At 62.2% G+C, this 115,343-nt stretch carries 100 protein-coding genes and 1 pseudogene (2 of these 101 running past the window's edge); 56 read left to right on the forward strand and 45 right to left on the reverse strand.

Annotated elements, in window-relative coordinates; all coding sequences use genetic code 11:
• Positions 1–711: the beginning of a hypothetical protein gene (locus OSJ75_RS03330; protein WP_267226924.1), read on the reverse strand. Its footprint begins 1,332 nt before the window's first position; the window shows 711 of its 2,043 coding nt (coding positions 1–711); the start codon lies at positions 709–711; its stop codon lies off the left edge, out of view.
• Between the two features lie 241 nt (positions 712–952).
• Here OSJ75_RS03330 and OSJ75_RS03335 point away from each other — a divergent pair, with 241 nt between their 5' ends.
• On the forward strand, positions 953–1,969 hold the full coding sequence (locus tag OSJ75_RS03335) for a glycosyltransferase (protein WP_267226925.1): 1,017 nt from the start codon (positions 953–955) through the stop codon (positions 1,967–1,969).
• Positions 1,970–2,249: 280 nt separating this feature from the next.
• Here the strand turns inward: OSJ75_RS03335 and OSJ75_RS03340 are convergent, their stop codons facing one another.
• Complete coding sequence (locus OSJ75_RS03340) at positions 2,250–2,999, reverse strand: SDR family NAD(P)-dependent oxidoreductase (RefSeq protein WP_250014100.1); 750 nt, start codon at positions 2,997–2,999, stop codon at positions 2,250–2,252.
• Positions 3,000–3,204: 205 nt separating this feature from the next.
• Between OSJ75_RS03340 and OSJ75_RS03345 the strand changes: the two genes are divergently transcribed.
• Entirely contained in the window at positions 3,205–3,564 is a 360-nt protein-coding gene (locus OSJ75_RS03345) for a winged helix-turn-helix transcriptional regulator (RefSeq protein WP_250014102.1), read from the forward strand.
• Between the two features lie 366 nt (positions 3,565–3,930).
• Here the strand turns inward: OSJ75_RS03345 and OSJ75_RS03350 are convergent, their stop codons facing one another.
• A complete protein-coding gene (locus OSJ75_RS03350) occupies positions 3,931–6,666 on the reverse strand; it encodes an autotransporter outer membrane beta-barrel domain-containing protein (RefSeq protein WP_416362515.1) in 2,736 nt (911 codons plus the stop codon).
• 111 nt (positions 6,667–6,777) lie between these two features.
• A pseudogene (locus OSJ75_RS22905) lies at positions 6,778–7,722 on the reverse strand (autotransporter outer membrane beta-barrel domain-containing protein); the annotation flags it as partial.
• 458 nt (positions 7,723–8,180) lie between these two features.
• Between OSJ75_RS22905 and OSJ75_RS03355 the strand changes: the two are divergent.
• Positions 8,181–11,180 (forward strand): glycosyltransferase, encoded by a 3,000-nt coding sequence (locus tag OSJ75_RS03355; RefSeq protein WP_267226927.1) that lies wholly within the window; start codon positions 8,181–8,183, stop codon positions 11,178–11,180.
• A gap of 35 nt (positions 11,181–11,215) precedes the next feature.
• On the opposite strand, the gene OSJ75_RS03360 is transcribed toward OSJ75_RS03355, so the two are convergent.
• The 3 genes from OSJ75_RS03360 to OSJ75_RS03370 form a co-directional block, all read right to left on the reverse strand.
• Entirely contained in the window at positions 11,216–11,638 is a 423-nt protein-coding gene (locus tag OSJ75_RS03360) for a DUF1801 domain-containing protein (RefSeq protein WP_267226928.1), read from the reverse strand.
• A 311-nt stretch (positions 11,639–11,949) separates the two neighbouring features.
• Positions 11,950–12,183 carry a hypothetical protein gene (locus OSJ75_RS03365; RefSeq protein ID WP_267226929.1) on the reverse strand — a complete coding sequence of 78 codons (234 nt, stop codon included), beginning with the start codon at positions 12,181–12,183 and terminating at the stop codon, positions 11,950–11,952.
• A 105-nt stretch (positions 12,184–12,288) separates the two neighbouring features.
• Positions 12,289–12,498, reverse strand: a complete 210-nt coding sequence (locus tag OSJ75_RS03370) for a cold-shock protein (RefSeq protein WP_250014114.1) — start codon at positions 12,496–12,498, stop codon at positions 12,289–12,291.
• 323 nt (positions 12,499–12,821) lie between these two features.
• Between OSJ75_RS03370 and OSJ75_RS03375 the strand changes: the two genes are divergently transcribed.
• Positions 12,822–14,864, forward strand: coding sequence for an NADH:flavin oxidoreductase (locus OSJ75_RS03375; RefSeq protein WP_267226930.1), 2,043 nt, complete (start codon positions 12,822–12,824; stop codon positions 14,862–14,864).
• Between the two features lie 39 nt (positions 14,865–14,903).
• On the opposite strand, the gene OSJ75_RS03380 is transcribed toward OSJ75_RS03375, so the two are convergent.
• Positions 14,904–15,905, reverse strand: coding sequence for an ABC transporter substrate-binding protein (locus OSJ75_RS03380; protein WP_250014119.1), 1,002 nt, complete (start codon positions 15,903–15,905; stop codon positions 14,904–14,906).
• 324 nt (positions 15,906–16,229) lie between these two features.
• On the opposite strand from OSJ75_RS03380, the gene OSJ75_RS03385 reads away from it, so the two are divergent.
• Positions 16,230–17,654 carry an aldehyde dehydrogenase family protein gene (locus tag OSJ75_RS03385; RefSeq protein ID WP_267226931.1) on the forward strand — a complete coding sequence of 475 codons (1,425 nt, stop codon included), beginning with the start codon at positions 16,230–16,232 and terminating at the stop codon, positions 17,652–17,654.
• 30 nt (positions 17,655–17,684) lie between these two features.
• Here OSJ75_RS03385 and OSJ75_RS03390 read toward each other — a convergent pair whose 3' ends face one another.
• Genes OSJ75_RS03390 through OSJ75_RS03405 form a run of 4 tightly spaced genes read right to left on the reverse strand, consistent with a single transcriptional unit; the run spans position 17,685 to position 21,977 of the window.
• Complete coding sequence (locus tag OSJ75_RS03390; protein WP_267226932.1) at positions 17,685–19,271, reverse strand: 5-guanidino-2-oxopentanoate decarboxylase; 1,587 nt, start codon at positions 19,269–19,271, stop codon at positions 17,685–17,687.
• Positions 19,268–20,455, reverse strand: a complete 1,188-nt coding sequence (locus tag OSJ75_RS03395; RefSeq protein WP_250014399.1) for a pyridoxal phosphate-dependent aminotransferase — start codon at positions 20,453–20,455, stop codon at positions 19,268–19,270. The genes OSJ75_RS03390 and OSJ75_RS03395 overlap by 4 nt, the downstream gene beginning before the upstream one ends.
• On the reverse strand, positions 20,455–21,108 hold the full coding sequence (locus tag OSJ75_RS03400) for a TetR family transcriptional regulator C-terminal domain-containing protein (protein WP_250014125.1): 654 nt from the start codon (positions 21,106–21,108) through the stop codon (positions 20,455–20,457). Before OSJ75_RS03400 ends, OSJ75_RS03395 begins: the two co-directional genes overlap by 1 nt.
• Entirely contained in the window at positions 21,105–21,977 is an 873-nt protein-coding gene (locus OSJ75_RS03405; RefSeq protein WP_250014127.1) for a dimethylarginine dimethylaminohydrolase family protein, read from the reverse strand. The genes OSJ75_RS03400 and OSJ75_RS03405 overlap by 4 nt, the downstream gene beginning before the upstream one ends.
• Before the next feature lie 191 nt (positions 21,978–22,168).
• Between OSJ75_RS03405 and OSJ75_RS03410 the strand changes: the two genes are divergently transcribed.
• The 9 genes from OSJ75_RS03410 to OSJ75_RS03450 all read left to right on the forward strand — a co-directional run bounded on the left by OSJ75_RS03410 (position 22,169) and on the right by OSJ75_RS03450 (position 32,837).
• On the forward strand, positions 22,169–22,978 hold the full coding sequence (locus OSJ75_RS03410) for an ABC transporter ATP-binding protein (protein ID WP_267226933.1): 810 nt from the start codon (positions 22,169–22,171) through the stop codon (positions 22,976–22,978).
• A 53-nt stretch (positions 22,979–23,031) separates the two neighbouring features.
• Positions 23,032–23,811 (forward strand): transporter substrate-binding domain-containing protein, encoded by a 780-nt coding sequence (locus OSJ75_RS03415; protein ID WP_267226934.1) that lies wholly within the window; start codon positions 23,032–23,034, stop codon positions 23,809–23,811.
• Positions 23,812–23,907: 96 nt separating this feature from the next.
• A complete protein-coding gene (locus OSJ75_RS03420) occupies positions 23,908–24,630 on the forward strand; it encodes an ABC transporter permease (protein WP_416362516.1) in 723 nt (240 codons plus the stop codon).
• 38 nt (positions 24,631–24,668) lie between these two features.
• Entirely contained in the window at positions 24,669–25,487 is an 819-nt protein-coding gene (locus OSJ75_RS03425) for an ABC transporter permease (RefSeq protein WP_416362517.1), read from the forward strand.
• Positions 25,488–25,666: 179 nt separating this feature from the next.
• Complete coding sequence (locus OSJ75_RS03430; protein WP_267226936.1) at positions 25,667–27,670, forward strand: CocE/NonD family hydrolase; 2,004 nt, start codon at positions 25,667–25,669, stop codon at positions 27,668–27,670.
• A gap of 110 nt (positions 27,671–27,780) precedes the next feature.
• Entirely contained in the window at positions 27,781–29,370 is a 1,590-nt protein-coding gene (locus OSJ75_RS03435; protein ID WP_250014135.1) for an ABC transporter substrate-binding protein, read from the forward strand.
• A gap of 13 nt (positions 29,371–29,383) precedes the next feature.
• Positions 29,384–30,343: an ABC transporter permease gene (locus OSJ75_RS03440; protein WP_250014136.1), complete on the forward strand. Its 960-nt coding sequence runs from the start codon at positions 29,384–29,386 to the stop codon at positions 30,341–30,343.
• Between the two features lie 8 nt (positions 30,344–30,351).
• Complete coding sequence (locus OSJ75_RS03445; RefSeq protein WP_250014137.1) at positions 30,352–31,176, forward strand: ABC transporter permease; 825 nt, start codon at positions 30,352–30,354, stop codon at positions 31,174–31,176.
• The gene (locus OSJ75_RS03450; protein WP_267226937.1) at positions 31,176–32,837 is read left to right on the forward strand and encodes an ABC transporter ATP-binding protein; all 1,662 of its coding nucleotides are present in this window, start codon (positions 31,176–31,178) and stop codon (positions 32,835–32,837) included. Before OSJ75_RS03445 ends, OSJ75_RS03450 begins: the two co-directional genes overlap by 1 nt.
• A 13-nt stretch (positions 32,838–32,850) precedes the next feature.
• Here OSJ75_RS03450 and OSJ75_RS03455 read toward each other — a convergent pair whose 3' ends face one another.
• Genes OSJ75_RS03455 through OSJ75_RS03480 form a run of 6 tightly spaced genes read right to left on the reverse strand, consistent with a single transcriptional unit; the run spans position 32,851 to position 39,812 of the window.
• Complete coding sequence (locus OSJ75_RS03455; RefSeq protein ID WP_267226938.1) at positions 32,851–33,801, reverse strand: alpha/beta hydrolase; 951 nt, start codon at positions 33,799–33,801, stop codon at positions 32,851–32,853.
• Positions 33,798–34,580, reverse strand: coding sequence for a carnitinyl-CoA dehydratase (locus tag OSJ75_RS03460; protein ID WP_267226939.1), 783 nt, complete (start codon positions 34,578–34,580; stop codon positions 33,798–33,800). The genes OSJ75_RS03455 and OSJ75_RS03460 overlap by 4 nt, the downstream gene beginning before the upstream one ends.
• Complete coding sequence (locus OSJ75_RS03465) at positions 34,577–36,649, reverse strand: acetate--CoA ligase family protein (protein ID WP_267226940.1); 2,073 nt, start codon at positions 36,647–36,649, stop codon at positions 34,577–34,579. Before OSJ75_RS03465 ends, OSJ75_RS03460 begins: the two co-directional genes overlap by 4 nt.
• Positions 36,650–36,667: 18 nt before the next feature.
• Positions 36,668–37,834 carry an acyl-CoA dehydrogenase family protein gene (locus OSJ75_RS03470; RefSeq protein ID WP_267226941.1) on the reverse strand — a complete coding sequence of 389 codons (1,167 nt, stop codon included), beginning with the start codon at positions 37,832–37,834 and terminating at the stop codon, positions 36,668–36,670.
• Between the two features lie 3 nt (positions 37,835–37,837).
• Positions 37,838–38,902, reverse strand: a complete 1,065-nt coding sequence (locus tag OSJ75_RS03475; RefSeq protein ID WP_267226942.1) for a carnitine 3-dehydrogenase — start codon at positions 38,900–38,902, stop codon at positions 37,838–37,840.
• 4 nt (positions 38,903–38,906) lie between these two features.
• Positions 38,907–39,812 (reverse strand): 3-keto-5-aminohexanoate cleavage protein, encoded by a 906-nt coding sequence (locus OSJ75_RS03480; RefSeq protein ID WP_250014148.1) that lies wholly within the window; start codon positions 39,810–39,812, stop codon positions 38,907–38,909.
• A 75-nt stretch (positions 39,813–39,887) separates the two neighbouring features.
• Here OSJ75_RS03480 and OSJ75_RS03485 point away from each other — a divergent pair, with 75 nt between their 5' ends.
• Positions 39,888–40,871 (forward strand): GlxA family transcriptional regulator, encoded by a 984-nt coding sequence (locus OSJ75_RS03485; protein ID WP_250014150.1) that lies wholly within the window; start codon positions 39,888–39,890, stop codon positions 40,869–40,871.
• Between the two features lie 89 nt (positions 40,872–40,960).
• Positions 40,961–41,440 (forward strand): thioesterase family protein, encoded by a 480-nt coding sequence (locus OSJ75_RS03490; protein WP_250014152.1) that lies wholly within the window; start codon positions 40,961–40,963, stop codon positions 41,438–41,440.
• Between the two features lie 460 nt (positions 41,441–41,900).
• On the opposite strand, the gene OSJ75_RS03495 is transcribed toward OSJ75_RS03490, so the two are convergent.
• Entirely contained in the window at positions 41,901–42,803 is a 903-nt protein-coding gene (locus tag OSJ75_RS03495) for a LysR substrate-binding domain-containing protein (protein ID WP_267226943.1), read from the reverse strand.
• A gap of 147 nt (positions 42,804–42,950) precedes the next feature.
• Here OSJ75_RS03495 and OSJ75_RS03500 point away from each other — a divergent pair, with 147 nt between their 5' ends.
• From OSJ75_RS03500 to OSJ75_RS03510, 3 genes are read left to right on the forward strand one after another with little or no spacing between them, the layout of a single operon-like run.
• Entirely contained in the window at positions 42,951–44,183 is a 1,233-nt protein-coding gene (locus OSJ75_RS03500; RefSeq protein ID WP_250014154.1) for an aromatic ring-hydroxylating oxygenase subunit alpha, read from the forward strand.
• A gap of 39 nt (positions 44,184–44,222) precedes the next feature.
• Positions 44,223–46,670, forward strand: coding sequence for a GcvT family protein (locus OSJ75_RS03505; protein ID WP_267226944.1), 2,448 nt, complete (start codon positions 44,223–44,225; stop codon positions 46,668–46,670).
• Positions 46,667–49,111 (forward strand): GcvT family protein, encoded by a 2,445-nt coding sequence (locus tag OSJ75_RS03510; protein WP_267226945.1) that lies wholly within the window; start codon positions 46,667–46,669, stop codon positions 49,109–49,111. Before OSJ75_RS03505 ends, OSJ75_RS03510 begins: the two co-directional genes overlap by 4 nt.
• Positions 49,112–49,452: 341 nt before the next feature.
• Here OSJ75_RS03510 and OSJ75_RS03515 read toward each other — a convergent pair whose 3' ends face one another.
• The 5 genes from OSJ75_RS03515 to OSJ75_RS03535 all read right to left on the reverse strand — a co-directional run bounded on the left by OSJ75_RS03515 (position 49,453) and on the right by OSJ75_RS03535 (position 53,814).
• Complete coding sequence (locus tag OSJ75_RS03515; RefSeq protein ID WP_267226946.1) at positions 49,453–49,800, reverse strand: antibiotic biosynthesis monooxygenase family protein; 348 nt, start codon at positions 49,798–49,800, stop codon at positions 49,453–49,455.
• On the reverse strand, positions 49,797–50,123 hold the full coding sequence (locus OSJ75_RS03520) for an NIPSNAP family protein (protein ID WP_267226947.1): 327 nt from the start codon (positions 50,121–50,123) through the stop codon (positions 49,797–49,799). Before OSJ75_RS03520 ends, OSJ75_RS03515 begins: the two co-directional genes overlap by 4 nt.
• Positions 50,124–50,199: 76 nt before the next feature.
• Entirely contained in the window at positions 50,200–50,565 is a 366-nt protein-coding gene (locus OSJ75_RS03525) for a DUF1850 domain-containing protein (protein WP_267226948.1), read from the reverse strand.
• Between the two features lie 109 nt (positions 50,566–50,674).
• Positions 50,675–52,774 carry a TRAP transporter permease gene (locus OSJ75_RS03530; RefSeq protein WP_267226949.1) on the reverse strand — a complete coding sequence of 700 codons (2,100 nt, stop codon included), beginning with the start codon at positions 52,772–52,774 and terminating at the stop codon, positions 50,675–50,677.
• A gap of 80 nt (positions 52,775–52,854) precedes the next feature.
• A complete protein-coding gene (locus OSJ75_RS03535) occupies positions 52,855–53,814 on the reverse strand; it encodes a TAXI family TRAP transporter solute-binding subunit (protein WP_250014163.1) in 960 nt (319 codons plus the stop codon).
• A 209-nt stretch (positions 53,815–54,023) separates the two neighbouring features.
• On the opposite strand from OSJ75_RS03535, the gene OSJ75_RS03540 reads away from it, so the two are divergent.
• Positions 54,024–54,728, forward strand: coding sequence for an ArsR/SmtB family transcription factor (locus tag OSJ75_RS03540; protein ID WP_250014165.1), 705 nt, complete (start codon positions 54,024–54,026; stop codon positions 54,726–54,728).
• A gap of 13 nt (positions 54,729–54,741) precedes the next feature.
• Here the strand turns inward: OSJ75_RS03540 and OSJ75_RS03545 are convergent, their stop codons facing one another.
• On the reverse strand, positions 54,742–55,317 hold the full coding sequence (locus OSJ75_RS03545) for a TetR/AcrR family transcriptional regulator (RefSeq protein WP_267226950.1): 576 nt from the start codon (positions 55,315–55,317) through the stop codon (positions 54,742–54,744).
• A gap of 144 nt (positions 55,318–55,461) precedes the next feature.
• On the opposite strand from OSJ75_RS03545, the gene OSJ75_RS03550 reads away from it, so the two are divergent.
• Positions 55,462–56,217 (forward strand): SDR family NAD(P)-dependent oxidoreductase, encoded by a 756-nt coding sequence (locus OSJ75_RS03550; protein ID WP_250014169.1) that lies wholly within the window; start codon positions 55,462–55,464, stop codon positions 56,215–56,217.
• A 74-nt stretch (positions 56,218–56,291) separates the two neighbouring features.
• Here OSJ75_RS03550 and OSJ75_RS03555 read toward each other — a convergent pair whose 3' ends face one another.
• Positions 56,292–57,005, reverse strand: a complete 714-nt coding sequence (locus tag OSJ75_RS03555; protein ID WP_250014170.1) for an SDR family oxidoreductase — start codon at positions 57,003–57,005, stop codon at positions 56,292–56,294.
• Positions 57,006–57,176: 171 nt separating this feature from the next.
• On the opposite strand from OSJ75_RS03555, the gene OSJ75_RS03560 reads away from it, so the two are divergent.
• Positions 57,177–57,836, forward strand: a complete 660-nt coding sequence (locus OSJ75_RS03560; protein WP_250014171.1) for an OmpA family protein — start codon at positions 57,177–57,179, stop codon at positions 57,834–57,836.
• A 102-nt stretch (positions 57,837–57,938) separates the two neighbouring features.
• Here the strand turns inward: OSJ75_RS03560 and OSJ75_RS03565 are convergent, their stop codons facing one another.
• Both OSJ75_RS03565 and OSJ75_RS03570 read right to left on the reverse strand, forming a co-directional pair.
• Positions 57,939–58,856, reverse strand: coding sequence for a pseudouridine-5'-phosphate glycosidase (locus OSJ75_RS03565; protein ID WP_416362506.1), 918 nt, complete (start codon positions 58,854–58,856; stop codon positions 57,939–57,941).
• Between the two features lie 11 nt (positions 58,857–58,867).
• Positions 58,868–59,818 (reverse strand): carbohydrate kinase family protein, encoded by a 951-nt coding sequence (locus OSJ75_RS03570; protein WP_267226952.1) that lies wholly within the window; start codon positions 59,816–59,818, stop codon positions 58,868–58,870.
• Between the two features lie 302 nt (positions 59,819–60,120).
• Between OSJ75_RS03570 and recA the strand changes: the two genes are divergently transcribed.
• Positions 60,121–61,212 (forward strand): recombinase RecA, encoded by a 1,092-nt coding sequence (recA, locus tag OSJ75_RS03575; protein ID WP_250014174.1) that lies wholly within the window; start codon positions 60,121–60,123, stop codon positions 61,210–61,212.
• Between the two features lie 357 nt (positions 61,213–61,569).
• On the forward strand, positions 61,570–64,224 hold the full coding sequence (gene alaS / locus OSJ75_RS03580; RefSeq protein ID WP_250014176.1) for an alanine--tRNA ligase: 2,655 nt from the start codon (positions 61,570–61,572) through the stop codon (positions 64,222–64,224).
• A gap of 82 nt (positions 64,225–64,306) precedes the next feature.
• Here the strand turns inward: alaS and OSJ75_RS03585 are convergent, their stop codons facing one another.
• Positions 64,307–65,527, reverse strand: coding sequence for a PLP-dependent aminotransferase family protein (locus OSJ75_RS03585; protein ID WP_267226953.1), 1,221 nt, complete (start codon positions 65,525–65,527; stop codon positions 64,307–64,309).
• A 186-nt stretch (positions 65,528–65,713) separates the two neighbouring features.
• Positions 65,714–66,928, reverse strand: a complete 1,215-nt coding sequence (locus OSJ75_RS03590; RefSeq protein WP_250014180.1) for an NADP-dependent isocitrate dehydrogenase — start codon at positions 66,926–66,928, stop codon at positions 65,714–65,716.
• 185 nt (positions 66,929–67,113) lie between these two features.
• Here OSJ75_RS03590 and OSJ75_RS03595 point away from each other — a divergent pair, with 185 nt between their 5' ends.
• Together OSJ75_RS03595 and murI are read left to right on the forward strand one after the other, a co-directional pair.
• A complete protein-coding gene (locus tag OSJ75_RS03595) occupies positions 67,114–67,953 on the forward strand; it encodes an RNA methyltransferase (RefSeq protein WP_267226954.1) in 840 nt (279 codons plus the stop codon).
• A gap of 67 nt (positions 67,954–68,020) precedes the next feature.
• Positions 68,021–68,809, forward strand: coding sequence for a glutamate racemase (gene murI / locus OSJ75_RS03600; protein WP_267227040.1), 789 nt, complete (start codon positions 68,021–68,023; stop codon positions 68,807–68,809).
• Here murI and OSJ75_RS03605 read toward each other — a convergent pair.
• From OSJ75_RS03605 to rocF, 3 genes are all read right to left on the reverse strand, one after another.
• Complete coding sequence (locus OSJ75_RS03605) at positions 68,777–69,838, reverse strand: LLM class flavin-dependent oxidoreductase (RefSeq protein ID WP_267226955.1); 1,062 nt, start codon at positions 69,836–69,838, stop codon at positions 68,777–68,779. The two genes, murI and OSJ75_RS03605, sit on opposite strands and share 33 nt — an antisense overlap.
• A gap of 114 nt (positions 69,839–69,952) precedes the next feature.
• Positions 69,953–71,164 carry an ornithine--oxo-acid transaminase gene (gene rocD / locus OSJ75_RS03610; RefSeq protein WP_267226956.1) on the reverse strand — a complete coding sequence of 404 codons (1,212 nt, stop codon included), beginning with the start codon at positions 71,162–71,164 and terminating at the stop codon, positions 69,953–69,955.
• 14 nt (positions 71,165–71,178) lie between these two features.
• Entirely contained in the window at positions 71,179–72,177 is a 999-nt protein-coding gene (gene rocF, locus OSJ75_RS03615; protein ID WP_250014184.1) for an arginase, read from the reverse strand.
• A gap of 138 nt (positions 72,178–72,315) precedes the next feature.
• Between rocF and OSJ75_RS03620 the strand changes: the two genes are divergently transcribed.
• The 6 genes from OSJ75_RS03620 (at position 72,316) to OSJ75_RS03645 (ending at position 78,391) form a co-directional block, all read left to right on the forward strand.
• Positions 72,316–72,741, forward strand: coding sequence for an Lrp/AsnC family transcriptional regulator (locus OSJ75_RS03620; protein WP_250014185.1), 426 nt, complete (start codon positions 72,316–72,318; stop codon positions 72,739–72,741).
• A 36-nt stretch (positions 72,742–72,777) separates the two neighbouring features.
• A complete protein-coding gene (gene pabB, locus OSJ75_RS03625; RefSeq protein WP_267226957.1) occupies positions 72,778–74,166 on the forward strand; it encodes an aminodeoxychorismate synthase component I in 1,389 nt (462 codons plus the stop codon).
• Positions 74,163–74,759: an anthranilate synthase component II gene (locus tag OSJ75_RS03630; protein WP_250014187.1), complete on the forward strand. Its 597-nt coding sequence runs from the start codon at positions 74,163–74,165 to the stop codon at positions 74,757–74,759. Before pabB ends, OSJ75_RS03630 begins: the two co-directional genes overlap by 4 nt.
• A gap of 123 nt (positions 74,760–74,882) precedes the next feature.
• Positions 74,883–76,346: an aldehyde dehydrogenase family protein gene (locus tag OSJ75_RS03635; RefSeq protein ID WP_250014406.1), complete on the forward strand. Its 1,464-nt coding sequence runs from the start codon at positions 74,883–74,885 to the stop codon at positions 76,344–76,346.
• Between the two features lie 126 nt (positions 76,347–76,472).
• The gene (mgtE, locus tag OSJ75_RS03640; RefSeq protein ID WP_250014191.1) at positions 76,473–77,891 is read left to right on the forward strand and encodes a magnesium transporter; all 1,419 of its coding nucleotides are present in this window, start codon (positions 76,473–76,475) and stop codon (positions 77,889–77,891) included.
• A gap of 113 nt (positions 77,892–78,004) precedes the next feature.
• Entirely contained in the window at positions 78,005–78,391 is a 387-nt protein-coding gene (locus OSJ75_RS03645) for a MerR family transcriptional regulator (RefSeq protein WP_250014408.1), read from the forward strand.
• Between the two features lie 9 nt (positions 78,392–78,400).
• Here the strand turns inward: OSJ75_RS03645 and OSJ75_RS03650 are convergent, their stop codons facing one another.
• A complete protein-coding gene (locus OSJ75_RS03650; protein ID WP_267226958.1) occupies positions 78,401–79,372 on the reverse strand; it encodes a heparan-alpha-glucosaminide N-acetyltransferase in 972 nt (323 codons plus the stop codon).
• Between the two features lie 255 nt (positions 79,373–79,627).
• On the opposite strand from OSJ75_RS03650, the gene OSJ75_RS03655 reads away from it, so the two are divergent.
• The gene (locus OSJ75_RS03655) at positions 79,628–80,827 is read left to right on the forward strand and encodes an MFS transporter (protein WP_250014196.1); all 1,200 of its coding nucleotides are present in this window, start codon (positions 79,628–79,630) and stop codon (positions 80,825–80,827) included.
• Here OSJ75_RS03655 and OSJ75_RS03660 read toward each other — a convergent pair.
• Entirely contained in the window at positions 80,822–81,535 is a 714-nt protein-coding gene (locus OSJ75_RS03660; protein WP_250014198.1) for a DUF599 domain-containing protein, read from the reverse strand. The two genes, OSJ75_RS03655 and OSJ75_RS03660, sit on opposite strands and share 6 nt — an antisense overlap.
• A gap of 204 nt (positions 81,536–81,739) precedes the next feature.
• Here OSJ75_RS03660 and OSJ75_RS03665 point away from each other — a divergent pair, with 204 nt between their 5' ends.
• On the forward strand, positions 81,740–83,140 hold the full coding sequence (locus OSJ75_RS03665; protein ID WP_267226959.1) for an L-serine ammonia-lyase: 1,401 nt from the start codon (positions 81,740–81,742) through the stop codon (positions 83,138–83,140).
• Between the two features lie 59 nt (positions 83,141–83,199).
• The gene (locus tag OSJ75_RS03670; RefSeq protein WP_267226960.1) at positions 83,200–83,637 is read left to right on the forward strand and encodes a DUF1489 family protein; all 438 of its coding nucleotides are present in this window, start codon (positions 83,200–83,202) and stop codon (positions 83,635–83,637) included.
• Positions 83,638–83,647: 10 nt separating this feature from the next.
• On the opposite strand, the gene OSJ75_RS03675 is transcribed toward OSJ75_RS03670, so the two are convergent.
• Together OSJ75_RS03675 and OSJ75_RS03680 are read right to left on the reverse strand one after the other, a co-directional pair.
• Positions 83,648–83,908, reverse strand: a complete 261-nt coding sequence (locus OSJ75_RS03675) for a hypothetical protein (RefSeq protein WP_250014201.1) — start codon at positions 83,906–83,908, stop codon at positions 83,648–83,650.
• Positions 83,909–83,950: 42 nt separating this feature from the next.
• Positions 83,951–85,243: a D-alanyl-D-alanine carboxypeptidase gene (locus OSJ75_RS03680; protein ID WP_267226961.1), complete on the reverse strand. Its 1,293-nt coding sequence runs from the start codon at positions 85,241–85,243 to the stop codon at positions 83,951–83,953.
• Positions 85,244–85,555: 312 nt separating this feature from the next.
• Between OSJ75_RS03680 and OSJ75_RS03685 the strand changes: the two genes are divergently transcribed.
• The 5 genes from OSJ75_RS03685 to OSJ75_RS03705 all read left to right on the forward strand — a co-directional run bounded on the left by OSJ75_RS03685 (position 85,556) and on the right by OSJ75_RS03705 (position 90,077).
• The gene (locus tag OSJ75_RS03685) at positions 85,556–85,888 is read left to right on the forward strand and encodes a phasin family protein (RefSeq protein WP_267226962.1); all 333 of its coding nucleotides are present in this window, start codon (positions 85,556–85,558) and stop codon (positions 85,886–85,888) included.
• A gap of 204 nt (positions 85,889–86,092) precedes the next feature.
• A complete protein-coding gene (gene clpS, locus OSJ75_RS03690) occupies positions 86,093–86,446 on the forward strand; it encodes an ATP-dependent Clp protease adapter ClpS (RefSeq protein WP_250014410.1) in 354 nt (117 codons plus the stop codon).
• A gap of 6 nt (positions 86,447–86,452) precedes the next feature.
• Positions 86,453–88,924 carry an ATP-dependent Clp protease ATP-binding subunit ClpA gene (clpA, locus tag OSJ75_RS03695; RefSeq protein ID WP_267226963.1) on the forward strand — a complete coding sequence of 824 codons (2,472 nt, stop codon included), beginning with the start codon at positions 86,453–86,455 and terminating at the stop codon, positions 88,922–88,924.
• 65 nt (positions 88,925–88,989) lie between these two features.
• A complete protein-coding gene (locus tag OSJ75_RS03700) occupies positions 88,990–89,736 on the forward strand; it encodes an AzlC family ABC transporter permease (protein ID WP_250014205.1) in 747 nt (248 codons plus the stop codon).
• A complete protein-coding gene (locus tag OSJ75_RS03705; RefSeq protein ID WP_250014207.1) occupies positions 89,733–90,077 on the forward strand; it encodes an AzlD domain-containing protein in 345 nt (114 codons plus the stop codon). Before OSJ75_RS03700 ends, OSJ75_RS03705 begins: the two co-directional genes overlap by 4 nt.
• Positions 90,078–90,093: 16 nt before the next feature.
• On the opposite strand, the gene OSJ75_RS03710 is transcribed toward OSJ75_RS03705, so the two are convergent.
• The 4 genes from OSJ75_RS03710 to OSJ75_RS03725 all read right to left on the reverse strand — a co-directional run bounded on the left by OSJ75_RS03710 (position 90,094) and on the right by OSJ75_RS03725 (position 93,049).
• Complete coding sequence (locus OSJ75_RS03710; protein WP_250014210.1) at positions 90,094–90,528, reverse strand: HIT family protein; 435 nt, start codon at positions 90,526–90,528, stop codon at positions 90,094–90,096.
• Positions 90,529–90,597: 69 nt separating this feature from the next.
• On the reverse strand, positions 90,598–91,782 hold the full coding sequence (locus OSJ75_RS03715; RefSeq protein WP_267226964.1) for a GNAT family N-acetyltransferase: 1,185 nt from the start codon (positions 91,780–91,782) through the stop codon (positions 90,598–90,600).
• A gap of 84 nt (positions 91,783–91,866) precedes the next feature.
• Complete coding sequence (locus OSJ75_RS03720) at positions 91,867–92,583, reverse strand: glycerophosphodiester phosphodiesterase (protein WP_267226965.1); 717 nt, start codon at positions 92,581–92,583, stop codon at positions 91,867–91,869.
• A 1-nt stretch (position 92,584) separates the two neighbouring features.
• Positions 92,585–93,049: a RidA family protein gene (locus OSJ75_RS03725; RefSeq protein ID WP_267226966.1), complete on the reverse strand. Its 465-nt coding sequence runs from the start codon at positions 93,047–93,049 to the stop codon at positions 92,585–92,587.
• Positions 93,050–93,163: 114 nt separating this feature from the next.
• Here OSJ75_RS03725 and OSJ75_RS03730 point away from each other — a divergent pair, with 114 nt between their 5' ends.
• The 14 genes from OSJ75_RS03730 to lpxB all read left to right on the forward strand — a co-directional run bounded on the left by OSJ75_RS03730 (position 93,164) and on the right by lpxB (position 107,265).
• Positions 93,164–93,982, forward strand: coding sequence for a cell envelope integrity EipB family protein (locus tag OSJ75_RS03730; protein ID WP_267226967.1), 819 nt, complete (start codon positions 93,164–93,166; stop codon positions 93,980–93,982).
• Between the two features lie 188 nt (positions 93,983–94,170).
• On the forward strand, positions 94,171–94,965 hold the full coding sequence (rpsB, locus tag OSJ75_RS03735) for a 30S ribosomal protein S2 (RefSeq protein ID WP_250014215.1): 795 nt from the start codon (positions 94,171–94,173) through the stop codon (positions 94,963–94,965).
• Between the two features lie 115 nt (positions 94,966–95,080).
• Positions 95,081–96,004, forward strand: a complete 924-nt coding sequence (gene tsf, locus OSJ75_RS03740) for a translation elongation factor Ts (protein WP_250014216.1) — start codon at positions 95,081–95,083, stop codon at positions 96,002–96,004.
• An 87-nt stretch (positions 96,005–96,091) separates the two neighbouring features.
• A complete protein-coding gene (gene pyrH, locus OSJ75_RS03745; RefSeq protein ID WP_250014217.1) occupies positions 96,092–96,817 on the forward strand; it encodes a UMP kinase in 726 nt (241 codons plus the stop codon).
• 46 nt (positions 96,818–96,863) lie between these two features.
• The gene (gene frr, locus OSJ75_RS03750; RefSeq protein ID WP_250014220.1) at positions 96,864–97,424 is read left to right on the forward strand and encodes a ribosome recycling factor; all 561 of its coding nucleotides are present in this window, start codon (positions 96,864–96,866) and stop codon (positions 97,422–97,424) included.
• 31 nt (positions 97,425–97,455) lie between these two features.
• On the forward strand, positions 97,456–98,175 hold the full coding sequence (locus tag OSJ75_RS03755) for an isoprenyl transferase (protein ID WP_250014222.1): 720 nt from the start codon (positions 97,456–97,458) through the stop codon (positions 98,173–98,175).
• 17 nt (positions 98,176–98,192) lie between these two features.
• A complete protein-coding gene (locus OSJ75_RS03760) occupies positions 98,193–98,999 on the forward strand; it encodes a phosphatidate cytidylyltransferase (RefSeq protein WP_267226968.1) in 807 nt (268 codons plus the stop codon).
• Positions 99,000–99,042: 43 nt separating this feature from the next.
• On the forward strand, positions 99,043–100,179 hold the full coding sequence (gene rseP / locus OSJ75_RS03765; protein ID WP_250014226.1) for an RIP metalloprotease RseP: 1,137 nt from the start codon (positions 99,043–99,045) through the stop codon (positions 100,177–100,179).
• A 229-nt stretch (positions 100,180–100,408) separates the two neighbouring features.
• On the forward strand, positions 100,409–102,790 hold the full coding sequence (bamA, locus tag OSJ75_RS03770; RefSeq protein WP_250014228.1) for an outer membrane protein assembly factor BamA: 2,382 nt from the start codon (positions 100,409–100,411) through the stop codon (positions 102,788–102,790).
• A 47-nt stretch (positions 102,791–102,837) separates the two neighbouring features.
• Positions 102,838–103,893 (forward strand): UDP-3-O-(3-hydroxymyristoyl)glucosamine N-acyltransferase, encoded by a 1,056-nt coding sequence (lpxD, locus tag OSJ75_RS03775; protein ID WP_250014230.1) that lies wholly within the window; start codon positions 102,838–102,840, stop codon positions 103,891–103,893.
• The gene (gene fabZ / locus OSJ75_RS03780) at positions 103,886–104,371 is read left to right on the forward strand and encodes a 3-hydroxyacyl-ACP dehydratase FabZ (RefSeq protein WP_250014233.1); all 486 of its coding nucleotides are present in this window, start codon (positions 103,886–103,888) and stop codon (positions 104,369–104,371) included. The genes lpxD and fabZ overlap by 8 nt, the downstream gene beginning before the upstream one ends.
• On the forward strand, positions 104,371–105,201 hold the full coding sequence (gene lpxA, locus OSJ75_RS03785; protein WP_250014235.1) for an acyl-ACP--UDP-N-acetylglucosamine O-acyltransferase: 831 nt from the start codon (positions 104,371–104,373) through the stop codon (positions 105,199–105,201). Before fabZ ends, lpxA begins: the two co-directional genes overlap by 1 nt.
• On the forward strand, positions 105,182–106,075 hold the full coding sequence (locus OSJ75_RS03790; RefSeq protein WP_267226969.1) for an LpxI family protein: 894 nt from the start codon (positions 105,182–105,184) through the stop codon (positions 106,073–106,075). The genes lpxA and OSJ75_RS03790 overlap by 20 nt, the downstream gene beginning before the upstream one ends.
• On the forward strand, positions 106,072–107,265 hold the full coding sequence (gene lpxB, locus OSJ75_RS03795) for a lipid-A-disaccharide synthase (RefSeq protein WP_267226970.1): 1,194 nt from the start codon (positions 106,072–106,074) through the stop codon (positions 107,263–107,265). Before OSJ75_RS03790 ends, lpxB begins: the two co-directional genes overlap by 4 nt.
• Positions 107,266–107,310: 45 nt before the next feature.
• Here lpxB and gltA read toward each other — a convergent pair whose 3' ends face one another.
• A complete protein-coding gene (gene gltA, locus OSJ75_RS03800) occupies positions 107,311–108,603 on the reverse strand; it encodes a citrate synthase (protein WP_250014241.1) in 1,293 nt (430 codons plus the stop codon).
• A 145-nt stretch (positions 108,604–108,748) separates the two neighbouring features.
• A complete protein-coding gene (gene gltX / locus OSJ75_RS03805) occupies positions 108,749–110,176 on the reverse strand; it encodes a glutamate--tRNA ligase (protein ID WP_267226971.1) in 1,428 nt (475 codons plus the stop codon).
• A 110-nt stretch (positions 110,177–110,286) separates the two neighbouring features.
• Between gltX and OSJ75_RS03810 the strand changes: the two genes are divergently transcribed.
• Complete coding sequence (locus OSJ75_RS03810; RefSeq protein WP_267226972.1) at positions 110,287–112,737, forward strand: ComEC/Rec2 family competence protein; 2,451 nt, start codon at positions 110,287–110,289, stop codon at positions 112,735–112,737.
• Here the strand turns inward: OSJ75_RS03810 and lexA are convergent.
• Together lexA and OSJ75_RS03820 are read right to left on the reverse strand one after the other, a co-directional pair.
• Positions 112,721–113,434: a transcriptional repressor LexA gene (lexA, locus tag OSJ75_RS03815; protein WP_250014247.1), complete on the reverse strand. Its 714-nt coding sequence runs from the start codon at positions 113,432–113,434 to the stop codon at positions 112,721–112,723. The two genes, OSJ75_RS03810 and lexA, sit on opposite strands and share 17 nt — an antisense overlap.
• A gap of 195 nt (positions 113,435–113,629) precedes the next feature.
• The gene (locus OSJ75_RS03820; RefSeq protein ID WP_250014250.1) at positions 113,630–114,649 is read right to left on the reverse strand and encodes a substrate-binding domain-containing protein; all 1,020 of its coding nucleotides are present in this window, start codon (positions 114,647–114,649) and stop codon (positions 113,630–113,632) included.
• A gap of 288 nt (positions 114,650–114,937) precedes the next feature.
• Here OSJ75_RS03820 and OSJ75_RS03825 point away from each other — a divergent pair, with 288 nt between their 5' ends.
• Positions 114,938–115,343 carry the start of an ABC transporter substrate-binding protein gene (locus OSJ75_RS03825; RefSeq protein WP_267226973.1) on the forward strand. It continues 857 nt past the right edge of the window, so 406 of the gene's 1,263 nt are visible here — the first part of the coding sequence; the start codon lies at positions 114,938–114,940; its stop codon lies beyond the right edge, outside the window.

The following is a 115,343-nucleotide window of genomic DNA, read 5'->3' on the forward strand; positions in this document are numbered from 1 at the left end:
ATTGACGACCGTGACCGCCAGAGCCTTGGTCCACGCAACCCGGGCCCGAAACACAGACAGGTAAAAGCTCAAAATTGGAGCCGTAAAGCACAGCGCAAGAACTGAATAGGCATACCAGCGCCGGAAGAGGAAGGGCAGCCATATGAGGATGCCCATGAGCAACGCTCGCTTCAAGTCAAGTCGCGTCCCCGTGTCGGGCTTGGCAGAATAGTATATCAACGCGCAAATGGGGATCAGGCCAATAACATCGGGGCCGCCGCGAACGATCGGGTCCCATATCGGCACATTCAAAACGATTGTGGCAAAGAGCAGCCAGGCGGGCAGTGTGGGCGTTGCGCTTTCACGACCAATTCGGTTCATGAGGTGAGCAAACAAGATGCTCAACGGCAAAAGGTAGGCCAAGCTGATCGCACTAATGTAAATCGTTCTGCCGCCGCCGGCCAGCAGATAGAGAGGGGCGATCGGTGCTACCGATGACGCATTGTACTCCGCTGTCATGACGCTGTGGGAGAGATAGGCGATGAACGGCCGGAAGCCCTTTTCGAGCAGGCCGCCGAGTGTATTAAACTCGACCCAATAACCTCGGGCATCCCAGGAGTAGACGTTGTGTTCGAGGCTGACGTAGAGCGCGCAAAAGATCGGGGCTGTCAGAGCGGCACACAGGATGGCCGAGGCGTATTGTTTGGAAATCATCTGGGTCAGAGGCTTCATACGGGAGTCCTTGCAATTCGTTGCGCCGCAAATACCCCAGGCCCCATCGCCAGCAGAGGCAAGAACCCCATCTTCGTCATCGCAAAGATAGCGATCAATGAAATCAATGTGGTTATTATCGCCACTATCAGGAAAAACTGGCCGAATTGTGCATCGATGTTCGCTATCTTGCGGATGATTAATTGCCACTGCATTTGACAGCTGATATCGAGCGGCTCAATAGAAAAGTTGTGGTGTTGCTATGATTTCGATTTCCGTGGTGATTCCTGTTTACTCTGGCGAGGCCTATCTGGAGCGTCTCGTTGACGCGGTTGCCGAGATCAGAGCCAAATGGATCGCGGATGACGCACCGTTCAAACTGCTCGAGCTGGTGTTCGTGGATGACGGAGCCAGGGACAATTCTCCATCCATCATTGATGCTCTCGGTTCCGGTCGGGAATGGGTCAAGCCCCATCATTTTTCCCGAAACTTTGGTCAACATCCCGCGACAATCGCGGGAATACTGAAAACCGAAGGTGATTGGGTCGTGACGATGGATGAAGACATGCAGCATCCTCCGGGCAGGATCGAGCAGATGCTGGCCAAAGCCGCCCTGACGCAAAGTGACGTTGTCTATGCCAATGTGTCGGAGGCAGTCCATGAAAGCGCTTCACGCGACCTCACGTCCCGCCTTTACAAGAAAACAATTCGATACTTGAGCGGCAATCAGAACGTGCATTTGTTCAACAGTTTCCGCCTGATCCGTGGCTCTGTCGCGAGAGCAGCGTCAGCGGCTTGCGGCCATAGCACCTACTTTGACATGGCCTTGTCATGGTACACGCAGCGCATCACGGCGGTGAATATGCCTCTTAAAGACGACCGCTACATCCAGACGGGCAAAAGCGGCTATAAGTTGAAAACGCTGCTCAGCCACGCCCGCAAGATGCTGATTACCGGGCAGATCAAAGCGCTGAGACTGGGAAGCCTGTTTGGAATTGGCGTCCTTGGCGTCAGCATTGTTGGAGCGGCTGCGGTTCTGGCCGAGAAGCTGTTCTATCCGGAGCGGGTGGCTGCGAGCGGATGGGCCTCGTTGGCCCTGCTGATCTTGTTTTTCAGTGGTGCCATCATTTTCCTCGTTGGCATCGCCCTGGAATACATTTCCGTCCTGGTTCTGCACGCCCACGGCAAGCCATTGTATTTCATAGTAGATCGCCGGGGTGACAAGGTATTGGCTGAATATTTCTCTTCCAGCGCGGCGCGAGAAGATCAGCCCACGTGAAGGTGATCGTCTCGATCGTCTTCGCGGTTATTGGCTCACACGGTGGCAGTTTTCATGAAACGGACAGCCGTGGCGCTGCGTCGGATGGCATTGTCGACTGCGACGGGAGCCCTGCCTCATTCTAGAGGCAAACCACCGTGTGTGGATCCGCTACGTTCAGATATCCTGATTCTGGCCATTTGGGAGCGGTTGCGCATTTTTCGACATCGGCATTTAACCAGCTGCGCGCGGCTGCCGGGAACCATGCTCAAGAGAGCGCCAATGACACCTCGTATCCGGCCTAGATCTGGCCCTGGCCGCCATCCACGAACAACTCGCTGCCGGTGACATAGCTGCTTTCGCTCGATGCGAGGAACAGGGCTGCAGCGGCGACCTCGGCGGGATCGCCGATACGGCCCAGCGGCGTAACCTGCCGCGCATAGTGTTGGAACGCCTCGAATTCTTCTTCGGTCTTGGATAATCCCCGCGCGCCCGGCGTTGCGATTGGACCACAAGCAAGGACGTTGACCCGGATCTGCCGCGGCGATAGTTCGATGATCCAGTTGCGCGCGAAGCTCCGGATGGCCGCCTTGCTGGCTGAGTACACGCTGAAAGCCGGCGCGCCCTTATGCGCTACGGTCGAGCCGGTCAGTATGACCGACGCGCCGTCGCTGAGTAGGGGGAGCGCTTTCTGCACCGTGAACAGCGTGCCCTTGACGTTGATCGCGAAGGTGCTGTCGAAATGCTCCTCGGTCATGCCGTCAAGAGCCCCACGCTCACCTCCACCCGCATTGGCGAAGAGCACATCGATCCGGCCAGCCTCTTCCCGAACGATGCGATAAAGCCGGTCGAGATCTGCGAGATTGGATATGTCTCCCTGCACGCCGCGCGCGTCGCCGCCGATCTCGGCAACGGCCGCGTCCAGTTCGGCCTGCCTCCGTCCCGTCAGAAACACCCGTGCGCCTTCGCGTGCAAACTGTTTGGCGGCAGCCAGACCGATTCCGCTGTTGGCGCCTGTCACCACCGCGACTTTACCGGCGAGTTTATCCATCTTCGTCTCCTGTGATTATCCAGGCGCCTATATGGGACAAGACTTTCAAAAAGGGTAGAACGCACTAATTTGTAAGTATCAATTTTCCTCCACGGGGTGCTTTGAGGTAGCGCGCGTAGCTCCGCGACTGGAAAACACGATCGTTCTCTGCTAGTCGTCCTATCTCTACATACCTTTTAGTAAGTGTTCGAAAGGACGTAAGCAAATGCCGGCTGCACCCTACGCATGTGGAATTGACGGCGTCGTAGACCTGATCGGGGGGAAGTGGAAAATAGTGATACTCCACCGTTTGACTTCGACCGATGGTCGTTTGCGCTTCAGCGAACTGCGGAAGCAGGTCGGCAAGGTCAGCGAAAAGATGCTCAGCCAGCAGATCAAGGAGATGGTGGCGGACGGCCTGGTGAGGAGAATTGATTACAAGGTGGTTCCGCCTCACGTTGCCTATGAGTTGACCGCCTTTGGCAAAGACCTTTGCTCTGCGCTTTATCCGATTTGCGACTGGGGCGAGCGCAACCTTGGCGAACTCACGGCAATCTCCCGCGCGCGGCAGGACCGGCAAGCATGATCGATGATCGAGCAAGATGGGTCAGCTGGCTTCGACGATATCGGAAGCCTGTTCGATCTCGCTCCATGAGCAGATGAAGGCGCCGCATCGGGCGCAATGAACCGGGGATTCCTGGCTCTCCTCAATTGGAATGAGATCATAGCGGAAACTGCACTCCGGGCACTCAAGCGGAGTCTGCAGTGGGTACAACTCGATTGACATTCGGGGACATTGAAACTGTACCCGTGATCCGAGCGTGACATAAATCTCTCAGGTCGGCCCTCTCAGCCATGACCGCTTCGCATTCCCACGTCGATCGTGAGGCGGTCAGACCGGCATGTTGGCTGGCAGGCCATGCGCCTGAGCGCATGGCCTGAAGCCCTTATGCTACCACTTCACGCGCAGGCCGATATTGCCCTCGATGACCTCGCGGTTGCCGCCATCCACGTCGAAAGTGTAATCGGCGACGGCATAGGCGCTCAACGTCTCGTTGAAATTGTGCACAATGCCCGCGCCGAGTTCGACCGCCGTGGTTTCGCCCCTCGTGGTGATCGCATCGCCGCCAAAGCGCACGCTGTCTTCCGTCTCGAACACGTGCCAGAGATTTGCCTTCAGATAGGGCTCCAGCACGCCGCCGGATACTTCGTAGCGTCCCTGCAGTCGCGCGCCGATCCGGCCCGTCCAGCCATCGTCCGTATCGAAACCGATGGTGGAGAACGCGTCTTCCGTATCATCGAGCGAGATGTGCTGGTAGATGATCTGCGCCTGTGGCTCCAGCGTCCAGTTCTGGCCGAGGGCGAAGGGATAGCCCGTCTCCAGCGACAAGGTAACGCCGCTGCCGTCGAGATCGATGCCGATCGCCCGGTCCGAACGGGCCGTGCCGTCGAACCAGCTTCCCATCGCAACGGCATCGACATACCAGTTCTGCGGGCCGATATGGGTCCAGTAGGCACCGACGCTATGCGTGTCGGACTCGATCTTGCCGGTCTTCAGATTGTTCCATCCGAGCGCCTGGCCGCGAATATCGGCGTCGAGCGAGGCATAGGCGTAAAACAGCCCCAGCGTATCCTTGTGTCCGCCGTCGCTCTCGCGGCGCAGGATGTCCAGTCCGAGCTGGGCGCCCCAGATCGTGCCGTCAATATTGGGCGATACCGTGCCGCCCCAGCTCTGTTCGACGCTTTCGCCGAAGACGCGCGCCCATGCGGCGGATGCGAGCTCGCCTGGCCTCAGCACGTCCTGTGCGCCGCGCCGTTCATGGAAGGTGCTCAATGTCGCCAGCTGCGTTTCACGCAAGGCGGGGATCGCCGCCGAATAGGTCGGCACCTCCACGCGGTAGAGCGGAACGATGTCGCCTTCCACAGGCGTCGCTCCCTCCGTCGGCGGGACGACGCCCGGTCCCGGGACCGGCGCCGGCGTGGTCGGTATGGCTGGCGTAGCCGGTGGCGGCGTCGCTGCCTCGGCCTCTGCGGGATCGGGTGGCGCGACAGGTGGCGTATCCGTGGGCAGCGCCGGCACGTTCTCGTCGGGTGACGGCGGCGGCGGTGCGGGGGATGGCGGCGGTGCGGACGGCTCGGGCTCTTCCGGCTCGACTCCCGTGCCCGGGTCGGTCGGTGCCGGTGCGGGTGTCGTCGAGCCATTGATGAGCGTGGAGCGCAGGTACCAGTTCTCGGCGCTGCCGCCGCTGACACCGCCCTTGAACAGGTAATATTCGTATGCGCCGGCTGCCACGGCATTGCTGAGGGCAAAGGTGCCAGACCCGGTGTTTGCTCCGTTCAGCGCCTGGACGAGCATGATGCCGTCGGCCGTCGTCGCGGCGCCCGCCCCACCATCGTTCTGGACGCTGATGCCCGTCGTTCCGCCGGCGCTGCCGCCATCGATGACCAGCCTGTCGGAGGCCGAGCTGTCGTCGCCGAGGACCGTGTCGAGGAACAGCAGGCCGCCATTACCGGTATAATTGCCGGCTATGCGGAAGGTGTCGCCCGTGCCGGTGCCATTGGTCAGGTCGATGCGTCCTGCATTGGTGACATTGGCGAGTTGTCCGGCCACGGCCGACACGACCGCGGAATTGGTGCCGCCACCGAAAAGCGTGCTGGTGGAATCGACGCTGAGGCCGCCCGTGCCAGTGCCGGCATCGCCAAGCGTCAGCGTGCCGTCGAAGGTCAATTCCGTGTCGTTGGTAGCGGCGATCGATTCCCAGTTCTGGAACCGGGCGACGCCGGAAGTGGATACATTCGAGAGCGTGAGGCTGTCGGTGCCTTCTCCGCCAGTAAATTGCGGGCTGGCGCCGAGATTGGCCGCCGTCAGATTGGAGAATATCGCAGTGTCGTTGTCGGGCCCAAGATCGACGGAGCCATAAACGATGCCGCCACTGTCCCAGCGGAACGTATCGCTGCCGAAGCTCATCAGCACATTGCCGCCGACGCTGCCGCCCGTGATCGTGACGCTGTCGGTGCCGCCGCTGACGCTGATATTGCCGCCAATGACGCCATCCGAAAGGATGATCGTGTCATTGCCGAAGCCGGTAACGAGATTGCGGTCGATCGTGCCGCCGGACATGTCGAAAATATTGTCGTCGAGCTTCATGTTGACGCGGCCGATGCGCCCACCGGTCATCTTGGCGCGATCGCCATCGTCGAAGGCGTCGATGATGTGCCCGCCGGACATGAAGAAGTCGTCGAGAGCGTCGCCCTGGTTGAGCGAGCCGATCGTCCCGCCGACCATCTGGAAATTATCGATGCCGCCGCCTTGCTGCAGATTGCCGGTCAGCGTGCCGCCATTGATTTGGGCGAGATCATTTCCATCTCCCTGATCGACCGCGCCGGTAACCGTGCCGTTGTTCAGGATGAAGGTGTCATCGTCGTCGCCGAGATTTATGGCGCCCGTGAGGTTGGCATTGACAACCACGGTCTGCTTGCCGGTCTGCCCGGTGATGGTGGCTGGTCCGCCCGCTGGACCTGTGAGCGTGCCGTCGAGCTGCAGCGTCGTCGCATTGCCCATCACCACTGCGGCGGTATTGAGCACGCCGCTGCTCGCCATGACGAGCGTCCCCTCATTGAGCCGGGTGTTCCCCGCGATATTCGTATTGCCGCTCAGCGTCAGCGTGCCCGCGCCGGTCTTTTCGATCGCGCCGCCACCGGCGATCGTCCCGGCATAGGTGCCATTGTCGGGCTGGGCGAAGCGCACGAGCCCGTCATTTGTGACTGTCGGCGGCAGGCTTTGAGCGCGCGCCTCAAGCGTTCCGGCGGGCTGGACCAGAATCTGGCCCGTATAATTCGTGTTGTCGCCAGTGAGCACCAGCGTGCCCTCCCGGACGTCGGAAACCGTGACGCCAGTGATCGTGCCGCTGAGCGTCCACGTGCCGGGGTCGTTCTTGATAAGCGATTCGAAACCGACGAAATTGCCGGGCAGGGTCGCTTGCCCGCCGCCACTCAGGTATATCTGGTCATTGCCCGCGCCGCCGCTGAAATTACCGGTCACGCTCGATCCGGTATACAGGCGCAGAATGTCATTGCCCCCGGCGAGACTGATGCTGCCTCTGATCGCGCCCCTGTTGGTGAAATCGAGAGCACCGCTGCCGGAGCCGCCAATCACGGTGTTCGTGGTGCCATTGCCAGCCTCGATGATGCCGGTTTCGTTGTTGACGACGGTATTCAGGCCGCTGGTGTTCTGCGACCAGATGGCCACGGAATTGTTGGCGTCGATAAGACCATTATTGGTAACGGTGTTGCCGGTACCCTGAAAATTGATCGCCTCTGCGCTGCCCTGTGTTCCAAGCGCCAGCACCTGGCCGCCTTGATCGACAGTCAGATTTCCATTGTTGCGAAACTCGACGGTATTGCCACCGGTACCGAAGTTGCCGCCAGTCGTGGTCGCTTGGGCGCTGACCACGGCCGTATTTGCAACCGTGACATTGGCACCGTCACGCAAGCTGATCGCATTGGCGTTGCCAACCGCGATCTGACTGCCGGCACCGACGTTGACTGTCCGATTGTCAGCGGCAGCGACATTGCCTTCGCCGACGGTGGTCGTCCAGGGGTTCTGACCTGCCGTGTCGCACGTCGTCACCCCGCCCAATGTGGTGCAAGCGGCGAACGAGGGGTCGACAAGCCCAAGTGGCGTGAGCACGATTGCCGTAGTGGCAAGCAACCGGGCCGTTCTCGTTCTTGATATATTCAGCACTGCAATGTCCCCGTATCGCTATGTTACGCTCAAGGAACTCGCGACAGCACCGCAGCCGCCCGTGTGGGACGTGAAGCCATGTGTCGATCGTCGCCCCGGACTTGCGTATTGAAAAGTAAACGCAAATCACCCGCAATAAGCCACAACCTACAGTTTCACGGCAACCAAGATTGCCCAATTTTTGACGCAATGTCGGAACTTTAGGCAGCTAGAGTGACCTCAATGCAACATAGGGCGTTGTTCTGCTCACAGATAGCAAGAACTGTGCGCTTGCAGCGCAAGAGCACTGTCGGGCGGGCCATCGATCGGCCGGGCAACCTGAATTTTTGCCGGCACGACATTCAATGTTCAATCCAATGTTTTAGATATTGAACGTGCACGCCGTGAACCGGGCGGAGACCTGAAACAGATTCCGGTCAGGGACTGCCGGTAACATTGGATCGGATGAAGGAGTGCTTGTGGTGAAGGTAAAGGCGAATAAAGCGGCATTCGAGATGCCCGACGCAGAACCGGTCCACGAATGGTCTGGCCTCCGGGACAGAGATACTCCATCAGTATGGATCGCAACGCCGGACCGGAATTTCGGCTGCGCCGGACGGTCTCGGATCATCAATGAAATATTCGACGATGGTCCTCATACGCAAGTCGTGTGGCAGCCGGACATCTATCATGAGGCAGCCAAGGTCTTCAACTTGCGCAAACATGCACGGGTCATTGACCTTGGCTGTGGCAATGCGATGAAGCTCAAATCATGTTTTGAGAACATTGCCGCAGAGGTAGTTGCCGTTGATTTCAAAGCGTCACTTGGCTCAGCAAAAGCCAATTTTCCTGAAGCGACGCTCGTGGATTGCGATCTGACGGATTGGGACGAAACGAGACGTACGGCAGCAAACCTTTCAGGAAGCCAGCCGGCTACTATAATTTGCAGCGATGTTATCGAACATTTGCCGGATCCTCGTCCACTTCTGGCATTGGCGCGATCGCTTCTGGCCGGAAACCCGGAAAGCAGGATATTCTTCTCAACGCCGGACAGGCACAGGCTCGCCTATGAGGTTCGAGATGACTACCCGTCGAACCGCTCGCATGTTCGCGAATGGACACTGGCCGAACTGTGCGATCTTTTGGCGGCGTGTGGCTTCGAGAATATACGTGCTGGCCATATCAGGCCCAACAAATTCGATTCAAGCCTGTCGACCAGCTTCGTCGAATGCGGTTTCAATCGCGGGAAATATGGCGAGTTCCTGTCTCGGATCGGCATTCCAGCGGGCCTGGCCACGAAAACGCTGCTTGTCACGACGGAATTTCCAGGCTTGAACAAGGCGGGCGGCATAGGGACGGTTGTCGTCAACCAGCACAAATTGAATCCGCATTCCGCAGTCTTGCTCGCGGATACTCACATTAACGAGTCAAACGGCTCGGTGCTCACCCTGAACGCGTTGCTTGCCCAGGAGAGCCTGGAGTCGAGACCGATAGAGGACAACGTCCTCAAGTTCGTCGAACAGTTGCTCTTCTTTTTGCCGGACCTCGAAACCGTCGAGTACCAGGACTATGGTGGAATAGGCTTCCGTGTGGCGCAAGCGAAGCACAGCGGCATGTTTCCAGGCTCACTCAAGACTGTGGTCCATTGCCACGGCAATCTTTTCTACGTCGAGAATGCCAGCGAACACTGGTTCGACATTGATCTGCAACCAATAGCGGAAAAAGAAAAAGTGGCGATCGAGCGATCGGACGAAGTCGTCTTTCCGACGAATTTTCTTCGCACGCTTTATGAATACAACGGGATGGCAATGCGAGATGAAGCGATCTCCATTGTGCCTTATCCCTATGATGGCGCGTTGGTTGGTGCTGTCGAATATGAGACGATCGACACAATCGTGTTCGTGGGCAAGCGCACTCGCATGAAGGGCTTCGACCTGTTCTGCGATGCGTTCACACCCGAAGTCTGCCAGTCGCTTCGGAAGAGGGGGGTGACTCGAATTGTGCTAATCGGGCCGCGGATCGATCCTGAGGATCCATTCGATAGATCCGAGATCGGCGCTCATTTCGATGTGGAGGAATATGCCGATTTCGGCCATGAGCAGTTGCTGGCGTTCATTCGAGGCAATAGATCGCACTGCCTCTTCGTACAACCTTGCCGTGCCGACAACTTTCCTCTGGCCGTCTACGACGTTGTGTCTTCGGGAGGCACATTGATAGCGGCATCGGCAGGCGGGATACCGGAGATATTCCAGGCGAAAGAGTGGGATAAATGCTTATTCAACACAACGCCAACCGCTCTGTCGTCAAGAATGCTGGAAGCCCTGGATTGGTCCGCCAACGACCGCGCACGGCTCAATGCGAGCCTCATCGGCAATCTGCGATCCAACAATGAGGTCGCAAGATCCTTCATTCGAAAGGATCATGGGTCGAAAGAGAAAAGCAAGGATCTATCGGTAACTGTACTCATCCCGTTCTACAATACGTTTCTCGGCTATGTTGAAGAGCTGTTCTGGGCGTTGAACGAACAATCCCACACGCCGAATGAGGTCATTATAGTCGATGACGCATCGGAGAGTAGCAACGTCGAAGCCCTCAAGGAACTCGCTGGCAACGCACTTCGCGTTCCATTTCGGATCGTCAGCCATCAAACCAATCTGGGCTTGGCCGGCGCCCGAAATACCGGCTTGGCCGAGTGCAAGACTGACGTCCTGATCAATATCGATTCGGACGACATTCCGCTTACAAACTGGGTGAAAAACATCGTACGAGCGTTTGCTCGCGATGATAAAACGGTCGTAGCGGTCCCATATTTGCAGGCCTTCGAAGACGGCGATACCTTCAATTCATGGGGAGAGGGCGCTGGCATATATGTCTACCGTCCGATCGGGGAAGGCTATGTCATTTCGCAGACCGACAATCACCTCGGTCATGCCAATGGCGGCGTTAGGGTGGACTCGGCGAAGCAGTTGGGTGGATGGGATCAAAGCAGCAAGGCAAAGTGGGAAGATTGGACATTTTACCTCAGGGTAATCGCCAGCGGCGGGCGCATCGCAGTTATTCCGCGTGTCGATTGCCTGTACCGAGTGCGACCAAATTCGATGGTCAGAACCTATGGCGATTGGCCCGGGTACAAACGGGTCGCCGCCGCAAGCGATGTGCTTCCACGGTTTGAATCCATTCAATTGCAGCGCCAGCTCTGGCTGCAGGCGGAGAAGGCCAGGCGGCTGTCTGCCATGGAGCATGAACGGGCATTGCTGCTACACGACAAGGCCCTGCTGGAGCATGATCGGGCTCTGGTGGTACAGGACAGGGATCAAATTGCGCTTCAATTGCAGGCCCTGCGCTCCAGAAAGGTGGTCCGGCTCGTCGACGCTGCGTCTCGGCGCATGTCGCGGTATCCTCGTCTCCATCACGCGACCGCGCGCCTGATCAGTTTTGCATGGCGATTCGGAGGCCGGCTCCGCGCCTGGAGGAAATAATCGACTGCTGCGAAGCGTGTATTTTCGCCCCGGGTTCAGGCGCGCTTCCGGCGGGCAGGGCGCGCGGTGCCGTTCAGCGCCACCGCGGCGCGGATGAGATCGATCAGCGCATCGTGGTTGATCGGCTCGCCCTCGCGAATATCGATCGCCCGCCGCGTATTGCCCTCAAGGCTCGAATTGAACAGGCCGGCGGGGTCGGGCAGCGAAGCACCCCTGGCGAAGGTCATCTTGACGACGCTCTTATAGGTCTCGCCCGTGCAGATGATGCCCGAATGCGACCATACGGGCACGCCGCGCCACTTCACTTCCTCGATGATGCCGGGATCGGCCTTTTGCATGAGCTGCCGGATCAGGGCGAGGGTCTCGCCGCGCCAATCGCCGAGTTCCCGGATCCTGGCGTCGATCAGTTGCGAGGCGGATGCTCCCCCGGCGCCATCATCGGCCGTGCTGGTTGTCATGATCTGATCGCCTCCCTCGAGCTGATGCAACGTCGCGCTCATCGGCAATCGCCGCTGAATCGCTGCCGGCATCATAGCCCCATATCATAGCCCCATGCGGCGTCAAATCCATATGCTTCGCCGGCAGGCAGGGCGCAGAATGGCCCATGCACCGAGAATGGCGGCTCTGGTCTGGATAGGGGATCGGAAGGTGCAACGCGTCCGGTTCGCGCGAGGCAGATGGCTCGCAGCGTGGTATTCCAGCCTTGCCCGGATGCGCCGCCAGCCTTGCCCGGATGGGCCTGCCAGCATTGGCCCGGATCGGCCGCGAACTATCGCGACGAGCGCTTGCCGGCCTTCTTGCTGGCCTTCGGAGCCTTGGCTTCGGCCAGGTCCGTCTTTATTTCCTGTTCCAGCCGAAGCAGGCGAAGCCGCTCGGTATTGGCTTCCCGCCGCCGCACTTCCTCGGCGATAATCTCATTGGCGATTTTCGTCGTCTGGGCGTAGCGTTCTTCGGAACTGGTGTTCTTTCTCTGCGCTATGACAGGGGCATTTAGCTTTTTCACGATAATTGTCCCTTAATTGAAAAAGGCCGGGTTCGACCCCGACCTTCGCATCAGCTGCTTTTTCTGCCAGTACATCCGTGGTCAGGCCGAGCCGCTGTAAGCGGATCAAGCCGCCTGTAGATTGTCGGCAGAATTCCGGCCGGACTTCTTGTCCTGCACGATGTCGAACGTGATCTGCTGACCATCCGTAAGAGTGCGCAGGCCAGCGCGCTCAACAGCGGAAACATGGACGAAAACGTCAGCTCCACCATTTTCGAGCTGGATGAAGCCGAAGCCCTTGGTTGTATTGTACCACTTTACGATACCACGATTCATAGCAATTACCTTTCAAATCGCATGGATAATCATACGGCAATGAGAATTTCCCAAATGCCATCAAGTCGATTTTGGAAGGAAAGATTATTACAACTGCCAGTAGGAGCGGCAAAAATAGTTCAATGACAAGATCGATATTTTCTTTTTATAGAAGGAATGTGCCAAGAACAAGGCTTATTATTTCTTTCGGACCGATGGCCGCGCGCCGCGGCCTGCACGCTGAGGGTGCATCCGGTGGCGGCGTGGCGTCAGAACACGTCGCGGGAAAGAAACTCGCGGCGGCGCGATTGGGCTAATCTTGCGGCAAAAAGGGAACTTGCACATTGCCGACAGCCACCGATCCATTGCTGCAGCCATTCCAGCTCAAGCACTTGACCCTGAAAAACAGGATCATGTCCACCAGCCATGAGCCGGCCTATTCCGAGGACGGCATGCCGAAGGAGCGCTACCGGCTCTACCACCGCGAAAAGGCGAAGGGCGGCATCGCCCTCACCATGACTGCGGGCTCGGCGGTTGTGTCGCGGGAATCGCCGCCGGCCTTCGGCAATCTCCATGCCTATCGCGACGAGATCGTGCCATGGCTGCGCGAACTGGCCGATGATTGCCATGAACAGGGCGCCGCGGTCATGATCCAGCTCACCCATCTCGGACGCCGGACGAGCTGGAACAAGGCGGATTGGCTGCCGGTCGTCTCTGCGTCGCCCATTCGCGAGCCGGCGCATCGCGCCTTTCCGAAGGAAGCGGAGGATTGGGATATCGAGCGCATCATCGCCGATTATGCCGCCGCCGCGCAGCGCATGCAGGCGGCCGGCCTCGACGGCATCGAGTTCGAAGCCTATGGGCATCTGATGGACGGCTTCTGGTCGCCAGCCACCAACCGGCGCGAGGACGAATATGGCGGTTCGCTCGACAATCGCCTGCGCTTCACCTGGATGGTGATCGACAGCGTCAGGAAGGCCGTCGGGCCGGATTTCATCGTCGGCATCCGCATGGTGGCCGATGAGGACTGGGAGCTTGGCCTCAGCCGGGAGGAGGGCGTCGAGATCGCCCGGCGCCTCGCCGCCTCGGGCAAGTTCGACTTCCTCAACGTCATTCGCGGCCATATCGATACGGATGCGGCGCTGAACGAGGTCATCCCGATCCAGGGCATGCGGTCCTCGCCGCATCTCGATTTTGCCGGTGAAGTACGCCAGCTGATGAAGTTTCCGGTGTTTCACGCCGCGCGCATCGCCGATGTCGCCACCGCCCGCCATGCGGTCGCGGAGGGCAAGCTGGATATGGTCGGCATGACCCGCGCCCATATCGCCGATCCGCATATCGTGCGCAAGATCATGGCCGGCGAGGAGCATCGCATAAGGCCCTGCGTCGGCGCTACCTATTGCCTGGACCGCATCTACGAGGGCGGCGAGGCGCTGTGCATCCACAATGCGGCGACTGGGCGCGAACTGACCATGCCGCATGTCATCGCCAAAGCCTTGCGTCCGCGCAATGTGGTGGTCGTCGGCGCCGGGCCGGCGGGGCTGGAAGCCGCACGCGTCGCGGCGGAGGCCGGGCATGGCGTCAGCGTGCTCGAGGCGGCGGATCAGGCCGGCGGGCAGGTACAGCTTGCGGCGAAGAACCCGCGCCGCAAGGAGATGATCGGCATCGTCGATTGGCGGCTCGACGAATTGGCGCGGCTGGGCGTCGGCATCCGTTACAATGTCTGGGCCGAGGCGAATGACGTACTCGAAATGTCGCCGGACATCGTGGTGGTCGCGACGGGCGGCATGCCGCAAAATCCGCGCCTCGAGGCCGGCGATGCCCTGGTCACGTCGAGTTGGGACATCATGGCGGGAGCGGTGAAGCCGGGCGAAACAGTCCTGCTCTACGATGATAATGGCGGGCATCAGGGCATGGGCGCCGCGGAAATGATCGCCGAGGGCGGCTCGAAGCTGGAGCTTGTCAGCCCGGAGCGGTTCTTCGCTCCCGAAATGGGCGGAATGAACCACGTTCCCTATATGCGGGCGTTTCATCGCAGGAATGTGCGGATCACCATCAATACGCGGCTCGTCGCCGTCAGCCGGAGCGGAAATCAGTTATTGGCGGTGCTGGGCTCGGATTACGCCCCGGATCACCGGGAAGAACGGCTGGTCGATCAGGTGGTGGTCGAGCATGGCACCTTGCCCATCGACGAGCTCTATGCCGAGTTGAAGCCGCTATCGAGCAATCGCGGCGCCATCGATTACGGCGCGCTTGTCAATGGCGGGGATATATTTCCCGTGCGCGGCGAAGGTGGCTTCCAGCTGCTGCGCATCGGCGATGCGGTGCATTCGCGCAATATCCACGCGGCGATCTATGATGGGCTGCGCTACGCCATGCGGTTCTGAGAGCGGCCCCAAAGGCCGCTCTCGTTCCATGTGCAATGCTTATTGAACCTCGGCCTTCACCTTTTCGGCGACATCGGCGCTGACCCATTTCGTCCAGATATCCTCGTGGTTCTTGAGGAAATATTTGGCTCCGTCTTCGCCGGTGGCCTGATTTTCGGTCATCCAGGCAAGCAGCTGGTTGACGGTCTTGTTGTCCCAGGAGCGCGCCTTGAGATAGTCCATGACAGGACCGGCTTCGTCGGCGAATTTCTTGGTGACGACGGTGTTGACCTCGGCGATTTCCCAGTCGTTCTTCTTCGGATCGGGGCAATCGGCGACGGTGTTGCAGCGCTTCCACTCCGCCGCATCGAACTGCGCGCCATGATCGAGCTTGACCATCGCGTATTTGCCGAGCAGCGCCGTCGGCTCCCAGTAATAGCCGAGCCAGCCTTCCTTGCGCTCATAGGCCTTGGCCAGCGAGCCATCGAGACCGGCAGCCGAGCCGGTGTCGACCAGCGTGAATCCCTGCTTCTGCGCGTCATAGGCCTTGAAGAATTGCGTAGTCGCGACAGTGCCGCCCCAGCCGGGAGGTCCGTTGAAGACAGCGCCCTTGGACGAATCCTCCGGCGCCGGGAACAGTTCCGGATGTTTCAGCGCGTCGTCGATGGTCTTGATGTCGGGATGGGCATCGGCGAGGTATTTCGGTATCCACCAACCCTGGATGCCGCCATCCGACAAGGATTTGGACGCGTAGACGAGCTTGCCGTCGGCAACCGCCTTGTCCATGATGTCGCGCATGAAATCCACCCAGCCCTCAGGGGCGATGTCGGGCTGTCCTTTTTCGGTCATGGAGGTGAGGGTGGGGATCGTGTCTCCCTGAATGACTTCGGCACTGCAGCCATAGCCGGCATTGAGGATGATCTTGTCCAGATTGGCGAGAACGTCGGCCGATTGCCAGTTCATGCTGGCGATGGTGACATCGCCGCATTCCGCCGCCTGTGCGCCTCCAGCGGCTCCGAGCAGTGCAACTGCCATGACACCGCTCAATAATACTGCCTTCATGAATTTACCCCTTGTTCTTATGTCGAATCGGATCGGAGAATCATGGCCGTCTTCGCTCTCCGGACACTATGGCCAGCGGCCGGTCCTCTTGGCGAACGATCATCGAAGATGTGGACCATGGGGAAAAGGATAGAGTGGCGGGCCAGTGGCGAAAAGCCCGAATGCGGCAAGTCATGTGCTGTGTGCGACATCGGCCGACATCGCCTTGCCGGCGGTTGCCATGGATCAGACGCGGCCCCGTAATCCTTTCCCGCAATCCGCGCTTGTAATCCGTTTGGCCATCAGCAGAATGTTCTTTTCGCATACTGGCCAGGAGGAGGTTCCATGCTCGACAGGCGCAAGTTCTACATCAATGGCGAATGGGTCGATCCGCTGCAGCCGAACGATCTCGAAGTCATCAATCCGGCGACGGAGGAGCCCATTGCGGTCATCTCCATGGGAACGGCCGGCGATGTCGACAGGGCGGTCGCCGCGGCAAGGCAGGCCTTCCGTTCCTATAGCCGGACCTCGGTGGAAGAGAGGCTGGCGCTGCTCGAAAAACTGCTGGCGGTCTACAAGCGCCGCTATGACGAGGTGGCGCGCACCCTGACCCGGGAACTCGGCGCCCCGATCAGCATGAGCACCGAACAGCAGGCCGATGTCGGCGTCGGGCACCTATCGGGCTTCATCGACGGGCTGAAGACGCTGCACATGCGCGAGGAACTGGCCAATGGCGATATCGTCGTGCGCGAGCCGATCGGCGTCTGCGGGCTGATCACGCCGTGGAACTGGCCGATCAACCAGATCGCGCTGAAAGTCGTGCCGGCGCTGGCCACCGGCTCGACATGCGTGTTGAAACCCAGCGAATTCACGCCGCTGAATGCGTTGCTCTACGCGGAAATGATCGACGAGGCGGGCTTTCCGGCCGGAACGTTCAATCTTGTCAATGGCGACGGCCCGACCGTCGGCGCAGCGCTGTCGAAACACCGGGATGTCGACATGATGTCCTTCACCGGTTCGACGCGGGCCGGCATTACCGTCAGCAAGGATGCGGCCGACACGGTCAAGCGGGTGACGCTGGAACTCGGCGGCAAGTCGCCCAACATCGTCTTCGACGACGCGGATCTCGGCGAGCGCATCCCTGCCAGCGTCGCCGAATGCTTCAACAATAGCGGCCAGTCCTGCGATGCGCCGACCCGCATGCTCGTGCAGAGGGGCGTCTATGACAAGGTGGTGGAGCTTGCCCGTGCGGCCGGCGCCAAGGCCCGCGTCGGCAATCCGGAGGAGGAGGGCGATCATATCGGGCCTCTCGTCAGCGACGTGCAGTTCGGCCGCGTGCAGAGCCTCATCAAGGCGGGCATCGACGAAGGCGCCCGCGTGCTCGTCGGCGGAGCCGGCAAGCCGGAAGGTTTCGAGACCGGCTATTTCGTCAAGCCGACAATATTCGCTGACGTCACCAACGACATGCGCATCGCGCGCGAGGAGGTTTTCGGGCCGGTGCTGGCACTGATTCCCTTCGATAGCGAGGAGGAGGCCGTCGAGATTGCCAATGATACGCCCTATGGCCTTGCGGCCTATGTGCAGACCGGCGATCCGGAGCGGGCCGAACGGGTGGCGTCGCGGCTGAAGGCCGGCATGGTGCATATCAATGGTGGCCCGCATCGCTATGGCAGCCCGTTCGGCGGCTACAAGCAATCCGGCAATGGCCGCGAAGGCGGCGTATTCGGGCTCGAGGATTTCCTCGAGATCAAGACGATCCACAGACCGTGATCACGGCATTGCGCTTTGGTCGGCTGCCTGTCAGCCGACCAGTCTTTCCTCGATCTCGATGAGGCAGGGCTTGCCCGCAGCTCTTGCCTTCGACAGCGCTTCCGGCAACTCGTCGATGGAGGCGAGGCGGGTTGCCTCGATGCCATAGGCCTGCGCTATCAGCAGGTAGTCCGGCGGCGACGGACGCACGCCGACGGGCTCGATGTCCACCTCCACCATGGCCCGCTCGATCTCCTGATAGCCATTATTGTTCCAGACGATGAAGATGACGGGCACATCCTCGTCGATTGCGGCGCCGAGTTCGCCCAGCACGAACTGGAAACCGCCATCACCGACAAGGCAGATGGTCGCGGCTTCGGGCCTGCCGAGCGCCGCGCCGATGGCAGCGGGCGGGCCGAAACCGAGGGCGCCGAAGCCGGTTGCGGCATTGAACCAGCCGCCGACCCTGTCATGGTCGAAATACATGTTGCCGGAATAGACGGTCTGGGTGGAGTCGCCGACGATGAGCGAACCGGGCAAGGTATCGCGCAGCATGTTGAGAAAGCCGACATGCGCCCGGGTGCGGGGGCTGAGTTCCGCCCAGGCCGCCTCGCGCACCTTCGCGGCGCGCTTTTCGCCCGCAACGGCATTGCGGCGATCGGGAATTGCGGCAAGGAGCGCCGAGACCGCCTGTTGCGCCGAGGCCTCGATCGGCAGGAATGCCGGCCAGCGGTCCAGTTGCGCCGCATCGATGTCGATCCTGACGAAGCGCTTCATCGCCGGAAAGCCGCCATCGCCATACATGTCGTAATCGGTCGGGCCCATCTCGGTGCCGATGCCGATGACGAGATCGCTTTCGGCGATCAGGTTGCGCACCGCCTTCAGGCTGGCGCTGGCCGGCACGATCAGCGGATGTCCATACATGATGCCGCGCGCATTGGTGGTGGAAACGACCGGAGCGCCGAGCCTTTCGGCAAGCTGCGCGATTTCGGCCGCCGCCCCCTTCGCGCCGCCGCCGATCAGGATGAGCGGTTGTTCGGCCGTTGCGCAGAGGCGGGTGAGCTCGGCCATGGTTTCCGCCGACATCTGCGGCAGCGGCGCGTCGAAATCGAGCCGCCGGGCGCCATCGAGCGGCAGCGCCATGACGTCGAGCGGGATTTCGATATGCACAGGCCCGGGCCGCCTGGAGGCGAAGAGGGCGAAGGCGCGCGCAAGCACGATGGGCAGTTCGCCCGGCGTCTCGATACGGTGCGAAAACATCGCGACGGTCTGCAGCATGGCGCGCTGGTTGGGCAATTCATGCAGGAAACCCATGCCCTTGCCGAGGGAATCGCGCTGGTTGACGCCCGAAATGACCAGCATCGGCACGGAATCGGCGCGCGCCTGGCCCATGGCGGTGATCGTATTGGTTATTCCCGGTCCCGTGATGACGAAGGCGACGCCGGGCTTGCCGGTGGCGCGCGCATAACCATCCGCCATGAAGCCGGCGCCCTGTTCATGGCGCGGGGTGATGTGGCGTATGCTGGAGCGCGCGAGGCCGCGATAGAGTTCGATCGTGTGGACGCCCGGAATGCCGAACACCGTATCGACATGATAGGCCTCAAGGAGTTGTACGAGCGCTTCGCCGACCGTCGTCATGCCGATTTCCGTTGCTGGAGGCGGGAGGCGAGGCGGACGATGCCGGCGCAGGCGGTATCGATCTGGTCGTCGGCAACGCTGAGGCTCAGTCTCAGATAGCCGGACAGGTTGGCGCCGAACGATTCGCCGGGCATGACGGCGACGTGTTCCTCCTCGAGGAGGCGCATGGCGAAATCCTGCCCGCTGAGGCCGCTCGCACGTATGTCGGCGAGGATGAACATGCCGGCCTGCGGCACTTTCGAGACGATGCCGGCAACGCCGTCGAGACGTTCGGAGATGCGCTCGGCGCGGCGCAGGAAATTGGTCCGCATCGTTGCCGCCGCCGCCGCTGGCTGGCCCAGCGCATAGGCGGTCATGTCGGCTATGAAGGGCTGCACGCCGAAGAGCAGCGATTCCGACAGCGGCAGCAGCCGCCGGGTGAACTCCTTCGGCCCGACGCACCAGCCGCTGCGAAAGCCCGGCGCCGCGTGCGATTTGGAGATCGAAGCCACCGCAATCGCCCGGTCGGCCAGTTCCGCGCGGTCGACAGGCGAAGCGAACTTCCCGTCGAAGATGAGAAGTTCGTAGACCTCGTCCGACACGATCCAGAGATTGTGGCGCCGGCAGACCTCGCCGATCTCGCCGATCTCCCTGTCGCTGAGGACGGCGCCGGTCGGATTGTGCGGCGTATTCAGGAGCAGCACCTTCGAGCGTGGCGTGATGACCTTTTCGAGGTCCGCGGCCTGCATGCGGAAGCCGTTTTCCACATGCAGCGGAACCGATACGCGCGTTGCGCCCGTTGCCCTGATGACGCCGTCATAGGTGGCGTAGAGCGGATCGCCGGTGATGATCTCGTCGCCCGCCTCGGCAAGGCCGAGCATGACGAGCGACAGCGCCGTCTGCGTGCCGGGGAAGCACATGATGTTGTCGGCATCGATCTGGCGGCCGGTCCGCAGCGTATATTTGCGGGCAAGCTCCGCCAGCACGGCCGGTTCGCCGCGCCCGTTCGAATAGCCGGTGCGGCCGGCGCGCATGGCCTTGTCGGCAATGTCGATCATGTCGGCCGGGGTCGGGATATCGGGCTCGCCAATGGTGAGCTCGACGATATCGATGCCCTCGCGCTTCATTTCGCGGGCGCGCATGTGCACCGCCCATTTGTCGGAGCCCAGTCCTGCAAGGCGATCGGTGACGGATGCAAAGCGCATCATTGGGCGCCTCCTTCGGTTAGTGAGATTCCAAGTATAGCCTCGATAGCGCCGATGCCGGTCGCGGCCAACTCCCCATCGCTGAAAATATCGCCGGCAAGGCAGCCTTCGAGCCAGAGGCCGTCGATGACGGCATTGATGGCGATGGCGTGCCTGCGGGTGATGGCGGGCGCTGCGGGCTTGCCCTCGGCCAGCAAGGCGGCGCGGATCAGCGCTTCCAGCTCGTCGCGAAAGCCGAGATAGCCGTCCCGGTGGGCGGCGGCCATGGCGGCGTCCGCATGAACGAGGCCGATGAAGCCGGCCCAGAGCGACAGATTGTGCGGGTCCATGATCGGCGCGCCGAGATTGGCGGTGACGAAGGCCGCAAGGCGGGAGCGGGGATTGTCATCGGCATTGAGCAGGGCAGCGCCGGCCTGGACGGTCATCCTGCCCATGACCGCCCGGTAGGCGGCGCCGATCAGATCGTCCTTGGCGGGGAAATAATAGCGGATGAGGCCGGGGGTTACATCGGCCCTCAGTGCAATTTCGCGCACGGTCGCCCCGGCGAGCCCGCGCTCCGCCACACATTGCAGCGTCGCGGCGATGAGATCCTCGCGGCGCTTGTCCTCGCCCTCGCGGCGGAAGCTCTTGCGTGTGGCGGGCTGCGGCTTCATTGGCGCCAGACGGGCCGCGTCAGGCAGGTCGGGCCGCCCTCGCAGGCGATGCACAGCGCGTCGGCCTCGAAAGTGGTCACCGTGCAGCCGGCAGCTTCCATCACCGCCCTCGTGCCATCGAAGCCGGCGACGGCGATCACCTCGAAGGGCGCGGTCGGCAGGACATTGAGGTTGAGGCCGTTGCTGGCGGCGAATTCCTGTTCCGGCGCCGCGATCAGGCGAATGCCGCGCTGCTTCAACAATTGGTAGAAGGCGGCGGGCAGCAGCGGCATGTGCACGAGCGCCAGATCTTCGGCGAGGGGCGAGATGATCGACATCAGGTGCAGGCAGGCCTCTTCGCCATGCCAGAGCGGCAGGTCGAAGCCGAGAACGCTGATGCCGAAAGGCCTCAGGATCGCGGCCAGCTGTTCGATGCCGGCCTGGTTGGTGCGCACGCCGCGGCCGACGGCAAGCGTCGTCGCATCGACCCAGACGCAATCGCCGCCTTCGACGGTGCCCGGGGCCTCGATCCTGCCAAGCAAAGGCACGCCCATCTGCTGGTAGGTGTCGCCATGAAGGTCCGGCTCCTCCATGCGCAGGCGCTTGCCCATGCGCAGAAGCACCGCGCCATGGTCGGTCACAAGCGAAGGGTCGTGCGTGAAGATCGAATCCGAAAGTCCGTCATTGCCGTCCCTGATCCAGGTGATATCGGCGCCCGAGCGCGCAACGAGATCGGCGAAGACGCGATGCTGCTCCGAGGCGCGGATGGGGTCGAACTGCTCGCCATAGTGCCAGACATGGGGTTCCGCACCGGCCATGACCCTGTCGGGCATGCGCATGATGACGCGTTTGAGGGGCAGGGCCATGGATTGGGAACCGAATGCGGTCATCTGATGCTCTCGAAAAATTGTCGCGGACGATATTTATACGCTTGCATAATTAGAGCGCAAGTGGTGTGATGCGTTAAATTCAGGCAAGCAAGACCTGTGCTGACAAAAGAGGCGGATCAATATCGTTATGATGATTTCTGCAGTCCCAGCCCGGATGGGATCGTCCGAATGAGCCAGATGGGATCATCCGAATGACGATGAGCACCGCCAGCCCGCTCACCCATCCTTCGGCCCCGCAAGGCGAGGCGCTCCATGTCTCGAACCTGCACAAGCGCTTCGGCGCACTGGAAGTACTCAAGGGCGTCTCGCTGACGGCGAAGGATGGCGATGTCGTCGCGCTCATCGGCGGCAGCGGTTCGGGAAAATCGACCTTCCTGCGCTGCGTCAACTTCCTCGAAAACCCGACCAGCGGCGTCATTCGCATCAATGGCGAGGAGGTCGAGATGGTCAGCGACGGCGCGGGCGGGCAGGTGCCGGCCAACCGGCGCCAGATCGAGCGCATCAGAAGCCGTCTCGGCATGGTGTTCCAGAATTTCAACCTTTGGCAGCACATGACCTTGATCCAGAACGTGGTCGAGGTGCCGATCCACGTTCTCGGCATGAAGCGCGACGAGGCGGTGGCGATCGGCGAGCAATTGCTGGAACGCGTCGGCCTGTCGGCGAAGCGCGACGTCTATCCCGCCTTTCTGTCGGGCGGGCAGCAGCAACGCGCCGCCATTGCGCGGGCGCTGGCCATTCAGCCGCGCGTGATGCTGTTCGACGAGCCGACATCGGCGCTCGATCCGGAACTGGTGGGCGAGGTGCTCAAGGTCATCGCCGACCTGGCCGCTGAAGGCCGCACGATGCTGCTGGTGACGCATGAGATGAAGTTCGCCCGCGAGGTCGCGAGCCATGTCATCTATCTGCATAATGGGATCGTGGAGGAGGAAGGGCCGCCGGACGAATTGTTCGGATCGCCAAAATCCGAGCGTTTGAAACAGTTTATACGCACTGTCTCATGAATGAAATTAACAATGAACGGGAAAACCGGGGAACAACAAGCATGGAGACCAGAATGAAGATGCTCGTAAAATCAGCCATCGCCGCCTGTGTCGTGGCCGCCACGATGGGTATGGCCAAGGCCGAGACCGTGAAAGTCGGCATTGCCGCGGAACCCTATCCGCCCTTCGCCTCGCCGGATGCTTCCGGCAAGTGGCAGGGCTGGGAAGTCGAGATCGCCATGGCGCTGTGCGAGGAGGCCAAGCTCGACTGCGAGATCACGCCGGTGTCGTGGGATGGCATCATTCCGGCGCTGACCACGAAGAAGATCGACATCATCACCGCCTCGATGTCGATCACCGCCGAGCGCGAGAAAACCATCGATTTTTCGGACAAGTACTATAATACGCCGACGGTCATTCTTGGCTCGAAGGACGTGAAGATGGAACCGACGCCGGAGGGGCTGAAGGACAAGATCATCGGCGTCCAGGTCTCGACCGTGCACCAGGCCTATGTGAAGAAGCATTTCGGCGATACCGCGGCCGAGATCAAGGAATACCAGACGCAGGACGAAGCCAATCAGGACCTCGCGGCCGGACGCATCGACGCGACGCAGGCCGATGCGCTTGCGCTGGAGACTTTCGCCGCCACGGATACCGGCAAGGCCTGCTGCGAGATCAAGGGCAAGGTCGCCGACGATCTCGAAGTGCTGGGGCCGGGTGTCGGCGTCGGCATACGCAAGGGCGATACGGCGATGAAGGAAAAGATGAACGCCGCGATCAAGGGCATCCGCGCCAACGGCAAATATGACGAAATCTCGAAGAAGTACTTCGACTTCGATATTTTCGGCGGTTGAGCCTCGCTGGCCGGGGCCTGACGGTCCCGGCTTTCCCGTCCCGACAAGCGTTCAAGTGAGGCTGGATTGACCGACGCATCCCTCGTGCCGCAGGCTGTGCTCGACCTTCTGGCACTGCTGTCGCCCAGCCCGCCCGGCTGGGGCGGCAATCTCCTGCGCGGGCTGCTGCATTCGCTGCAGATCGCCTTCGGCGCCTTCGCCATGGGACTGATGATCGGCACGCTCGGCGCCTATGCCAAGCTCTATGGCGGGCCGATCGCCAGGGATCTCGCGGCGATCTATACCACCGTGGTGCGCGCGGTTCCCGAACTCGTGCTGATCCTTCTTCTCTATTATGCCGGTACCGATCTCATCAACCGCGTGCTCGAATCCGCCGGCTATGCCCGGGTCGACATCAATGGGCTGGTGGCGGGGATCGTCGTGCTCGGCTTCGTGCAGGGCGCCTATGCGACGGAAGTGCTGCGCGGCGCGATCAAGGCCATACCGCAAGGCGAGATCGAAGCGGCGCGCGCCTATGGCATGGGGCCGATGCTGATGATGCGGCGCATTACGCTGCCGGCGATGCTGCCCTATGCGTTGCCGGGATTGGCCAATCTCTGGCTCATTTCCACCAAGGACACAGCCTTGCTGGCCGTGGTGGGCTTCAGCGAACTGACGCTGGAGACGCGGCAGGCGGCCGGGGCCACCAAGGCCTATTTCCTGTTCTTCATGGCGGCGGGCGCGCTCTATCTCCTTGTCACGCTGTTTTCCAACGCCATCATCGGCCGGATCGAGAAATGGGCGCGCCGCGGCCTGCCATCGGCGAAAGGGGCGCGCTGATGAGCAATACCGCACCCAAGCTTGAAACGCCGCTCGAAATGCCGCTGGATACCTTTTCCATCCACAAGGAGGGCGGGCCGCCATTCCGGCTGAGGGACATGCCGCCGCACCGGATCGTGCTGGTGCTGATCGGCCTGGCGCTGGTGGCTTCGGCAGCCATCTTCATGCGCTGGGACTGGCTGCCCTCCTATGGCGGGCTGATCCTGCAGGGCTTGTGGCGGACGATCTGGATCCTCGTCGTGACGGTGGTGCTGGGCTTTCTTCTGGCGGTGCCGCTCGGCCTTGCGCAGGCGGCCGGTCCCGCGATCTTCGCCATACCGGCCAGATGGTTCTGCACCGTCATTCGCGGCACGCCGCTGCTCTTGCAACTATGGCTGCTCTATTACGGCCTCGGCTCGCTTTTTCCACAATATCCCTGGATCAGGGGTTCCGAGCTCTGGCCCTATCTGCGCCAGGCCTGGCCCTATGCGGTGCTTGCGCTGACGCTGTCCTATGCCGGCTATGAGGGCGAGGTCATGCGCGGAGCCTTTGCCGGCGTGCCGAAGGGTCAGCTCGAGGCGGCACGCGCCTTCGGCATGCGGCGCTTCACTATCCTCAGGCGCATCTGGCTGCCGCAGGCGATCCACCGGGCGTTGCCGACGCTGGCGGGCGAGGCGGTCCTGCAGTTGAAATCGACGCCGCTTGTCGCAACCATCACGGTGGTCGATCTTTATTCGGTCGCCTCGCGCGTGCGGCAGGATACGTTCATCACCTATGAGCCGCTCCTGCTGCTGGCCGCCGGTTACCTGATCATCACCGGCATCATCGTTTTTCTGTTCCGCAAGCTGGAACGGCTGATCCCCTCGCGTCTCGGTTGAGGAAGAATGGGAAGGTGGCGCAAATAACGGCTCGAATGTCGCAAGTGTTTTATGCAGCGGTTGAGCAAGTGCGCATAGTGGCATAGGTAAACCTCGTAAAGACGGGAATCAGGGCTCGACCGCCGGCGGCTGCAGGCGGTTCGTCCATTTCCATCGGGGCGAGGCAACAAGGGCGGGTAATGCGGACGGTAGACAGGTTTCCACGCAATATCATCGAACATGCCGACATGGGCATCGCAATGCCGGATGGCTGCCGGCTCTCGGCGCGGGTCTGGATGCCGGACGACGCTTCCGAACAGCCGGTGCCGGCGATCCTGGAATTTCTTCCCTACCGCAAGCGCGACGGCACCACTGCGCGGGACAATCTCACCCATCCCTATTTCGCCGGCCATGGCTATGCCTGCCTGCGCGTCGACATGCGCGGCAATGGCGATTCCGAAGGACTGATGGAGGATGAATATTCCGAACAGGAGCTAGGCGACGCCTGCGATGTCATCGCCTGGATCGCCAGCCAGCCCTGGTGCAGCGGCACCGTCGGCATGATGGGAATTTCCTGGGGCGGGTTCAATTCGCTGCAGGTCGCGGCCCTGCAGCCGCCGGCGCTCAAGGCGATCATCACGCTCTGTTCCACCGACGACCGCTATGCCGACGATATCCATTACAAGGGCGGGCTGCTGCTCAACGAGAATCTCGGCTGGGGCGCGACGATGCTGGCCTATTCCTCGCGCGCGCCGGACCCTGCCTTGCGCGGCGAGAAATGGCGCGACATGTGGCGCGAGCGGCTGGAGAACGAACCGTTCCTGCCGGCGGTCTGGCTGCGGCACCAGACGCGCGACGCCTATTGGAAGCGCGGTTCCGTCTGCGAGGATTTCGCTTCGATCAAGGCGGCGACCCTGGCCATCGGCGGCTGGGGCGATGCCTACAAGAACGCCGTGGCGCGGCTGATGCAGGGCATCGGCGCGCCGGTGAAGGGCATCATCGGCCCCTGGGTGCACAAATATCCGCATTTCGCCGTGCCGGCGCCGCGCATCGGCTTCCTGCAGGAGGCACTGCGCTGGTGGGATCGCTGGCTGAAGGATATCGACACCGGCGTCGAGGACGATCCGGCCTATCGCGGCTACCTCATGGACAGCGTCCGGCCGAAGAGCTGGTACACGGAGCGCCCGGGGCGCTGGATCGCCGAGCCGCAATGGCCGTCCGCCACGATCGGCAGCCGCAGCTACCATCTCGGTTCCGGCATGGTGCTGGCCGACGAAGCCGGTGCGGCTTTCGCCCATCTCGTCTCCTCGCCGCAGGATTGCGGCATGATGGGCGGCGAATATTGCGCCATATGGCTGGGGCCGGAACTGCCGGGCGACCAGCGCCGCGACGATGCGCTGTCGCTATGCTACGACCGGACGCTGGACGAGACGATCGACATTGTCGGCGCGCCGGAAATCAGCTTGACGCTGGCGAGCGACAGGCCGGTGGCGATGGTCGCCGTGCGGCTCTGCGACGTGCATCCGGACGGCGCCTCGACGCGGATCACCTATGGCGTCTTCAATCTTTGCCATCGCGGCGGCCACGACGCGCCGCAGCCGCTGGAACCGGGGCAGGAATACCGCATCAGCTTCAAGCTCGACGACATCGCCTATCGCATCCCGGCCGGGCACAGGCTGAGGGTGGCCGTTTCCTCGTCCTACTGGCCGATGGTCTGGCCCTCGCCGGAGCAGGCAAGCCTGACATTGAGCGCCGGCCGGATCGACATTCCCGCGCGCAAGCTGGCCGAGGGCGATGAATGGACCTTCGCCGAACCGGAAGCGGCCGCGCCATGGCAGCTCGACATCCTGCGGGAAGCCGCCAACAGGCGCCATATCGAGCATGACCAGGTCAGCGGCAGGATCGCGCTCGTCATCGAGGATGATTTCGGCGAGGCCCGCGACCGCGACCACGGGCTGATCCATGGCGGCACCGCCCGCGAGCGCTGGGAGATCGATCCGGGCGATCCGCTGTCGGCGCGCGGCGAGACGCACTGGACGGAAATATCCGGACGGGACGACTGGCGGATAAGGACGGAGACCTTCACGACGATGCGCTCGGACGCCGGGCATTTTTATCTCACGGGCCGCATCGAGGCCTATGAGAACGACGAACTCGCGTTCGAGCGGGACTTTGACGAAACGATCGAACGCCATTTCATTTGAGGCATTGCACCGCGACTGGAATGACAAGTTGAAATTTGCGACGATAGAGTTGAATATTTCACATAACCGGCTGGCGCCATGCGCCTCCATAAAAAGAAGGGGAAAGTAGAATGTCCAGAGAACTCGATTATCTCAGCCGCCGGGTAGCCCAGGGAAAACTGTCGCGCCGCGACTTCCTCGGCCGGGCCGCGGCCCTTGGCGTCACCAGCGTTTTCGCCAATTCCCTGCTCGGCAGCGCCGCGCTGGCCGAAGGGCCCGTCAAGGGCGGCACGCTCAAGGCCGGCATGCAGGGCGGCGCCTCGACGGACAGTCTCGACCCCGCCACCTGGCAGAGCCAGGTTCCCTACAAGTTCGGCCGCCAATGGGGCGAACAGCTGGTGGAAATCCAGCCCGACGGCACGCTCCAGGCCAAGCTCGCCGAGGAATGGGGCTCCTCGGACGACGCCAAGGTCTGGACCTTCAAGATCCGCAAGGATGTCGAGTTCCACGATGGCAAGACGATGACGCCAGACGATGTGGTCGCGACCATGGAGCGGCATTCGGACGCCAATTCGAAATCCGGCGCTCTCGGCGTCATGGGCGGCATCTCCAATGTCAAGCGCGATGGCGACACGGTCGTCTTCACGCTCAAGGAGCCCAATGCCGACCTGCCGTTCCTGCTGGATGATTATCACCTGATGATCCAGCCCAATGGCGGCAAGGACAAGCCGACCGCCGGCATCGGCACCGGACCCTACAAGGTGGTGACGGAAGAGCCGGGCGTACGGCATATCGGCGCGAAATTCGCCAATTACTGGAACGGCGACAAGCGCGGCCATGCCGAGCAGATCGAGATCATCGTCATCAACGACGCCACGGCGCGCACATCCGCGCTGCAGTCGGGCCAGGTCCACATGATCAACCGCGTCGAGCCGAAGATCGTCGATCTCGTCAAGCGCGTGCCGGGCGTCACCATCCAGAACGTCGCCGGCAAGGGGCATTACGTGTTCATCGCCCATTGCAACACTGCGCCATTCGACAATAACGACCTGCGGCTGGCGCTGAAATATGCGATGAACCGCGAGGACATGGTGGAGAAGATCCTGCGCGGCTATGGCTCGGTCGGCAATGATTTCCCCATCAACAAGGCCTATCCGCTGTTCTCGGACGATATCGAGCAGCGCGCCTATGATCCCGACAAGGCTGCCTTCCATTTCAAGAAGTCCGGCCATGACGGTCCTGTCCTCCTGCGCACGTCGGATGTCGCCTTTCCGGGCGCAGTCGATGCGGCCCAGCTCTACCAGCAGAGCGCCGCGAAGGCCGGGATCACCATCGAGGTCAAGCGCGAGCCGGGCGACGGCTACTGGTCGGAGGTGTGGAACAAGCAGCCATTCTCCGAATCCTACTGGGGCGGACGCCCGACGCAGGACCAGATGTATTCGACCGCCTATCTGTCGACCGCGGACTGGAACGATACGCGCTTCTTCAACGAGAAGTTCGACAAGATGCTGATTACGGCGCGCGGCGAGCTGGACGAGACCAAGCGCAAGCAGATCTATCGCGACATGGGGACGATCGTGCGCGACGAGGGCGGCGTGATCGTGCCGATGTTCAACGATTTCATCGATGCGACCAGCGCCAAGGTCGGCGGCTGGGTGCCTGACGGCAATCAGGAGATGAGCGGGGGTTATGCGCTGTCGCGCTGCTGGCTGAACGCCTGACCGGGCCGTTCGGATGAGCCTCCCGGTACTCAAACTGGTTGCCCAGCGCATAGCGATGGGCATCCTGCTGCTCCTGGCGGTCTCGGTGCTGATCTTCGTCGGCACCCAGATCCTGCCCGGTGACGTTGCGCAATCCATATTGGGCCAGTCCGCCACGCCGCAGGCGCTCGAAAACCTGCGGCGGGACATGGGGCTGAACGATCCGGCCTATATCCGTTATTTCCGCTGGCTCGGCGGCGTGCTCACCGGCGATCTCGGCACCGCCTTGTCGAGCGGGCAGGACATAGCGTCGTCGTTGAAGGGCAGGCTGTGGAATACGCTGTTCCTGGCCTTCTGGGCCGCGATCGTCTCCATTCCGCTGGCGATCGGCCTCGGCCTGCTCGCGGTGCGCTATCGCAACGGTTTCGTCGACAGGCTCATTTCCGGCCTCGGGCTGGCATCGACCTCGCTGCCCGAATTCTTCACCGGCTACCTGTTGATCTATTTCGTCGCCGTGCGCCTGCAATGGTTCCCGAGCGTCTCCACCGTTTTCGACGGCATGACGCTCGGTGAGCGGCTCAGCGCCATCGCATTGCCGGTGACGGTGCTGACGCTGGTGGTGCTCGCCCACATGATGCGCATGACCCGCGCCGCCATCCTGAACGTGATGCAATCGGCCTATGTGGAGACGGCGGAGCTCAAGGGCCTGACGCCGTTGCAGATCATCACCCGGCACGCCTTTCCGAATGCCGTCGCGCCGATCGTCAATGTCGTCATGCTCAACCTTGCCTTCCTCGTCGTCGGCGTCGTCGTGGTCGAGGTCATCTTCGTCTATCCGGGCATGGGGCAATATCTGGTCGACCATGTGGCCAAGCGGGACGTGCCGGTGGTCCAGGCCTGCGGGCTGGTCTTCGCCGCCGTCTATGTGACGCTCAACATCGTCGCCGACATCGTGGCGATCGTCTCCAATCCTCGCCTCAGGCACCCGAAATGAGGCCGGCCATGTCAAGCATCAGGAACATTCCCGTCAGCGCCTGGATCGGCCTCGTTCTCACCGCGCTCTTCGTCTTCGCCGCCGTGTTCGCGCCATGGGTCGCGCCTTATCCCGTAGGCGAAACCGTCGGCGACGTCTGGGAGCCCATGTCGGCGAAATATCTGCTCGGCACCGACAATCTCGGGCGCGATCTCCTGTCGCGCCTGATCTATGGCGCGCGCATCACCATCTTCATCGCCGCGCTCGCCACCGCCCTGTCGTTCATACTGGGTTCGGTCCTCGGCTTCGCGGCGGCGGTCATCGGCGGCTGGTTCGATCAGCTCATGTCGCGTTTCGTCGATCTGATCATGGCGATACCGACGCTGATCTTCGCGCTGGTGGTGCTTTCGGTGCTGCCGACCAATGTGGTCACGCTCATCCTGGTGATGGGTCTTCTCGACGCGACGCGTGTCTACCGCCTTGCCCGCGCCGTGGCGGTGGACATCAATGTCATGGATTTCGTCGAGGCGGCCAAGCTTCGCGGCGAGGGCAAGATGTGGGTCATCTTCCGCGAGATTTTGCCCAATGCGCTGACGCCGCTGGTGGCGGAACTCGGCCTGCGCTTCATCTTCGCGGTGCTCTTCCTCTCCGCGCTCTCCTTCCTCGGGCTCGGCGTGCAGCCGCCGGACGCGGATTGGGGCGGCATGGTCAAGGAAAACAAGGAGGGCATCGTCTTCGGCATTCCCGCGGCGCTCATTCCGGCGGCGGCGATCGCCGTCCTGGCGATATCGGTCAATCTCGTCGCCGACTGGATATTGAACCGCACTACAAGTCTCAAGGGAGGGCGCGGCTGATGGCGAGGCTTGCGGCAAAGGACAAGAGCGCGCGGCTGCTCGACATACGCGGCCTGCGCATCGAGGCGACGAGCTATCCGCCGGGAGAGCCGCCGCGCGACATCGTCATCGTCGATGGCGTATCGCTGGCGCTGGAGCGCGGCAAGGTGCTCGGGCTGATCGGCGAATCCGGCGCCGGCAAATCCACCGTCGGCCTTTCCAGCATGAGCTATGGCCGCGGCGGCGTGCGCATCACCGGCGGCGAAGTGGTGCTCAATGGCCGCGACATCACCAAGGGCGGGGCGCGGCTGCTGCGCCAGGTGCGGGGGCGGGAGGTGTGCTACGTGGCGCAATCGGCCGCCGCCGCGTTCAATCCGGCGCGCAAGCTGATGGACCAGGTGACGGAAGCGGCGCGCCAGCACAGGATATGCTCCAGGGCCGAGGCGGAAAAGCGCGCCGTCGGCCTGTTCCGCAAGCTCGGCCTGCCCAATCCCGATACGTTCGGCGACCGTTTTCCGCATCAGGTCTCCGGCGGACAGCTGCAGCGGGCGATGACCGCCATGGCGCTGTGCTCGGAGCCCGATCTCATCGTCTTCGACGAGCCGACGACGGCGCTGGACGTGACGACGCAGATCGACGTTCTGGCCTCGATCAAGGATGCGATCCGCGACACCAATGTGGCGGCGCTCTACATCACCCATGATCTTGCCGTCGTTGCCCAGGTGGCGGACGACATCATGGTGCTGCGCCATGGCAAGATGGTGGAATATGGCGAAACCCGGCAGATCATCAAGGAGCCGCGCGAGGACTATACGCGCCAGCTCGTCTCGGTCCATCACATCCCGCACCGGCAGAAGCCCGCTTCCGGCGCGCCTATCCTCGCGGCGAGGGGCATCACCGCGGCCTATGGCGGCGGGCAGGTCAAGGTGTTGAAGAACGTCTCGCTCGACATCCATCTCGGGCAGACGGTGGCGGTGGTCGGCGAATCCGGTTCCGGCAAGTCGACGCTGGCGCGGGTGATCACCGGGCTGCTGCCGCCGATGGAAGGCAGCATCGAGTTCGACGGGCGGCAGCTTTCGCCGCGGCTCGCCAGCCGCAAGCGCGACGATCTGCGTGAATTGCAGATGATCTACCAGATGGCGGATACGGCGATGAACCCGCGCCAGACGGTCGGCACGATCATCGGCCGGCCGCTGGAATTCTATTTCAACATGCGCGGCAGCGAGCGCGACAGGCGCGTCGCCGAGCTTCTGGACAAGATCGAGATGGGCAAGGGCTTCGCCGATCGCTATCCGGCGGAACTGTCGGGCGGGCAGAAGCAGCGCGTCTGCATCGCCCGTGCGCTCGCGGCCAAGCCCAAGCTGATCATCTGCGACGAGGTGACGAGCGCGCTCGATCCGCTGGTGGCCGACGGCATCCTGAAGCTGCTGCTCGCCCTGCAGCAGGAGGAGAACGTCGCCTATCTGTTCATCACGCACGATCTCGCCACGGTGAAATCGATCTCGGATTCCATCGCGGTCATGTATCGCGGCGAGGTGGTGCGCTACGGGCCACGCGACGAGGTGCTGAAGCCGCCCTTCGACGCCTATACGGAACTGCTGCTGTCCTCCGTGCCGGAAATGGAGCTCGGCTGGCTGGAAAACGCGATGAAGACCCGCAAGATGGCCAGCGCCGGCAATTGAGGGCTGGTCGGTTTCAAAGCGAGCCGGGCCAGCGGTTTTGCCCGAGGAGGTGGATTGCCGTGAGGATGCGGCGGAAGCTGCGGCGGGCGCGATCGACCGAATGGCGGGCGCGCAGATAGCCGTGGACGAGGCCCGGCTCGTTGTTCCACAGCGCCATGCCGCCGGCCTGCACGATCCTGTCGCGATAATGGCGGCCATCATCGCTGAGCGGGTCGCATTCGGCCGAGATGACGACAGTCGGCGGCAGCGCGGAAAAATCCGTGTCGGCGAGCGGGGCGAAGCGCGGATCGGCCGACCAGTCGCGGCCGCCGCCACGCAGATCGGCATAGTAGATCGTATCGCGCGTCGTCAGCATCGGCGCATTGCCGTGTTCGACGTAGGAACCCTGTTCCATATTGCCGCCAAGCCCGGGATAGACCAGCACCTGGCCGGCGGGCTGGCGCGGGCCGCCACGGACATGATGCGCGACGCCAGCGGCCAGATTGCCGCCGGCGCTGTCGCCGCAGAGGACGATCGGCAGCTCGGTCATGCCGGCAAGATGATGAAATGCGGCCAGTGCATCGTCGAACGATGCCGGGTGCAGGTGCTCGGGCGCCAGCCGGTAATCGACGGAAACCACGTCGAAGCCCGTGGCGTCGCAGATTTCGGCGCAGACATCGTCATGGCTGTCGAGCCCGCCGACGACGAAGCCGCCGCCATGGAAATAGAGGCAGAACGCTTCCGCTTCGCCGCCGCCCTTGCGGTAGTGACGGATGCCGACGGGTCCGGCTGCCGTATCGAACGTGTCGTCGCGGCTGGTGACGGAGGCGGGGTAGCCGGCGAAGAAGGCGCGGCACATTTCGTCATAGACCCTGCGCTGCTGCGCGACGCTGAAATCCACGGCATCCGGCGGATAGAAACTGTTGGTGCGCTCGATGAACGCCCAGGTCTCCGCGTCGATCAGCAGCGAATAATCGGCCGTCATCGCCCCTTCCACACCGGGTCGCGCTTTTCCGCGAAAGCCTTGAAGCCCTCCTGGCCGTCCTCGGAGGCATAAAGGATATCGACGGTGCGGAACTTGCGCTTGGTGATCATGTTCATCGCCTGCTGGAAGCCCATGCTCTCCGCCTCCCGCGCCACTTCCTTGATGGCGGCGAATACCAGGGGCGGGCCGCTTTCGAGCAGCCGCGCAATCTCCCAGACCCGTTCCATCAGCCTGTCCTTCGGCAGGACCTCGTTGACGAGACCCCAGCGATGCGCCTCGGCCACATCCATCCAGCGGCCGGTCAGGAGCAGGTCCATGGCGATGTGATAGGGGATGCGCTTCGGCAACTTCACCGTCGCCGCATCGGCAAGCGTCCCGGCACGGATCTCCGGCAGGGCGAAGCTCGAATGGTCGGAAGCATAGATGAGGTCGCAGGAGAGGGCGAGTTCGAAACCGCCGCCCACCGCCATGCCGTTGACCGCGGCGATCACCGGCTTGTTGAGGTCGCGCAGTTCCTGCAGGCCGCCAAAGCCGCCGACGCCGTAATCGCCGTCGACCGCGTCGCCGGCCGCCGCCGCCTTGAGGTCCCATCCGGCGCAGAAGAACTTGTCGCCCTCGGTCCGGACGATCGCCACCCGCAGTTCCGGATCGTCGCGGAAGGCCTGGAAGGTCTCGCCCATCAGCCGGCTGGTCGCAAGATCGATGGCGTTTGCCTTCGGCCGGTCAAGCGTCACCTCGAGAATGCCGCCCTCGCGGCGTGTCCTGATCACACTCATCAAAGTTCTCCCCTGGCCGAAATCAGTGCATCCGCGATGCCGACGCCCTTGCCGCCGGCGCGGACGAGCAGCGGGTTGATGTCGAGTTCGGCAATGCTGTCCTTGTTGGCGACGGCGAAATCGGCAATGCCGGCAATCGCCTCGATGGCGGCGGCGACATCCCCCCTGGCGCGGCCGCGATAGCCGTCCAGCAAGGGAAACATCCGCAATTTGCGCAGCGCCGCCTCGATCTCCCCGCGCGTTGCGGGCAAGAGCAGCGTCTGCGTGTCCTGCAGCAATTCGACCAGCACGCCGCCGCTGCCGATCGTCAGGGCAGGCCCGAATTGCGGATCGTCGGTGATGCCGACGATCAGCTCGGCGACGACGCCCGTCACCATCTGTTCCACATAAAGGCCGCTGCCGAGCCGCGCCAATGCGCCTGCCGCCGCGCGGACCTCGTGCGCATTGCCAAGGTTCAGCCGCACGGCATCATGCTCCGACTTATGCGCGATCCCCAGCGCCTTCACCGTGACCGGATAGCCGATGGCATTGGCCGCAAGCACGGCCTCGTCTTCACCGGCGCAGCGCCGCCCGTCCGGAACCGGCAGGCCCCGGCTCCTGAGGATGGCCTTGGCCTGCGCCTCGTCCAGCACATGCGGCTCTGTCGTTGCTTTGGCGGCGGGCCCGGCGACCGGGGCAGCCGGCGGCTCGCTCCACGCCGCGCCGATGAAGGCGGCAGCTTCGGCTGCATCCATGGCTTCGGTGATGCCGCAGAGCGGCGCGATGCCGGCCCGCATCAGGCCCTCCATATATTCCTCGGGGAGATTTTCCGGCAGCGAGGCGATGATGGCGCCGTGGGCGGCATTGGTCTTCAGCGCGTTCTCGAAGCCGCGGACGGTCGACCACCAGTCGACGTCGGAGCAGCGATCCTTTCTCGGGAAGTCCAGGACGAGGCAGCTCAAGGCGAATCCTCCCGCGACCATGGCTGTGAAGGTTTCGGTCAGCGCCGGCTCATTGTTCCAGATGAACGTATGATAGTCGAGCGGGTTCGCCACCGCCACCAGCGGGCCGAGGGTCGATTTGACGCTTTCCCGGTGGCGTGGATCGAGCGGCGGGAAATGCACGCTGCGGCCCTCGGCTGCATCGGCCATGACGGAAGCCTCGCCGCCGGAACAGCTCATCGAACAGAGCGTATTGCCGGAAAGCGGGCCATGCACATGCAGCAGCTTCAGCGTCTCCAGGAACGAGGCGATGGAATTGACCCGCGCGATGCCGAGCCGCCTCAGGAAGGCGTCGGAGGCGGCGTCAGAGCCGGCAAGCGAGGCCGTATGGGAGATAGTGGCGGCGCGCGCCTGCGCCGACCTGCCGACCTTCATCGCCACGATGGGCTTGTTGAGGGTCCGGGCCCGGGCGGCGAGCGCCTCGAACTTGGCCGCCGACTGGAACGCCTCGATATGCAGCCCGAGGGCGGTGACGCGCTCGTCCTCGATCAGAGCCATGGCCATGTCGGGCAGGCCCGTCTGCGCCTGGTTGCCGGCCGTCATCACATGGGCGATGGGCAGGCCGCGCCGCTGCATGGTCATGTTGATCGCGATGTTGGACGATTGGGTGATGATCGCCACGCCGCGCTCGTCCGCGCCGAGCCGGCGGCCGCCATGCTGGTCGGGCCAGAGCAGGGCGCCATCGCAATAATTGATCAGGCCATAGCAATTCGGCCCGATGATCGGCATGTCGCCGGCGATCGCCACCAGTTCCTCCTGCAGCCGCGCGCCGTCGGCATCGTCCGCTCCGGCCTCGAGGAAGCCGGAAGCGTAGCAGACCGCGACGCCGGTGCCGATCTCGCGCAGCTGGCGCACGATGTCGAGCGTCAGGTAGCGGTTGACGCCGATGAAGGCCGCATCCGGCCCGGCGGGAAGATCGGCCACCGAGCGATAGGCCTTGAGGCCGAGGATCGTCTCATGCTTCGGATGCACCGGCCATATTTCGCCGGCAAAGCCCATCTGCTGGGATTGCCGGACGACTTCCGCCGCCTGGACGCCGCCGAACACGGCGATGGAGCGAGGCTTGAGCAGGCGATCGAGACTATTGGCCATCACGCACCATGGGGGCCATCACGCACCATGCGGGCGTAGCAGGGCGCGCGAAATGATGTGGCGCTGGATTTCCGAGGTGCCTTCCCAGATGCGCTCGACGCGCGCATCGCGCCAGATGCGCTCCAGCGGCAGATCGTCCATCAGGCCCATGCCGCCATGGATCTGGATCGCCTCGTCGGCGACGAAAGCCAGCATTTCCGTGGCCTTCAGCTTGGCCATGGCCATGTCCTGGTCCGTCACGGTGCCCTGGTCGAACTTCCAGCCCGCCTCGAAGGTCAGAAGGTCGGCGGCCTTCAGCTCGGTCGCCATGTCGGCCAGCTTGAACGATACGCCCTGGAACTTGCCGATCTGCTGGCCGAACTGCCGGCGCTGCGCCGCATATTCGATCGCATGGGCTAGGGCGCGCTCGGCCCGGCCGAGACAGGTCGCCGCCACCTGCAGGCGGGTTGCGCCGAGCCATGTATTGGCGACATCGAAGCCCTTGTGCACCTCGCCGAGTATGGCATCGGCAGGCAGGCGGCAATCGTCGAATTCGATGATCGCATTGGTGTAGCCGCGATGGGAGACATTGCGGTAGCCTTCGCGGATGGTCATGCCCGGATGGCCCTTGTCGACGAAGAAGGCGGTGATCTTCTTCTTCTTCTTGCCGCGCGCCGTCTCTTCCTCGCCCGAGGCAACGAAAAGGATGACGAAATCCGCCTCGAGCGCATGGCTGATGAAGTGCTTGGTGCCGTTGACGACCCAGTCGCCGCCCTTTTCGACGGCGGAGGCCGTCATGCCGCGCAGGTCGGAGCCGGCGCCGGGTTCGGTCATGGCGAGGCAGTCCGACTTTTCGCCGCGAATGCAGGGGTAGAGATATTTCTCCTTCTGCGCCTCGGTCCCGGCCAGGAGGATGTTGGACGGACGTCCGACGCAGGTCCAGTGCAGCGCGTAGTTGGCGCGGCCGAGTTCCTTCTCGTAGAGCAGCCAGGTCACCGTATCGAGCCCGGCGCCGCCGACCGATTCCGGCATGTTGGCGGCGTACAGCCCGGCTTCGATCGCCTTCTGCTTCAGTTCCTGCGCCAGTTCCTTGCGCAGGATGCCGGTGCGCTCCACCTCCGCTTCATGCGGGTAAAGCTCGTTCTCGACAAAGGCGCGCGTCGTCTCGACGATCAGCCTCTGTTCTTCGGAAAGACCGAAATCCATGGCTCAACCCTTCTTTCGGCGCGGCTTGGCGGCTTTCGCCTTTTCGGCCGATTTCGACAGTGGCGGCTTCCGGGCGAGCTTCGACAGCCGTTTGGTATAATCCTTGTAGAGCGCGCCGGCGCCCCAGCCCTTGCCCTTGTTCTGGCGCGCGAGCGCATCCATGATCGCCACGAGATTGTCGTCGCGGATGCGTTCGAGCTCGCGGATCGAAAGCCCATGCGCCTGCTCGTCGGACTGGTCGGCGATCTTGTCGACGAGCGTCTCGTCGAGGTCCGGCACGTCCATCAGCTTGGTCCATGGCCAGGAGAGGCAGGGGCCGAACTGGGCGATGAAGTGGCGCATGCCCGCTTCGCCGCCCGCCACGCGGTAGACCTGGAACATGCCCATCTGCGCCCAGCGAATGCCGAACGAATAGCGGATGATGTCGTCGAGTTCCTCCACGGTGCAGATATCGTCCTTGATCAGCCACAGCGATTCACGCCAGACCGCTTCGAGCAGGCGGTCGCCGACAAAGGCTTCGATCTCCTTGCGAATGACGACCGGCTTCATGCCGATCGACGCGTAGATCGCCTCGGCCTTCGCGACCGCTTGCGGCGAGGTCTGCTTGCCGCCGACGATCTCGACGAGGGGCAGGAGGTAGACGGGATTATAGGGATGGCCGACGACCAGCCGCTCGGGACGGCTCATCGCGGTCTGCATTTCGGAGGGCAGGATGCCCGACGTCGACGAGCCGATGATGGCATCGGGCGCGGCATGCCTGTCGATCTCGGCCAGAACCCTGTGCTTGAGGTCGAGGCGTTCCGGAACGCTTTCCTGTATGAAATCAGCGCCTTCCACCGCTTCCTGCACGGTTTTGGCGAAGGTCAGCCGCCCTTCCTTCGGCAGTCCGTCCGGCAGCATGGTCTTATAGGCGCGGCGGGCATTCTTCATGACCTCGCTGACCTTGCGTTCCGCCTCCGGGTCCGGGTCGAAGATCGATACGTCGATGCCGTTGAGCAGCAGGCGCGCGACCCAGCCGGCGCCGATGACCCCGCCGCCGACCGCAGCAGCCTTGCGAATGATCGTCATGATGCTACCAGCCCTTCGTGAGTTTCAGGCGCTCGCGCACTTCCTGCGGGCCGAGGATCTTGGCGCCGATGCCCTCGGCGATCTTCACCGCGCGTTCCACCAGCGGTCCGTTGGTCGCCAGCACGCCCTTGTCGAGCCACAGATTGTCCTCCAGCCCGACGCGGATATTGCCGCCGGCAAGCATCGCCATCGCCGCATAGGCCATCTGGTTGCGGCCGATGGAGAAGGCGGAGAAGGTCCAGTTCGACGGCAGGTTGTTGACCAGCGCCATCAATGTGCCGATATCGTCCGGCGCGCCCCAGGGTATGCCCATGCAGAGCTGGACCATCACCGGATCGTCGAGCAGGCCCTGGTCGTAAAGCCATTTCGCCAGCAGCAGGTGGCCGGTATCGAAAATCTCCACTTCCGGGCGCACGCCGAGCGCCTTGATCTGCGCTGCCATCGCCTTCAGCATGGCCGGCGTATTGGTCATCACATAGTCGCCTTCGCCGAAATTCATCGTGCCGCAGTCGAGCGTGCAGATTTCCGGGCGCAGCTTCGCCACATGTTCGAGCCGTTCGGTGGCGCCGGCCATGTCGGTGCCGTCGGCGGAAGGCGGCATTGGCTGCTCGACGCTGCCGAGCGTCAGGTCGCCGCCCATGCCCGCCGTCAGGTTGAGAATCATGTCGACGCCGGATGCCTTGATATGCTCCACCACTTCCGTATAGAGCGCGACGTCGCGCGAGCCCTTGCCGGTCTTCGGGTCGCGCACATGGATATGGGCGATGGCGGCGCCGGCATTGGCGGCGGCAATGCACTCGTCGGCGATCTGGCGCGGCGTCACCGGCACCTTGTCGGAACGGCCTGTCGTGTCGCCGGCGCCGGTCACTGCGCAAGTGATGAAAACTTCGCGGTTGGGGGTAAGTCCCATTCTTCTGCTCCCATTATTCATTGCCTTCATCATGGCGCGATTGCCAAAGTCTGCTTTGCGATATACGAATCAAAATTGATGAAAACCGAATTGTCCGCGATCTTTCGGCCAGACGCCGCGCCGCTCGCCGTCACGGTGCTGGTCTTCAGCGGGGCCTCGCTGATGTGCGTCGCCTCGACCATCGATCCGATGCGCGCGGCCAACCGGGTTTCGGGATCGACTCTGTTTACCTGGCGCATCGTCACGCTCGACGGCACGCCGGCGATCACCACCTGCGGCCTGCCGATTGCCGCATCCGGTTGTTTCGATGCTTCAGAAAAGGCGGATATGTTATTGATAATAGGTGGTTTTGGCACTTCCGACATCGCCCGAACCACCTTTACCGCCAATCTGCGCCGCGCCGCGCATCATTACCGCCTGATCGGCGGCATCGAGGCGGGATCGTGGCTGCTCGGCCGCGCCGGCCTCCTGTCCGGGCGACAGGCGACGACCCATTGGGAGGACATGGAGGAGTTCACGCTGGAATTCCCGGAGGCGGACATACGGCCCGACCGCTATGTCATAGACGGTCCGGTCTTCACCAGCGGCGGTGCTTCGCCGACATTCGACCTGATGCTGCATCTCATCCGCTCGCGCTACGGCATGTCGGTGGCGCTCGATGTGGCCAGCGTCTTCATCTATGACGAGGCGCATGCCTCCAGCGATGCGCAGCCGCTGGTCTCCCTCGGGCGACTGCACGGCGTGCATCCCAAGCTGGCATCGGCGATCCGGCTGATGGAAGGCCATATCGAAGCGCCATTGACGATCGACGCCATCGCCCGGCGCTGCGGGCTTGGTACAAGGGCGCTGGAGAAGATCTTCATCAAGGCGGTGGGCGAGGGTCCCGGGCGCTATTATCTTCGCCTGCGGCTGAAAGTGGCGCGGCGGCTGGTGATGGATACGCGCGCGCCGCTTGCCGATATCGCCACGCGCACCGGCTTTTCGTCGGCGGCGGCATTCACGCGCACATTCAGGAATTTCGAGGGCAGGCCGCCGAGCGCCTTCCGCCCGACACAATAGCCAGCCGTCACGGCCTGTCGCTTTTGGGGAAGCGCAAGGCCGCGGCGGCACGTTTCATGAAGCGACAACAGCCAGCAACGGAGCCCGACATGCCAGAGGCGCAGCCCTACCGCTCTCATCCGATCAGCATCGAGAAGGATTGGATCGACTATAATGGCCATCTCAACATGGCCTATTACAACGTCATTTTCGACCGCGGCGGCGATGAATTCCTGGCCGAGCTCGGCTTCGGTCCGGATTATGCGGCGGAACGCCGGCTGACGATCTACACGGCCGAGGTGCATGTCTGCTACGTGCAGGAAATCCACCTCGACCACATCGTTACGGTGACGAGCCAGCTGATCGACTTCGACGGCAAGCGGCTGCATGTCTATCATGAGATCGTGCACCGGGATGGCTGGGTGGCTGCGACGGCGGAGGTGCTGTCGCTGCATGTCGACATGAACGGGCCGAGGGTGGTGCCGTTCCCGGACGATATCGTGCCGGGTCTCGATCGCTACAGGCAGGAGCACGCGCTGCTGCCGCGCCCCGAGCGGGTGGGCCGCTCGATCGGCATCAGGAGGAAATGAGGGGAAGCTTTCGCGCGCTATCAACACCTGTTGAATACGGAAAATCATCACCACGCCCGCGAAATCGCGTCTGGTCATTGAAAATGGGGGGAGACGGGCGGTCTTCAGCGCGTCGTAGTGGTATCAGGGTCGAGGTCCGAAGACCGCCCGCGACGTCTTTGCCTGCTGTTGCTGCGTTTGTCAGACGCAACAACCCGGAAAACGAAGCGCCACCTCCGTTTCCTTCTGCAGTTTGCCGGTCGATCGGGGTTGTCACTTCCGATCTTTCGGCAACGCCACCCTTTCCCAGCTTGTCGAAACAGCACCGGAAGCTGCTCCCCCACTGGAAAGGACCGAATCAGAATACTCCGGTTCCAAACAGGGGGGATAAGTTTTTTTGCGTGCCGGAAGGAAGAATGAGCGAAATCAGCAGCTTGCAGGGCGAAATATTTTTTGAGGCCGAAAATCTATCCCCCTGCCATCAGCGGCTGTGGGATGCGAATTGTTCGGTCAGCCACGTCTCGAATTTCCGGATGCGGGCCTCGCCGACGCGTTCCTTGCGGCAGATCAGGTACCAGGCGCCGGGCTGCGAAACACTGATATCGAAGGGCGCCACCAGCCGCCCGGCTGCAAGGTCGTCCCGGACGAGGAAATCGGGCGCCACCACCAGTCCCTGGCCGTCCAGCGCCGATTGCAGCGCCGTCAGATATGTATCGAACTTGAGGGTGACGGCCTGCGCATTGTCGGCCAGTCCCGCCGCCTCGAGCCAGATGCTCCAATCCTCCGGCGAGGTGAAAAGCGCAAGCCGCGGCACCCGCGACAGCGTCCTTGCATCGGCGGGGTCGATTCGTGCCGCCACCGCCGGGCTGCAGACGGGAAACATCTGCGCCTTGGTCAGCAGGCGGTAATGCAGGTTCATGCGCTCGGGCCGCGTCGTATGGATGATGCCGATATCGCAATTGTCTATGTTCAATTCCCAGTCGAGCTGGCTCGTGCCGATCCTGATCGCCAAGCCCGGATTGACCTTGCGGAAGCCGGCTAGCCGCGGGATGAGCCAGCGCACGGCGAAGGTGGCGTAGGTTTCAAGCGCCAGGTCGTCGGCGGTGCCGATGCGGCTGACAAGCGCCGTGCCGCGCGCGATCTTCTCGAAGGCGTCGCGCATATAGGGATAATACAGCGTGCCGGCATCGGTGAGGCTGACGCCGCGCGGCTGCCGCTCGAACAGTTTTATCCCGAGCACCGATTCCAGCTCGGCGATGCGGTGGCTGATGGCCGATTGCGTCACGCCGAGTTCGTCCCCCGCCAGCCGGAAGCTCAGCAACCGCGCCGAGGCCTCGAAGGCGCGCAACGAGCCGAGGGGCGGAATTCTGGGCTTGGACATCATGTCGGCGGAACCTTCGAAAGGGGATGTGAGAATAACTCATGGCTGGATGAGCAACCATCGCTTGAATGCAAGCCAATGCGGAATCATTCTAATCTGCGAAGCGCAATGCAGACAACAAGCGTGCGGGAACAATCTTTGGAGGCTAGGATGGGTGCTGAGCAGGCCCTTGCGGACGTCGCGCCGTCTCTGGACAGGATAGACCGGCTGATCGCCGAACATCGCCCGGGCCATGGCCTGGTGCGCGCCTTCTACCTCGATCCCGACATCTATGCGCGCGACATGGAGCGCGTGTTCCGCCGCCATTGGCACTGTATCGGCCATGCCAGCATCATCCCCGATCCGGGCGATTTCGAACGTTTCAAGATCGATGCGGAAGCCATTATCGTTGCGCGCGCCGAGGACGGTTCGATCCACGCTTTCCTCAATGTCTGCCGTCATCGCGGGGCGGAAGTGTGCACGAAAGACAAGGGCAATGCTCGCTTCTTCGTCTGCCCCTATCACGCATGGACCTATGCCAATGATGGCAGCCTGCGGGCGGCTCGGCTGATGCCGAAGGATTTCGACCGCTCGGCGCACGGCTTGAGGAAATTGCATGTGAGGGTGGCCGAAGGGCTGATCTTCATCTGCTTCGCCGATGAGCCGCTGGATTTCTCGCTGGTCGAGCAATCGCTGCGCACCACCTGCGGCCAATATGGCTGGGCCGAGGCCAAGGTGGCGCATCGCGAGACCTATGCGGTCGATGCGAACTGGAAGCTCGCCGTCGAGAACTACGTCGAATGCTATCATTGCGGCCCGGCCCATCCGGAATATTCGCAGACGCATGCCCTGGAACAGCCGGCGGAAAAGATCGTCGAGCTCAATGCCCGCATGGAGCAGCGCACCTGCTCGCTCGGCATCGACATCGCCACCGGCGATCACTGGCAGAATTCCGGCGAGCGGCGCGAGGCGATCCATACGTTCCGCTATGCGCTCTATGATGGCGTTTCGAGCGGAAGCGAGGATGGCTCGCCGGTCGCGCCGCTGATGGGGCGCTTTACCGAATTCGACGGCGGCGTGACCTCGATTCATCTCGGCGGCACGAGCTTCCTCGTCTGCTATCCGGACCATGGCATGATCTACCGCTTCATTCCGAAAACGGTCGACAGCTGCGAGATGGAGCTGATCTGGCTCGTGCGCGGCGATGCGGAGGCAGGCAGGGACTATGATCTCGACAAGCTCACCTGGCTGTGGAAGGTGACGACCGCCGAGGACAAGGCCATCATCGAACACACGGCGCGCGGCGTGCGCTCGCATTATTTCGTTCCGGGGCCGGTCGCGCCGATGGAATATAACGAACTCAGATACATCCAGTGGTATCTGGACGAGATCGCGCGGGCATGAACAGCATCGGAACAGGCATGAAATCCGGGGAGACACTGAATGGCTGATTTTCCAACGTCGGCGCGCGTCGTCATCATCGGTGGCGGCGCGGTGGGCGTTTCGTCGCTTTACCATCTGGCCAAGGCGGGATGGACGGATTGCGTGCTGCTTGAGAAGAACGAGCTGACATCCGGCTCCACCTGGCATGCCGCCGGCAATGTGCCGACATTTTCCGCGTCCTGGTCGGTCATGAACATGCAGCGCTATTCCGCCGGGCTTTATCGCGGCCTTGCGGACGAAGTCGGCTATCCGATGAACTACCATGTGACCGGCTCGCTGCGCCTTGCCCACGGCAAGGAGAGGATGCGCGAGTTCCAGCGCGTCAGGAGCATGGGCCGCTACCAGGGCATGGATATCGACGTGCTGGGGGTGAGCGAGATCGGCGGCCGCTATCCCTTCATCGCCACGCATGAGCTGGAGGGCGCGCTCTACGATCCGAACGACGGCGATATCGATCCCGCCCAGCTGACGCAGGCGCTGGCCAAGGGCGCGCGCGATCTCGGCGCGAAGATCATCCGCTTCTGCCCGGTGGATGGCGCGCGGCGCGAGGCGGGCGAATGGGTGCTGTCCACCCCGCAGGGCGAGATCCGCTGCGAATATGTGGTGAACGCCGCCGGCTACCGCGCCCAGGAAATCGGCCGGCTCTTCGGTCGCGAGGTGCCGATGATGGTGATGAGCCATCAATATCTGCTGTTCGAGGAAATTCCGGAGATCGCCGCCTGGAGCCGGGAGCAGGGGCGCAAGCTGCCGCTGCTGCGCGACGTCGATTCGTCCTATTATCTGCGCCAGGAGAAGAACGGCATGAATCTCGGGCCCTATGAGCGCAATTGCCGCGCCCATTGGGCGACGCCGGACGATCCGATGCCGGACGATTTCTCGTTCCAGCTGTTTCCCGACGATCTGGAGCGGCTCGACTGGTATCTCAACGATGCGATTGCGCGGGTGCCGATCCTCGGCACCGCCGGCCTGTCGAAGATCATCAACGGGCCGATACCCTATGCGCCGGACGGCAATCCGCTGATCGGGCCGATGCCGGGCGTTCCGAACGCCTTCGAGGCCTGCGTCTTCACCTTCGGCATCGCCCAGGCCGGCGGCGCGGGCAAGGTGCTGGCCGAATGGGTGACGGAAGGGGCGACGGAATGGGACATGTGGTCATGCGATCCGCGCCGCTTCACCGGTTTCACCGATCATGATTATTGCGTGGCCAAGGGGCTGGAAGTCTACGGCCATGAATATGCCATTCATTTCCCGCGCCACAGCTGGCCCGCCGGGCGCAATCGCAAATTGTCGCCGGTCCATGACCGCATCGCGGCGCTCGGGGCGCAGTTTGGCGCCTATAATGGCTGGGAGCGCGCCAATTGGTATGCGCAGCCCGGCGACGATACGTCGGAGGCGTCAACCCAGACCTATGCGCGCAACGGACCATGGCAGCAGCGCATAAGGGAGGAATGCCACGCGGTGCGCGACGCCGTCGGCATCCTCGACCTGCCGGGCTTCTCGCGCTTCAGGGTCGGCGGCGAGGGCGCGCGCGAATGGCTGTCGCGGCTCGTCACCGGCGTCGTGCCGAAGCCGGGGCGGATCGGCCTTGGCTATTTTGCCGACGAGAAGGGCCGCGTCGTCACGGAAATGTCGATCATGGCCATCGAGGAGAACCTGTTCTTCCTCATCACCGCGGCCGTCGCCGAGTGGCATGACCGGGACTGGCTGCTCGGCCACCTGCCGGCCGGCAGCGCCATCAGCATCGACAGTGTCACCGACAAATTCTCCTGCCAGATCGTCACCGGGCCGAAATCGCGGGCGCTCTTCGCCGACATCTGCGCGGCCGACCTTGCCGCGCCATGGCTGTCGCACCAGACGACGCAGATCGCCGGGCGCCATTGCCAGCTCGTGCGCGTTTCCTTTGCCGGCGAGCTCGGCTGGGAGATCCACAGCAAGATCGAGGATACCGCCGCCATTTTCGATGCGGTCTGGGCGGCTGGAAAGACATTCGGCCTCAAGCCGTTCGGGATGTTCGCGCTCGATTCGCTGCGGCTGGAAAAGGGCTACCGGGCCTGGAAGGGCGATCTTTCCACCGACTATACGCCGCTGCAGAGCGGGCTGGAGCGGTTCGTCAAATGGGAGAAGCCGGATTTCATCGGCAAGGCGGCGCTGGAGAACGAGCGCCAGCAGGGCAGCAGCAAGCGCTTCGTGACGCTGACCGTCGAGGCGGATGATTGCGATGCGCCCTATATGTCGACGCTCTGGCACGATGGCGCCATCGTCGGCGAGACGACATCCGGCGGCTGGGGCCACCGCGTCGACAAATCCATCGCGCTCGGCATGCTGAAGCCGGAACTGGCGCAGCCCGGGACCATCGTCGAAGTCGATATATTCGGCGTGCGCTACAAGGCGACCGTGCATCCGGACCAGCCGCTTTGGGACCCCAGGAACGAAAGAATCCGCGCATGAGCTCACTTCCGGCCAAGGCCCGCGCCGTCGTCATCGGCGGCGGCGTATCGGGCTGTTCCGTCGCCTATCATCTCGCCAGGCTCGGCTGGACCGATATCGTCCTGCTCGAGCGCAAGCAGCTGACATCCGGCACGACATGGCACGCGGCGGGGCTGATCGGTCAGCTGCGCGCATCGCAGAACATGACGCGGCTCGCCAAATATTCGGCCGATCTCTATGTGCGGCTGGAGGAGGAGACGGGCGTTGCCACGGGCATGCGCCAGGTCGGTTCGATCACGGTGGCGCTGACGGAGGAACGCAAGCACGAGATCTACCGCCAGGCATCGTTGGCGCGGGCCTTCGACGTGGATGTGCGCGAGATTTCACCGAGCGAAGTCAAGGAGATGTATCCGCATCTTAATATTGAGGATGTGGTTGGCGCGGTGCATCTGCCGCTCGACGGCCAGTGCGACCCGGCCAATATAGCCATGGCGCTGGCAAAGGGGGCGAGGCAGCGCGGCGCCCGCATCGTCGAAGGCGTCAAGGTAACGGAGGTGCACAAGGCCAATGGCCGAGTGACCGGCGTTTCCTGGCTGAAGTATGGCGAGCAGGGCAGGATCGACGCCGATATCGTCATCAATTGCGCCGGCATGTGGGCGCGCGACCTTGCGGCCATGTCCGGCGTGACGGTCCCGCTGCATGCCTGCGAACATTTCTACCTGGTGACGGAGGCGATAGAGGGGCTGGGGCGCCTTCCGGTGCTGCGCGTGCCGGACGAGTGCGCCTATTACAAGGAGGATGCCGGCAAGATGATGCTGGGCGCCTTCGAGCCGGTCGCCAAGCCATGGGGCATGGACGGCATTTCGGACGATTTCTGCTTCGACCAGCTGCCGGAGGATTTCGAGCATTTCGAACCCATACTCGAAATGGGCGTCAACCGCATGCCGATGCTCGGCACGGCCGGCATCCACACTTTCTTCAACGGTCCGGAGAGTTTCACGCCGGATGATCGCTATTATCTCGGCGAAGCGCCGGAACTCGGCGGCTATTGGGTCGCGGCGGGGTATAATTCCATCGGCATCGTCTCTTCCGGCGGTGCCGGCATGGCGCTGGCGCAGTGGATCAATGATGGCGAGGCGCCGTTCGACCTGTGGGAGGTCGACATAAGGCGCGCGCAGCCGTTCCAGAAGAACAGGCGCTACCTGAAGGAGCGCGTATCGGAGACGCTGGGCCTGCTCTATGCCGATCATTTTCCCTACAGGCAGATGGCGACATCGCGCAATGTGCGCCGTTCGCCGCTGCATGAGCACCTGAAGCAGCGCGGCGCCGTCTTCGGCGAGGTGGCTGGATGGGAGCGGGCGAACTGGTTCGCCGACGAAGGGCAGGAGCCGGCATACCGATATTCCTGGCAGCGGCAGAACTGGTTTCCCAACCAGCGCCAGGAACATGTTGCGGTGCGCAACGCGGCCGGTCTTTTCGACATGACCTCCTTCGGCAAGATCCGCATCGAGGGGCGGGACGCGATGGCGTTTCTGCAGCGTCTCTGCGCCAACGACATCGATGTCGAGCCGGGCCGCATCGTCTATACGCAGATGCTGAACAATCGCGGCGGCATCGAGAGCGACCTGACCATAACCCGGCTGGGCGAAACCGTGTTCTTCGCCGTGGTGCCGGGCGCGACGCTGCAGCGCGATCTTGCCTGGCTGCGCAAGCACCTGCGCGACGAATTCGTCGTCGTCACCGATGTGACCGCAGCGGAGGCGGTGCTTTGCCTGATGGGCCCGAATGCGCGCGATATCATGCGCAAGGTCAGTCCCGACGATTTCTCCAATGCCGGCCATCCCTTCGGGACCGCGCGCGAGATCGAGATCGGCATGGGAATCGCCCGCGCCCACCGGGTGACCTATGTCGGCGAACTTGGCTGGGAGATCTACGTTTCCAGCGACCAGGCGGCACATGTCTTCGAAACCATCGAGGAGGCGGGGCGCGAGGAGGGCCTGCGCCTCTGCGGGCTGCATACGCTGGATTCCTGCCGCATCGAAAAGGCTTTCCGCCATTTCGGCCATGACATCACCGACGAGGACCATGTGCTGGAGGCCGGGCTTGGCTTCGCGGTGAAGACCGGCAAGGGCGAGTTCATCGGCCGCGACGCCGTGCTGCGCAAGCGCGAGGCTGGTCTCGATCGCCGGCTGGTCCAGTTCAGGCTGGCCGAGGCGGAACCGCTGCTTTTCCACAACGAGGCGATCGTCCGCGACGGCCGGATCGTCGGCACGATCACGTCCGGCAATTACGGCCATCATCTCGGCGGCGCCATCGGCCTCGGCTATGTGCCGGCGAAGGGCGAGACGGCCGACGAGCTGCTTGCGTCCGCCTATGAGATCGAGATCGCCGGCAGCCGCGTACGGGCCGAGGCCTCGCTGCGGCCGATGTACGATCCGAAGGCGGAGCGGGTGCGCCTGTAGCGCACTCGCCAAAGGAAAATCGCGCCGTTGCGACGACGCGAAAAGCCGCGCCGCCGGCCGGGAAATGCCGGCGCAAAGCCCTAATTTTTTATGAATTCAAAGGTCGTTAACCAAGCGTATTCAGGAGACGTTCATCTTTTTTTGTTAAGTTTTAACCAATTGATCGTAACGGCTCCGGCCGGCGCCCAATGTACCAAGGTGAATGAAATGACTGTAATCTTCCAGCTGCGCGATACGCTTCGTATCGTCCGTGAATTCGTAGTGCCGTCCTACCGTCCCGAACGCCACTATATGCGGGGCCCGGGACCGGCTTGTGCCCAACGCAACCATGGCGGTCACGTTCAGGCATAATGAATTGTCCGCGAATCGAGCGGCGCTTCATCGCGCGCCCGCAAGCCGTAATCGCGCATGACGGCCGCAACCCGAAGCCGGTAGTCGGCAAATATGCCGGCGCGGCCCTCGGCCTGGGCGGCCCGGTGCGCCTCCGTGCTGCGCCAGGCCGCGACTGAGGCCTCGTCCCGCCAGAAAGAGAGCGACAGATAACGCCCTTCATTGGCCAGGCTTCGAAACCTTTCCACCGAAATGAAACCATCCATCTTTTCCAGAATCGGCCGCAGTTCGGCGGCCGTCTCGAAATAGATCGGGCCTTGCCCCTCGGCGGGTTCGACTTCGAATATCACGGCGATCATCGCTTCGCCTCCCGGCCCTGGCCTTCGACCCGGCGCAGGAAGATGCGGTCTTCCCGGCGGATGAAGCGGCGCTCCCGCGAAAACTCATAATTGGCGCGGCCGAGCGGATCGGCCAGCAGGCGCTGGCGATATCGCTCATAGGCGGCAAGATCGTCGATATCGTAAAGGCCATAGGCCGTGGTCGCCGAGCCCTCATGCGGGGCGAAATAGCCGATCAGGTCGGCGCCGCACCGCGGGATGGCCTCGTTCCAGTTCTGTGCATATTGCTCGAACGCCTCCTTCTGACAGGGGTCGATCTCATAGCGGATGAAGCAGGTAATCATCGGGTCACTCCGTTTGTGGAACGACCTCACTCCTAGACCGCCGGCAGGGCCGGATGCTTCGGCCATGGCCGAAGCGTCAATCCCCGCGGCAGACCTTGATGCTGACCGGATCGTCGGAGACGGCCGCGATCTCGCGGCAGTCGCCGGCGGCGCAGAATTCCCAGCCGGCGGAGGTGGTGCCGGACGAGGCGAGGACGAGCTTCTTCTGCGGCGGCACGTCGGGCTTGAATATCCACCAGCCATCCTTCAGCTCGGAGCCGGGCGGCGGTTCCATGCCGGCGCCCGAACCCTTGACGCGCGCCTCGACGATCTGCAGCGCTTCCTCGCCGACGGTCCAGCTCTCCTGCCAACGGGTCTTTTCCACCGAATGGGTCCAGGAAAGCGTGAAGGCAGTCGCCGCAATGGTGATTGTTTTGCCGGCGGCAAGAAGGCAAAGGCTCATCAGGCGATACTCCGTTCGCTCGGCAGGGACGGCACATCATGAACCGCTGCCGGACGGATATTCGTCCAGCTTGCGCAAGGTTTCAACCCCATGGCCGAAGCGGAGGCCGTCAGGCGGGGTGCAGCGTGTCGCGGGTGGAGCGCGCGCGCCAGAGATGCTGGCCGATCAACAGCGCCGCGAGCGCGAAGCCGGCCTCGTCGGTGAGCGGCAGCGCCAGCACCAGCAGCCCGGCGGCTGCGGCAGCGACGATCCGCTCCCAGATGGCGAGATGGGTCTTGAGGAAGCCGACGACCGCCGCGCCGAACAGGACGATGCCGAGGCAGGCCTTGATCAGGATATAGACGACCTCCACCGGATAGCCGAACGTCGCCGCCATCGGCCCGGCATCCTGCAGCATGAGCGCCGGCGTATAGACGGCCATGAACGGCATCACGAAGCCGGCGATGGCGAGCTTGGACGCCTGGATGGCGATCTTCATGCCCGAAGTCTTGGCCATGGGCGCGGCGGCGAAGGCGGCGAGGGCCACCGGCGGCGTCAGGTCGGCCATGATGCCAAAATAGAACACGAACATGTGGCTGACGAGCAGCGGCACGCCGAGTTCCAGCAGCGCCGGGCCGGCCAGAGAGGAGGTGATGATGTAATTGGGGATCGTCGGGATGCCCATGCCGAGAACGAGGCAGGTCAGCATGGTCAGGACCAGCGAAAGGAACAGATTGTCCTTGCCGATGCTGATGATCGCGCCGATGAAGGTGGAGGCGATGCCTGTCAGCGTCAGCGTGCCGATGACGATGCCGACGATGGCGCAGGCTATGCCGACGGGCAGGGCGTTCTTCGCGCCCTCGGCCAGCGAATCGCGGCAGATCACCAGGGTCTCGCGCCCGCCCTTGAAGAACAGGCAGGCGAGAATCAGCCCGCCGAGCACCAGCACGAGAATATTGACGCCATATTTGAGGAAGGCCGCGGCCCCGAGGCCGAGCGCGATCCAGAACACGATGCGGAACGCCATCGGCCCGATCAGCGCCGCGAGCGGCGTGCCGAGGATGAGGACGATCGTCAGCGCCAGGCCCATCGTGCCGGCGAAGATCGGCGTATAGCCCGCAAAGAGCAGGTAGACGAGCGCGGCGAGTGGCAGGACCAGCGGCCAGTGTTCGCGCACCGCCGCCCACGGGTTGGGCAGGCTCGCCTTATCCATGCCCTTCAGGCCGCTTTTGCCGGATTCGAGATAGACCATCCAGAAACAGGCGCCGAAATAGAGAAAGGCGGGAATGAGCGCGGCCTTGACCACTTCGGCATAGGGCACGTTCAGCGTTTCGGCCATGATGAAGGCCACGGCGCCCATGACCGGCGGCATGATCTGGCCGCCCATGGACGAGGTGGCTTCGACGCCGCCGGCAAAGGCCGAGCGGAAGCCGAAGCGCTTCATCAGCGGAATGGTGAACTGGCCGCTGGCGACGACATTGGCGACGCCGGAGCCGGAAATCGTTCCCATCAGCGCCGACGAGAGCACGCAGACCTGCGCCGGGCCGCCGCGAACGCCGCCGACGAGGCCAAGGGCGAAATCGTTGAACAGGGCGATCATGCCCGCCCGCTCGAGAAAGGCGGCGAAGACGACGAAGATGAAGATATAGGCGGCCGAGACATAGACCGGCGTGCCGTAGATACCTTCTGTGCCGAAGGCGAAATGGTCGATGATCTGCTCGACCGTATAGCCGCGATGCACGAAGGGATCAGGCAGATATTGCCCGGTGAGGGAATAGAGCAGGAAGAGCCCCGCGATGATGGCGAGCGGCAGGCCCATCAGCCGCCGCGCCGCTTCGAACACCAGAACGATGAGAATGGCGCCGACAGTCAGGTCGACCGGATTGAGAAAGCCGGAGCGCTGGATCAGCGGAAAATAGAATATCCAGTTATAGAGGCCGGTGCCGAAGCCGATAATGCCGAGGAGCCACAGCACCGCCTTGCCCCAGCTGGTCTGCGCCCGCAGGTTTCCGAGCAGCACGAAGCCGAGCAGCAGCAGGAAGCCGACATGCATGGCGCGCTGCACCTGGCTCGGCAGATTGCCGTAGGCGGCAAGATAGAGCTGGAACAGCGAGAAGCAGATCGCGATGCCATAGGCGATCCTTCCCGAAAGCCCGGTGCCGAAACCTTCGGGCAGGCCCTCGATGATTTCCTCTTCGTGCTGTGCCTGCTGCTCTGCCTTCTGTACCATCTTGCTCCCCCGCACCGGTATTGACGAATGGCTGCCGCCGCTTGCCGGATGGAAAGCGGCGGAAATCCCGAATATTCTGCTTATTTCAGGATGCCTTTTTCCTTGTAGTAGCGTTCGGCACCCGGATGCAGCGGTATCGGCAGGCCGGCGGTGGCGTTCTCGAGCTTGATCGCCTTCGCCGCCGCATGGGACGAGGCGAGCTTTTCGACGTTTTCGAACAGCAGCTTGGTCATCTGGTAGGCGGTCTCCTCGGAAACGCCGTCATGCGAGACGAGGATATTGCCGACGGCGGCGGTCGGCACGTCTTCCGTCTGGCCGTCATAGGTGCCGGCCGGGATGACTACCGAAAGATAGGGCGCGCCGATCTTGGCAACGGTTTCGGCCGGCACTGCGACCACGTTGATCGGCAGCGAGGTGGCGAGATCGCGGATCGAGGCGACGCCGAGGCCCGCCGATTGCAATGTCGCGTCCAATTGCCGGTTCTTGATCAGCTCGACCGATTCGGCGAAGGGAAGATATTCGATCTTGCCCAGATCCTTGTAGGTCATGCCCAACGCGTCGAAGATCGAGCGGGCATTGAGTTCGGTGCCGGACGCCGGGGCGCCGACGGAGAGCGATTTGCCCTTGAGGTCGGCAATGGTCTTGACGCCCGAATCCTTGCTCGCGACGATCTGGATGTAGTTCGGATAGATGGCGGCGATGGCGCGGAGCTTGTCGAGCTTGGCGGGGAAACCGGCTTCCTGGTTGCCTTCCCAGCCGAGCTTGACCGAATCCGCCAGCGCGAAGCCGATCTCGCCCTTGCCCTGCTGCAGCAGGTTGAGGTTCTCGACGGATGCCTTGGTCGCCTGCACCTGCGTGCGGGCGCCCTCGATGCCCTGGCCGTAGATTTCCGACAGGGCGACGCCGAGCGGATAATAGACGCCGGAGGTCCCGCCGGTGAGGACATTGATGAATTCCGCCGCATTCGCGGTCAATGTGGACATTCCCATCGACAGCACGACCGCGCCTGCGGCAAGCAATCTGGACTTGATCTGCAACATGAGGCCTCCCAACCTTATATGCGGCGCCGGCCATTCCGGCCCCCGCTTTGGACGGGCATTGTTAGTGGCAGATGAAAATTTGCCAACCTTTTATTTGCCTCACCGCACAGATTGCCCCAGCATCCGGTGCTGTGGATAGTTCGGCGGACTTCGAAGCATTTCGAACCGGGCCGTTGCATGATCCAGCGACAATCGAAGGAACCGACCCCATGGCCAACACTGCGCGCTTCGCCGAAATCGCCGCCCTTGCCGGAGATCCCGGCCGGGCCAGCATGCTCTACGGCCTGATGGACGGCCGCGCCCTGACCGCATCCGAACTGGCGCAACTGGCCGGGATAACCGCGCAGACCGCCAGCAGCCATCTGACCCGGATGACCGATGCCGGGCTTCTCACCGTCGAGAAGCAGGGCCGGCACCGCTATCACCGGCTCGCTTCGGCCGCCGTCGCGCAGATGATCGAGAGCATCATGCAGCTGGCGGCGCCGCCGGCCCCGGCGAGGAGCGTCAGGACCGGGCCGCGCGATGCGGCGCTGCGGGCAGGGCGCACCTGCTACGATCACCTGGCCGGGCATCTTGGCGTTTCCATCGCCGATTCGCTGGCGCGCGACGGGCATCTGGAGTTCAACGGCGATGCGGCCGAGATCACCGCGAGCGGGCTTGCCCTGCTGCGCAATGCCGGGCTCGACGCCGATGCGATGGCGAAACGCGGCCGCATCCTCTGCCGGCCGTGCCTCGACTGGAGCGAGCGCCGCCCGCACCTCGCCGGCGCGCTGGGCGCCGCGCTTTGCAGCCATTGTTTCGACCGGGGATGGGTCCGGCGGATCGAAGGCACGCGCGCGGTTTCGGTCACGCCAAACGGACGGCGCCAGCTGCGCGAGACATTCGGCGTGACACTGGATGCGGTGGAGATGTGAGTGCGGGGGAGCGTTAAAGACTGGAGAGCGCCTGCTCGGCGACTGCCTCCAGCATTTCGCGGCTGAAACCGGCCTTGGCCTGCACTGCGATGCCGTGGGAAACGGCCAGGATGAACGCGGCAAGAGCCTCCGGCCTCGCCGTTTCCGGCAGGTCTCCCTCGGCCCTGGCGCGTTCGAAACGCTCGCGCAATTGCACCTCGCCGACCGCGCGGGCGTCGATCAGCGCCTGCCGGATAGGCTCCGCCTCGTCCGATCCCGCCAGCGCGCCGTTGATGCCGAGGCAGCCGCGATGCGCGGGGTAGCGCGTATTGAGATCTACCGCATTATAAAGGACATGCGCCGCCACTGAGCGGGCCGTGGGCATCTGCAGCGCTGCCGGGATGAAATCGAGGTAGCGCTCGTAATAACGGTCCAGCGCCTTGCGAAACAGCGCTTCCTTGTTGCCGAAGGCCGAATAGAGCGCAGGCCGTTCCACGCCGGTCGCTTCCGTGAGATCGGCATAGGAGGCGCCCTCATAGCCCTTGCGCCAGAAGACGCACAGCGCAGCCTCCAGTGCTTTTTCCACGTCGAATTCGCGATGCCGGCCCATCAGCCCAATCCAGCCTTTTTCATAACGACCGTTAATAAACCACTTGACAGCACTTGTCCATATTTCATACCAGTCGTTACAATAACGGTCGTTATGAAACCCATCAGCTGTTCCGGAGACGCTGATCCAACAAGGAAATCCATCATGTCGAATCTATTGAAGGGCAAGGTTGCACTGGTCACCGGCGGTTCGCGCGGGCTTGGCGCAGCCATTGCCGAAGCGCTTGCCGATGAGGGTGCGGACGTTGCGATCAGCTACGTCGCGTCGGCGGAAAAGGCCGAGGCCGTGGTTGAAAGGCTGAAGGCGAAAGGTGTGCGGGCCCTGGCGGTCCGCAGCGACCAGGCCGATACGGCCGCCGCGAGGCCGCTGGTCGAAAAGGTGGTTGCGCATTTCGGCAAGCTCGACATCCTCGTCAACAATGCCGCGATCGCGGTGCAGGGCAGGACGGTCGACGATCCGGAGCTCGATACGGTCAATCTCGATCACCAATGGCAGGTCAACGTCATGGGCGCCGTGGCGACGACGCGCGCGGCGGCGGCGGTATTGCCGGATGGCGGCCGCATCATCTTCATCGGCTCGCTCCTCGGCAGCCGCATTCCGTTCGCCGGCGTTGCCGATTATGCCGGCACCAAGTCGGCGATCGCCGGCTATGCCAAGGGCGTCGCGCGCGATCTTGGCGGGCGCAACATCACCGTCAACATAGTGCAGCCCGGCATCATGCCGACGGACATGGCCGCCGAGGTGCGCGACAAGCTCCCGGACGCCATCATGGACCTGCATCCGATCCGCCGGATCGCCACGCTCGAGGAAGTATCCGCCCTCGTCACATTCCTCGCCGGGCCGAACGGCGGCTATATCACCGGCGGAGTGATCGACGTGGCCGGCGGCCTGCAGGTCTGAGCGCTTCTGGCGATTCGTGGAGGGGGTGGGGCACCACTCCCTCCATCTCGGGGTTCAGTGGAGCGAAGTGGCCCTCACACGTGCTTGGTGAGGCCGCCATCGACGCGGATGTTCTGGCCGGTGATATAGCCGGCATCGTCCGAAAGCAGGAAAGCGGCGGTCCTGGCGATCTCCTGCGTCGAGCCGAGGCGTTTCATCGGCACTGCGTTTTCCGTGCCGGGCTTGTGGTCGAGGCTGTCGACGAAACCCGGCAGGAGCGCGTTCATGCGGATATTGTCGGCGCCGTAGCGATCGGCGTAGAGCTTGGTATAGGCGCCGATCGCCGCGCGGTAGACGCAGGATACCGGAAAGACGAGGCTCGGCTCGAAGGCGGCAAAAGTGGTGATGTTCACCCAGGCGCCCTTGCCCTGCCTCAGCATGTAGGGCGTGACCAGCCGCGCCATGCGCACGACGCTCGTCACCATCAGATCATTGCCGAGCGCCCAGTTTTCGTCGGTGATATCGACGAGATCGCCTTTTGGCGGATGGCCCGTATGGTTGACGACCGCATCGATGCGGCCATAGGCCTCGGCCGTCTTCGCCACCAGTGCCTCGAGGTCGGCTGCCTCGCCGGCCGAACCCTTGATGCCGACGCCGCCAAGCTCGCCGGCAAGCTCCACGGCGCTGCCCGATGGCGACATCAGGCCGAGCCGATAGCCGCGCGCATGCAATTCCCGCGCTATGGCTGCGCCCATGCCGCGTCCGCCGCCCGTGATGATCGCTACCGGTGCCTGATTTTCGTCGTTCATGTCACTGCTCTCCATTGATGTCGGATGGCCATGATGTTTCAGACTGGCTCGCTGCCGCAAACGAATTCGATTTGTGCAACGGTCAATCAAATTGAATGCTTGTCGAATGCCATCCATTTTTTGCCCGAATCCGTTGTATAACTCGGCCACCATCGAACGGGGACTGATTCCATGTTGAAAAGATTTGCCATTGGCTGCCTGGCGGCGACGTTTCTCGCGGGCTGCACGACCACCGATCCCTATACGGGCCAGCAGAAGATGTCGAACACGGCCGGCGGTGCGTTGATCGGCGCCGGCGTTGGCGCTCTCGGCGGTCTCGCGGTCGGCGGTGGCGGAAAATCCGGCAGGAACGCCGCGCTGATCGGCGCGGGCATCGGTGCGCTCAGCGGCGGCGCGATCGGCAATTACATGGATCGGCAGGAAGCCGAACTGCGCGCCCAGCTGCAGGGAACCGGCGTATCGGTGACGCGCGAGGGCGACCGCATCATCCTGAACATGCCGTCCAACATCACGTTCAACACCGATGAGGACCGGGTGAAGCCGGAATTCTACGGCACGCTCGGCTCCGTTGCAGCCGTGCTGCGCAAGTTCGACCGCACCATCGTGGACGTCGCCGGCCATACGGATTCGACCGGCAGCATGCAGCACAACCAGCTGCTTTCCGAGCGCCGCGCGCTCTCCGTTTCCAATTACCTGACGCAGCAGGGCATCGACAATCGCCGCTTCGACGTTCGCGGCTACGGCCCGACCGAGCCCGTGGCCACCAACGCGACGGAAGCGGGCAAGGCCCAGAACCGCCGCGTGGAAATCCAGATCTCGCCGCTCACCTAGTATAGCGGAACGAATTTGACATCAGCCACCATGGCTGATGTCAGGGTATAGCGGAACGAATTTGACATCAGCCGCCATGGCTGATGTCAGGTTTTTCGAGCGCTAGCCGGCGAGGGACAGCGCTATCTTCGCGCCGAGGCGGGCATTGTTCTCGACGAGCGCAATGTTCGCCACCAGGCTTTCGCCCTTGGTGATGTCCAGCATCGCAGCCAGCAGATAGGGCGTGACCGCCTTGCCGGAAATCCCGTCCCGTTCGGCGCGGGCCAGCGCCTCGCGGATGTGACCGGCCATGATTTCCGCCGGAATCTCGCTCGCCTCGGGAATCGGATTGGCGATCAGCATGCCGCCGACAATGCCGATGGCTTCGCGCGCCTGCTGGAACGCGGCTATCTCCGCCGCATCGTCAAGGCGCAGGGGTGCCTTCAGCGGTGACTGGCGCGACCAGAAGGCAGGGAAGGTGTCAGACCCGTAGACCACGACGGGAACGCCTTTTGTTTCAAGCACTTCCAGCGTTTTCTCAACATCCAGGATTGCCTTGGCGCCGGCCGAGACCACGATGACCGGCGTCCGCCCCAGCTCCTCGAGATCGGCCGAGATGTCGAAGCTCGTCTCGGCGCCCTTGTGGACGCCGCCAATGCCGCCGGTGGCGAATACCTTGATGCCGGCGAGCTGCGCCGCCAGCATGGTGGCGGCCACGGTGGTGCCGCCCGTCCGCTTCTGCGACAGGGCGAAGGCGAGATCGGCGCGGGAAAGCTTCATCGCGCCCTTGACCTGCGCCAGGGCCTCGCGCTCGGCGTCGGTCAGGCCGATCTTGATGCGACCGTCGATGATGGCGATGGTTGCGGGCACGGCGCCTTCCTCGCGGATGATCGCCTCCACATTGGCGGCCATGCGGCTGTTTTCCGGGTAGGGCATGCCATGGGTGATGATCGTGCTTTCGAGGGCAACGACGGCGCGGCCGGCGGCGAGGGCGGATTTCACCTCCTCGGCAATGTCTATGAATGGATTGAGAGCGTTCATCATGTCTTTCCTTATGCAAGAGGTTCCGCCGGCGGCACTGCGGCGATCGCGGCGGCGAATTGTGACGGGGAGAAGCCTGGGCTGGCGGAGTGGGTCTGCACCGTCAGCATCGATGCGGCGAGGCCCTCCCGGCAGGCGGCGGAAAACGCCGCGCCGCGCAGCAGTGCCGCGATCGTCGCCCCCGCAAGGGCGTCGCCGGCGCCGGTGACATCGGCAATCGCGTCGACTTCCGGCGGCTGGATCGTAAAGGCGCCCTCGGCCGAATAGCCAAGTGCCGCCGCGCCGCCATCGGAAACGAAGGCGCATCGGAGGCCCTTGCCGGCGAGGCTGCGGTGAAGCTCGGCAGGCGGCGCATCGCCGGGCAGGCCGGTCAATGCCAGCGCCTCGCGCCGGTTCATGAACAGGCAGGAGAGGTGCGGGAATACCGGCAGCATGCGCTGGATCTTGGCCGGCGATATGGCAAGCGCATAGAGCGCCTTGCCGGCGCAGAGGCCGGCGAGATATTGCAGCGCCTCGGAGGGAAGGTTGGCGTCGCAGAATACCGCCTGCGCCTGTCCGATCGCATCGCGCACCTTGCGGCGCCGCAATTGCCGGGGCAGCGCCAATTCATAGAGCGCCATATCGGCAATGGCGGCGACGACATCGCCGCGCTCGTCCAGTATGGCGGTATAGCTCGGCGTCGCGCGGTCGATGAACACTGCGGAACTGTCGATGATCCCGGCTGCGTCGATCGCCGCGGCCACCATCGCACCGGCGGGATCGCCGCCACGAATCGACAGGAGTTCCGCCGCCACGCCGCGCTGGACCGTGAGCCGCAGCGCATTGAACACGCCGCCGCCGGCCTCTTCGCGCATCGTTCCGGGATTCGACGCGCCTGGAATGAAGGGCACGCTGCTTTGCCCGCGGCGATCGAGATGGGCGCCGCCAACTGCAAACAGCAGCGGTTTGGGAGATTTTGCCATGGTCGGTTGATGGTCCGGTGAAAAATGGTGCGCTGCGCAGTTCCTCTACCGTGCCGCGACGCGGCGCGCAATCGAGGGCGATTCGGAAACCCGTTCGCAATTCCCTGCGAGCGAGCCGGTTGCACGCCGCGGCATTTGATCGTAGGCGGTGCAGGCGAAAACCGGAACATTAATAGAACAAAATTCAGTTATCATTTTATATCAATGGTTTGGTGCTCTTGTCATTTGAGAACAAAACAGATACAAATAAGTTCACAGATCGGAACATCCGGACTTCATCGAACTCACAGGGGTGGTGTAACATGGCTCAAAATTCTTTGCGGTTGGTTGAGGGTAATTCGGTGGATAAAACGAAAGCGCTGGATGCGGCTTTGTCGCAGATTGAACGGTCCTTTGGTAAGGGCTCGATCATGCGGCTTGGACGCAATGAGCAGGTGGTCGAGATCGAGACGGTGCCGACGGGTTCGCTGTCGCTCGATATTGCTCTCGGCGTCGGTGGATTGCCCAAGGGGCGCATTGTCGAGATCTACGGGCCTGAAAGCTCGGGCAAGACGACGCTCGCGCTGCATACGATTGCCGAGGCACAGAAGAAGGGCGGCATCTGCGCCTTCGTCGATGCCGAGCATGCGCTTGATCCGGTCTATGCCCGCAAGCTTGGCGTCGATCTCGAAAACCTCTTGATTTCGCAGCCGGACACGGGCGAGCAGGCGCTTGAGATCACCGACACGCTGGTTCGTTCCGGCGCCATCGATGTCCTGGTGGTGGATTCGGTCGCCGCCCTGACGCCGCGCGCCGAAATCGAGGGCGAGATGGGCGATTCGCTGCCCGGCCTCCAGGCACGCCTGATGAGCCAGGCTCTGCGCAAGCTGACGGCCTCGATCTCGCGTTCGAACTGCATGGTCATCTTCATCAATCAGATCCGCATGAAGATCGGCGTCATGTTCGGCTCGCCCGAAACGACGACAGGCGGCAATGCGCTGAAGTTCTACGCCTCGGTACGCCTCGACATTCGGCGCATCGGCTCGCTGAAGGAGCGCGACGAGGTCGTCGGCAACCAGACCCGCGTCAAGGTCGTGAAAAACAAGCTTGCGCCGCCCTTCAAGCAGGTCGAGTTCGACATCATGTATGGCGAGGGCGTCTCCAAGACGGGTGAACTCGTCGATCTTGGCGTCAAGGCCGGCATCGTCGAGAAGTCCGGCTCCTGGTTCTCCTATAATTCGCAGCGTCTCGGCCAGGGCCGTGACAATGCCAAGCTGTTCCTCAAGGAAAATCCCGAGATCGCCAATGAGATCGAACTGGCGCTGCGCCAGAATGCCGGCCTCATCGCCGAGCAGATGCTCGACAAGGGACCCGGCGATGTGGAGGATGACGGCCCGGATGTTGCCGAGGCCTGATCGGTCGTAGTGGATTCACTGAAAGGCCCGCTGTACCGCAGCGGGCCTTTTTTGTGGTGTTTTGCTATATCCCTGCAATCCCCGATTTCCCTCATGCTGAGCCAACCTGCCTCATGCTGGGCTTGGTGAGCCTGCCGAACCACGAAGCACGCACTATTATGATGCAGCCCTATTTCGAGGGCTGCATTCGACATGATGCGCGGTGCGGCAGGCTCTCAGGCTTGAAGGTTTTAACCCGCTGCTCGGGATTTTCTGGACAGGTCGTGGACCTGTCGCTACAAGCGGATCGTTATTTCTCCCGCCGTTTCGGGTCGGGAGCATGGTTTCACGTCGAAGAAGAGTCAGAAGGCAGCGGGCATGAGTGGCGTCAATGAGATACGGTCGATATTTCTGAATTATTTCAAGAAGAACGGCCATGAAATCGTGGCGTCGAGCCCGCTTGTCCCGCGCAATGACCCGACCTTGATGTTCACCAATTCCGGCATGGTGCAGTTCAAGAATGTCTTCACCGGCATGGAGCAGCGGCCCTATAGCCGCGCCACCACGTCACAGAAATGCGTCCGCGCCGGCGGCAAGCACAATGACCTCGACAATGTCGGCTATACGGCGCGGCATCACACTTTCTTCGAGATGCTCGGAAATTTCTCGTTCGGCGATTATTTCAAGGAAGAGGCCATTCATCTCGCATGGAACCTCATCACCAGGGAATATGGGCTGGCGAGCGAGAAGCTGCTCGTCACCGTCTACCACACCGATCATGCCGCGGCCGATCTGTGGAAGAAGATCGCCGGCCTGCCGGACGAGCGCATCATCAGGATCGCCACCAGCGACAATTTCTGGGCGATGGGCGATACCGGTCCGTGCGGCCCCTGTTCGGAGATATTCTACGATCATGGCGAGGATATCTGGGGTGGTCCGCCCGGCAGCGCCGATGAGGATGGCGACCGTTTCATCGAGATCTGGAACCTGGTCTTCATGCAGTTCGAGCAGGTGACGAAGGAGCAGCGCATCGACCTGCCGCGTCCGTCGATCGATACCGGCATGGGCCTCGAGCGGGTGGCCGCGGTGCTGCAGGGCGTGCACGACAATTACGATATCGATCTGTTCCGCAGCCTGATCCGGGCGTCGGAGGACGAGACGGGCGTCAAGGCGGAAGGCAAGTTCCGCGCCAGCCATCGCGTCATCGCCGATCATCTGCGTTCGGCAAGCTTCCTGATCGCCGATGGCGTGCTGCCGTCCAACGAAGGGCGCGGCTATGTGCTGCGCCGTATCATGCGTCGCGCCATGCGCCATGCCCAGCTTCTGGGCGCGCGCGACCCGTTGATGTGGCGGCTGCTGCCGACGCTGGTGCGCGAGATGGGGCAGGCCTATCCGGAACTCATCCGCGCCGAAGCGCTGATCTCGGAGACGCTGAAGCTCGAGGAGACGCGGTTCCGCAAGACGCTGGAACGCGGCCTCGGCCTGCTTGGCGAGGCGACGGACAATCTGGGCGAGGGCGACCGCTTGGATGGCGAAACCGCGTTCAAGCTCTATGACACCTATGGTTTTCCGCTCGATCTGACGCAGGATGCCCTGCGCCAGCGCGGCATCGGCGTCGATACCGAAGCGTTCGATGCGGCCATGCAGCGACAGAAGGCGGAGGCGCGCGCCAATTGGGCCGGTTCCGGCGAAACAGCGACGGAAACCGTGTGGTTCTCGGTTCGCGACAAGGCGGGAGCGACCGAATTCCTCGGTTACGAGACGGAGAAGGCCGAGGGCATCATTCAGGCCATCGTCCAGAACGGCTCGATCGTGGAAAGCGCAAACGAGGGCGAACCGGTCTCGATCGTGGTCAACCAGACGCCGTTCTATGGCGAATCGGGCGGCCAGCAGGGCGATACCGGCGTGATTTCGGGCGAGGGCTTCAGCATTCGCATATCGGACACGCAGAAGAAGAATGATGGCGTGTTCGTGCATATCGGCACCGTAGAGAAGGGCAGCGTCAGGAATGGCGCGACTGTCGAACTCGCGGTCGATCATCAGCGCCGCACCCGCATCCGCTCCAACCATTCGGCCACCCATCTCCTGCATGAGGCGCTGCGCGAGACGCTCGGCACGCATGTGGCGCAGAAGGGTTCGCTTGTCGCGCCCGATCGCCTGCGGTTCGATTTCTCGCATCCGAAGCCGATCACCGACGGGGAACTCGCGGCCATCGAAGACCTGGCCAATGAGATCGTGTTGCAGAATGCGCCGGTGACGACGCGCCTGATGGCGGTGGACGACGCCATTGCCGAGGGAGCCATGGCGCTCTTCGGCGAAAAGTACGGCGACGAGGTGCGCGTGGTTTCGATGGGAACGGCGCTGCACGGCGAAAAGGCCGGCAAGATCTATTCGACCGAGCTCTGCGGCGGCACCCATGTGCGCGCCACCGGCGATATCGGGCTTATCCGGGTGGTCTCGGAAGGTGCGGTCGCGTCCGGCGTGCGGCGCCTCGAAGCGCTGACCGGCGAGGCGGCCCGCCGCTATCTCGAAGAGCAGGATGATCGCCTCAAATCGATCGCGGGCGCATTGAAATCGACTCCGGCCGAGGCGTTGAACCGCGTCAATGCCCTGATCGAGGAGCGGCGCAAGCTGGAGCGGGAATTGACCGAGGCCCGCCGGCAATTGGCGCTTGGCGGCTCCGGTGGCGGAAGCGCCGCCGAAGAGGTCAATGGCGTCGGCTTCATCGGCAAGGTGGTTACCGGCGTCAGTCCACGCGACCTGAAGCCGCTCGCGGACGAAGCCAAGTCATCGGTCGGCTCCGGCGTGGTGGTCTTCATCGGTGTCTCGGAAGATGGCAAGGCCAGCGCGGTGGTCGGCGTCACCGATGATCTCGTCGGCAAATACAGCGCCGTCGATCTCGTGCGCGTCGCTTCTGCCACGCTTGGCGGCGCCGGCGGCGGCGGTCGTCCCGATATGGCACAGGCCGGCGGACCGGATGGCAGCAAGGCGGAAGAGGCGGTTGCCGCCGTTCGCTCGGCGCTCGCTGCCTGATCTGAACGCGCGGCGGCACGCGGCGGCCGGCACCCTGCCGCTGCCGAAATCCCGGCCAGACAGGACGATCCGGGACGGGCGATCAGGCCGCTTCGGAACGCAGTTGCCGGCCGATCAGTTCTCCGAGACGCGCCATGCCGGTGTCGATGGCCTCGGCATCGGGCAATGAAAAGTTCAGCCTTATGGTGTTGCGCCCGCTGCCATCCGCATGGAACGCCGCGCCCGGCACGAAAGCGACGCGTATCTCCTCGATCGATTGTGCCAGCAGGGCCGCCCCGTCCAGTGCTTCCGGCAAGGTCAGCCAGACGAACATGCCGCCTTCGGGCCGGGTCCAGCTCACGCCGGCGGGCATATATCTCTCAAGCGCCGCCAGCAGCAGGTCCCGGCGGTTTCGATAGGCGGTGCAGGCCTTCTCGACCTGTTCGTCGAAATGTTTCTCGGCCACCCGGTGAATGACCATCTGGTTGATCGTCGGGCTATGAAGATCGGCCGCCTGCTTGATCAGGACCAGCTTGCCGATGATCGGCTTTGCCGCGCACACCCAGCCGACGCGCATTCCCGGCGTCAGCGTCTTGGAGAAACTGCCGGAATAGATCACGCGGCTGTTTTCGATGCCGCCATGCTTCTCGATGTCGAGCGCCAGCATCGGGGCGATCCTCTCGCCGTCGAAGCGCAAGGCCTGATAGGCGGCGTCCTCGATCAGCGGAATGTCCAGTTCGTGAGCCAGATCGATCAGCCGCAGACGCTCCTCCCTGCCAAGCGTTTCGCCGGTCGGATTGCAGAAATCGGCGGTGAGATAGGCAAGCTTGACCTCGCCGCCGAGCGACGTGGCGTGCTGGCGATAGATGTCCGGCGTCATGTTCCCATGCGGGTTGAGCCGGTCGTAATGCGGCTCATAGGCATTGAATGCCTGCAGCGCGCCGAGATAGGTCGGCCAGGTGGTGAGGATCGTATCGCCCGGTGAAATGAACAGCTTGCCGAGATAGTCGAGTGCCTGCTGCGAACCCGTTGTGATGACGATATTGTCGATGCTGCAGGCGACGCCGAGCGAGGCCATGTGCGCCGCCAGCCATTCGCGCAGCGGGCGATAGCCCTCGCTCACGGAATATTGCAGCGCGGCACCGGCATTTTCGTCGAGCAGGGTGCTGTAGGCTTCCTTGATGGCGTCCTTCGGGAAGAGGGCCGGGTCCGGAATGCCGCCGGCAAACGAGATGATGTCCGGCTGATCGAGCAGCTTGAGCAACTCGCGAACCTCGGATGCCTTCATTTTGTTGACGCGCGTGGAATATCTGTCATTGCGCATTCGCAATCCTCCCGATGAATGACAGCACTCGACCGTAAAGCCGAGAATAAGTCAATATTGCTGACTTATTTTATGACGGGAGTTTGATGCGATGCGCGTCGCGGCGACGCGGCAGGGCTGCAGATGCCCGGGCAGTATGGAAAGGGATGGTCGAGCATCGGGCCCGACCATCCTTCATTTCGCTGATCAGGCTGCCATGGCCTTGGAAAGGTTGGCGTTGATCTTGTCGAGGAAGCCAGTGGTCGAGAGCCAGGGCTGGTCCGGACCGATGAGGAGTGCCAGATCCTTGGTCATGAAGCCTGCCTCGACCGTATCGACGCAGACCTTTTCCAGCGTCTGGGCGAACCGTGCGAGTTCCGCATTGTCGTCGAGCTTGGCGCGATGGGCGAGGCCGCGGGTCCAGGCGAAGATGGAAGCGATGGAGTTGGTGGAGGTCTCTTCGCCCTTCTGGTGCTGGCGGTAATGGCGGGTCACGGTGCCGTGGGCAGCTTCCGCCTCGACAGTCTGGCCATCCGGCGTCATCAGCACCGAGGTCATCAGGCCGAGCGAGCCGAAGCCCTGCGCCACGATGTCGGACTGCACGTCGCCGTCGTAGTTCTTGCAGGCCCAGACATAGCCGCCGGACCATTTCAGGGCGGAGGCGACCATGTCGTCGATCAGGCGGTGCTCGTAGTGAATCTTCTTGGCGGCGAACTTGTCCTTGAACTCCGCGTCGAAGATCTCCTGGAAGATATCCTTGAAGCGGCCGTCATAGGCCTTGAGGATCGTGTTCTTGGTCGACAGATAGCAGGGAACGCCGCGATTATAGGCGTAGTTGAACGATGCGCGGGCGAAATCGCGGATCGAATCGTCCAGATTGTACATCGCCATCGCGACGCCGGCGCCGGGTGCGTCGAAGACGTCATGTTCGATGGTCTGGCCGTCTTCGCCCACGAACTTGATGGTGAGCTTGCCCTTGCCGGGGAACCTGAAATCCGTCGCGCGGTACTGGTCGCCGAAGGCATGGCGGCCGACGATGATCGGCTGCGTCCAGCCCGGAACCAGGCGGGGAACGTTCTTGGCGATGATCGGCTCGCGGAAGATGACGCCGCCGAGGATGTTGCGGATGGTGCCGTTCGGCGACTTCCACATCTTCTTCAGCTTGAATTCCTCGACGCGCTGCTCATCCGGCGTGATCGTGGCGCATTTGACGCCGACGCCATATTGCTTGATGGCATTGGCGGCATCGATGGTCACCTGGTCGTCGGTTGCATCCCGGTGTTCGATGCCAAGATCGAAATATTTCAGGTCGATATCGAGGTAAGGATGGATCAGCTTTTCCTTGATATATTGCCAGATGATGCGGGTCATCTCATCGCCGTCGAGTTCGACGACAGGATTTGCAACCTTGATCTTTGCCATGGATAGTCAGCCTCTGTTTTGCTGGGGAGTGGTATGTCAGCATCGGTTTTTAATGAGGGTTCGCGCCCCTATAGCACTGCCTTCGCCGAACGCAAAGGCGCAGTCTGCGCCTTTCGCGCAAAGAGCAAGATTGCCCGCCGAAAAAACGCGGGTTATGAGGGCGCCGATCAATGCAGGAAATGAAAATGGCCGGAACAGACAGACATCGCACGCTCATAGCCGAAGGCCCGGCCATCATTCTGGTCGAGCCGCAGCTGCCGGAAAACATCGGCATGGTGGCGCGGGCGATGGCGAATTTCGGATTGGCGGAGCTGCGGCTCGTCAAGCCGCGCGAGGCCTTCCCGAACGAGAAGGCGCGCGCCGCGGCCAGCCGCGCCGACCACATCATCGATGCGGCGCAGGTCTTCGACGATCTGGCGACGGCGGTGGCAGACCTCAATTTCGTCTACGCGACCACTGCGCGCGAGCGCGATGCCTACAAGCAGGTGCGTGGGCCGGTGGAAGCGGGCGAGGCGCTGCGCAAGCGCTTCGACAGCGGGCAGAAGACCGGAATTCTCTTTGGCCGCGAACGCTTCGGACTTAATAATGACGAGATCAGCCTCGCAGATGAGCTCGTCACCTTTCCGGTCAATCCGGCATTCTCGTCGCTGAACATCGCGCAGGCTGTACTGCTTATGTCGTATGAATGGATGAAGTCCGGACTGGAGAAAGCCACGGACACCGCATTTCGCGGGCCGGAGCTCGAGCCGGCGCCGAAGGAGCAACTGCAGGGCTTCTTCAACCATCTCGAAGAGGCGTTGCAGGCTCGGGGCTATTTCCGGCCCATGGCGCGCAAGGAAATCATGGTCAACAATCTGCGTGGCGTCCTGACCCGCGCCGGCTTTTCGGAATCCGAACTGAAGCTCCTGCGCGGCGTGCTCGTCTCGCTCGATCATTTCAGCCCGAAGACGCCGCGGGGCGCTGGAGCACCGGAAGGACGCAAGCGCCAGCCACGCATCGAGACGGCGGAGCACGAGGATGAATAGGACAATCGATGCCGGAGGGAGCGGAGCTGCTGCCTCGCTCGAGCGCGATGATCTTCCCGGCCAGCGCATGGAGCGCCCGATCATTGCATTCGACAGCGGCGTGGGCGGCCTGACCGTGCTGCGGGAGGCGCGGGTGCTGATGCCCGACCGCCGGTTCGTCTATATCGCCGACGATGCGGGGTTTCCCTATGGCGACTGGGAGGAAGAGGGGTTGCGCCAGCGCATCCTCGCGCTGTTCGAGGGTTTCATCGAAACCTATGATCCGGAGCTGGTCATCATCCCCTGCAATACGGCCTCGACGCTGGTGCTGGACGATCTGCGCAAGGCCTTTCCGGCCGTGCCTTTCGTCGGCACCGTACCCGCCATCAAGCCGGCGGCGGAGCGCACTTCGTCGGGCTTGATAAGCGTGCTGGCGACGCCCGGTACGGTGAAACGCGCCTATACGCGCGATCTGATTCAATCCTTTGCCGCAAGGTGCCATGTGCGGCTGGTCGGCAGCCAGAACCTCGCGCGGATGGCGGAATTGCACATGCGCGGCGAACTCGTCGACGACGAGGCGGTGCGGGCGGAAATCGCTCCCTGCTTCTACAGCAATGACGGACGGCGCACCGATATCGTCGTGCTCGCCTGCACCCATTATCCGTTTCTGGTCAATGTCTTCCGACGCCTCGCGCCCTGGCCGGTCGATTGGCTCGATCCGGCAGAGGCGATAGCGCGGCGTGCGCTGTCGCTGCTGAAGCCGAGGGAAGGCGGCGGCGAGCCGGAACATGACGACGATATCGCCGTTTTCACCTCCGGCAAGCCGGATTTCGCGGTTCGCCGCCTATTGCACGGGTTCGGCCTTAACAACGTCTGATTTCAGCGCCTTGCGGATTTCCGGCGCGACCCTCGTGCCGTAGAGTTCGATGGCCTTCAGCGTCTCCTTGTGCGGCAGGCTGCCAAGATCGATCTGCAGCATGAAGCGGTCATGGCGGAAATAGCTGTGCTGGAGCAGGATCTTGTCGATCACTTCTTGCGGCGAGCCGACCAGCAGCGCACCGCGCGGTGAGCGGCCGGCTTCATAGTGCTGGCGATCGCTGGGCGGCCAGCCACGCTCGCGGCCTATCTTGTTCATCACGACCTCATATGAGGGCCAATACTGGTCGGCGGCGCCCTTCGACGTCTCGCCGACATAGCCATGCGAATTGATGCTGACCTTCAGTGTCTCGGCGGCATGTCCCGCCTTGGCTCCAGCCTCGCGGTAGAGTTCGACCAGCGGCGAGAAACGGTGCGGTTCGCCGCCGATGATGGCAATGGCGAGCGGGAGGCCGAGCGTACCCGCGCGGATGACCGATGCCGGCGTGCCGCCAACGGCGATCCAGACGGGCAGGGGATTTTGCAGCGGCCGGGGATAGACGCCGAGATTGTCGATCGGCGCCCGCAGGCGGCCGCGCCAGCTCACATGCTCGCTTTCGCGCAGCTTGAGCAGAAGATCGAGCTTTTCGGCGAAAAGCTCGTCATAATCATTGAGATCATGGCCGAAAAGCGGGAAGGATTCGATGAACGAACCGCGTCCGGCCATGATCTCGGCCCGGCCGGAGGAAATCAGGTCCAGCGTCGCATATTCCTGGAACACGCGCACCGGATCGTCCGAGCTCAGCACCGTGACGGCGCTGGTGAGGCGGATATTCTTCGTGCGGGCGGCCCCGGCCGCAAGGGCGACCGCAGGCGTGGAGATCACGAAATCCGGCCGATGATGCTCGCCGATGCCGAAGACGTCGAGACCGACCTGGTCGGCCAGTTCCATTTCCTCGATGAGGTTCTGCATGCGCTGGTGCGCGTCGATCGCCACGCCGCTGGTGGGATCGGGAGCCATTCCCGCAAATGTATAGATGCCGAGTTCCATGCTGGCGTTCTTCCTGCCTGACTGCTTTGCCCTAAGGTAGGGGCAGTTGCGCAAAGAATGAAGAACGCACGCATTGGTGGCTGAGGCACCCGGAAGTTACTGCCCCGGCGGCGGTCAGTTCATGCGGGTCAGCACCGCCTCGAACTGTTCCAGCGCCCAGTCCACCTGATCCCGCTCGATGATCAGCGGCGGCGCGATGCGGATCGTATCGCGATGCGTATCCTTGGCGAGGATGCCGCGCTCCTTCAGGGCGTAGCAGAACTGGTTGGCGCCGCCGGCCTCCTGATGCAGCTCGATCGCCAGCATGAGACCGCGGCCGCGCACTTCGCGCACGACATTGCTGCGGATGGTCTTCAGCTGCTCGAGGAAATAGGCGCCCTCGCGGCGGGAATTCTCGATCATGCCTTCCTCGGTGAGCACCCGCAGGGCGGCGCGGGCAATGGCGCAGGCCAGCGGATTGCCGCCAAAGGTGCTGCCATGCTGGCCGGGTTTCAGAACACCGAGCACGTCGCTGTTCGAAAGTACCGCCGAGACCGGATAGAAGCCGCCGGAAAGCGCCTTGCCGATCAGCGTGACATCGGCCTCGATGCCCTCATGTTCTTCGGCGAGCAGGGCCCCCGTCCGGCCAAGGCCGGTCTGGATCTCGTCGAGGATAAGGGTGACATTGTGCCGGGTGCACAATTCGCGCACCTTCTGGAAATAGCCCGCCGGCGGAATGATCACGCCGGCTTCGCCCTGGATCGGCTCGACGAGGAAAGCCACCGTATTCGGGGTTATCGCGGCTTCGAAGGCAGCGAGATCGCCGAAGGGAACCACGCGGAAGCCGGGCGCGAAGGGGCCGAAATTCTCCCGGGCCGAAGGATCGGTGCTGAAGCCGACGATGCCCATGGTGCGGCCGTGGAAATTGTCGGAACAGACAATGATCTCGGCAGCGTTTTCGGCAATGCCCTTCACTTCATAGCCCCATTTGCGCACGGCCTTTATCGCCGTTTCCACTGCTTCCGCGCCGCTGTTCATGGGCAATATCTTGTGGGAGCCGGTCAGGCTGGCGACTTCCTCGTAGAACAGCGCCAGCTGGTCGTTGCGGAAGGCACGGGAGGTCAGCGTCAGCTTTCCGGCCTGTTCCACCATCGCTTTCAGGATCTTCGGATGGCAATGGCCCTGATTGACCGCCGAATAGGCGGAAAGGCAGTCGAGATATCGCTTCCCATCCATATCCCAGACATGGACGCCTTCGCCCCGTTCGAGAACGACGTCGAGCGGCTTGTAATTGTGCGCGCCGAGGCGGGCTTCCGTGGAAATGAGATGGGCGGCGGTGTGTAGCAAGATGTCCTCCAGTCCTAGTTGGTCAATGCGCCTGCCGCTCGGCCGGGCAGTGTCGGGCGGTCGAATATGGAGCGTCCGAACATGCTGGCGACGAGATCGACGAGCAGCAGGGCGCTCTTTCCGCGTTCGTCGAGAAACGGGTTCAGTTCGACCACATCGAGCGAGCAGACGAGGCCGGAATCATGCAGCATCTCCATTGCCAGATGCGCCTCGCGATAGGTCGCGCCGCCCGGAACGGTGGTGCCTACGCCCGGCGCGAGCGAGGGATCGACAAAATCCACGTCGAGGCTGACGTGAAGCACGCCATTGGCGCGTTCAACCCGCTCGATGATCTTGCGCAGGAGCGTCGGCAGGCCGACCTCGTCGATCCGCCGCATGTCGATCACGTCTATGCCGCGATCCCGCAGCAGCACGCGCTCGCTGGCATCGATCGAACGGATGCCGAAGAGGTGCAGATTGCCCGGCTTTATCAAGCCGTGCGGCGTGTCGCCATGGACGAATTCCAGGCCGGGCTCGCCGCAAAGCAGCGCGGCGGACATGCCGTGCATGTTGCCGGACGGCGAGGTGAGCGGCGTATTGAAATCCGAATGGGCATCAAGCCATAGAACGAACAATTCGCGCCCCGCTTCAGCGCAGTGGCGGGCGACGCCGCTGATCGAACCCATGGAAAGGCTGTGGTCGCCGCCGAGTATGATCGGAAGCGCTCCCGCCTGCATGGCGGCATGGGTTTCAACCGCCAGAAGCCGCGACCAGGCCGAAATCCGCTCCCTGTAATGGGCAAGACCTTCGATCGGCGGCAGTTGCGGCAATTGTTGCGGCAGGCGCAGGTCGCCGCGATCGTCGACCGGATGGCCAAGTTCCTTCAATGTGTGGATGAGACCGGCGGTACGAAGGGCGGCGGGGCCCATCAACGCGCCGGGCCGGCCGGCGCCCTCGTCGATCGGCGCCCCGATGATGGTGAGGAGCTGTTTGTGGTGCTCTTCGAAAGTCCCGCGTGAATCCCGTGAATCCATTGAATGCCGCTTTCCCCGTCAATGCCGATGCTGCCGGGATTGTGGCATGTTGGGCTGCTGACAAAAAGGCGGCATCCTGATAGAAATGACAGGCATACTACGCAATTTGCTCAATCATTTTAGCCAAAGTGACAGATCATGGACGACACGGACCGTAGAATACTGGCTCTGATGCGGGACGATTGCCGCGTGCCGTTGTCGTCGATGGCGACGATTCTCGGCATATCGCGTGCCACGGTTCGCAGCCGTATCGACAGGATGGTGGATGACGGCACGATTCAGGGCTTCACCGTCAATCTGCGGGCTGGAGCCGGCCTCTACGGCGTCCGGGCGATAGCGATGGTCGAAGTTGCGGGACAGGCGGCCGAAAAGGTCGTGCGCCGCCTCCAGGGTTTCCCGGAGATCAAGGCGCTGCACACCACCAATGGCCGCTGGGACATCGTCGCGGAGATCGAGGTGGAGACGCTCGAGGCATTCGACAAGACCCTGCGCGACATCCGGCATATTGACGGAATCACCTCAACGGAGACAAGTATTCTCCTGTCGACACGCAAAAGCGGCTAGAATTGCGGCCGGCGCGGTATTCGAGGAGAACCCGGCTTGCGCATTCATGAAATTCCCTGGCTCGAACCCGTCGATGCTGCGGCCCGGTTGCGCAAGCTCGGCGGGCTGAGCTTTCTCGACAGTGCGATGAAGCATCCGTCGCTCGGCCGCTATTCCTATGTCTGCGCCGATCCTTTCGGCAGGTTCGAAGTGCGGGACCGGCGCTCGTTCTGGAACGGCGAAGAACTGAGCGAGCCGCCGCTGCAGGCCTTGATGGGTTTCGTCGATCGCTACGGGCTGGAGGATGTGCCGGGCGTGCCACCGTTCCAGGGTGGGGCCATCGGTTATTTCGCCTATGAATTCGGCCGTCTTCTGGAAGAATTGCCGCAGCCGCTTGCGCCCGACGAAGGCTCCATTGCCGATGCCGCCTGGCATTTCCACGATGTCGTCATCGCTTTCGACCACCAGGAAGGCAAGGCGTGGCTGCTGTCGTCGGGCCTGCCGGCGGAAAGCGGGCAGCGCAGCGGGCGGGCGGAGGAGCGGGCGCGGCAATTCCTGGATTGCCTGGCGCAGCCCGGGGCGCCGGAGACCGCCATTCCGCCGATTGCCAAGGCGGCGTGGCGATCGAATTTCGAGCGCCGGGACTATATGGATGCCGTTGGCAGGGTCGTCGAATACATCCTTGCAGGCGACATCTTCCAGGCCAACATCGCGCAACGGTTCGTGGCGGACCTGCCCGATTTCTATGACAGCTGGGCGTTCTACCGGAAATTGCGCCAGGGCAATCCGGCTACATTTGCGGCCTTTCTCGACCATGGCGACAGCGTGATCGCCTCGAGTTCGCCCGAACGGTTCCTCAAGGTGCGGGGGCGGGCGGTGGAAACGCGGCCGATCAAGGGCACGGCGCCGCGCTCCGACGATCCCGTGGAAGACGCCGCCTCGGCGGAACTGTTGCTCAATTCCGAGAAGGATCGCGCCGAGAACCTGATGATCGTCGATCTGATGCGAAACGATCTGTCGCGGGTGTGCCGGCCTCATTCGGTGCTGACGCCCACCCTTTGCGGGCTGGAATCCTATGCCGTCCATCATCTCGTTTCGGTCGTGACGGGCGAACTTGCCAGCGGCAAGGGCCTGGGCGATCTCATCGCCGCGTCATTTCCGGGAGGCTCGATCACCGGCGCGCCGAAGGTCCGGGCAATGGAGATCATCACCGAGATCGAGAAGGTTGCGCGCGGCATCTATTGCGGATCGATCGGCTATATCGGTTTCAACGGCAGTTTCGACAGCAATATCGCCATCCGCACCGTATCCTTCAAAGCGGGCAGGGCTGTATTGCAGGCGGGCGGCGGCATTACGGCTTTGTCCGATCCCGCGGCCGAATATCAGGAGACGCTGGACAAGGCCGCGCGCATCTTCGCCGTGTTCGCGCAAGGGGCCGGCTCATGATCCTTATCGTCGACAATTACGACTCCTTCGTTTTCACCGTAGCCCGGTACTTTGCCGAACTCGGCAAGGAAACCCGCGTCATCCGCAATGACAGGCTGACGGTGGCGGAGGTCGCGGCCATGGCGCCCGAAGCCATCATCCTGTCGCCGGGGCCGTGCGGGCCGTTCGAGGCGGGGCAGTCCATGCCGATCATCCGATCCCTGAGCGGCGAAGTACCGATCCTTGGAATATGTCTTGGCCACCAATGTATCGGCGAGGTCTTCGGCGGCCGCGTGGTCCGCGCCAAGGAGCCGGTACATGGGCGCTCGTCGCCGATCCATCATGATGGCGAAGGCCTGTTCAGGGGGCTGCCGAGCCCGCTGAAGGCCGGCAGGTATCACTCGCTGATCGTCGAGGCACCGGAGGCGGAGGGGCTGCTGCGCATAACGGCGCGCTCCGAGGCAGGCGAGGTGATGGCGGTGTCGCATGCAACGCACCCGACCCATGGCGTGCAGTTCCATCCGGAATCCGTGCTCACCGAATATGGCCATGCCATGCTCGGCAATTTCCTGCGTCTGGCGCAGGCGTTCAATTCCGCGCGATCAGGTCGATAACGCCGCAATTTTCGCTTGTTTGTTCGATATTCCTGTTGGCCGCACAAGCCGTGATCCGCTACACAGGATCAAGTGCCCGTTCATTTCCCTGCAACCCGGCATCTCATTCCATTCGAAATTCCCATCCAGGAGGCCAATATGCTGCGCAAGACCGATTTCTACATCGATGGCAAGTGGATAGCGCCCGCTGTCGCCAAGGAACTCGAAGTCATCAATCCGGCGGACGAACAGGCGTTCGCGGTGATCTCGCTCGGCTCGGCGGAGGATGTGGACAAGGCGGTGACCGCGGCACGGCGCGCCTTCTCGACCTGGAGCCTCACGACGCGCGAGGAGCGCCTTGCCTGGCTCGAGCGTCTGCTGAAGGCCTATGAAACGCGCATGTCGGACATGGCCAAGGCCATCTCGCAGGAGATGGGCGCGCCGATCAAGATGGCTCTCGAGGAGCAGGCGGCCTCCGGCATGTCGCACATGAAGGCGTTTCAGCGCGCCCTCAAGGACTTCAAGTTCGAGCGGCCGCTGGATGAGCGCAACACGACAACGCGGATTGCCTATGAACCCATTGGCGTGTGCGGCCTCATCACGCCGTGGAACTGGCCGATGAACCAGGTGGTGCTCAAGGTCGTTCCGGCCATTGCGGCCGGGTGCACGGTCATCCTGAAGCCTTCCGAGGTCGCGCCGATCTCGTCGGTCGTGTTTGCCGAGATCATCGATGCCTCCGGCCTGCCGGCGGGCGTTTTCAACCTGGTCAATGGCGACGGCCCGACGGTGGGCGAGGCCATGTCGCGGCATCCCGGCATCGACATGATGTCATTCACCGGTTCGACGCGTGCCGGTATCGCCGTGACCAAGGCGGCGGCCGAAACGGTCAAGCGGGTTTCGCTGGAACTCGGCGGCAAGTCGCCCAACATCGTCTTTGCCGACAGCGACGTGGACGAAGCCGTGAGGCGCGGCGTCGCTCATGTGTTCAACAATACGGGCCAGTCCTGCAATGCGCCGACGCGGATGCTCGTCGAGCGCTCGGTCTATGAGCGGGCGACCGAAGTGGCCGCCGCGACCGCCAATGCCACCAGCGTCGGCGATCCGGCGCAGGATGGCGATCACATGGGGCCGCTGGTGTCGGAGATACAGTTCAACAAGGTGCAGGGCCTGATCGAGAAGGGCATCAAGGAAGGCGCGCGGCTGATCGCCGGCGGCATGGGGCGGCCCGAGGGCTTCAATCGGGGCTATTATGTGCGGCCGACCATATTCGCCGATGTGACCAACGACATGACGATCGCACGGGAGGAGATATTCGGCCCGGTCCTCGCCATCATCCCGTTCGATACGGAGGAGGAAGCCGTCGAGATCGCCAATGACACGCCCTATGGCCTCGCCGCCTATGTCCAGTCCGGCGATCCGCAGCGCATCCGCCGTGTTTCGCGGCAGTTGCGGGCGGGCATGGTGCGCATCAATGGCGCTTCCCATGCGGCGGATGCTCCCTTCGGCGGCTACAAGCAGTCTGGCATCGGCCGCGAGGGCGGGCATTGGGGCCTTGAGGATTTCCTCGAGGTCAAGGCGATAAGCGGCTGGCAGGACACTGCGGCCTGAGGCAGAACCGATCTGCCTTCGATAGTCGCAGAAGTCGGGGCGCGCACGCGGAATTTCGTTTGTTTCTTCGCAGTCCGTATTGTACGCCTCGCCTGACAGCATGCCAGCAAGACGGGTGCGGACAGCATGGACGAGACGGAACACCTATCGCAAACCCCGCCCCAGGATGAGGAAGCCGACATCTATGGCGATGACGGCGCCGTCCGGTCGTCCTATCTGGCGCGGGTTGGCGCGGCGATCGCCGATCGCGACGTGCTGTTCCTGCGCTCCCATGTCGCCAAGCTCCACCAGTCGGAGCTGGGCGATGTGCTCGAGGCGCTGCAATCGGACCAGCGCCGCGCGCTGATCGAACTTCTCGGCGACGAGTTCGATTTTGCCGCACTGACCGAGGTGGACGAGGCCGTGCGCCTCGAAATCGTCGATGCCATGCCGAACCGCCAGATTGCCGAGGCGGTCCAGGACCTGGATTCGGACGATGCGGTCTATATTCTGGAGGACCTCGACCAGGAGGATCGCGACGAGATCCTGGCGCAGCTTCCCTTTACCGAACGTGTTCGCCTGCGCCGCTCCCTCGGCTATCCGGAAGAGACGGCCGGCCGGCGCATGCAGACGGAGTTCGTTGCCGTGCCTCCATTCTGGACGGTCGGCCAGACCATCGACTACATGCGCGAGAATGCCGACCTGCCGGATTCCTTCTCGCAGATATTCGTCATCGATCCCATGTTCCGCCTGCTCGGCGCGATAGATCTCGACCGCATCCTGCGCACGCGGCGCGAGATCAAGATCGAAGACATCATGCACGAGACACGCCATGCCATTCCGGCCACCATGGACCAGGAAGAGGCGGCGCAGATATTCGAACAATATGATCTGCTTTCCGCCGCCGTGGTGGATGAGAACGAGCGCCTCGTCGGCGTCCTGACGATCGAGAACATCGTCGACGTCATCCAGGAAGAGGCCGAGGAGGACATCTTGCGGCTCGGCGGCGTCGGCGACGAGGAATTGTCGGACTCCGTGCTTTCGACCTCGCGTTCGCGCACGCCCTGGCTGGTGATCAATCTCTTCACCGCCTTCATCTCGGCTTCCGTGATCGGCCTTTTCGACGGGACGATCCAGCAGATGGTGGCGCTGGCGGTACTGATGCCGATCGTCGCTTCCATGGGAGGCAATGCCGCCACGCAGACCATGACCGTCACCGTGCGCGCCCTCGCGACCCGCGACATGGATATCTACAATGCCGGCCGCATCATTCGGCGCGAAGCGCTCGTCGGCATCATCAATGGCGCGATCTTCGCCATCCTGATCGGTGCCGTCGCATCGTTCTGGTTCGGCAATGTCAATCTCGGCGGCATCATTGCCACCGCCATGATCATCAACATGCTGGCCGCCGCCATGGGCGGCATTCTCATTCCGCTGTTGCTGCACCGCTTCGGCGCCGATCCCGCCATCGCCTCCGCGGTATTCGTCACCACCGTGACCGATGTGGTCGGATTCTTCTCCTTCCTCGGCCTTGCCACCTGGTGGTTCGGTTTCGGCTTCGGCTGACCGCGCCGTCGTGCACGGAAGTTCACAGTTCAAAACAATCGTACAATTGACTTTTACGTAAATTCGTGGACAAACGTCAGACCGGTCTAAAAAGGAATGAATCTTTGTCGGCGATCCGCGAATACTACTCCATTACCGAATTGACGCGCGAGTTCGGCGTCTCGACCAGAACCTTGCGGTTCTATGAGGACGAGGGGCTGATCCATCCGGTGCGGCGCGGGCGCACGCGGCTGTTCAGGCCATCGGACCGGCATCTGCTGAAACAGATCCTGCGCGGCAAGCGGCTGGGCTTCTCGATCTCCGAAATCCAGGAGATCATCCAGATGTACAAGGCACCGCCCGGGGAGGTCGGCCAGATCCACCTCATGATGAAGCGCGTGGAAGAGAAGCGCGCGGAACTGAGGCAGAAGCGGCGCGACATCGAGGAGACGCTGGCCGAGCTCGACCAGGTCGAAGAAGGCTGCATCGAGCGGCTGGCGGAACTCGGCGTCAATACCTAGGCAGTTGACCTAGGGCTGGCTGCTGCCCTGCGTGCAGATCTGCGCGATTTCGGCCATTTGAGGATCGCTCTGGTCGCGTTTCCCGGCAAAAAGCTCATCGAATATTCCGGCGGTTTCGGTCTCGCCGATCACGCAATCGCAGAAGCGCTGGCAGAACGCTGTCTCATTGTCGGCGGCGCAGCTTTGCACGCAGGCCTGCGAAAAGACCTCATGCGGCGTGGCGACAGCCGGCGGATATATCTGCGAGAGCAGGAATACGCAGCTGATGAGGACCGGCTGGTGTATCAGGTAAAAGGCCAGGCTGTGCCGGCCGATGAATTGCAGCGGACGCTCGGCCGCTTGCGGCAGGATCGGCCCGGCAAGCGCAGCCATGATGCCGTATTGCCGCATCTGGCGCGCCGTGGCGATGCCGGCGAGAACGGCGCCGAACCATGGGAAGATCGGCACGTAATCATTGGATCGGACAGCTGTCTGCGAAAGGCCGAGCGGCCAGTACCAGGCTGCATCGAAGACCGGCGAGGCGAGATAGAGCGGCGCGGCGATGGTCGCGGCGGCGCACAGGACGATGACGATCACCGGCAGGCGGATGAAGGCCAGCCCGAGGATGCTGGCAATCGCTATCTGATGGAGGATGCCGAAGAAGACGAAGCTTTCCGGCGTGAAGAAATAGGTGGCTGCCGTGATGGCGAGCGCGGCGGCAATGATCTGCGCCAGGCGAATGCCATATGAACGCCAGCGAATGCCGTTGCCATGGGCAAGCACGAGGCTGAAACCCACCAGGAACAGGAAGCTCGAAGCGATGCAGCGCGCGAAGAGCTTCCAGCCGCCATGGCCCGTGGTGCCCGGCTCCATATAGCCGAAGAATTCCAGATCCCAGCCGGTGTGGTAGATGGCCATGGCAATGAGCGCCAGACCACGCAGCAGGTCGAGCCTTGTCAGGCGTATGCGCGAGGGGGGCGGGGGCAAATCTGCTTGCGTCATGAAGGAACCTGTATCAGTCGAAGGGCGCAAGCACGGCAAACTGCTTTTGAGGGACTCGTTCTGCCGGTCGATCTTGGACAAGGCGCGCCGGTTTTGCAAGGCCGGTGCCGACGGCTCGCAAGCCCCGCCACGAATTGCTGCGAAAGCCCGCCATGGGCAATAAATAGACATAGGATGTCGTGCAATTGACTGCTATGGAGCGCGCAAGCGTCCAGTATTTCCCGGCCGCCCGACTCCAATGTTCAAAGTCTTCCCGTGATCAACCAGGTTCGCCATCCTATCTGGATCGATGCTGCCAAGCGCCCGACGGCGCGGGTATTCGCTATCCTGTTCGGCATCGAATCGATGGCCCGGGCGATCATCACCAGCGTGGTGCCGATCCAGACCTATGATTTGATGCAGAGCGAGCGCGGCGTCAGCATCCTCTATACCTGCATGTCGCTGCTCGGCCTGATTTCCACATTGTCGATCCCGATGCTCATCGTGCGCATTCCGCGGCGCTGGGTCTATACATCCGGCGCGGCGGCGCTGATCCTCGGCTGCTGCGCCTTTGCGCTCGATACGCTGCCGGGGCAGGCGCTGGGCCTGTTCCTGCGCACCTTCGGCGCCGGGACGCTGTCGATTACGCTCAGCCTCTACATCATGGACCACATAAAGAAGGGCGAACTGGTGCGGGCGGAATCGGTACGCATGGCAACGGCGACGCTGGCCTGGACCGGCGGCCCGTTCGTCGGCGTGTTTCTCTATACGAAAGTCGGGATGATCGCGCCCTTCCTCGCCTCCATCTGTTTCTCGCTGCTCCTGCTCGGGCTGTTCTGGTACTTCCGGCTCAGCGACAATCCGGCCCTGCAGAAGGGACCGAGCCGGCCCGCAAATCCGATCGCCAACATAAGGCGCTTCGTGGTGCAGCCCCGGTTGCGGCTTGCCTGGCTCATCGCCTTCGCGCGTTCCTGCTACTGGAGCACGTTTTTCGTCTATGGTCCCATCCTCATGGTAGCGACCGGGCAGGGCTCGCTGGCCGGCGGGCTTTTGGTCTCGCTCGGCAATCTGTTCCTGCTCGCCTCCATCCTGTGGGGCAAGATCGGCATGATCCAGGGACTGACGCGCACGATTTCCGGCGTTTTCGTGCTCATCGCCGCAGCACTCATCGGCGCCGGCATCGCCGGGGCGGGTTTCCCCATGGTCGCGGCGCTCATGCTGCTCGTCGGAGCGTTCTTCTGCGTCGCGCTCGATACGCTGGCCTCCACCACCTTCATCCGCGCGGTCCATCCGCATGAGCGGGCGCAGATGACGGCCGTCTACCGGACATATCTCGACTTCTCGGAGATTGTTCCGGCTTTCGTCTATTCGATCATCCTGAGCTTCTTCAATATCGGGGCGATCTTCATCGCTCTCGCGGGGTTGATGGTTTTCACCGCCGTTTTCGTCTGGCGCTACCTGCCGCGCCGCCTATAGGCCGGCGGGATTTCGCATCAGGACTTCGCGCGCCTTCGAGAAGAATTGCCGCCGCAGCAGCACGATTGCGACGAGGGTGGTCGTCAGCATGAACAGCAGCGGGTGGAGGAACCATCCAAGATAGCCGATGGAAAAGAATATGCCGCGCAGGCCCGCGTTGAAATGCGTGCCCGCCTGCACGTTGATGCCGGTGGCGCGGTTGATGCTGGCGATGACTGCCGGATCGTCCGGCCCCTTGTCGCGCGCCATCGGGACGGTGCCGATCAGGATCGAGCAGTAATTGAACAGGCGGTAGGACCAGGCGAATTTGAAGAAGGCATAGGCGAAGAGGACGAGCAGGCCGAGGATCTTGGTTTCGAAGAGCTGCTGCGTCGTCTCGCCGAGGAAGGGAAGGTCGTGAAAAAGGGTCAGGACACGGCCGGACGAGTTCAACAGGCCGAAGCAGCCGCCAATGGCGAAAATGCAGGTGGAGGCGAAGAATGCCGTGCCCTGCTGCAACCCGATCATGATGCTGGTGTCGATCATGCGCAGTTCGCGCGATGCCATGGTGGTCATCCACTGGCCGCGCGCATGGTTCATCTCCGACGTCAGCGACCGGCGATTGGCAAAGCCTCGCGCCGTCGTGCGGGAATAGAGCCCCCAGACGAAGAAGAAATAGATCATGGCCAGGATGTCCATCCAGTAGGTCATGATTGGGGCAGATGCCATATCACCACTCGCAATGCGGAATTGTCGATGTCATCTATTCGGAGAGTCCGCCGCCGTGTCAACAATGCGCGGCTGCATGCGCTGTGCCCTTGGTTTTTGGCATCCGGCACTCTATGTCGTATTAACGCAAGGCAAAGTCGCCGCTGCTCCGCGATGAAACATGTCCGGCGGCCATGATGTCCGAGAAATTGGGCGAGGTAGTGAATGTTTTTGTCGGTTTTTGACCTCTATAAGATCGGCATAGGCCCATCGAGCTCCCATACGATGGGGCCGATGACTGCGGCAGGCCTGTTCCTGGACGAGCTGAAAAGCGGCCAGTGGCCGCGCCCGACCGGCGTCAAGGTCGCCCGGCTGCGCGCCCGGCTGCATGGTTCGCTCGCTTTCACCGGTGTCGGGCACGCCACGGACCGGGCGGTCATCCTCGGTCTTTGCGGCCTGCTGCCGGCGACGATCGATCCCAACAGGATGGATGCGCTGCTCGAAGAGGTGCGGCGAACGAAGAAACTCACGCCCGACGGCCATCCGCAGTATGATTTCGATCCGTCGACCGATCTCGTCATGGACAAGCGCACGCCCCTGCCGGGCCATGCGAACGGCATGGCTTTCGAGGCCTATGATGGCGACGACCGGCTGCTGCTGCGCCGGGTGTTCTATTCCATCGGCGGCGGCTTCGTCGTGACGGAGGAAGAACTCGAGGCCGCCAGGACGCGCACGGCGCCAAAAGCCGAGCAACCGGTGCCGTTTCCCTTCAGGAATGCGCAGCAGATGCTGAACATGGCGCGCGAAAGCGGCTTGTCCATCGCCGAAATGAAGCGCCGCAACGAAGAAATGTTCATGAGCCGCGGCGAACTCGATGCCGGGCTGGACCGGATCTGGGGCGCGATGCGCTCCTGCATCGACCGCGGGCTGGAGCAGGAGGGCATCATGCCGGGCGGCCTGAACGTTAAGCGCCGCGCAAGATATCTGCATGATCGCCTGCAGGAGGAATGGCGGCAGAACCGCATCAATCCGCTCCTCGCCAATGACTGGCTTTCGGTCTACGCCATGGCGGTCAACGAGGAGAATGCTGCGGGCGGACGCGTCGTCACCGCCCCGACCAACGGCGCTGCCGGCGTCGTCCCGGCCGTACTGCGCTATTACCTGCATTTCCACGAGGATGCCGACGTGCATGGTATCCGCGACTTTCTGCTTACCTCCGCGGCCATTGGCGGCGTGATCAAGACGAATGCCTCCATCTCCGGCGCCGAAGTCGGCTGCCAGGGGGAGGTCGGGTCCGCCTCGGCCATGGCGGCGGCCGGCCTCGCCGCCGTGCTTGGCGGGACGCCGGAGCAAATCGAGAATGCCGCGGAGATCGCGCTCGAACATCATCTCGGCATGACATGCGACCCGGTCGCCGGGCTGGTGCAGGTGCCCTGCATCGAGCGCAACGCGCTTGGTGCGGTGAAGGCAGTGACCGCCGCTTCCCTGGCCGTGAAAGGCGACGGCACGCATTTCGTGCCGCTCGATGCCTGTATCGAGACGATGCGCCAGACCGGCGTCGACATGAGCGAGCGCTACAAGGAAACCAGTCTCGGCGGGCTGGCGGTCAACGTCGTCGAATGCTGAGCCTGTGGAGAACCTCGGCCGGTCGTTGACGACGGCCCGCGAAATGCGAATGCTTAATCATGGCTCTCAATCTGGTAAAACTGTGCGTTGGCTGCAATGCCATCGAGGAACTGGCGGCATGGATCGATTTCCGGCTCGATGAACGTCGCCGGGCGGGTCTTTCCGCCGAGCAGTTCCATACGACACGGATGGTGCCCAAGCGCGTCGACGAACTCCTGGACGGCGGCTCGCTCTACTGGGTGATAAAGGGCAATATCCAGTGCCGGCAGATGCTGACCGATATTCGCACGTTCACGGATGATGAGGGCATATCCCGCTGCCATCTGGTGCTCGACCCGCGCATCATCGCCACCGAGTGGCAGCCGCGCCGGGCGTTTCAGGGCTGGCGCTATCTCTCCGCCGACGATGCACCGGTCGATGAGGGCAAGGGCGGCTCCGGCCGGGCCAAACTGCCGCCCGAATTGCGCAATGAACTGGCCGCGCTCGGCCTGCTCTAGGCTCTCATTGTCAGGATAATTTCAGGCGGACGGCCACGACGCCGTTGCGGGGGTCCGAATTCAGGCGCAGCCGCACGGCGGGCTGGGCCACGCGCCGCGAGCGGGCCGCCTGGCACAACAGGACGTTGACTAGGTCCATGGTCTTGAACGGAGCATCGCTCCGCCGCAGATCGGCAATGCGCTGCGCCGCCTGCTGCAGGGCGCCAAGGCCCGGAAACGACCTTGCGGACCTCGTTGCATGAGCGTCGAAACTGTCTGTAATGATCGACATCGCTAAACCCCTTACGCTTTACCTACCGGGTCATTCGTAAAATCAACCGCCCGACTGCGGCGCGATTGCAAAGCAATTGTATTTCTGGCGTTTCAGTGCCGCACAGGCATTGCTTGCCGCCTTGGCGGAAGAGATGCCGGCGAAACGGGCGCGGTGATAGGTGGTGGCGCCCTTCTGGAACTGTTCCGTATAGGGCGAGAGGCCTGCCAGCGGGCCGCCGACCTGCGTCGCAGCCTTGGAAAGCAGCGCCTTTGCTTCGTCCGGGCTGCCGACGGAGGCAATCTGCACCATCCAGCCGCCGGGCGTCGCCGATGCCGTGGTGACCGGATCGACTTCGGATACGTCGCCTTCGCCGACTTCTTCGCGCGGCGTCGGCACTGCGAGAATGCGCGCTGCTGGCGATGCAGGCTGGGCTGGTTCGGCATAGGCGGTGATTACCTCCGGCACCGATGTTGCAGCCACTGTCTCGCGGCGAACCGGCACTGGCGCATCGCCATCCTCGGGCAGTTCAAGCGCGGCAACGCTCAGGCGGCTGTTCTTGCGCGAGGCGAGCAGATTGCCGCCGTCGCGTGCCGATGCCTTGGGCAGGTAGGCTGCGATGAGCTTGGCCATCTGCGCGTCGCGCGAACCGCCGCTCGTGCCGCCCATGACGACCGCGACCAGCTTCTTGCCGCCGGTATTGACCGAGGAGACGAGGTTGAAGCCGGACATGCGCGTATAGCCGGTCTTGATGCCGTCCACGCCCTCGATCTTGCCGAGCAGGCGATTGTGCCCGACGATCCGGCGGCCGCGATAGCTGAAGCTGCGCGTCGAGAAATAGCTGTAATATTGCGGGAAATGTTCGCGGAGCGCGATGCCGAGAACGGCGAGATCGCGCGCGGTCGAATATTGCTTCACGTCCGGAAGGCCGTTGGCGTTGCGGAACTGCGTGTGGTTCATTCCGAGCTGGCGGGCCTTGTTGGTCATCATGACGGCAAAGCGCTGCTCGCTGCCGCCGAGATATTCGCCGATGGCGGTGGCCGCATCATTGGCGGACTTGGTGATCAATGAAAGGATGGCCGCCTCGGCGCTGATCGTCTGGCCGGGCTTGATGCCGACTTTTGTCGGCGGCTGCGAAGCCGCATAGGCGGAGACAGGGATGGGCGTCGATTTCGAGACCTTGCCCGCCGCCATCGCCTCGAAAAGCATATAGAGGGTCATCATCTTCGTCAGCGAAGCCGGATAACGCTTGGCATCTGCATTGGACGAATAGAGCGTCTTGCCCGTATTGGCGTCCACCACGACCGCGGCTGCCTTGCTGTTGGCGGCGGCGCCGGATGTCTGGACTGAAGCCAACCCCGAGGCCAAAGCCAACGCGAACACCAGGCGGGCCACTCTTCTGCTGAACGGGGATTTTTGGCGGGCCGGATAAAGCAATTTCAACACCTGCTCGATATGCGGTCGGGATTCATCGACCATCAAATGCAACGAAAACGGAGTTTTGACTTTAGCGGCATCAGCGTTACCAAACTGTTTATGGTAACCGGATCGTTCATCTTTTTCCGCGAAGTTCGGTTAATTTTTAACAGCGGCGAGAGTGCGGCGGTTTGACAATTTGTGCAGTGCACACTACCTTTTTCCGCAAGAACACTTGCAAGAGGTATGGAAATGACCGCTCCGTTTGACGCATTGAACCAGAAGGGCCGGGACGTCCTCGATACGGCGATGACCAGTCTCGGCGCGGTGTCGCAGGGGCTCCAGACCATTGCCAGCGAAGCCGCCGACTATTCGCGGAAATCCGTCGAGGAAGGCTCCGCCCTGATGCAGAAGCTGGCTTCGATCAAATCGCCGGAGCAGGCGCTGGAGACCCAGCACGATTTTGCCCGCCGCGCCTACGAATCCTTTGTCGGGCAGGCCACCCGTTTCAGCGAACTCTATGCCGAACTGGCCAGGGAAGCCTACCGGCCCTACGAGGTTGCAGTTGCACGCGTGCCGAAATAGCTTTCGCCTTAAGGGCGGAAGGGCGCGAGGGGCCGGCTTGCACCAGCAAGCGGGCCCTTTTTTACATTGCAGGTATCAATTTGCCGCCGGGACGCCAACTTGATCTTGCAAGCTTGAAGATAGGGCTTAAAATTTGGTTGTTGCGACCTACATAGATTGCATGGAGTGACACAAAGGCACAATTCATATGCGGGCATGGAAGAGATGACTACGTTTTCACCCAGAATGCAGGATGAGGACAAGAGCGGGGGTAACGGACCGGGCAGGGGCACTGCCGTTATCACGCGAACCAAACCCAAGCTCAAGAAGCCCAGCCTTTATCGAGTGTTGATCCTGAATGACGATTACACACCCATGGAATTCGTCATTCATGTGCTGGAACGCTTCTTCCAGAAGAACAAGGAGGATGCCACGCGGATTATGCTTCATGTGCATAATCACGGGGTCGGGGAGTGCGGTGTCTTTACCTATGAGGTTGCGGAGTCCAAGATGACGCAAGTCATGGACTATTCGCGGCAAAACCAACATCCGCTGCAATGCGTGATGGAGAAAAAGTGAGGTTTCATGCCATCTTTCTCACCCAGTCTTGAGCGGGCCCTTCACCAGGCATTGACGATCGCCAATGAGCATCACCACGAATATGCAACGCTGGAACACCTCCTGCTTGCATTGATCGATGATCAGGATGCGAGCAGCGTCATGCGTGCCTGCAATGTCGATCTCGTGCAACTGACCCGCACGGTGACCGACTATGTCGATCATGAGCTCGACAATCTGGTGACGGGCTATGACGAGGACTCCAAGCCTACCGCCGCGTTTCAGCGCGTTATCCAGCGCGCCGTCATTCACGTCCAGTCCTCCAACCGCGAGGAAGTGACGGGCGCCAATGTTCTCGTGGCGATCTTTGCCGAACGGGAGAGCCATGCCGCGTTCTTCCTGCAGGAACAGCAGATGACGCGCTATGATGCGGTCAACTACATTTCGCACGGGATTTCCAAGCGTCCCGGCATGTCGGAGCCGCGCACGCCGCTCGGCGCTGCCGAAAACGGCAATGACGACAGCCATTCCGCGGATAGCGAAGAGGCCACGAAAAAGAAGCAGGACGCGCTGTCGGCCTATTGCATCAATCTGAACGACCGCGCGCGCAATGGCCGGATCGATCCGCTGATCGGCCGCGACCAGGAAATCAGCCGTACGATTCAGATCCTTTGCCGCCGTTCCAAGAACAACCCGCTCTATGTGGGGGATCCGGGCGTCGGCAAGACCGCGATCGCCGAGGGATTGGCAAAGCGCATCGTCGAGCGCAAGGTGCCTGCCGTGTTGCAGGATGCGACCGTGTTTTCGCTCGACATGGGCACGCTTCTGGCCGGAACCCGCTATCGCGGCGATTTCGAAGAGCGCCTGAAACAGGTCATCAAGGAGCTCGAGGAATATCCGGGCGCGATCCTGTTCATCGACGAGATCCACACCATCATCGGCGCGGGCGCAACGTCCGGCGGCGCGATGGATGCCTCGAACCTCTTGAAGCCGGCGCTTTCATCAGGTGCAATTCGTTGCATTGGATCAACGACTTACAAGGAGTTCCGCCAGTTCTTCGAGAAGGACAGGGCGCTTGTTCGCCGCTTCCAGAAAATCGATGTCAACGAGCCTTCGATCCCGGATACGATCGAGATCATGAAGGGGCTGCGGCCTTATTTCGAGGACTTCCACAAGGTGAAATACACGGTGGAAGCGATCAAATCGGCCGTCGAGCTTTCGGCGCGCTACATCAATGACCGGAAGCTGCCCGACAAGGCTATCGACGTGATCGACGAGACCGGCGCAAGCCAGATGCTGCTGCCGGAGTCCAAGCGCAAGAAGTCGATCGGCGTGAAGGAGATCGAAGCGACCATCGCCACCATGGCGCGGATTCCGCCGAAGACGGTTTCCAAGGATGACGAGGCGGTGCTTTCCAATCTCGAGGCCGAGCTGAAGCGCGTGGTCTATGGACAGGATCTCGCCATCGAGGCGCTGTCGTCCTCGATCAAGCTTGCCCGTGCCGGCCTGCGCGAGCCCGAAAAGCCGATCGGTTCCTACCTGTTCTCCGGCCCCACGGGCGTCGGCAAGACGGAGGTTGCCAAGCAGCTTGCGGCCTCGCTCGGGGTCGAACTGCTGCGGTTCGACATGTCGGAATATATGGAGCGTCACACCGTTTCGCGGTTGCTCGGCGCGCCTCCCGGCTATGTCGGCTTCGACCAGGGCGGACTTCTGACCGATGGCGTCGACCAGCATCCGCATTGCGTGCTGCTGCTGGACGAGATCGAAAAGGCCCATCCGGACCTGTTCAACATCCTGTTGCAGGTCATGGATCATGGCAAGCTGACCGACCATAACGGCAAGCAGATCGATTTCCGCAACGTCATCCTGATCATGACGACCAATGCGGGCGCGTCCGACATGGCCCGCTCCGCCATAGGTTTTGGTTCGTCGCGGCGCGAAGGCGATGACATGGAGGCGATCAACCGCCTGTTCACGCCGGAGTTCCGCAACCGTCTCGACGCGATCATTCCGTTCGGCCCGCTGCCGGTTCCTGTCATCCACCAGGTGGTGCAGAAGTTCGTCATCCAGCTCGAAGCGCAACTGGCGGATCGCGGCGTCACCTTCGACCTGCAGCCCGAGGCGATCGCATGGCTGGCCGAGAAGGGCTATGATGACCGGATGGGTGCGCGGCCGCTGGCCCGCGTCATCCAGGAACACATCAAGAAACCGCTTGCGGACGAGGTCCTGTTCGGCAAGCTGCGCAAGGGCGGCACGGTACGGGTTTCCGTCGCCGAGAAGGCGGATGGGGCTCGCGGTCTCGTCCTCGACTATGTCGCCGACGAGGTGGTGGTGAAGCCGAAGAAGGAAATCCCCGCCGACAAGAAGCCATTGGCGCGCAAGAAGCCGGTGGCGAAAAAGCCGGTGCTGGAAAAGGCTTCGGCCGGCGGTGATGGAGGCGAGAGCATCTCTGCTCCCGCACCCAAGGCCTCGGTTCCAAAGGTGCCACGCAAGAAATGATGAAAAGGCCGCCTCCGGGCGGCCTTTTTCTTGAAGGGCGGTCGTCTTGGGTCTATCGATTGTGCATGGCTGATTCCGGACCATCCCTTCCAGTCGAGTCGCGAACAAAGCTCTCCTGGTTTCTTTCAGGCGCCGCACTTACCGGCAGTATCCCCGCTCTCATTCTGATGACGGCCCATGTCGGCTTTGCGGGGTTTGCCAGCGAGAACGGCCTGCCCATGATCCAGGCCGCTTTCATGGTGGCGGCGATCTGGGCCCTGCCGGCCAATATCGTTCTCATCGGCGCGATCGCGGGCGATTATTCCATTGTCGCGGCGGCGATCGCGGTCGGCCTGTCCTCGATACGGCTCATGCCCATGGTGGCCGCGTTCGTGCCGGAGATTCGCGGCCCGAATACACGCAGGATTTCCCTGCTGCTCCTGTCGCATTTCATCGCGATCACCGCCTGGGTGATAGGAATGGAACGCTTGAAGAACGTGCCGGCAGAGATGCGCGTGGTGTTCTTCGCCGGTATCGGCATCACGCTCACCACGGCCAATACGCTTGTGGTGGCGCTGGTCTACCTGCTTTCGGCGAGCTTCCCGCCGCTCGTCTTCGCCTGCCTGTTCTTTCTTACGCCCATGTATTTCCTCGCCTCGCTCTGGGGCTCGGCGCGCGACCGTTCCATCCATGTGGCGATGGTGTCGGGCCTCATCCTGTTTCCGGCAATCCATGCGGTTGCGCCGGCCTACGACCTGCTTTTGACCGGGGCGATCGGCGGGCTCGTGACCATGGCTTATGTGCGCTGGTCCAAGGGAAGGGCGGCGACGTGACCTGGCATAGTCTTACCACCTGGTGGTGGCCCTATCTCTTCATTCTTCTGGCGGGGTGGCTGCCGACCGATATATGGCGCTTTCTCGGCGTGCTCATCGGCGGCCGCGTCAGCGAAGATTCGGAGGCGCTGGTGGCGGTGCGTGCCGTGGCGACGGCGCTGGTGGCCGGCGTGATCGCACAGCTCGTCCTCTATCCAAGTGGCGCCCTGGCGGAATCGGCTCTGTCATTGCGGCTGGCGGCCGCAGCCGCCGGCTTCTGCGGATATCTCTATCTCGGGCGGCGCGTCATTGTCGGCGTCCTCATCGGCGAGGCCATTCTGGTGGCCGGGCTGCTGCTTTAAGGTCGCTTGCCCCCAGTCAGCCGGCCGCGCCAAGTGCGTCGCGGATCTTCTGCGCATTGTCGGCAAGGATCGCCGGATCTTCCATCTTGTCCGAATGGCGCTTGAGCTCGACATTCTCGAAGCGCGGGATGACGTGGAAATGGAGATGGAATACGGTCTGGCCGGCCGGCGCTTCGTTGAACTGCATTATCACCACGCCATCGGCATCGAAGGCCTTGACCACCGCTCTGGCGAGCTTCTGCGTCGTCGCCATGATGGCGGCAAGATCGCCGGGATTTGCATCGAGAAGATTGCGGCTCGGGGCCTTGGGCAGCACGAGGCAATGGCCCTTGCCCTGGGGCATGACGTCCATGATGGCGACCGTCTTGTCATCCTCATAAAGCTTGTGGGACGAAATCTCGCCTTTCAGTATCTTCGCGAAGATATTGCTGTCGTCATAGGGCTTTGTCATGCGATTTCCTCATTTCGGTCGAGGCAGGAATTTGCCGTCCGGCGCCAGGCCAGTCAACAGCCGTCACGCTCATTGTTCCTGTTTTCTGAAGGGCGAATGCTCGTTCAGCAACTCGCTCATATGGGCGACGTCGGCACGTTCATGCTCGAGATAGTCGCTCACGGCGCGCCGCAAGCCTTCATGTTCGATGTAGTGCACCGAATGGGTCGTTACGGGCAGGTAGCCGCGCGCGAGCTTGTGTTCGCCCTGTGCTCCGGCCTCGACCACGCGCAGCCTGCGCTCGAGGGCGAAATCGATCGCCTGGTGGTAGCAGACCTCGAAATGCAGGAAGCGATGATCTTCGATGCACCCCCAGTTCCTGCCGAAGAGCCGGTCGGAACCGATGAAGTTGATGGCTCCGGCTATGTAGCGGCCGTTGCGGCGGGCCATGACGAGGAGGATGTCGTCCGGCATCCGCTCGCCGATAAGCGCGTAGAACCGCCGGTTCAGGTAGGGGCGGCCCCATTTCCGGCTGCCCGTATCCATGTAGAAGGCATAGAAATCGTCCCAGACCTTCTCCGTCAGGTCGGCGCCGGTGAGGCGATCGACCTCGATGTCGTCGGCAAGCGCTTCGCGCCGTTCGCGCCTGAGCGCCTTGCGTTTGCGCGACGCCAGTCCTTCGAGGAACTCCTCGTAGTCGGCATAGCCCTCGTTGAAGAAATGAAACTGCTGGTCGGTCCGGTGCAGGAAGCCCTGGTCGGTGAAGGCGGGCAGGTCGGCATCATTGACGAATGTGACGTGGGCCGACGAGACGCCAAGGCGCCGCGTCAATTGCTGAAGCCCGTTCACCAGCGCATAGCGCACTGCCGGCGCATCGACGCTCCCGTCGACTAGCAGGCGCGGACCGGTCGCGGGGGTGAAAGGGATGCTCGCCTGCAATTTCGGATAATAGCGGCCGCCGGCGCGCTCGAACGCATCGGCCCAGCCATGGTCGAATACATATTCGCCCTGGCTGTGGCTCTTCAGGTAGCACGGCATCGCGCCCAGCAAACTGCCGTCGGGCGATTCGAGGCGCAGGAACTGCGGCAACCAGCCGGCCTTTGCCGCCACGCAGCCCGAATCCTCGAGAGAGGAGAGGAAGGCGTGCGACAGGAAAGGATTGTAATCGGCCGCTTGCCGGGAGGTTCCGGTGAGCTTCGACCATTCATCCCTCGTGAACGCGCCGACGCCTTCGCAGACCCGCAAAGTAAATTCGCTACGATCATTATGGGGCATGTGCATCAACTTCCCGGCTGGGTCCGCGATTGGATCATCTGTCTCCAGTTAGGCCATTCCGCCGGCGATACAAGAGGCTGGGCCTCAGCCGCGCGGATCGAACCCCTCGAAGGTGATCTGATCGACCACGGCATCGCTCTTTTTCCTGTCTTCGGCGTTTCTGACCGTCCAGGAAATGACCGGCAGGCCGAGCTTCTTCCTGACAGTATCGACAAAGCGATTTTCCAGATGATGCACATTATAGGAGACGAAGTCGATATTGTGCGCGAGCATGGAAAAATGGGCTTCCATATCCGCATCCTTTACGCCTTCCGCCGTCAATCCGGCGGCAATTCCGGGCGCATCGCCAGCAAAGCGCCGTATCAGGTGATGATCGAAGGACATGATCGCCGCCTCGCCGGCATAGGCGGAAAGCGCATCCGCCACAGCGCGCACGAGGCCATCGTCGCGGCCCTCGATGCCCTTCAGTTCGATGACGACGGGGACGCGTCCGGCGACGAGACCGAGCATTTCCGGCAGCGTCGGTATGTGATCGTCCGTGCCGCCGATCTTGGTCTCCCGCGCTGTCTCGGCCGATAGATGGTCTATGTCGCCATCCTGGCCGGTAAGGCGCTTCAGGCTGCCGTCGTGGAAGACCAGCACGCTGCCGTCGCTGCCGAGATGAACGTCGCACTCGATGGCGAAGCCGGCGCTCGCCGCAGCCTCGAAGGCTGACAGCGTGTTCTCCCACCGCGTCCTGTTCAGGTCGTGCAGGCCGCGATGGGCTATCGGTCGTTCTGTCAGCCAGGCTGCGGATGGCATCTCAGCGGACCTCTATGATGGCTTCGATTTCGACCGGGGCATTGAGCGGCAGCGCGGCCGTGCCGACGGCGGAGCGGGCATGGCGCCCGGCATCGCCGAGCACCTCGACCAGGAAATCCGAAGCGCCGTTGGTGACGAGGTGCTGCTGGGTGAAATCGGGCCTCGAGGCGACGAACGAGGTCAGCTTGACGATACGCACGATGCGTTCGAGATCGCCGAGGGCAGCCTTGGCCTGTGCCAGGATGTTGATCGCGCAGGCCCGGGCGCATTCCTGGCCCTGTTCCACCGTCACTTCGCCGCCGAGCAGGCCGGTGTGCGCCAGCTTGCCGTCCAGGAGCGGCAATTGGCCCGAAGTGACAAGCAGCGATCCGCTCTGGACGAAAGGCACGTAATTGGCGGCCGGCGCGGCGGCGACCGGCAGGGTGACGCCCATCTGCTGCAGGCGTGTCTCGATATTGTTGCTCATGCTGAAGGTCCTTCTTTCGGAATCGCAAGGGATTGTGAACGAAGTTGCGATTTTTGCCTCGCTTCCGCCAAGAGTTTTTTTAATATGACCGCTCGAATATGGAGAATCTTGCCGATGCGTCTAATATCAGTGGTTGTTTTGGGGTTTGGCGTCATCGGTTTGACGGGCGGGGCAGAGGCGGCGAGCACCGCCATGTTGATGCCGCATCGGGCGATCTACGATCTGAAGCTCGACAATGCGCTGGACAGCAGCGGCATCACCGCCCTGACCGGCCGCATGGTCTATGAATTCAACGGCTCCGATTGCGAGGGCTATACGACCAATTTCCGCTTCGTCACCCGCGTCGACATGGAAGAGCAGCCGCAAAGGGTGACCGACCAGCAGACGACGACCTTCGAGACGGCCAATGGCGAGAAGTTCCGTTTCGTCAACAAGACCTTCGTCGACCAGAACCTGACCAAGGAAGTGCGCGGCGACGCGGCGCTGCTGAAGGACAAGACCGAGGTGAAGCTGACCAAGCCGACGGAGAGCAAGGAAGATCTCGACCTTTCGCAGTTTCCGACGCGCCATATGCAGCAATTGATCGAAAAGGCCATGGCCGGGGAAGTTCTCTACCAGACCAAGCTTTTCGACGGTTCGGAGGATGCCAACAAGATCATGGCGACCACTGTCGTCATCGGCAAATCCGGCGTCGCCAAGGATGATGACGAACTGAAGAATATGGGGCCCCTGGCCAAGGAAGCCACCTGGCCCGTGTCGATCGCCTATTTCGACGACAAGGAAAGGGGCGAGGGCCTGCCGAGCTATCGCATCAATTTCAAGATGTATGGCAATGGCGTCACGCGCGACCTGAAAATGGACTATGGCGATTTCTCCATGACGGGAAAACTCGTCAATCTGCAGCTGTTCGACATGCCTAAGTGCAAGAAATAGGCCCGCTTTCGATGAAAGGGCTGGCTTTATGCCGCTGCAGGCTTGCCTTTGTCCGGATAATCCATTAACAGGCGCAGCATTCCACACACGGGATTTGGGTTGGTATCGGGAGAAATCCGATACGGCCTCCGGTGGCGGGTTCGCCCGCCTCTTTCCTGTGGAGGTTAAACCGGAAAAGGAAAATAAAGATGGCATTGCCTGATTTCAGCATGCGTCAGCTCCTCGAGGCTGGCGTTCACTTCGGACACCAGACACATCGCTGGAACCCGAAAATGGCTCCATACATCTATGGTGACCGCAACAATATCCACATTCTCGACCTGGCCCAGACCGTTCCTCTGCTGCATGTAGCATTGAAGAAGGTATCGGACACGGTTGCCCGCGGCGGCCGCGTTCTCTTCGTCGGCACCAAGCGCCAGGCTTCGGACATCATTGCCGATGCGGCCACGCGTTCGGCCCAGTATTACGTCAATGCCCGCTGGCTCGGCGGCATGATGACCAACTGGAAGACGATCTCGAACTCGATCCAGCGTCTGCGCAAGCTCGACGAGCTTCTTGCCGGCGATGCACAGGGCTTCACCAAGAAGGAGCGCCTGAACCTCGACCGCGAGCGCGAGAAGCTCAACCGCGCCCTTGGTGGTATCAAGAACATGGGTTCCACGCCGGACCTGATCTTCATCATCGACACCAACAAGGAAGCAATCGCGATCCAGGAAGCCAAGCGTCTCGGCATTCCGGTCGTCGCCGTGATCGATTCGAACTGCGATCCGGACGAGATCGATTTCCCGATCCCCGGCAATGACGATGCTTCGCGTGCGATTTCGCTCTATTGCGATCTGATTGCCAAGGCTGCGCTTGACGGTATCCTGCGCCAGCAGGGCTCGCTCGGCGTTGACGTCGGCGCCCAGGAAGAAGCGCCTGTCGAACCGGCACTCGAAGAAGCGCCGGCTGCCGAAGCACAGGAGGGTGAAGCCTCCGCATGAGGCTTCATACACCCGTCGTGAACGGGTGATCTAAGGATTCCATTGGCGCGCAATGCGCCGCAAAGTTGGCATGCTGGTCCGCCAGTATGCCTTCGCTTTGAGAAGAGGCGACACAATGAGCATTTCTGCATCACAGGTAAAAGAACTCCGCGACCTTACCGGCGCGGGCATGATGGACTGCAAGGCGGCCCTTGCTGAAACCAATGGCGACATGGAAGCCGCCGTCGACTGGCTGCGCGCCAAGGGCATTGCCAAGGCCGACAAGAAGGCCGGCCGCACCGCAGCTGAAGGCCTCGTCGGCGTTGCATCCAGCGGCACGAAGGCCGTTGTCGTGGAAGTCAATTCCGAGACCGATTTCGTTGCCCGCAACGATGCCTTCCAGGACATCGTGCGCAATGTTGCAACGATCGCTCTCGGTACGGACGGCTCCACTGCCGCCGTATCCGCAGCCGTCGATCCCGCCAGCGGCAAGTCCGTCGTGGACACGATCAAGGACGCCGTCGGCACGATTGGCGAAAACCTCGCCTTCCGCCGCTCGACCGCGCTCACGGTCAGCGAAGGTGTCGTTGCGACCTATATCCACAATGGCGTTGCCGATGGCCTCGGCAAGCTTGGTGTTCTGGTGGCGATCGAGACTGCCGGCAATGCCGATGCGGCCAATGCGTTCGGCCGCCAGGTCGCCATGCATGTTGCAGCGACCAACCCGCTTGCCCTGACGGCGGCGGAAGTCGATGCGGCTGCCGTCGAGCGTGAAAAGGCGATCTTCGCCGATCAGGCCCGTCAGTCCGGCAAGCCTGAAAACATCATCGAAAAGATGGTGGATGGCCGCATGCGCAAGTTCTTCGAGGAAGTCGTTCTTCTGTCGCAGGCTTTCGTCATCAACCCCGACCTCAGTGTCGAGGCTGCGCTCAAGGATGCCGAGAAGGCAATCGGCGCTCCGGCCAAGATCACCGGCTTCGTCCGCTTCGCCCTCGGCGAAGGCATCGAGAAGGAAGAGTCGGATTTTGCCGCCGAAGTGGCTGCCGCTGTGAAGAAATAAGCCTATCGGGCTGAAATCGAAGGGCATCGCGTGACAACGCGATGCCCTTCGTGTATCCGGAATTCAAGTCAAGTTGAGGGAGGCCCCATGGCTGCTGGTACGGCTCTGTACAAACGCGTTCTTCTGAAAGCCTCCGGTGAAGCACTGATGGGCGATCAGGGCTTCGGCATCGACGTTGCGGTGGCAGACCGTATCGCGGCGGATATCGCCGAGGCGAGGGCGCTTGGAGTCGAGGTCGGCGTTGTCATTGGCGGCGGCAACATCTTCCGCGGCGTGGCAGTCGCGTCCAAGGGCGGCGACCGCGTTACCGGCGACCATATGGGCATGCTTGCCACCGTCATCAATTCGCTGGCGCTTCGCACCTCGCTGGTCAAGATCGGTATCGATACGGTGGTGCTTTCGGCGGTCGCGATGCCGGAACTTTGCGAGACCTTCTCGCAGCGACAGGCCACGGCCTATATGGATATGGGCAAGGTGGTGATCTTCGCAGGCGGTACCGGCAATCCATTCTTCACCACGGACTCCGCCGCCGCCTTGCGCGCAGCCGAGATCGGCGCCGATGCCCTGTTCAAGGGCACGCAGGTCGACGGGATCTACACGGCCGATCCGAAAAAATACCCCGATGCCGTAAGGTTCGACCGGCTCACCCACAAGGATGTGCTGGATCGCGGGCTCACCGTCATGGACACGACGGCTGTCGCCCTTGCGCGCGAGAACAATATCCCAATAATCGTCTATTCAATCCACGAAAAGGGCGGCTTCGCCGAAGTGCTGCAGGGAGCAGGGCGCGCGACAATCGTTTCGGACCTTTGATCCGGTTCCGCCGACTGTTTCTGCCGAGAATATAGGAGCATTGAGTATGAGTGATGCACTCGATTTTAACGATTTGAAACGCCGTATGGATGGCGCGGTGCAGGCGCTGAAACATGATCTCGGCGGGCTCAGGACGGGGCGCGCTTCGGTAAGCCTGCTGGAACCCATCACGGTCGAGGCTTATGGATCGCAGATGCCGCTCAACCAGGTCGCCAATATTACCGTGCCCGAATCCCGCATGCTCGCGGTCTCCGTCTGGGACAAGTCGATGGTCGGCAAGGTGGAACGCGCCATCCGTGAATCCGGCCTTGGCCTCAATCCCATCACCGATGGCAACAATCTGCGCATCCCGCTGCCGGAGCTCAACGAGCAGCGCCGCAAGGAACTCGTGAAGATCGCGCATCAATATGTGGAGCAGGCCAAGGTGGCCGCCCGCCACGTGCGCCGCGACGGCATGGACGAGTTGAAGAAGCTCGAAAAGGACGGCGCGATCAGCCAGGACGACAACCGGATCCAGTCGGAACGGGTGCAGAAGTTGACGGACGAGACCATTGCCGAGATGGACAAGGTGGTCGCCGTTAAAGAAGCCGAAATTATGCAAGTCTAACTTCAGCCTACCTATCGAGGAGAATCGCCCCATGTCCAAACCGCGCCACATCGCCATCATCATGGATGGAAATGGCCGTTGGGCAAAGGCGAGGGGCCTGCCGAGGGCGGCGGGCCACAAGGCGGGCGTCGAGTCCCTGCGCGAGATCATCCGCGCGGCGGGCAAGATGGAAATTCCGTTCCTGACGCTGTTTGCCTTTTCGTCGGAGAACTGGTCGCGTCCGCGCTCGGAAGTCTCCGACCTGATGGGTTTGCTCAAATTGTTCATCCGCCGCGATCTGGCGGAGCTCCACCGCGAGAATGTACGCGTCAGGATCATCGGCGAGCGGGACAATCTCGCCAAGGATATCGGCTCGCTGCTGGACGAGGCGGAAGCGCTGACGGCCGGGAATGCCGGCCTTACGCTTGTCATCGCCTTCAATTATGGCTCGCGCAACGAAATCGTCCGCGCGGTTCAGCGTCTGGTCGACGATGCGGGCAACGGGCTGATCAGCCGCGCCGATATCACCCCGGAGGCCATTTCGGCGCGTCTCGATACCTCGGACATGCCGGACCCCGACATGATCATCCGCACGAGCGGCGAGATGCGGCTGTCGAATTTCCTGCTCTGGCAGGCGGCCTATTCCGAATTCGTCTTTCTTCCGTGCTACTGGCCGGATTTTCGGCCGTCGCACCTGGCGGAGGCCATCGATACATTCCAGCTGCGGGAGCGCCGGTTTGGCGGCGTGACGGCCCAGGACATAGCCCTGTGACCCTTTGGGGAGAAGGCATGTCGAACCTGCAGAAGCGCATTCTCAGCGCAATTGTCCTGATCATCATCGCCATTGTGGCGACCTGGCTCGGCGGCTTCTTTTTCGGCCTTCTGGCCTGCGCCATCGGCCTCGGCGCGCATTATGAATGGCAGGGCATATCCCGCGGGCGCTCGTCGCCGCTGACGCGCGGCCTTGCCTGGACATTTCTCCTCGCAACGTTTCTCGTCCTGTTGTTCACCCAGAACGTCGTGGTGATGCTTGCGCTCATATTCGCCGGCGCGCTGCTCACCGCCTTTGCCGGCGGACGATCGGAGGGCTTCTGGCCTGCGGCAGGCCTGGTCTATGCGGGCTTCCCGACCGTAGCGCTCGCCATGCTTCGCGGCGACAGCGGCGATGGGTTCGCGGCGATCCTGTTCCTGTTCGCCGTCGTCTGGGCGACCGATATCTTCGCCTATTTCAATGGCCGCGCCCTTGGCGGGCCCAAGCTCGCGCCGCGTTTCTCGCCGAACAAGACCTGGAGCGGCGCCATTGGCGGTGCGGCGGCGGGCGTTGCGGCGGGCGTGCTGTGCGCCTCCTTCATCACGCCGGCCGGCGGCCTGCCCATACCGCTGGTTGCGCTCGTCCTGTCGATCTTCGCGCAATTGGGCGATCTCGGCGAATCGTGGATGAAGCGGAAATTCGGCGTAAAGGATTCCGGCGCACTCATTCCCGGTCACGGTGGCGTGATGGACCGCGTGGATGGGCTTGTCGCTGCTGCTGCATTGCTATACGTGATCGGTGCAATTCTGGTCTCGCCGGAAACGCCTTACGATATTCTTTTTTGACGGCCTCGATCCCATGGCACCGGGATAGTGCCGGGAGGATGATTTGACGGAACTGCTTCATACTCTGTTCGGTAGCCAGAGCCTCCTGGTCGGAACGATAGTCCCATTCCTGATCGTGCTGACAGTCGTCGTGTTCGTGCATGAAATGGGGCATTATCTCGTCGGCCGCTGGTGCGGCATAGGCGTCAAGGCGTTTTCCATCGGCTTTGGGCCCGAGTTGATCGGCTTCAATGACCGCAGCGGCACGCGCTGGAAGCTGTCCGCCATTCCACTCGGCGGCTATGTCAAATTCGCCGGCGATGACGACGTTACCAGTTCCACCAGCAAGGATATCGGCGCGATGAGCGAGGCGGAGCGCAAGGTGGCCTTCCATACCCAGCCGGTATGGAAACGCGCCGCGACCGTCTTTGCCGGTCCCGCATTCAACATTTTGCTCACCGTGCTCATCTTCTCCGTGTTCTTTTCGCTCTATGGCAAGCGCGTGTCGGACCCGACCGTCGGCGAAGTGCGCCCGGGCGGACCGGCGGCAATGGCCGGTTTCCAGCCGGGCGACCGTTTCGTCAGTGTCGATGGCGCGCGGATCGAAACCTTTGCCGATGTGCAGCGGATCGTATCCGGCCGCGCCGGCGATCCCCTCGACTTCGTCGTGAACCGCAATGGCCAGGATGTGCGCCTGACGGCGACGCCGCAATTGACGGACCAGCAGGATGCGCTCGGCAATACCGTCAAGGTCGCCATTATCGGCGTTGCCACCAATGAAGCGGTCGGGAATTTCCGGCGCATCGAATACGGCCCTGTCGAATCGGTGGGGCAGGCGGTGCGCGAAAGCGGGTTCATCATCGCGCGCACTGGCCAGTTCTTCAGCCGGTTTTTTGCCGGGCGGGAAGATAAATGCCAGCTCGGCGGTCCGGTGAAGATCGCCACCATGGCCGGGCAGGCCGCCAGCCAGGGCATCGACTGGCTTATCCAGCTCACGGCGATGCTGTCGATCGGCATCGGCCTGCTGAACCTGTTTCCCCTGCCGCCTCTCGACGGAGGCCACCTCGTATTCTATGCTGCCGAGGCCGTGATCGGCCGTCCCGTAAAGCCCGTGGTGCAGGAAGTTTTCTTCCGGGCGGGCTTTTTCCTGGTGCTGGGATTCATGGGATTCGTGCTGTTCAACGACCTTTTCGCATGCTGACGTAGAATTTAATCATTAATGAAAATAAGGGCATTTCGGGGAATTTGGACAGGATCTGTTTACTATATGTGCCGATTGGCGTGGCACGGATGCCACTGTTTTGTGTGAAGTAAATAGATTTTAACCGTAAGCCTTGCGTGTATGTAAAAACCGGCTATGACGGTGTACGAGTAATGCTTAGTCCGGGATCTCGCCCGGGTACAACGAGAAACGAAGGTTCAGAAGGCCTATGGCGGCAAGTTCAAAATTCGTTGGTGCAGCGTCGGCGCTCGCCATTTCAGCGGCTCTGGTGAGTTCAGGCACAATCGTAACGACTGTCGCAGGCGTCACCGCCGCGCATGCAGCAACCGTCAGCCGCATCGAAGTGCGCGGCAATACGCGTGTGGATGCCCAGACCGTGCGGGACAATGTCGGCATCACGCCGGGCAAGCCCTTCTCCAATGCCGATATCGATGCCGCGACCAAGCGCCTGTTCGGTACGGGCCTGTTCAGCGATGTGCGCATCAGCCAGGCCGGCGGAGCGCTTATCGTCCAGGTTTCCGAGAACCAGGTCGTCAACCAGGTCATTTTCCAGGGCAACAAGAAGATCAAGGACCCGCAGCTTCAGAACGCCGTCCAGCTGAAGCCGCGCGCCGCCTTCGATCAGACGACGCTCGAAGCCGACACCGAAGCAGTCCGCGCCGCCTATCGCAATGTCGGCCGCAGCGATGCCACGGTCAATTCCCGCATCATGGATCTCGGCGAGGGCCGGGTTAACGTCGTCTTCGAGATCAATGAAGGCGACCGTACCAAGATTTCGAACATCACCTTTGTCGGCAACCAGGCCTTTGGCAGCCGTCGCCTGCGCGACGTGATCTCGACGAAGAAATCCAATCCGCTGTCCTGGCTGACGCGCAATGACGTATATAGCGAAGACCGCCTTCGTGCCGACGAGGAATCGCTGCGTCGCTTCTACTACAATCGCGGCTATGCGGATTTCCGCGTTGTATCTTCCACGGCCGAGCTCGATCCCGCGACGAATGAGTATACGATCACCATCACGGTCGAAGAGGGTGATAAATATGCCTTCGGCGGCGTGAATATCGAAAGCTCGGTAGAGGGCGTCGATACGGCCCAGCTTCAAGGTCTGGTCGAGACCCGCGAGGGCGACACCTACAGCGCCAAGGAGATCGAGGATTCGATCCTCAAGGTTTCCGAGAAGGTTGCCGGCCAGGGTTATGCCTTCGCCAAGGTCGAACCGCGGGGCGATCGCAATTTCGAGAATCGCACGATTTCGGTTACCTATGCCATCGATCAGGGCCCGCGCGCCTATGTGGAGCGCATCGAGATTCGCGGCAATGAAAAGACCCGCGACTTCGTCATCCGCCGTGAGTTCGACGTCAGCGAAGGCGATGCCTTCAATCAGGTTCTGATCCAGCGCGCCAAGCGCCGTCTCGAGCGTCTTGAATTCTTCCAGACCGTCAATATCTCGACCGCTCCCGGCTCGCAGCCGGATCAGGTGGTCCTGGTCGTTGACGTCGTCGAGAAGGCAACGGGCGAGTTCTCCATCGGTGGCGGTTATACGACCGGTGGCGAGAATCCCGGCCCGACGGTTGAAGCCTCGATTACCGAGCGCAACTTCCTTGGCCGTGGCCAGTTTGTTCGCATCGGTGCCGGTGGCGGCCTCGACAACAACCGTACCTATTCGCTGTCGTTCACCGAACCTTACTTCCTCGGCCAGCGTATTTCCGCCGGCTTCGACATCTACAAGCGCCAGTCCGGCGTTCGCGACAAGTACGAGACCGATGTAACCGGCGCAACCATCCGCTTCGGCCTGCCGATCACGGAAGAGTTGACGGCTGGTCTGGCCTACAACATCACGCGCGAAGAATATGAGATCGACGAGGATGCGCTGAACGATGACGGCACGCCCGATCTCGACGAAATTTCACGTGCCTTCGCCGATGCGGCCGAAGACAGCCCGTGGGTCAAATCGTCGGTAAGCTGGTCGCTCACCTATAATTCCATCGATGATGTGAAGAACCCGCGCGACGGTATCTATGCCAAGTTCTACCAGGAATATGCTGGTATCGGCGGCGATGCCAACTTCCTGAAGACGACCTTCACCGGCAGCTACTACAAGACGCTGATGGATGAGCTCGACGTGGTGGGCCTCGTTCGCATTGGCGGCGGTCACATTCAGGGCTTCGGCGACGATCTGCGCGTGTTCGATACGTTCAAGAACACCACGGATATGATCCGCGGCTTCAAGTATAATGGTATCGGTCCGCGCGATGCGAGCGTGCGTGACGACAAGGGCAGTTTCCTCGGTGGTAACACCTATTTCAATGCCACGGTCGAAACCCAGTTCCCGATGCCGGTCATTCCAGAGAGCATCGGCATTCGCGGTGCGCTCTTTGCCGACGCTGCCACGCTGTTCGGCAGCGATCTTGACGACGCCAAGAACAATGGCGACGACACCACCAAGATGGAATGGCGTGCTTCCGTCGGCGCCAGCATCATGTGGGCATCGCCTTTCGGACCACTTCGCTTCGACTATGCGGTGCCAGTCAAGAAGGTTGACGGCGATCAGGAGCAGAACTTCAATTTCGGCATGTCGAGCAAGTTCTGATAGATTGCTGACCTCCCGGGGTTCTCCCCGGGAGAGAAAGTTCGTCGATGGCCGATCCGATCTTTTATGATCCATTGCTGAATGTAACTGTTGGTCAGATCGCCGATCTGACCAATGGCGTTCTTGTGGACAGTTCCCTTGCCGAAAGGCCCGTTACGCGCCTGGCCTCGCTGTCACAATCGGGGCCGGATGCGGTCGTTTTCGTCGAAAGCAAGAAGCATGCGCAGGAACTCGGCAAGCTGAATGCCGCCTGTGTGCTGTGCACCGAGGAAATCCGGCCGCTGATCCCCAAGAAGGTCGCGATCATCGTGACGCGTCATCCGCAGCAGGATTTCGCCGCTATCGGCCGGGCGCTTTATCCCAACGCCGTCAAGGCGCATTTGTGGACGGGCCAGACCGGCGTCTCGACCCATGCGATCATTCATGAATCGGCCGAAATCGAAGATGACGTCACGATAGAAGCCGGGGTCGTCATCGGCTCCAATGTATCGATCGGCGCTGGCACGGTGATTGCGGCAAACGTGGTCATCGGCAATGGCTGCAAGATCGGCCGGGATTGCTACATCGGGCCGGGTAGCTCGATACAATATGCGTTTCTCGGCAACAGGGTGCTGCTTCATCCTGGGGTGAGGATCGGGCAGGACGGTTTCGGCTATGTTGCCGGACGGACGGGCCTTGCGAAGATGCCGCAGCTCGGCCGTGCAGTCGTGCAGGACGATGTGGAGATTGGCGCCAATACGACGATCGATCGCGGCGCGCTGGCCGATACGGTGATTGGCGAAGGCACCAAGATCGACAATCTCGTGCAGATTGCCCACAATGTGACGATCGGCCGGCATTGTGTCATTGCCGCGCAGTGCGGAATATCCGGCAGCGTCGTGCTTGGCGACTTGACGCGGCTTGGCGGCAGCGTGGGCATCAAGGATCATGTGAATATCGGTACGGGCGTGGAGATTGCCGCGGCCAGCGGTGTTATGAGCGACATTCCAGATGGCGAGCGTTGGGCCGGAGCCCCAGCGCAGCCACTCAAGCAGTGGTTCCGTGAAATCGCCAGCGTGCGCGCGATGACCCGGACCAAGAAGGAGAATAATTCAGATGAGTGAAAAAGAAAACGCAGATAGCCTCGGTGTAGCTGACATCCAGAAGCTGCTGGCGAATCTGCCTCATCGTTATCCGTTTCTCCTGATCGATCGCATCGTCGATATCGATGGCGATACTTCCGCCACCGGTATCAAGAATGTGAGCATCAACGAGCCGCATTTCGCCGGGCATTTTCCTGAACTGCCGATCATGCCGGGTGTGCTGATCATCGAGGCCATGGCGCAGACGGCCGGTGCGATCGTGCTTTTCCACAATGGCAGCGGCAAGCCCGGCAAGGTCTTCTTCATGACGATCGACAATGCCAAGTTTCGCAAGCCCGTCGTGCCGGGTGACCAGCTGAAGCTGCGCGTGACGAAGATGAAGCAGCGCGGCAGCATCCATAAATATGCCTGCGTCGCCGAAGTGGATGGCGTCAAGGTCGCCGAAGCGGAAGTCGCGGCGATGGTCGGGTTCCCCGAAGAAGACGAGACGTCTTCCTGATGTCGGAAATCACTATTCATCCCTCCGCCATCATCGAAAAGGGGGCGGAGATTGGCGCTGGCGTCAGTATCGGCCCGTTCTGCCACGTCGGTGCGGATGCGGTCATTGGCGAAGGCTCGCGCCTCTTGAGCCATGTCGTCGTCATGGGGGCTACCAGCCTCGGCAGGAATGCGGTGGTCTATCCGAATGCCGTCCTTGGCGGCGAGCCGCAGAACACCAAGCACAAGGGTGGCCGCACGACGCTTGTCATCGGCGACAATTGCGTCATTCGCGAAGGCGTAACCATGCACCGCGGCACCGATGGCAGCCGTGGAGTGACGAGCGTCGGCGACAATTGCATGTTTCTCGCCTATTCCCATGTGGCGCATGATTGCATCATCGGCGATCATGTCACCTTCTCGAACAATGTCATGATCGGCGGCCATGTCACCGTCGGCAACAATGTGATCATCGGCGGCGGTGCCGGCATTCACCAGTTCGTCCGCATCGGCCACCATGCCTTCATCGGCGGTCTGGCGGCGCTGGCGAGCGATCTTGTGCCCTATGGCATGGCGATCGGCAATCACGCCTATCTCGGCGGGCTGAACATCATCGGCATGAAGCGCTCGGGAATGGCGCGCCCCGAAATCCACAATCTGCGCCACGCCGTGCGCATGTTGTTTGACCGCAGCAAGGCCATCAAGAGCCGGGCCGAGGATGTTCGTGCGGCGTTCCCTGGTTCCGCGGCCGTTGCCGATCTGATCGATTTCATTACCACTGACACCAAGCGCGCCTATTGTACGCCGCCGCTCGATTCGGGAATCGAGATCAGTGACAGCGAAGAGCGATAAAGCCCGGCCGACGCCAGCACCGCCCGTCATCACGGGCCGAACCGCGATCATTGCCGGAAATGGCTCGCTGCCGCTGGCGGTGGCTGACGGTTTGCGCCAGCGTGGCCAGAGCCCGTTCCTCATTGCCATCAAGGGCGAGGCCGATCCGGAGCTTCTGGCCCGGAAAGACGCTGAAATCTCCATTGTCGAACTCGGCGGCCTCATCCGGATATTGAAGGCGCATGATATCGCCAATGTGGTGCTGGCAGGTGGCGTGCGTCATCGCCCGGAATTCAGCGCTGCCCTGAAGCCCGGCAACGGCAATCTCTCGGCGCTTTTCCGGTTCTTGCGTGCATTTCGGCTCGGCGATGACGGGTTGCTGCGTGCTGTCATCGCGACCATCGAGTCCTACGGGTTCCGCGTTGTCGGCGCGCATGAGATCGTTCCGGACATTCTGGCCCCCGCTGCCGGCGTTCTGACGCGCAAGAAGCCGGACCGCGAAGGCGGGGCGAATATCGCGGCGGCAAAAGTCGCGGCGCGGGCGATAGGGGCACTTGATATCGGCCAGGGCGCGGTGGCGATCGGCGGGCGCGTCGTTGCGCTCGAAGGCGTCGAGGGCACGGATGCGATGCTGCAGCGCGTGGCGGACCTGCGTTCGGCCCGGCGCATCAACCGGCAGGGCGGAGCGTTGGTGAAATGCGCCAAGCCGCAGCAGGAAGTGCGGGCCGATCTGCCCGCCATCGGTGTCAGCACGGTCGAGAACGCCGCGAAGGCTGGATTGTCGGGCATTGCGGTGGAGGCGGGCAGGACGCTCATTCTCGGCTATAAGGAGACGCTTGCCGCGGCGAACGCGGCGGGGCTCTTCATTGAAACCTTCGACCAGGAGGCTGGATGATGAAGGCGGCACGTCCGTTGCGCATCGCCATTGTCGCGGGCGAGGAGTCGGGTGACCAGCTCGGCGCCGACCTTGTACGGGCGCTTCGCACGCAGCATGGCGGTGCCGTCGAACTGATGGGCGTCGGCGGCGATCATCTGCGCGAGCTTGGCCTCGACAGCCTGTTCGACCAGCAGGACATAGCACTGGTGGGACTGACCGCCGTCGTCAAGAAACTGCCGCAGCTGATCAGGCGTATCGGCCTCGTGGCAAACGCTATCGTTTCTTGGAAACCTGATTGCCTCATCATCATCGACAGTCCGGATTTCACCCACCGCGTCGCCCGCAAGGTGCGTGCCGCGAGCCCATCCATACCGATCGTCAATTACATCAGCCCCTCCGTCTGGGCGTGGCGGCCGGAGCGTGCCAAGGCGATGCGCGAATATATCGACCATGTTCTGGTCATCCTGCCTTTCGAGGTCGATGCTCTCAAGGAACTGGGCGGTCCGCCGGCGATCTATGTCGGGCACCGCCTCGTCTCCTACGCTCCATTGATGGAAGCGGCTGCCCATAATCGCGACCGGGAAGCCGGCATCGATAATCAGGACGCGCGGAACATCGTCGTCCTCCCGGGCTCGCGGCGTTCGGAAATCACCACGCTGGCGGGACCGTTCGGCGAGGCGGTGGACCTGCTGGCCGAACGCGGCAACAATATCCGCGTCACCATACCCACGCTGCCAAAGGTGGAGCGTTTGGTACGGGAGTTGACGACCGGCTGGAAGGTCCGCCCGGAAATCGTCGTTGGCGAGACGGCGCGCCTCAAGGCGTTCAGCGCGGCGGACGCGGCACTTGCCGCCTCGGGCACGGTTTCGCTCGAACTGGCGCTTGCACGCGTGCCGACCGTGCTGTCCTACAAGCCGGATTGGCTGGCGCGGACCTTCATCGCGCCGCGCATCAAGATCTGGAGCGCTGCGCTGCCCAATATCATCGCCGACGCACCCGTGGTCCCCGAATATTTCAACCAGTTCGTCCGTGCCGGCGTGCTGGCGCGCCAGATCGAGCAACTTATCAAGCCAGGGCTTCGGCGCAGGGCTCAATTGGAAAGTTTTGATGAGATCGCCCGGCTCATGCGCACCGAACGGCCGTCAGGCGAGCTGGCGGCAGGGAGAGTACTGCAGCTGGTCCGGCGCTCCCCTGAAACGGATCAATAAAAAAGGCGCCTTTCGGCGCCTTTTTCCATCTGGAACGAGAACCGCTTATTTGCGGTCTTCGACATTCACATAATCGCGCTGCGTGGCGCCGGTGTAGAGCTGACGCGGACGGCCGATCTTCTGCAGCGGGTCTTCGATCATCTCCTTCCACTGGGCGATCCAGCCGACGGTGCGTGCTACCGCGAAGAGAACGGTGAACATCGTGGTGGGGAAGCCGAGGGCCTTCAATGTGATGCCCGAATAGAAATCCACGTTCGGGTAAAGCTTCTTTTCGATGAAATATTCATCAGTTAGCGCAATGCGCTCAAGCTCCATGGCAACGTCAAGCAGCGGATCGTCCTTGATGCCGAGTTCGGCGAGGACTTCCTTCGTCGTCTGCTGCATGATCTTTGCGCGCGGATCGTAGTTCTTGTAGACGCGGTGACCAAAGCCCATGAGACGGAACGGATCGTTCTTGTCCTTGGCACGGGCGATATATTCCGGAATACGATCGACGGTGCCGATTTCGCCAAGCATGTTGAGCGCGGCTTCATTGGCGCCGCCATGCGCGGGACCCCACAGGCAGGCAATGCCGGCGGCAATACATGCGAAGGGGTTGGCGCCGGAGGAACCGGCGAGGCGGACAGTCGACGTCGAAGCGTTCTGCTCGTGATCGGCATGCAGGATGAAAATACGATCCATCGCCCGCGCGAGAACGGGGTTTGGAACATAATCCTCGCACGGCACGGCAAAGCACATGTGCAGGAAGTTGGTGGCGAAGTCGAGATTGTTCTTCGGGTAAACGAAGGGCTGGCCGATGTGGTATTTATAGGCCATCGCGGCCAGGGTCGGGATCTTCGCGATCATCCGGATCGAAGCCACCATCCGCTGGTGCGGGTCGGAAATATCGGTGGAATCGTGATAGAAGGCCGACAATGCGCCGACGCAGCCGACCATGACGGCCATGGGATGCGCATCGCGACGGAAACCGCTGAAGAAGCGCGTCATCTGCTCGTGCACCATGGTGTGGCGGGTGACGCGGAAGTCGAAATCGGCCTTCTGGCTCTTGGTCGGCAGTTCGCCGTAAAGCAGCAGATAGCAGGCTTCGAGGAAGTCGCCATGCTCGGCGAGCTGTTCGATCGGGTAGCCCCGATGCAACAACATGCCTTCATCGCCGTCGATATAGGTGATCTGGGATTCGCAGGACGCCGTCGATGTGAAACCGGGGTCGTAGGTGAAGGCTCCGGTGTTCTTGTACAATGTCCCAATGTCGACCACATCCGGCCCGATCGTACCCTTTTTTATGGGTAGCGCGAATTCGTGACCATTGAGGTCGATGTTGACGCTGTTTTCAGACATTGCCCTTCCTTTCTTGCTTCCAACTTGCGCTTGTTAAGCGCAAAAGCATTCATCCTCATTCGAGGTTCCAACATGATTTTTTCTGGCATTGCACCGTAACCGAAAGGTGCGATGTTGCAATGCAAAAATGTGCTGCTCGACCCCGCTATCCGGCTTTTATTTGATCATCGATTCGGCCAAGCGACTCCTCGCGCCCAAGCACGGCGAGAACGTCGAATACACCCGGCGACGTGGAGCGGCCGGTGAGGGCGGCCCGCAATGGCTGGGCGATCTTGCCGAGCTTCAAACCCGTTGCCTCGGCATGGACGCGTATGGCGGCATCGAGGGATTCGGCGTTCCAGTCATCCACCGACTGCAGCACCGGCAGCACGCCGGAGAGCACGGCGATACCATCGGCATTGAGCAGGCCGGATGCCTTTTCATCCATCCCGAGCGGCCGCTGCACGAACAGATAGCGAGCGCTGTCGGCGAGTTCCACAAGGGTCTTCGCCCTTTCCTTGAGACCCGGCATTGCGGCGACCAGCTGCTTGCGCGTCGTCTCGTTCAGGCGGGCCAGAATGTCCGCTCCGCCTTCCATTTCCGGCAGGATGTCGATCATGGCCTGGACCAGATATTCGTCGTCCGAGCTGCGCATATAATGACCGTTGATCGCCTCCAGCTTCTGGAAATCGAAGCGCGAGGCGCTGCGGTTGATGTCGGAGATCTCGAACCAGTCGATCATCTCCTGGTCGGACATGATCTCGTCATCGCCATGGCTCCAGCCGAGCCGCACCAGGTAATTGCGCAGCGCCGCCGGCAGATAGCCCATGGCCCGATAGGCCTCGACCCCGAGCGCGCCGTGGCGCTTCGAAAGTTTCGCGCCATCGGCCCCATGGATCATCGGAACGTGGCCCATGACGGGGATCGTCCATTCCATCGCATTGTAGATCACGGTCTGCCGTGCCGCATTGGTCAGGTGATCGTCGCCGCGAATGATATGCGTCACCCCCATGTCGTGATCGTCAACGACCACCGCGTGCATATAGGTGGGGCTCCCGTCGGAGCGCAGGATGATGAAATCATCGAGGTCCTTGTTCGGGAAACGCACTTCGCCCTGCACCTGGTCCTGGACGATGGTCTCGCCATCCTGGGGCGACTTGATACGGATCACCGGTTTGACGCCGGCAGGGGCCTCGCTCGGGTCGCGATCGCGCCAACGCCCGTCATAGCGGGGCGGACGACCTTCCGCGCGTGCCTTTTCGCGCATCTCTTCCAGTTCCTGCTGCGAAGCGTAGCAATAATAGGCCTTGCCGCGGGCGACCAGTTCTTCCGCCACCTCGCGATGACGCGGCGCCCGCTCGAACTGCGATATGGCTTCGCCGTCCCAATCGAGGCCGAACCATTTCAGCCCGTCGAGGATCGCCGTGACTGCGGCCTCGGACGACCGTTCCCGATCGGTATCTTCAATGCGCAGGAGCATTTTACCGCCCGTATGCTTGGCATAGAGCCAGTTGAAGAGAGCCGTGCGAGCGCCGCCAATATGAAGAAAGCCCGTGGGAGAGGGGGCGAAACGGGTGACAACAGAAGATGACATAGGGTCTCCAGATACGCCCGGCTATTAGCCGAACGTCCAATCGATTTGATTTGGCGTTGATGTACCATAGCAGCGCCGTGGTGCAAGTGTATTGGCAGAATTGGCGCTAAATGGACAAGCTGGCAGACCTCATCCGTAGCCGGCACGAATCAGGGCTGGCGCCGCCGTCATCTGGAAACCTGCCAGTTCCGGATACCGAACGCAGGGCGGCGAGGCCTGCCATTGCGCGCGGCATGGCCGCCGGCCTCGCCCTGGCGGCTGAACGCGGCCGCCACGCTGCATCAGTCGCCTTGCGCCACGAGGCAGCGCGCGGCACGACATTCCTGCTGCTTCCGGTTTTCGCGGGCACGGGTTCGGTGCTCTATTTCACGGCAGCGGCAGAACCGCGATTGAGTTCGGCGATCTTCGGACTGGTGCTGCTCGGCGCGCTGAGATGGATGGCTGCCGATCGGCCGCTGCTCAGGCTTGCCGTGACATTCGCCCTTGCGCTCGTTGCCGGCATGGCGTTCGCCAAGATGGAAACCATACTCGCCAATACGCCGATGCTTGGATCCGACGTGACGACGGAGGTGACCGGCCGCGTATTGACTATGGCGAGGAACGCCAAGGGCGGCGTGAGGATCGTGCTCGACGTGATCGATACCGCCAAGCCAAAATTGCGTTTTCCGCCATCCCGTATCGCCGTCTCGGCCAGAAAGCTTCCGGCCGGTCTCGGTGTTGGCGATGGCCTTGGGGCGCGCATCCATCTGCGCTCGCCTTCGGGGCCATCCCGCCCCGACAATTACGATTTCGCGTTCAACAACTATTATCGCGGTATCGGCGCCAACGGTTTCGTGCTCGGCATGGCGCATCGGCGCATCTTGCCGCCGAAACCCGGCCTCGTGGCCTGGGCTCTGAGCAGCATCGAGTCGATGCGGCAGCGGCTGACCCAGCATATCCAGCACCGCATCCCAGGCGAGGCAGGGGATATCGCCGCCTCGCTGATAACCGGCCAGCGCGACGGCATCAGCGACAAGACCAACAATGCGCTTCGCCTCAGCGGCCTGTCGCATATCCTGTCGATATCCGGCTTCCACATGGCGCTTGTCGCCGTGACCACCATGGCGACGCTGAGGGCCAGCCTGGCGCTGTTTCCGGGGGTGGCAGCCCGCTATCCGGTGAAGAAATTCGCGGCCGCCACTGCGCTCGCCGGCAGCGCCTTCTATCTGCTCCTGTCGGGCGCCGACGTCGCGGCACAGCGCAGTTTCATCATGCTCTCGATCATGCTGCTGGCGGTGCTGGTCGACCGTGCCGCGCTGTCGATGCGCAATCTCGCCCTGGCCGCCATGGTCACGATCGCGCTGGCGCCGCACGAAATCATGGGACCGAGCTTCCAGATGTCCTATTCGGCGACGGCGGCGCTGATTGCCTTCTACGGCTGGTGGGGAAGCCGCAGGGCAAAGCGCCGGGGGCGTCCGACGGGGGCGGCGGGGCGCGCACTGGAAGCGGTGGCGCAGTATGTCATTGGAATCGCGTTGACCTCGCTGGTCGCCGGGGCGGCGAGTTCGATCTTCGCCGCCTATCACTTCAACAATACGGCGCCGCTCGGGCTCATCGGCAACGCGCTGGCGCTGCCGGTGATTTCAACGCTCGTCATTCCATTCGGCGTCATCGGTCTCATGGCAATGCCATTCGATCTCGACGGGTTTTTCTTCGGCATCATGGAGCGCGGCATCGATATGGTCATCATGGTCGCCGAAATGGTCTCAGGTCACTCTCCGCCGGGCAATTTCGGTCTCGTCCCCCGCCAAAGCCTGATCCTCGCCTGCCTCGGCCTGATCATATTGCTGTTTCCGGCGACGCGTCTGCGCCTGTTCGCCTTGCCGCTCTTTGCAGCGGCCGCAGCCCTGGCAGTCTGGACGCCGCCGCCGGAAATCATGATCTCCGAGAATGCGAGCCTGGTGGCGCTGCGCGCGACCGACGGCCGCCTTGCCGTCAACAGGGCGGGCGCGGAAAGCTTTACGCTCAAGAACTGGCAACAGGCCCATGCCACATCGGCCGTGATCGTTCCGGCCAAACCAGCCGTGGCAGCGGAGGACACGCAGTTCGAGTGCAACGCAGAGCTATGCCTCGCAAGGGAGCCGCGATATGGCGCCGTGGTGGCGCATGTCCGTTCGGCCGAGGCCATGGCGGCCGCTTGCATGGAAAGCGATATCATGGTGCTGGCCTTCGCCGGCCCCTATCGCTCTTGCGAGGTGAAGAATGCGCCCATCACCGTAACGCGGCAGCAATTGGCGCTCTTTGGCGCAGCGACCATCAAGCTTCGGCCAGTGCCCGAGTTTCGGCCAATGCCCGCAATCAAACGATCGACGGAAGACCGTCGCCAATCGACCGAACCCACCCGGGGAGCGATCGCCGCAGCAGCGCCGGGTTTTTTCGCATCGATAGAGTATGCGATCGGGCGGCCCATCCGGCCATGGAACAATTATCGAATTCATTCGCGGGCGGCACGCAATATCGCGGAGCGTCCGCGCCCGCCGAAACGCCCGCCTGTACAGGCTGTGGTCAGTACCGCCGAATGAGCCCGACGAGCTTGCCCTGAACCTGAACGCGATCGGGGCCGAAAATTCGCGTCTCATAGGCAGGATTCGCCGCTTCGAGTGCAATCGACGCGCCCTTGCGACGGAAGCGCTTCAGCGTTGCCTCCTCATCATCGACGAGGGCCACGACGATCTCGCCGGGATTTGCGGTGTTGCCGCGCCGTATGACGACGGTATCGCCGTCGAAAATCCCCGCCTCGATCATCGAGTCACCCTTGACCTCAAGGGCATAATGCTCGCCATTGCCGATCATGTCGGGCGGCAGCGTCAGCATGCTCGTCTGGTTCTGGATGGCCGCGATCGGCACACCGGCCGCGATGCGTCCCATGACCGGAATGCTGACCATATTGGCCGCGATATTGCCGATGTCCGGCGCGGGTTGCGGCGCAGGGGCGGTGCGGCCAAGGCTGCCCTCGATCACGCTCGGCGAGAATTTGCGCTGGGCGTTCAGTCCCGGAGCGATCGAATCAGGAAGACGGATCACTTCGAGCGCCCGCGCCCTGTTGGCAAGGCGGCGAATGAAGCCGCGCTCCTCGAGCGCCGAGATCAGCCGATGAATCCCGGACTTCGACGCAAGGTCGAGCGCATCCTTCATTTCATCGAAGGAAGGGGGGATGCCCGTTTCCTTCAGGCGATCATGTATGAACAGCAGTAGTTCATGTTGCTTGCGCGTGAGCATTTGGCGATCCTCCACCAGGGAATCGGAAAAACAAAACCAGAACAAACACTATATGTTCCAGTTGTGTTCCACAAGGATTAATATGTGGTTGAAAAAGCCCAGGTGGCGGAAATTTATATGGAACGCCATGGCGATAGGACATTTTTCGCTACTTTTGGCGAAGCATCATGCCTTCGCAGCAGCTTCCATAGCCTGCTAACGGACGGGTGGCCCGCTCGATTGGCGCAGGATCAGTTCGACCGGCCAGACTTCCTGCATGGCTGTCACGGCGGCGCCGTCGAGCTGCAACATCAGCATCTCGGCGATCCTCGTTCCGGCAGCGCGGATCGATGAGCGGGTTGTCGTCATGGATGGCACCATGTTGCTGGCATTGAGATAGGGGAAGACGTCATCATGGGCGATGAGGGAAACCTGCTTTCCGACCTGGTAGCCCTTGGCGCGTATGGCGCGTGAAACGCCCAGCGCAGTCATCATCGATCCTGCGATAATGCCGGTCGGCTGCGGTTCACAGGAGAGGAGGCGCAGCGTTTCGGCGAAGCCGATGTCGTCGGAAAACCTGTCATGAATGATGAGACGTTCATCGATGGGCAGGCCGCGCTCCAGATGAGCCTGCCGGTATCCGAGTTCGCGATGTTCGGAGAAGGTGAAGCCCTTGAGGCCGTCGATCATGGCAATGTGGCGGTGGCCGAGATCGAGCAGATGCGAGGCCGCCTGGTAGAAAGCGCCCTGATTGTCGATGTCGAGCCAGGAATGGGGAACGTCTGCTTCCGTCCTGCCGTGCAGCACGAAGGGAAAGCCGGCCTTGGCCAGCATGGTTATCCGCTCGTCCACGAGTGCGGGGTGCGAAACGATGATGGCATCGACGCGTTTGCTCGAAATCAGGCGCTTATAGACCGAGATCTCGTCATTGTTGATCAGCGGGCTGATCAGGAAATCGATCTCATGGGCGGAGAGGCGTTCGGCCAGGCCGGCCAGGAATTCGGCGGTGTGCGGTCCGAATCTCTGGCTGGAATCGGCCGGAATGATGATGCCGATGGCGCCGACCCGGCCCATCGCCAGCCGGCGCGCATTGGCGTTGGCGGTGTATCCGTGCTGCAGGGCAGCCCTCGTCACGCGCTCGCGCGTCGCCTCGCTGACTTCCGGGTAGCCGTTCAATGCGCGGCTGACGGTGGTCTGGGACAGTCCCAGCCGTTCAGCCAATTCCTTGAGGTTCATATGATCGTTCCGACATTTCCATTGCGAAGACTGGCCCATTACGAAGACTGGCCCGTTGTGATGACTGGCCATTGCGACGACTGGCATACAACGCCAGATTGAATAAAATCCAAAGCGCTATAAAGCAATTATGTTGACAAATTCTCTGTTGCACAAGGTGGTTTTGCGGTATCTTGACATTGTGGACCTAATTTGACACTTATTTTCCAAAGCGCTTTGGGAGGGATCCGGGCGCTACTGGAGGAGGGGCGCCGCTGATGTGGCGCCATTGAACGAGGAGGAGGAATTATGAAGCTTGGATCATTTCTCGCCGGGGCGCTGGTTACGGCTCTTTTGAGTTCGGGCGCCTATGCGGCCAATCTGTCCATCGTGTCCGGCGATACGGGCAATGGGCGCGAGTTCCTGCGCAGCCAGCTCGACCGCTTCGAAAAGGAGACGGGCAACAAGGTCCAGATCGTCGCGATGCCCGCCAATAGTTCCGATCAGTTCGGCCAGTATCGGCTGTGGCTGGCGGCCGGCAATACCGATATCGACGTCTATCGCACCGACGTCATCTGGGCGCCGCAGCTGGCAGAGCAGTTTCTCGACCTGACCGACGCCTTCAAGGACGTGATCGGACAGCACTTCCCATCCGTCATCGAGAGCCAGACCGTCGATGGCAAGCTGGTGGCCATGCCGATGTATACGGATGCGC

The sequence above is a fragment of the Phyllobacterium sp. 0TCS1.6A genome, from assembly GCF_026420825.1.
In the GTDB taxonomy this organism is placed as follows: Bacteria; Pseudomonadota; Alphaproteobacteria; order Rhizobiales; family Rhizobiaceae; genus Phyllobacterium.

Excerpts from the sequence above, each read along its gene's own strand:
- OSJ75_RS03660 (WP_250014198.1), bottom strand. The coding sequence starts at position 81,535 with ATGGCATCTGCCCCAATCATGACCTACTGGATGGACATCCTGGCCATG.
- OSJ75_RS03440 (WP_250014136.1), top strand. The coding sequence starts at position 29,384 with ATGAGCCTCCCGGTACTCAAACTGGTTGCCCAGCGCATAGCGATGGGC.
- bamA (WP_250014228.1), top strand. The coding sequence starts at position 100,409 with ATGGCGGCAAGTTCAAAATTCGTTGGTGCAGCGTCGGCGCTCGCCATT.
- OSJ75_RS03620 (WP_250014185.1), top strand. The coding sequence starts at position 72,316 with ATGGACGACACGGACCGTAGAATACTGGCTCTGATGCGGGACGATTGC.
- OSJ75_RS03730 (WP_267226967.1), top strand. The coding sequence starts at position 93,164 with ATGCGTCTAATATCAGTGGTTGTTTTGGGGTTTGGCGTCATCGGTTTG.
- clpS (WP_250014410.1), top strand. The coding sequence starts at position 86,093 with ATGACTACGTTTTCACCCAGAATGCAGGATGAGGACAAGAGCGGGGGT.
- OSJ75_RS03560 (WP_250014171.1), top strand. The coding sequence starts at position 57,177 with ATGTTGAAAAGATTTGCCATTGGCTGCCTGGCGGCGACGTTTCTCGCG.
- OSJ75_RS03700 (WP_250014205.1), top strand. The coding sequence starts at position 88,990 with ATGGCTGATTCCGGACCATCCCTTCCAGTCGAGTCGCGAACAAAGCTC.
- OSJ75_RS03425 (WP_416362517.1), top strand. The coding sequence starts at position 24,669 with ATGCCGCTGGATACCTTTTCCATCCACAAGGAGGGCGGGCCGCCATTC.
- pyrH (WP_250014217.1), top strand. The coding sequence starts at position 96,092 with ATGGCTGCTGGTACGGCTCTGTACAAACGCGTTCTTCTGAAAGCCTCC.
- OSJ75_RS03810 (WP_267226972.1), top strand. The coding sequence starts at position 110,287 with ATGGACAAGCTGGCAGACCTCATCCGTAGCCGGCACGAATCAGGGCTG.
- OSJ75_RS03510 (WP_267226945.1), top strand. The coding sequence starts at position 46,667 with ATGAGCTCACTTCCGGCCAAGGCCCGCGCCGTCGTCATCGGCGGCGGC.
- OSJ75_RS03395 (WP_250014399.1), bottom strand. The coding sequence starts at position 20,455 with ATGCGCTTTGCATCCGTCACCGATCGCCTTGCAGGACTGGGCTCCGAC.
- OSJ75_RS03565 (WP_416362506.1), bottom strand. The coding sequence starts at position 58,856 with ATGAACGCTCTCAATCCATTCATAGACATTGCCGAGGAGGTGAAATCC.
- OSJ75_RS03490 (WP_250014152.1), top strand. The coding sequence starts at position 40,961 with ATGCCAGAGGCGCAGCCCTACCGCTCTCATCCGATCAGCATCGAGAAG.
- OSJ75_RS03720 (WP_267226965.1), bottom strand. The coding sequence starts at position 92,583 with ATGCCATCCGCAGCCTGGCTGACAGAACGACCGATAGCCCATCGCGGC.
- OSJ75_RS03670 (WP_267226960.1), top strand. The coding sequence starts at position 83,200 with ATGGCTCTCAATCTGGTAAAACTGTGCGTTGGCTGCAATGCCATCGAG.
- OSJ75_RS03685 (WP_267226962.1), top strand. The coding sequence starts at position 85,556 with ATGACCGCTCCGTTTGACGCATTGAACCAGAAGGGCCGGGACGTCCTC.
- OSJ75_RS03570 (WP_267226952.1), bottom strand. The coding sequence starts at position 59,818 with ATGGCAAAATCTCCCAAACCGCTGCTGTTTGCAGTTGGCGGCGCCCAT.
- OSJ75_RS03390 (WP_267226932.1), bottom strand. The coding sequence starts at position 19,271 with ATGACGACGGTCGGCGAAGCGCTCGTACAACTCCTTGAGGCCTATCAT.
- rpsB (WP_250014215.1), top strand. The coding sequence starts at position 94,171 with ATGGCATTGCCTGATTTCAGCATGCGTCAGCTCCTCGAGGCTGGCGTT.
- OSJ75_RS03415 (WP_267226934.1), top strand. The coding sequence starts at position 23,032 with ATGAAGATGCTCGTAAAATCAGCCATCGCCGCCTGTGTCGTGGCCGCC.
- OSJ75_RS03585 (WP_267226953.1), bottom strand. The coding sequence starts at position 65,527 with ATGCGCAATGACAGATATTCCACGCGCGTCAACAAAATGAAGGCATCC.
- OSJ75_RS03820 (WP_250014250.1), bottom strand. The coding sequence starts at position 114,649 with ATGAACCTCAAGGAATTGGCTGAACGGCTGGGACTGTCCCAGACCACC.
- OSJ75_RS03520 (WP_267226947.1), bottom strand. The coding sequence starts at position 50,123 with ATGATTACCTGCTTCATCCGCTATGAGATCGACCCCTGTCAGAAGGAG.
- murI (WP_267227040.1), top strand. The coding sequence starts at position 68,021 with ATGGAGCGCCCGATCATTGCATTCGACAGCGGCGTGGGCGGCCTGACC.
- OSJ75_RS03340 (WP_250014100.1), bottom strand. The coding sequence starts at position 2,999 with ATGGATAAACTCGCCGGTAAAGTCGCGGTGGTGACAGGCGCCAACAGC.
- OSJ75_RS03435 (WP_250014135.1), top strand. The coding sequence starts at position 27,781 with ATGTCCAGAGAACTCGATTATCTCAGCCGCCGGGTAGCCCAGGGAAAA.
- OSJ75_RS03475 (WP_267226942.1), bottom strand. The coding sequence starts at position 38,902 with ATGACGATCATTCGCAAGGCTGCTGCGGTCGGCGGCGGGGTCATCGGC.
- tsf (WP_250014216.1), top strand. The coding sequence starts at position 95,081 with ATGAGCATTTCTGCATCACAGGTAAAAGAACTCCGCGACCTTACCGGC.
- OSJ75_RS03545 (WP_267226950.1), bottom strand. The coding sequence starts at position 55,317 with ATGGGCCGGCATCGCGAATTCGACGTGGAAAAAGCACTGGAGGCTGCG.
- OSJ75_RS03535 (WP_250014163.1), bottom strand. The coding sequence starts at position 53,814 with ATGTTGCAGATCAAGTCCAGATTGCTTGCCGCAGGCGCGGTCGTGCTG.
- OSJ75_RS03495 (WP_267226943.1), bottom strand. The coding sequence starts at position 42,803 with ATGATGTCCAAGCCCAGAATTCCGCCCCTCGGCTCGTTGCGCGCCTTC.
- OSJ75_RS03405 (WP_250014127.1), bottom strand. The coding sequence starts at position 21,977 with ATGACCGCATTCGGTTCCCAATCCATGGCCCTGCCCCTCAAACGCGTC.
- OSJ75_RS03345 (WP_250014102.1), top strand. The coding sequence starts at position 3,205 with ATGCCGGCTGCACCCTACGCATGTGGAATTGACGGCGTCGTAGACCTG.
- alaS (WP_250014176.1), top strand. The coding sequence starts at position 61,570 with ATGAGTGGCGTCAATGAGATACGGTCGATATTTCTGAATTATTTCAAG.
- lpxA (WP_250014235.1), top strand. The coding sequence starts at position 104,371 with ATGTCGGAAATCACTATTCATCCCTCCGCCATCATCGAAAAGGGGGCG.
- OSJ75_RS03385 (WP_267226931.1), top strand. The coding sequence starts at position 16,230 with ATGCTCGACAGGCGCAAGTTCTACATCAATGGCGAATGGGTCGATCCG.
- OSJ75_RS03360 (WP_267226928.1), bottom strand. The coding sequence starts at position 11,638 with ATGACAACCAGCACGGCCGATGATGGCGCCGGGGGAGCATCCGCCTCG.
- OSJ75_RS03505 (WP_267226944.1), top strand. The coding sequence starts at position 44,223 with ATGGCTGATTTTCCAACGTCGGCGCGCGTCGTCATCATCGGTGGCGGC.
- OSJ75_RS03335 (WP_267226925.1), top strand. The coding sequence starts at position 953 with ATGATTTCGATTTCCGTGGTGATTCCTGTTTACTCTGGCGAGGCCTAT.
- gltX (WP_267226971.1), bottom strand. The coding sequence starts at position 110,176 with ATGTCATCTTCTGTTGTCACCCGTTTCGCCCCCTCTCCCACGGGCTTT.
- OSJ75_RS03430 (WP_267226936.1), top strand. The coding sequence starts at position 25,667 with ATGCGGACGGTAGACAGGTTTCCACGCAATATCATCGAACATGCCGAC.
- OSJ75_RS03590 (WP_250014180.1), bottom strand. The coding sequence starts at position 66,928 with ATGGCAAAGATCAAGGTTGCAAATCCTGTCGTCGAACTCGACGGCGAT.
- OSJ75_RS03525 (WP_267226948.1), bottom strand. The coding sequence starts at position 50,565 with ATGAGCCTTTGCCTTCTTGCCGCCGGCAAAACAATCACCATTGCGGCG.
- OSJ75_RS03550 (WP_250014169.1), top strand. The coding sequence starts at position 55,462 with ATGTCGAATCTATTGAAGGGCAAGGTTGCACTGGTCACCGGCGGTTCG.
- OSJ75_RS03530 (WP_267226949.1), bottom strand. The coding sequence starts at position 52,774 with ATGGTACAGAAGGCAGAGCAGCAGGCACAGCACGAAGAGGAAATCATC.
- OSJ75_RS03715 (WP_267226964.1), bottom strand. The coding sequence starts at position 91,782 with ATGCCCCATAATGATCGTAGCGAATTTACTTTGCGGGTCTGCGAAGGC.
- OSJ75_RS03410 (WP_267226933.1), top strand. The coding sequence starts at position 22,169 with ATGACGATGAGCACCGCCAGCCCGCTCACCCATCCTTCGGCCCCGCAA.
- OSJ75_RS03755 (WP_250014222.1), top strand. The coding sequence starts at position 97,456 with ATGTCCAAACCGCGCCACATCGCCATCATCATGGATGGAAATGGCCGT.
- fabZ (WP_250014233.1), top strand. The coding sequence starts at position 103,886 with ATGAGTGAAAAAGAAAACGCAGATAGCCTCGGTGTAGCTGACATCCAG.
- lpxB (WP_267226970.1), top strand. The coding sequence starts at position 106,072 with ATGATGAAGGCGGCACGTCCGTTGCGCATCGCCATTGTCGCGGGCGAG.
- OSJ75_RS03605 (WP_267226955.1), bottom strand. The coding sequence starts at position 69,838 with ATGGAACTCGGCATCTATACATTTGCGGGAATGGCTCCCGATCCCACC.
- OSJ75_RS03760 (WP_267226968.1), top strand. The coding sequence starts at position 98,193 with ATGTCGAACCTGCAGAAGCGCATTCTCAGCGCAATTGTCCTGATCATC.
- OSJ75_RS03455 (WP_267226938.1), bottom strand. The coding sequence starts at position 33,801 with ATGACGGCCGATTATTCGCTGCTGATCGACGCGGAGACCTGGGCGTTC.
- OSJ75_RS03630 (WP_250014187.1), top strand. The coding sequence starts at position 74,163 with ATGATCCTTATCGTCGACAATTACGACTCCTTCGTTTTCACCGTAGCC.
- OSJ75_RS03710 (WP_250014210.1), bottom strand. The coding sequence starts at position 90,528 with ATGACAAAGCCCTATGACGACAGCAATATCTTCGCGAAGATACTGAAA.
- OSJ75_RS03675 (WP_250014201.1), bottom strand. The coding sequence starts at position 83,908 with ATGTCGATCATTACAGACAGTTTCGACGCTCATGCAACGAGGTCCGCA.
- mgtE (WP_250014191.1), top strand. The coding sequence starts at position 76,473 with ATGGACGAGACGGAACACCTATCGCAAACCCCGCCCCAGGATGAGGAA.
- OSJ75_RS03400 (WP_250014125.1), bottom strand. The coding sequence starts at position 21,108 with ATGAAGCCGCAGCCCGCCACACGCAAGAGCTTCCGCCGCGAGGGCGAG.
- OSJ75_RS03515 (WP_267226946.1), bottom strand. The coding sequence starts at position 49,800 with ATGATCGCCGTGATATTCGAAGTCGAACCCGCCGAGGGGCAAGGCCCG.
- OSJ75_RS03445 (WP_250014137.1), top strand. The coding sequence starts at position 30,352 with ATGTCAAGCATCAGGAACATTCCCGTCAGCGCCTGGATCGGCCTCGTT.
- OSJ75_RS03650 (WP_267226958.1), bottom strand. The coding sequence starts at position 79,372 with ATGACGCAAGCAGATTTGCCCCCGCCCCCCTCGCGCATACGCCTGACA.
- OSJ75_RS03555 (WP_250014170.1), bottom strand. The coding sequence starts at position 57,005 with ATGAACGACGAAAATCAGGCACCGGTAGCGATCATCACGGGCGGCGGA.
- OSJ75_RS03665 (WP_267226959.1), top strand. The coding sequence starts at position 81,740 with ATGTTTTTGTCGGTTTTTGACCTCTATAAGATCGGCATAGGCCCATCG.
- OSJ75_RS03480 (WP_250014148.1), bottom strand. The coding sequence starts at position 39,812 with ATGGGACTTACCCCCAACCGCGAAGTTTTCATCACTTGCGCAGTGACC.
- OSJ75_RS03450 (WP_267226937.1), top strand. The coding sequence starts at position 31,176 with ATGGCGAGGCTTGCGGCAAAGGACAAGAGCGCGCGGCTGCTCGACATA.
- gltA (WP_250014241.1), bottom strand. The coding sequence starts at position 108,603 with ATGTCTGAAAACAGCGTCAACATCGACCTCAATGGTCACGAATTCGCG.
- OSJ75_RS03465 (WP_267226940.1), bottom strand. The coding sequence starts at position 36,649 with ATGGCCAATAGTCTCGATCGCCTGCTCAAGCCTCGCTCCATCGCCGTG.
- OSJ75_RS03470 (WP_267226941.1), bottom strand. The coding sequence starts at position 37,834 with ATGGATTTCGGTCTTTCCGAAGAACAGAGGCTGATCGTCGAGACGACG.
- OSJ75_RS03595 (WP_267226954.1), top strand. The coding sequence starts at position 67,114 with ATGGCCGGAACAGACAGACATCGCACGCTCATAGCCGAAGGCCCGGCC.
- recA (WP_250014174.1), top strand. The coding sequence starts at position 60,121 with ATGGCTCAAAATTCTTTGCGGTTGGTTGAGGGTAATTCGGTGGATAAA.
- OSJ75_RS03725 (WP_267226966.1), bottom strand. The coding sequence starts at position 93,049 with ATGAGCAACAATATCGAGACACGCCTGCAGCAGATGGGCGTCACCCTG.
- OSJ75_RS03500 (WP_250014154.1), top strand. The coding sequence starts at position 42,951 with ATGGGTGCTGAGCAGGCCCTTGCGGACGTCGCGCCGTCTCTGGACAGG.
- lexA (WP_250014247.1), bottom strand. The coding sequence starts at position 113,434 with ATGCTCACGCGCAAGCAACATGAACTACTGCTGTTCATACATGATCGC.
- OSJ75_RS03540 (WP_250014165.1), top strand. The coding sequence starts at position 54,024 with ATGGCCAACACTGCGCGCTTCGCCGAAATCGCCGCCCTTGCCGGAGAT.
- frr (WP_250014220.1), top strand. The coding sequence starts at position 96,864 with ATGAGTGATGCACTCGATTTTAACGATTTGAAACGCCGTATGGATGGC.
- clpA (WP_267226963.1), top strand. The coding sequence starts at position 86,453 with ATGCCATCTTTCTCACCCAGTCTTGAGCGGGCCCTTCACCAGGCATTG.
- OSJ75_RS03370 (WP_250014114.1), bottom strand. The coding sequence starts at position 12,498 with ATGAATCGTGGTATCGTAAAGTGGTACAATACAACCAAGGGCTTCGGC.
- rocF (WP_250014184.1), bottom strand. The coding sequence starts at position 72,177 with ATGGATTCACGGGATTCACGCGGGACTTTCGAAGAGCACCACAAACAG.
- lpxD (WP_250014230.1), top strand. The coding sequence starts at position 102,838 with ATGGCCGATCCGATCTTTTATGATCCATTGCTGAATGTAACTGTTGGT.
- OSJ75_RS03380 (WP_250014119.1), bottom strand. The coding sequence starts at position 15,905 with ATGAAGGCAGTATTATTGAGCGGTGTCATGGCAGTTGCACTGCTCGGA.